This is a genomic window from Vibrio profundi (assembly GCF_005281835.1).
In the GTDB taxonomy this organism is placed as follows: domain Bacteria; phylum Pseudomonadota; class Gammaproteobacteria; order Enterobacterales; family Vibrionaceae; genus Vibrio; species Vibrio profundi.
Genome location: NZ_RZIS01000003.1, coordinates 287,561 through 402,903 on the forward strand (window position 1 = coordinate 287,561; position 115,343 = coordinate 402,903).

Annotated in this window: 102 protein-coding genes (2 of these 102 running past the window's edge); 61 read left to right on the plus strand and 41 right to left on the minus strand. The window is 43.5% G+C overall.

The window, feature by feature from the left end; all coding sequences use genetic code 11:
- On the plus strand, positions 1–1,021 hold the 3' portion of the coding sequence (locus tag ELZ11_RS10105; protein ID WP_137357282.1) for a hypothetical protein. The gene continues 92 nt to the left of window position 1, outside the view; 1,021 of the gene's 1,113 nt are visible here — the last part of the coding sequence; the start codon falls outside the window, past its left edge; its stop codon occupies positions 1,019–1,021.
- A 112-nt stretch (positions 1,022–1,133) separates the two neighbouring features.
- Here ELZ11_RS10105 and bamJ read toward each other — a convergent pair whose 3' ends face one another.
- Together bamJ and ELZ11_RS10115 are read right to left on the minus strand one after the other, a co-directional pair.
- Positions 1,134–1,607 (minus strand): BamJ family beta-barrel-assembly machinery protein, encoded by a 474-nt coding sequence (bamJ, locus tag ELZ11_RS10110; protein WP_137357283.1) that lies wholly within the window; start codon positions 1,605–1,607, stop codon positions 1,134–1,136.
- 41 nt (positions 1,608–1,648) lie between these two features.
- Positions 1,649–2,275, minus strand: coding sequence for a thiol:disulfide interchange protein DsbA/DsbL (locus tag ELZ11_RS10115; RefSeq protein ID WP_137357284.1), 627 nt, complete (start codon positions 2,273–2,275; stop codon positions 1,649–1,651).
- A 241-nt stretch (positions 2,276–2,516) separates the two neighbouring features.
- Here ELZ11_RS10115 and ELZ11_RS10120 point away from each other — a divergent pair, with 241 nt between their 5' ends.
- Positions 2,517–3,122, plus strand: coding sequence for an OmpA family protein (locus ELZ11_RS10120; protein WP_137357285.1), 606 nt, complete (start codon positions 2,517–2,519; stop codon positions 3,120–3,122).
- A 47-nt stretch (positions 3,123–3,169) separates the two neighbouring features.
- Entirely contained in the window at positions 3,170–3,325 is a 156-nt protein-coding gene (locus tag ELZ11_RS23790; RefSeq protein ID WP_167494658.1) for a hypothetical protein, read from the plus strand.
- A 170-nt stretch (positions 3,326–3,495) separates the two neighbouring features.
- Here ELZ11_RS23790 and ELZ11_RS10125 read toward each other — a convergent pair whose 3' ends face one another.
- Together ELZ11_RS10125 and norR are read right to left on the minus strand one after the other, a co-directional pair.
- The gene (locus ELZ11_RS10125) at positions 3,496–3,855 is read right to left on the minus strand and encodes a glutaredoxin family protein (RefSeq protein ID WP_137357286.1); all 360 of its coding nucleotides are present in this window, start codon (positions 3,853–3,855) and stop codon (positions 3,496–3,498) included.
- 134 nt (positions 3,856–3,989) lie between these two features.
- A complete protein-coding gene (norR, locus tag ELZ11_RS10130; protein WP_137357287.1) occupies positions 3,990–5,579 on the minus strand; it encodes a nitric oxide reductase transcriptional regulator NorR in 1,590 nt (529 codons plus the stop codon).
- A gap of 342 nt (positions 5,580–5,921) precedes the next feature.
- Between norR and hmpA the strand changes: the two genes are divergently transcribed.
- Both hmpA and ELZ11_RS10140 read left to right on the plus strand, forming a co-directional pair.
- Complete coding sequence (gene hmpA, locus ELZ11_RS10135; RefSeq protein ID WP_137357288.1) at positions 5,922–7,115, plus strand: NO-inducible flavohemoprotein; 1,194 nt, start codon at positions 5,922–5,924, stop codon at positions 7,113–7,115.
- Positions 7,116–7,234: 119 nt separating this feature from the next.
- Positions 7,235–8,656, plus strand: a complete 1,422-nt coding sequence (locus ELZ11_RS10140) for a CHASE4 domain-containing protein (RefSeq protein WP_137357289.1) — start codon at positions 7,235–7,237, stop codon at positions 8,654–8,656.
- A 79-nt stretch (positions 8,657–8,735) separates the two neighbouring features.
- Here ELZ11_RS10140 and ELZ11_RS10145 read toward each other — a convergent pair whose 3' ends face one another.
- Entirely contained in the window at positions 8,736–9,713 is a 978-nt protein-coding gene (locus tag ELZ11_RS10145) for a TDT family transporter (protein ID WP_137357290.1), read from the minus strand.
- A 660-nt stretch (positions 9,714–10,373) separates the two neighbouring features.
- Between ELZ11_RS10145 and ELZ11_RS10150 the strand changes: the two genes are divergently transcribed.
- From ELZ11_RS10150 to ELZ11_RS10175, 6 genes are all read left to right on the plus strand, one after another.
- Positions 10,374–11,363 carry a CobW family GTP-binding protein gene (locus ELZ11_RS10150; RefSeq protein ID WP_137357291.1) on the plus strand — a complete coding sequence of 330 codons (990 nt, stop codon included), beginning with the start codon at positions 10,374–10,376 and terminating at the stop codon, positions 11,361–11,363.
- A gap of 375 nt (positions 11,364–11,738) precedes the next feature.
- A complete protein-coding gene (locus tag ELZ11_RS10155) occupies positions 11,739–12,131 on the plus strand; it encodes a hypothetical protein (RefSeq protein WP_137357292.1) in 393 nt (130 codons plus the stop codon).
- Positions 12,132–12,397: 266 nt separating this feature from the next.
- Entirely contained in the window at positions 12,398–12,748 is a 351-nt protein-coding gene (locus ELZ11_RS10160) for a lipoprotein (protein WP_137357293.1), read from the plus strand.
- A gap of 280 nt (positions 12,749–13,028) precedes the next feature.
- Complete coding sequence (locus ELZ11_RS10165; protein ID WP_137357294.1) at positions 13,029–14,315, plus strand: DEAD/DEAH box helicase; 1,287 nt, start codon at positions 13,029–13,031, stop codon at positions 14,313–14,315.
- Between the two features lie 74 nt (positions 14,316–14,389).
- Entirely contained in the window at positions 14,390–15,010 is a 621-nt protein-coding gene (locus ELZ11_RS10170; RefSeq protein ID WP_137357295.1) for a LysE family translocator, read from the plus strand.
- Positions 15,011–15,211: 201 nt separating this feature from the next.
- Complete coding sequence (locus tag ELZ11_RS10175; protein WP_137357296.1) at positions 15,212–15,745, plus strand: hypothetical protein; 534 nt, start codon at positions 15,212–15,214, stop codon at positions 15,743–15,745.
- Between the two features lie 59 nt (positions 15,746–15,804).
- Here the strand turns inward: ELZ11_RS10175 and ELZ11_RS10180 are convergent, their stop codons facing one another.
- Complete coding sequence (locus ELZ11_RS10180; RefSeq protein ID WP_167494659.1) at positions 15,805–18,270, minus strand: ATP-binding protein; 2,466 nt, start codon at positions 18,268–18,270, stop codon at positions 15,805–15,807.
- 688 nt (positions 18,271–18,958) lie between these two features.
- Here ELZ11_RS10180 and ELZ11_RS10185 point away from each other — a divergent pair.
- Positions 18,959–19,813, plus strand: coding sequence for an MIP/aquaporin family protein (locus tag ELZ11_RS10185; RefSeq protein ID WP_137357298.1), 855 nt, complete (start codon positions 18,959–18,961; stop codon positions 19,811–19,813).
- A 114-nt stretch (positions 19,814–19,927) separates the two neighbouring features.
- On the plus strand, positions 19,928–21,445 hold the full coding sequence (gene glpK, locus ELZ11_RS10190) for a glycerol kinase GlpK (protein ID WP_137357299.1): 1,518 nt from the start codon (positions 19,928–19,930) through the stop codon (positions 21,443–21,445).
- Between the two features lie 159 nt (positions 21,446–21,604).
- Here glpK and ELZ11_RS10195 read toward each other — a convergent pair whose 3' ends face one another.
- Entirely contained in the window at positions 21,605–21,859 is a 255-nt protein-coding gene (locus ELZ11_RS10195; RefSeq protein WP_137357300.1) for a YgjV family protein, read from the minus strand.
- A gap of 268 nt (positions 21,860–22,127) precedes the next feature.
- On the opposite strand from ELZ11_RS10195, the gene ELZ11_RS10200 reads away from it, so the two are divergent.
- From ELZ11_RS10200 to vctC, 5 genes are all read left to right on the plus strand, one after another.
- The gene (locus ELZ11_RS10200; RefSeq protein ID WP_137357301.1) at positions 22,128–22,688 is read left to right on the plus strand and encodes a DUF4136 domain-containing protein; all 561 of its coding nucleotides are present in this window, start codon (positions 22,128–22,130) and stop codon (positions 22,686–22,688) included.
- A 100-nt stretch (positions 22,689–22,788) separates the two neighbouring features.
- Positions 22,789–23,697: a siderophore ABC transporter substrate-binding protein gene (locus ELZ11_RS10205; protein ID WP_137357302.1), complete on the plus strand. Its 909-nt coding sequence runs from the start codon at positions 22,789–22,791 to the stop codon at positions 23,695–23,697.
- A 25-nt stretch (positions 23,698–23,722) separates the two neighbouring features.
- Complete coding sequence (vctD, locus tag ELZ11_RS10210) at positions 23,723–24,658, plus strand: iron chelate uptake ABC transporter permease subunit VctD (protein ID WP_137357303.1); 936 nt, start codon at positions 23,723–23,725, stop codon at positions 24,656–24,658.
- Positions 24,651–25,601 (plus strand): iron chelate uptake ABC transporter family permease subunit, encoded by a 951-nt coding sequence (locus ELZ11_RS10215; protein WP_137357304.1) that lies wholly within the window; start codon positions 24,651–24,653, stop codon positions 25,599–25,601. Before vctD ends, ELZ11_RS10215 begins: the two co-directional genes overlap by 8 nt.
- Before the next feature lie 6 nt (positions 25,602–25,607).
- Positions 25,608–26,363 carry an iron chelate ABC transporter ATP-binding protein VctC gene (vctC, locus tag ELZ11_RS10220; RefSeq protein ID WP_137357305.1) on the plus strand — a complete coding sequence of 252 codons (756 nt, stop codon included), beginning with the start codon at positions 25,608–25,610 and terminating at the stop codon, positions 26,361–26,363.
- Positions 26,364–26,492: 129 nt separating this feature from the next.
- Here the strand turns inward: vctC and ELZ11_RS10225 are convergent, their stop codons facing one another.
- Positions 26,493–27,494, minus strand: coding sequence for a helix-turn-helix domain-containing protein (locus ELZ11_RS10225; RefSeq protein WP_244291641.1), 1,002 nt, complete (start codon positions 27,492–27,494; stop codon positions 26,493–26,495).
- Positions 27,495–27,630: 136 nt separating this feature from the next.
- On the opposite strand from ELZ11_RS10225, the gene ELZ11_RS10230 reads away from it, so the two are divergent.
- The 4 genes from ELZ11_RS10230 to ELZ11_RS10245 all read left to right on the plus strand — a co-directional run bounded on the left by ELZ11_RS10230 (position 27,631) and on the right by ELZ11_RS10245 (position 33,500).
- Complete coding sequence (locus ELZ11_RS10230) at positions 27,631–29,634, plus strand: TonB-dependent siderophore receptor (RefSeq protein ID WP_137357306.1); 2,004 nt, start codon at positions 27,631–27,633, stop codon at positions 29,632–29,634.
- 22 nt (positions 29,635–29,656) lie between these two features.
- Positions 29,657–29,950: a DUF2218 domain-containing protein gene (locus tag ELZ11_RS10235; protein WP_137357307.1), complete on the plus strand. Its 294-nt coding sequence runs from the start codon at positions 29,657–29,659 to the stop codon at positions 29,948–29,950.
- 189 nt (positions 29,951–30,139) lie between these two features.
- Entirely contained in the window at positions 30,140–32,140 is a 2,001-nt protein-coding gene (locus tag ELZ11_RS10240) for a HAMP domain-containing methyl-accepting chemotaxis protein (RefSeq protein WP_137357308.1), read from the plus strand.
- A gap of 190 nt (positions 32,141–32,330) precedes the next feature.
- The gene (locus tag ELZ11_RS10245; RefSeq protein ID WP_137357309.1) at positions 32,331–33,500 is read left to right on the plus strand and encodes a D-alanyl-D-alanine carboxypeptidase family protein; all 1,170 of its coding nucleotides are present in this window, start codon (positions 32,331–32,333) and stop codon (positions 33,498–33,500) included.
- A 74-nt stretch (positions 33,501–33,574) separates the two neighbouring features.
- Here ELZ11_RS10245 and ELZ11_RS10250 read toward each other — a convergent pair whose 3' ends face one another.
- Both ELZ11_RS10250 and ELZ11_RS10255 read right to left on the minus strand, forming a co-directional pair.
- Positions 33,575–35,608, minus strand: coding sequence for a PhoX family protein (locus tag ELZ11_RS10250; RefSeq protein WP_137357310.1), 2,034 nt, complete (start codon positions 35,606–35,608; stop codon positions 33,575–33,577).
- A 187-nt stretch (positions 35,609–35,795) separates the two neighbouring features.
- A complete protein-coding gene (locus ELZ11_RS10255) occupies positions 35,796–37,838 on the minus strand; it encodes a PhoX family protein (RefSeq protein ID WP_137357311.1) in 2,043 nt (680 codons plus the stop codon).
- Between the two features lie 193 nt (positions 37,839–38,031).
- Here ELZ11_RS10255 and ELZ11_RS10260 point away from each other — a divergent pair, with 193 nt between their 5' ends.
- Positions 38,032–38,370 (plus strand): YggL 50S ribosome-binding family protein, encoded by a 339-nt coding sequence (locus ELZ11_RS10260; protein ID WP_137357312.1) that lies wholly within the window; start codon positions 38,032–38,034, stop codon positions 38,368–38,370.
- Between the two features lie 63 nt (positions 38,371–38,433).
- Here the strand turns inward: ELZ11_RS10260 and ELZ11_RS10265 are convergent, their stop codons facing one another.
- The gene (locus ELZ11_RS10265; RefSeq protein ID WP_137357313.1) at positions 38,434–38,883 is read right to left on the minus strand and encodes an exoribonuclease R; all 450 of its coding nucleotides are present in this window, start codon (positions 38,881–38,883) and stop codon (positions 38,434–38,436) included.
- Positions 38,884–39,002: 119 nt separating this feature from the next.
- Positions 39,003–39,926, minus strand: coding sequence for a DMT family transporter (locus ELZ11_RS10270; RefSeq protein ID WP_137357314.1), 924 nt, complete (start codon positions 39,924–39,926; stop codon positions 39,003–39,005).
- Positions 39,927–40,075: 149 nt separating this feature from the next.
- On the opposite strand from ELZ11_RS10270, the gene ELZ11_RS10275 reads away from it, so the two are divergent.
- Positions 40,076–40,531 carry an Lrp/AsnC family transcriptional regulator gene (locus tag ELZ11_RS10275; protein WP_137357315.1) on the plus strand — a complete coding sequence of 152 codons (456 nt, stop codon included), beginning with the start codon at positions 40,076–40,078 and terminating at the stop codon, positions 40,529–40,531.
- Between the two features lie 60 nt (positions 40,532–40,591).
- Here ELZ11_RS10275 and ELZ11_RS10280 read toward each other — a convergent pair whose 3' ends face one another.
- Both ELZ11_RS10280 and ELZ11_RS10285 read right to left on the minus strand, forming a co-directional pair.
- A complete protein-coding gene (locus tag ELZ11_RS10280) occupies positions 40,592–40,834 on the minus strand; it encodes a hypothetical protein (RefSeq protein WP_137357316.1) in 243 nt (80 codons plus the stop codon).
- 226 nt (positions 40,835–41,060) lie between these two features.
- On the minus strand, positions 41,061–41,621 hold the full coding sequence (locus tag ELZ11_RS10285) for a hypothetical protein (protein WP_137357317.1): 561 nt from the start codon (positions 41,619–41,621) through the stop codon (positions 41,061–41,063).
- Between the two features lie 124 nt (positions 41,622–41,745).
- Between ELZ11_RS10285 and ELZ11_RS10290 the strand changes: the two genes are divergently transcribed.
- The 5 genes from ELZ11_RS10290 to phaC all read left to right on the plus strand — a co-directional run bounded on the left by ELZ11_RS10290 (position 41,746) and on the right by phaC (position 47,230).
- A complete protein-coding gene (locus ELZ11_RS10290; RefSeq protein ID WP_137357318.1) occupies positions 41,746–42,420 on the plus strand; it encodes an SH3 domain-containing protein in 675 nt (224 codons plus the stop codon).
- Between the two features lie 564 nt (positions 42,421–42,984).
- On the plus strand, positions 42,985–43,725 hold the full coding sequence (locus ELZ11_RS10295; RefSeq protein WP_137357319.1) for an SDR family oxidoreductase: 741 nt from the start codon (positions 42,985–42,987) through the stop codon (positions 43,723–43,725).
- 31 nt (positions 43,726–43,756) lie between these two features.
- Positions 43,757–44,968 (plus strand): acetyl-CoA C-acetyltransferase, encoded by a 1,212-nt coding sequence (locus ELZ11_RS10300; RefSeq protein ID WP_137357320.1) that lies wholly within the window; start codon positions 43,757–43,759, stop codon positions 44,966–44,968.
- Positions 44,969–45,033: 65 nt separating this feature from the next.
- A complete protein-coding gene (locus ELZ11_RS10305) occupies positions 45,034–45,381 on the plus strand; it encodes a phasin family protein (RefSeq protein WP_137357321.1) in 348 nt (115 codons plus the stop codon).
- A 76-nt stretch (positions 45,382–45,457) separates the two neighbouring features.
- The gene (phaC, locus tag ELZ11_RS10310; RefSeq protein ID WP_137357322.1) at positions 45,458–47,230 is read left to right on the plus strand and encodes a class I poly(R)-hydroxyalkanoic acid synthase; all 1,773 of its coding nucleotides are present in this window, start codon (positions 45,458–45,460) and stop codon (positions 47,228–47,230) included.
- A 93-nt stretch (positions 47,231–47,323) separates the two neighbouring features.
- On the opposite strand, the gene ELZ11_RS10315 is transcribed toward phaC, so the two are convergent.
- The 6 genes from ELZ11_RS10315 to napF form a co-directional block, all read right to left on the minus strand.
- Positions 47,324–47,461 carry a TIGR02808 family protein gene (locus tag ELZ11_RS10315; RefSeq protein WP_137357323.1) on the minus strand — a complete coding sequence of 46 codons (138 nt, stop codon included), beginning with the start codon at positions 47,459–47,461 and terminating at the stop codon, positions 47,324–47,326.
- Positions 47,462–47,473: 12 nt separating this feature from the next.
- On the minus strand, positions 47,474–48,052 hold the full coding sequence (locus ELZ11_RS10320) for a NapC/NirT family cytochrome c (RefSeq protein WP_137357324.1): 579 nt from the start codon (positions 48,050–48,052) through the stop codon (positions 47,474–47,476).
- A 29-nt stretch (positions 48,053–48,081) separates the two neighbouring features.
- The gene (locus ELZ11_RS10325) at positions 48,082–48,537 is read right to left on the minus strand and encodes a nitrate reductase cytochrome c-type subunit (protein WP_137357325.1); all 456 of its coding nucleotides are present in this window, start codon (positions 48,535–48,537) and stop codon (positions 48,082–48,084) included.
- 95 nt (positions 48,538–48,632) lie between these two features.
- Entirely contained in the window at positions 48,633–51,122 is a 2,490-nt protein-coding gene (gene napA / locus ELZ11_RS10330) for a periplasmic nitrate reductase subunit alpha (protein WP_137357326.1), read from the minus strand.
- The gene (locus ELZ11_RS10335) at positions 51,119–51,424 is read right to left on the minus strand and encodes a chaperone NapD (RefSeq protein WP_137357327.1); all 306 of its coding nucleotides are present in this window, start codon (positions 51,422–51,424) and stop codon (positions 51,119–51,121) included. The genes napA and ELZ11_RS10335 overlap by 4 nt, the downstream gene beginning before the upstream one ends.
- A gap of 18 nt (positions 51,425–51,442) precedes the next feature.
- Positions 51,443–51,922, minus strand: a complete 480-nt coding sequence (gene napF, locus ELZ11_RS10340) for a ferredoxin-type protein NapF (protein WP_137357328.1) — start codon at positions 51,920–51,922, stop codon at positions 51,443–51,445.
- Positions 51,923–52,241: 319 nt separating this feature from the next.
- Between napF and narQ the strand changes: the two genes are divergently transcribed.
- A complete protein-coding gene (narQ, locus tag ELZ11_RS10345) occupies positions 52,242–53,945 on the plus strand; it encodes a nitrate/nitrite two-component system sensor histidine kinase NarQ (RefSeq protein ID WP_137357329.1) in 1,704 nt (567 codons plus the stop codon).
- Between the two features lie 2 nt (positions 53,946–53,947).
- Positions 53,948–54,580 carry a response regulator gene (locus tag ELZ11_RS10350; RefSeq protein WP_167494660.1) on the plus strand — a complete coding sequence of 211 codons (633 nt, stop codon included), beginning with the start codon at positions 53,948–53,950 and terminating at the stop codon, positions 54,578–54,580.
- 68 nt (positions 54,581–54,648) lie between these two features.
- On the opposite strand, the gene ELZ11_RS10355 is transcribed toward ELZ11_RS10350, so the two are convergent.
- Complete coding sequence (locus ELZ11_RS10355) at positions 54,649–56,265, minus strand: NAD(P)/FAD-dependent oxidoreductase (protein WP_137357330.1); 1,617 nt, start codon at positions 56,263–56,265, stop codon at positions 54,649–54,651.
- A gap of 225 nt (positions 56,266–56,490) precedes the next feature.
- Here ELZ11_RS10355 and fdxA point away from each other — a divergent pair, with 225 nt between their 5' ends.
- Complete coding sequence (gene fdxA, locus ELZ11_RS10360) at positions 56,491–56,814, plus strand: ferredoxin FdxA (RefSeq protein WP_137357331.1); 324 nt, start codon at positions 56,491–56,493, stop codon at positions 56,812–56,814.
- A gap of 107 nt (positions 56,815–56,921) precedes the next feature.
- On the opposite strand, the gene ELZ11_RS10365 is transcribed toward fdxA, so the two are convergent.
- The 3 genes from ELZ11_RS10365 to ELZ11_RS23795 all read right to left on the minus strand — a co-directional run bounded on the left by ELZ11_RS10365 (position 56,922) and on the right by ELZ11_RS23795 (position 59,220).
- Positions 56,922–57,656, minus strand: coding sequence for an RNA methyltransferase (locus ELZ11_RS10365; RefSeq protein WP_137357332.1), 735 nt, complete (start codon positions 57,654–57,656; stop codon positions 56,922–56,924).
- Positions 57,657–57,823: 167 nt separating this feature from the next.
- Complete coding sequence (locus tag ELZ11_RS10370) at positions 57,824–58,876, minus strand: aldo/keto reductase (protein WP_137357333.1); 1,053 nt, start codon at positions 58,874–58,876, stop codon at positions 57,824–57,826.
- 200 nt (positions 58,877–59,076) lie between these two features.
- Entirely contained in the window at positions 59,077–59,220 is a 144-nt protein-coding gene (locus tag ELZ11_RS23795) for a hypothetical protein (RefSeq protein ID WP_167494661.1), read from the minus strand.
- 335 nt (positions 59,221–59,555) lie between these two features.
- On the opposite strand from ELZ11_RS23795, the gene pepT reads away from it, so the two are divergent.
- The 3 genes from pepT to ELZ11_RS10385 all read left to right on the plus strand — a co-directional run bounded on the left by pepT (position 59,556) and on the right by ELZ11_RS10385 (position 62,235).
- On the plus strand, positions 59,556–60,785 hold the full coding sequence (pepT, locus tag ELZ11_RS10375; RefSeq protein WP_137357334.1) for a peptidase T: 1,230 nt from the start codon (positions 59,556–59,558) through the stop codon (positions 60,783–60,785).
- A gap of 82 nt (positions 60,786–60,867) precedes the next feature.
- The gene (locus tag ELZ11_RS10380) at positions 60,868–61,335 is read left to right on the plus strand and encodes a DM13 domain-containing protein (protein WP_137357335.1); all 468 of its coding nucleotides are present in this window, start codon (positions 60,868–60,870) and stop codon (positions 61,333–61,335) included.
- 42 nt (positions 61,336–61,377) lie between these two features.
- Positions 61,378–62,235, plus strand: coding sequence for a mechanosensitive ion channel family protein (locus tag ELZ11_RS10385; protein ID WP_137357336.1), 858 nt, complete (start codon positions 61,378–61,380; stop codon positions 62,233–62,235).
- Between the two features lie 89 nt (positions 62,236–62,324).
- Here ELZ11_RS10385 and ELZ11_RS10390 read toward each other — a convergent pair whose 3' ends face one another.
- Positions 62,325–62,768, minus strand: a complete 444-nt coding sequence (locus ELZ11_RS10390; RefSeq protein WP_137357337.1) for a dCMP deaminase family protein — start codon at positions 62,766–62,768, stop codon at positions 62,325–62,327.
- A gap of 260 nt (positions 62,769–63,028) precedes the next feature.
- On the opposite strand from ELZ11_RS10390, the gene ELZ11_RS10395 reads away from it, so the two are divergent.
- From ELZ11_RS10395 to ELZ11_RS10405, 3 genes are all read left to right on the plus strand, one after another.
- Complete coding sequence (locus ELZ11_RS10395; RefSeq protein ID WP_137357338.1) at positions 63,029–64,159, plus strand: efflux RND transporter periplasmic adaptor subunit; 1,131 nt, start codon at positions 63,029–63,031, stop codon at positions 64,157–64,159.
- A 14-nt stretch (positions 64,160–64,173) separates the two neighbouring features.
- Positions 64,174–67,326, plus strand: coding sequence for an efflux RND transporter permease subunit (locus ELZ11_RS10400; protein WP_137357339.1), 3,153 nt, complete (start codon positions 64,174–64,176; stop codon positions 67,324–67,326).
- Between the two features lie 312 nt (positions 67,327–67,638).
- Positions 67,639–68,319, plus strand: coding sequence for a MaoC family dehydratase (locus tag ELZ11_RS10405; protein WP_137357340.1), 681 nt, complete (start codon positions 67,639–67,641; stop codon positions 68,317–68,319).
- A 44-nt stretch (positions 68,320–68,363) separates the two neighbouring features.
- Here ELZ11_RS10405 and ELZ11_RS10410 read toward each other — a convergent pair whose 3' ends face one another.
- Positions 68,364–69,179 carry a phosphate ABC transporter substrate-binding protein gene (locus ELZ11_RS10410; protein WP_137357341.1) on the minus strand — a complete coding sequence of 272 codons (816 nt, stop codon included), beginning with the start codon at positions 69,177–69,179 and terminating at the stop codon, positions 68,364–68,366.
- Between the two features lie 207 nt (positions 69,180–69,386).
- Here ELZ11_RS10410 and ELZ11_RS10415 point away from each other — a divergent pair, with 207 nt between their 5' ends.
- Positions 69,387–69,740, plus strand: a complete 354-nt coding sequence (locus ELZ11_RS10415) for a DUF3024 domain-containing protein (RefSeq protein WP_137357342.1) — start codon at positions 69,387–69,389, stop codon at positions 69,738–69,740.
- A 25-nt stretch (positions 69,741–69,765) separates the two neighbouring features.
- Here the strand turns inward: ELZ11_RS10415 and ELZ11_RS10420 are convergent, their stop codons facing one another.
- Both ELZ11_RS10420 and rnb read right to left on the minus strand, forming a co-directional pair.
- Positions 69,766–70,581, minus strand: coding sequence for a helix-turn-helix domain-containing protein (locus ELZ11_RS10420; protein ID WP_137357343.1), 816 nt, complete (start codon positions 70,579–70,581; stop codon positions 69,766–69,768).
- A gap of 102 nt (positions 70,582–70,683) precedes the next feature.
- Positions 70,684–72,678, minus strand: coding sequence for an exoribonuclease II (gene rnb / locus ELZ11_RS10425; RefSeq protein WP_137357344.1), 1,995 nt, complete (start codon positions 72,676–72,678; stop codon positions 70,684–70,686).
- A gap of 376 nt (positions 72,679–73,054) precedes the next feature.
- On the opposite strand from rnb, the gene ELZ11_RS10430 reads away from it, so the two are divergent.
- On the plus strand, positions 73,055–74,998 hold the full coding sequence (locus ELZ11_RS10430; protein WP_137357345.1) for a DEAD/DEAH box helicase: 1,944 nt from the start codon (positions 73,055–73,057) through the stop codon (positions 74,996–74,998).
- A gap of 274 nt (positions 74,999–75,272) precedes the next feature.
- Here ELZ11_RS10430 and ELZ11_RS10435 read toward each other — a convergent pair whose 3' ends face one another.
- Positions 75,273–76,865, minus strand: coding sequence for a putative bifunctional diguanylate cyclase/phosphodiesterase (locus ELZ11_RS10435; RefSeq protein ID WP_137357346.1), 1,593 nt, complete (start codon positions 76,863–76,865; stop codon positions 75,273–75,275).
- 330 nt (positions 76,866–77,195) lie between these two features.
- Between ELZ11_RS10435 and ELZ11_RS10440 the strand changes: the two genes are divergently transcribed.
- From ELZ11_RS10440 to ELZ11_RS10470, 6 genes are all read left to right on the plus strand, one after another.
- Positions 77,196–78,389, plus strand: a complete 1,194-nt coding sequence (locus ELZ11_RS10440) for an acetate/propionate family kinase (RefSeq protein ID WP_137357347.1) — start codon at positions 77,196–77,198, stop codon at positions 78,387–78,389.
- 431 nt (positions 78,390–78,820) lie between these two features.
- Positions 78,821–79,288 carry a hypothetical protein gene (locus ELZ11_RS10445; protein ID WP_137357348.1) on the plus strand — a complete coding sequence of 156 codons (468 nt, stop codon included), beginning with the start codon at positions 78,821–78,823 and terminating at the stop codon, positions 79,286–79,288.
- A 548-nt stretch (positions 79,289–79,836) separates the two neighbouring features.
- On the plus strand, positions 79,837–80,220 hold the full coding sequence (locus ELZ11_RS10455) for a lysozyme inhibitor LprI family protein (protein WP_137357349.1): 384 nt from the start codon (positions 79,837–79,839) through the stop codon (positions 80,218–80,220).
- Positions 80,221–80,377: 157 nt separating this feature from the next.
- Positions 80,378–80,965: a YiiX/YebB-like N1pC/P60 family cysteine hydrolase gene (locus ELZ11_RS10460; protein ID WP_137357350.1), complete on the plus strand. Its 588-nt coding sequence runs from the start codon at positions 80,378–80,380 to the stop codon at positions 80,963–80,965.
- A gap of 105 nt (positions 80,966–81,070) precedes the next feature.
- Positions 81,071–81,640, plus strand: a complete 570-nt coding sequence (locus ELZ11_RS10465; protein ID WP_137357351.1) for a hypothetical protein — start codon at positions 81,071–81,073, stop codon at positions 81,638–81,640.
- A 150-nt stretch (positions 81,641–81,790) separates the two neighbouring features.
- A complete protein-coding gene (locus ELZ11_RS10470; protein ID WP_244291642.1) occupies positions 81,791–82,249 on the plus strand; it encodes a GNAT family N-acetyltransferase in 459 nt (152 codons plus the stop codon).
- A gap of 181 nt (positions 82,250–82,430) precedes the next feature.
- On the opposite strand, the gene ELZ11_RS10475 is transcribed toward ELZ11_RS10470, so the two are convergent.
- The gene (locus ELZ11_RS10475) at positions 82,431–82,718 is read right to left on the minus strand and encodes a 2TM domain-containing protein (RefSeq protein WP_244291643.1); all 288 of its coding nucleotides are present in this window, start codon (positions 82,716–82,718) and stop codon (positions 82,431–82,433) included.
- A 314-nt stretch (positions 82,719–83,032) separates the two neighbouring features.
- Between ELZ11_RS10475 and ELZ11_RS10480 the strand changes: the two genes are divergently transcribed.
- The 3 genes from ELZ11_RS10480 to ELZ11_RS10490 all read left to right on the plus strand — a co-directional run bounded on the left by ELZ11_RS10480 (position 83,033) and on the right by ELZ11_RS10490 (position 84,646).
- Positions 83,033–83,590 carry a cysteine hydrolase family protein gene (locus ELZ11_RS10480; RefSeq protein WP_137357353.1) on the plus strand — a complete coding sequence of 186 codons (558 nt, stop codon included), beginning with the start codon at positions 83,033–83,035 and terminating at the stop codon, positions 83,588–83,590.
- Positions 83,591–83,742: 152 nt separating this feature from the next.
- Complete coding sequence (locus ELZ11_RS10485) at positions 83,743–84,198, plus strand: hypothetical protein (RefSeq protein ID WP_137357354.1); 456 nt, start codon at positions 83,743–83,745, stop codon at positions 84,196–84,198.
- 133 nt (positions 84,199–84,331) lie between these two features.
- Positions 84,332–84,646: a hypothetical protein gene (locus tag ELZ11_RS10490; protein ID WP_137357355.1), complete on the plus strand. Its 315-nt coding sequence runs from the start codon at positions 84,332–84,334 to the stop codon at positions 84,644–84,646.
- Positions 84,647–84,815: 169 nt separating this feature from the next.
- On the opposite strand, the gene ELZ11_RS10495 is transcribed toward ELZ11_RS10490, so the two are convergent.
- Positions 84,816–85,613: a TSUP family transporter gene (locus ELZ11_RS10495; RefSeq protein WP_137357356.1), complete on the minus strand. Its 798-nt coding sequence runs from the start codon at positions 85,611–85,613 to the stop codon at positions 84,816–84,818.
- A 101-nt stretch (positions 85,614–85,714) separates the two neighbouring features.
- Between ELZ11_RS10495 and ELZ11_RS10500 the strand changes: the two genes are divergently transcribed.
- Positions 85,715–86,641: a LysR substrate-binding domain-containing protein gene (locus tag ELZ11_RS10500; RefSeq protein ID WP_137357357.1), complete on the plus strand. Its 927-nt coding sequence runs from the start codon at positions 85,715–85,717 to the stop codon at positions 86,639–86,641.
- Positions 86,642–86,774: 133 nt separating this feature from the next.
- On the opposite strand, the gene ELZ11_RS10505 is transcribed toward ELZ11_RS10500, so the two are convergent.
- Together ELZ11_RS10505 and ELZ11_RS10510 are read right to left on the minus strand one after the other, a co-directional pair.
- On the minus strand, positions 86,775–87,902 hold the full coding sequence (locus tag ELZ11_RS10505; RefSeq protein ID WP_137357358.1) for an FAD-dependent monooxygenase: 1,128 nt from the start codon (positions 87,900–87,902) through the stop codon (positions 86,775–86,777).
- A 153-nt stretch (positions 87,903–88,055) separates the two neighbouring features.
- The gene (locus ELZ11_RS10510; protein ID WP_137357359.1) at positions 88,056–89,003 is read right to left on the minus strand and encodes a LysR family transcriptional regulator; all 948 of its coding nucleotides are present in this window, start codon (positions 89,001–89,003) and stop codon (positions 88,056–88,058) included.
- Positions 89,004–89,104: 101 nt separating this feature from the next.
- Between ELZ11_RS10510 and ELZ11_RS10515 the strand changes: the two genes are divergently transcribed.
- The 3 genes from ELZ11_RS10515 (at position 89,105) to ELZ11_RS10525 (ending at position 93,596) form a co-directional block, all read left to right on the plus strand.
- Positions 89,105–90,463 carry an MATE family efflux transporter gene (locus ELZ11_RS10515; RefSeq protein WP_137357360.1) on the plus strand — a complete coding sequence of 453 codons (1,359 nt, stop codon included), beginning with the start codon at positions 89,105–89,107 and terminating at the stop codon, positions 90,461–90,463.
- A gap of 223 nt (positions 90,464–90,686) precedes the next feature.
- Positions 90,687–92,618 carry a diguanylate cyclase domain-containing protein gene (locus ELZ11_RS10520; protein ID WP_137357361.1) on the plus strand — a complete coding sequence of 644 codons (1,932 nt, stop codon included), beginning with the start codon at positions 90,687–90,689 and terminating at the stop codon, positions 92,616–92,618.
- Positions 92,619–92,759: 141 nt separating this feature from the next.
- Positions 92,760–93,596 carry a substrate-binding periplasmic protein gene (locus ELZ11_RS10525; RefSeq protein ID WP_167494662.1) on the plus strand — a complete coding sequence of 279 codons (837 nt, stop codon included), beginning with the start codon at positions 92,760–92,762 and terminating at the stop codon, positions 93,594–93,596.
- A gap of 125 nt (positions 93,597–93,721) precedes the next feature.
- Here ELZ11_RS10525 and ELZ11_RS10530 read toward each other — a convergent pair whose 3' ends face one another.
- Positions 93,722–94,381, minus strand: coding sequence for an NAD(P)-dependent oxidoreductase (locus tag ELZ11_RS10530; protein ID WP_137357363.1), 660 nt, complete (start codon positions 94,379–94,381; stop codon positions 93,722–93,724).
- A 118-nt stretch (positions 94,382–94,499) separates the two neighbouring features.
- Between ELZ11_RS10530 and ELZ11_RS10535 the strand changes: the two genes are divergently transcribed.
- The 7 genes from ELZ11_RS10535 (at position 94,500) to ELZ11_RS10565 (ending at position 104,633) form a co-directional block, all read left to right on the plus strand.
- Positions 94,500–95,390, plus strand: a complete 891-nt coding sequence (locus ELZ11_RS10535) for a LysR family transcriptional regulator (RefSeq protein ID WP_137357364.1) — start codon at positions 94,500–94,502, stop codon at positions 95,388–95,390.
- A gap of 89 nt (positions 95,391–95,479) precedes the next feature.
- Positions 95,480–95,803 carry a DOPA 4,5-dioxygenase family protein gene (locus ELZ11_RS10540; protein WP_137357365.1) on the plus strand — a complete coding sequence of 108 codons (324 nt, stop codon included), beginning with the start codon at positions 95,480–95,482 and terminating at the stop codon, positions 95,801–95,803.
- A 346-nt stretch (positions 95,804–96,149) separates the two neighbouring features.
- Positions 96,150–97,937, plus strand: coding sequence for a diguanylate cyclase (locus ELZ11_RS10545; protein WP_137357366.1), 1,788 nt, complete (start codon positions 96,150–96,152; stop codon positions 97,935–97,937).
- A 466-nt stretch (positions 97,938–98,403) separates the two neighbouring features.
- Positions 98,404–99,291 (plus strand): ABC transporter six-transmembrane domain-containing protein, encoded by an 888-nt coding sequence (locus ELZ11_RS10550; protein ID WP_137357367.1) that lies wholly within the window; start codon positions 98,404–98,406, stop codon positions 99,289–99,291.
- Positions 99,281–100,456 (plus strand): efflux RND transporter periplasmic adaptor subunit, encoded by a 1,176-nt coding sequence (locus tag ELZ11_RS10555; RefSeq protein ID WP_137357368.1) that lies wholly within the window; start codon positions 99,281–99,283, stop codon positions 100,454–100,456. Before ELZ11_RS10550 ends, ELZ11_RS10555 begins: the two co-directional genes overlap by 11 nt.
- A complete protein-coding gene (locus ELZ11_RS10560; RefSeq protein ID WP_137357369.1) occupies positions 100,453–103,602 on the plus strand; it encodes an efflux RND transporter permease subunit in 3,150 nt (1,049 codons plus the stop codon). Before ELZ11_RS10555 ends, ELZ11_RS10560 begins: the two co-directional genes overlap by 4 nt.
- Complete coding sequence (locus tag ELZ11_RS10565) at positions 103,599–104,633, plus strand: helix-turn-helix transcriptional regulator (protein ID WP_137357370.1); 1,035 nt, start codon at positions 103,599–103,601, stop codon at positions 104,631–104,633. Before ELZ11_RS10560 ends, ELZ11_RS10565 begins: the two co-directional genes overlap by 4 nt.
- 77 nt (positions 104,634–104,710) lie before the next feature.
- Here ELZ11_RS10565 and fruA read toward each other — a convergent pair whose 3' ends face one another.
- From fruA to fruB, 3 genes are read right to left on the minus strand one after another with little or no spacing between them, the layout of a single operon-like run.
- Positions 104,711–106,474, minus strand: a complete 1,764-nt coding sequence (fruA, locus tag ELZ11_RS10570; RefSeq protein WP_137357371.1) for a PTS fructose transporter subunit IIBC — start codon at positions 106,472–106,474, stop codon at positions 104,711–104,713.
- Between the two features lie 15 nt (positions 106,475–106,489).
- Positions 106,490–107,467 carry a 1-phosphofructokinase gene (pfkB, locus tag ELZ11_RS10575; protein WP_137357372.1) on the minus strand — a complete coding sequence of 326 codons (978 nt, stop codon included), beginning with the start codon at positions 107,465–107,467 and terminating at the stop codon, positions 106,490–106,492.
- 9 nt (positions 107,468–107,476) lie between these two features.
- Positions 107,477–108,610, minus strand: coding sequence for a fused PTS fructose transporter subunit IIA/HPr protein (gene fruB, locus ELZ11_RS10580; protein WP_004740266.1), 1,134 nt, complete (start codon positions 108,608–108,610; stop codon positions 107,477–107,479).
- A gap of 207 nt (positions 108,611–108,817) precedes the next feature.
- On the opposite strand from fruB, the gene cra reads away from it, so the two are divergent.
- The gene (cra, locus tag ELZ11_RS10585) at positions 108,818–109,954 is read left to right on the plus strand and encodes a catabolite repressor/activator (protein ID WP_137357373.1); all 1,137 of its coding nucleotides are present in this window, start codon (positions 108,818–108,820) and stop codon (positions 109,952–109,954) included.
- Between the two features lie 43 nt (positions 109,955–109,997).
- On the opposite strand, the gene ELZ11_RS10590 is transcribed toward cra, so the two are convergent.
- The 4 genes from ELZ11_RS10590 to nirB all read right to left on the minus strand — a co-directional run.
- Positions 109,998–111,794 carry a bifunctional protein-serine/threonine kinase/phosphatase gene (locus tag ELZ11_RS10590; protein WP_137357374.1) on the minus strand — a complete coding sequence of 599 codons (1,797 nt, stop codon included), beginning with the start codon at positions 111,792–111,794 and terminating at the stop codon, positions 109,998–110,000.
- 215 nt (positions 111,795–112,009) lie between these two features.
- Positions 112,010–113,479, minus strand: coding sequence for a NarK family nitrate/nitrite MFS transporter (locus ELZ11_RS10595; protein ID WP_137357375.1), 1,470 nt, complete (start codon positions 113,477–113,479; stop codon positions 112,010–112,012).
- Between the two features lie 205 nt (positions 113,480–113,684).
- Positions 113,685–114,017, minus strand: a complete 333-nt coding sequence (nirD, locus tag ELZ11_RS10600) for a nitrite reductase small subunit NirD (protein WP_137357376.1) — start codon at positions 114,015–114,017, stop codon at positions 113,685–113,687.
- 66 nt (positions 114,018–114,083) lie between these two features.
- A protein-coding gene (gene nirB / locus ELZ11_RS10605; protein ID WP_137357377.1) for a nitrite reductase large subunit NirB crosses the window boundary here: on the minus strand, positions 114,084–115,343 show its 3' portion. It continues 1,308 nt past the right edge of the window; 1,260 of the gene's 2,568 nt are visible here — the last part of the coding sequence; its start codon lies beyond the right edge, outside the window — the gene reads right to left on this strand; the stop codon is at positions 114,084–114,086.

A 115,343-nucleotide genomic window follows, 5' to 3' on the forward strand; every position in this document is an offset into this window, starting at 1 on the left:
TGTGCCAAGCGTTTCGGCAAAGTTAACTAATGATAACTGGTTCCCGCGTTCGGATTTGATGCTACCTCGTCAAATGAGCACCTCGGTATTAAATAATGGATTCCGTTACGTGTTGATGCCAACGGAACAATCAGGCATCGAAATCCGTTTAGACAGCGGAGCGAAACTTACAGCTTTCAACGCTTCACCTGAAAGTGAAACCGAACTATTTCAAACGTTGGCGTTATTAAGTGATGAGCTTAAACGTGAAGCGAACTTAACGGAAATGGAAAGCTCATCGTTAGTTATCGTTGGTGACATTAACGTGTCTAAAGTTAAGCGTGAAGTGCTTAAGCAGTTCTCGACGTCTGAATTCATTGATTTAGACCGTGCAGCACAAGTATCAAACCTTGAGAAAAGCATTGATGTGGTGAGTGTAGCGCAGCAAGTAGAAGCACTACCGGAAGTCATTTCAATTTCAGTGTTGTCGACACAAGATACTGAAGACAGCAAAAAAGCGCGTCGCGAGAAGCTAACCAGAGACATTGCTCGTAGCGTTTTAGCGGAGCGACTTAATAAAGCGTTTGAGAGCAACCAGTTAATGGTTTCAGAAGTAAACACGTCAGAATCAGAATTGTTTGATCATCAGTTACTGACGTCGACAACAGTGACCATGGCGTCAGAGCAAGATGTGGAAGCTGGTTTTAAAGTATTAAAACAAACACTGACAAACCTTGTAAGCATGGGCGTATCTCGACAAGAGTTTGAAGCGCATGTTACGAAGCTTCGAGTGCAGATGGTAGAAAACCAACCTAGCATAGAGCAACAAGCTCAAGATATCGTCGAAGCAATTCAGCATCACAAAGTGTACTTACAGCCCTCTGATGAAGTTATGCTATTTGATTTCCATATCGCGCATATGAACGATAAAGATGTCACTTCAGCGTTGCAGTCGGTTTGGAATGAAAGTAATGGCGTTCGAGTTACAAAGGGTGGTACCAAGCTGGGTGAAACGGGTTTAGATGTGAGCGCGGTTAGATAACTCAGCCGACTGAAAACAATTAGGCACAATTAAAAACGGCCATGAGCAATTTGCTTATGGCCGTTTTGTATTTAGGACCTGAAAGGTCTTGAAGCGTAATGCTAACGAGTGATTATTGGATTTCGATTAATTCAACATCAAAAATTAGCGTGCTTGCTGGTGGAATAGGGCCTGTACCGCCTTTTCCGTAAGCTAAGTTACTTGGTACAAATAAACGAATCTTCTGACCTTCAACCATGTACTGAAGGCCTTCTTGCCAGCCTTTGATTACTTGTTTTACGCCAAATACGATAGGTTCGTTGCGATCAACAGAGCTATCGAAAACGGTGCCATCGATTAGCGTGCCGTGGTAGTGCACTTTTACGCGATCGCTTGCCGTTGGCTTAACTGTTCCCGTTCCTTCTTCCAATACTAGATATTGAAGACCACTGCCTGTGGTAATTACCCCTTCCTGTTGACCATTTTCAGCAAGGAATGCTTGGCCTTTTTCGTAGTTTTCATCGGCCGCTTTATGGTTATTCCATGTGCGGTAAATAAAGAAACCAGCAAGGATGAAGATGATAATTGGAAAAACAAATTTACTCATGAATGACACCTAAGTGATGAATGAAAAACTACCCAAACCGATTAAGGCTGTGATAGTAGGTAATTGATAGTGTTGGCAATGCCTTGAGCATCTTGATGGCCGGCCGTGAGTACTTGGTATTTACCATTGATGATAAATGTTGGTACAGAATTGATTTGACCTTGAACAGAAATCTCTTCAGCTTTTTTGATGTACTCAAATAGCTCCAGCTGTTGTTCTTTATTGATTTGATAAGGGCTGACTAAGCCGCGTGACTCGAATACTTCGTCTAATTCTTGTTGGCGTTGTTCTGGTGTTGCGTCTCCGCTCATTTGAACCGCAGCGAACAAGTCTTCCATAAACGCGTGATCTGGCGTGTCGTTCAACTGCATTACCGCAGTGTAGAAAATCATCGCGCTGATTTGTGCGCTTTCATTAAACGTAACGTGGACTTTGCCCATCTTCTGGTTCGTTAATGATTCGATCTCAGGAATCGAGCTTTCCATGCTACGACAGTGGCCGCAGTTGAGTGAAAAAATTTCCGTTACAGGAGCCAATCCAAACTCTGTTAAATCTACAGGAACACGTTGGTATTGCTTGCCTAATTGAGGCTCATTGCTTTCGCTGCACCCAGCAAGGATCAGAAGTGCGAATGCAGTCATTGCAAGTTTTGAAATCGTTTTAAACATCTTGATTACTCTATATTTAGAAGTCGAGTGATTCTAACCATTTCATCGATATTGGCAAAGTCTAATAAAGTAAATTAATGCAAATACCTAGGGCATTAAGCCGATGTTGGAATTGGGGATTCTAGAGTGTGATCTTGAACACTTTTTGTTTCGGAAGGCGTTAAATTAGCTAAAGTTATATAAATAATGCCGATAAAAATAATAGTCGAGCAGGATATCGAATACGTAACTTGGTGAATCAATGAAGTATGCAGTAATAATTTTGAGCTTAGCGTTGTCAGGGTGTCAGCTTTTACAGCCTGAAAACATGCTGGATACCGCTCCCAAATCTGATTTTGAAGTCGCTAACCCTGACTGGGGCGTTGTCGAACAGCCTAAGAATGTGGTGGCCGAACCCGTTATCGCGACCAATTTTGGTAAAACCATTCCAATGAACGATGCGCTAGAGGCATTTTTGCAGCAGCATCGTATCGATTATGAGCGTATTCCCGGCGAGCACGTTATGCTCAAGCTCACTGAACATGTGAACTTCAATACTGGCTCATCAAGCTTGTCTTCGATGTCGAATCGTTGGTTAGATCTTCTTGGCGATTACCTTTCTAAACGTAGTGACGTAGAAATAGTGGTGGAAGGGCATACCGATAGTACGGGTTCTTATGCCGTTAACGATGTGCTTTCTGAGAAAAGGGCGATGCGAATCAAAACGCACCTTGAAAGACAGCGTGTTGGTAGCAATACGATTTATACTCGTGGCTACGGCGAGTACGTCCCAGCTTGTGACAATATGACCAAACAAGGACGAGCCTGCAATCGTCGCGCTGAAGTGATTTTGATCGTGACACGTTAACTCGAAAGCCTGTCGCATCTTTACGTGCAAAAAGAATGGAGTCTTAAATGAAAAAATATAGCCTACTTGCGTTACTCGTTATGTCTTTGGCATCGGCTTTTCCAGTCACTCAATCTATTTCAGAACACGGCGCAGAATCACTATCTGAGCTTCAGTTAAGTGGAAAAGGGTATTTCTGGAGCCGAGGAGGCAAGCCGGCATAATCGATGATTAATTGGCTATCGTTAGTGTTTGTAGGCGATGGCTGCACACTATAGGAATAAAAAATCCCTCTAATTAGAGGGATTTTTACTAATTTGATATCGTAACCATGTTTAGCTGGTTGAGCTCGTCTTAGCTATATTACGATTTCCTTCACTTGCGCGGTGAACGTTTAAGCGAAGTTTTTTTCTAGGTAAGCAACGATGTCTGAAGATTCGTACATCCACTCAGTCTTACCGTCTTTCTCGATGCGTAGGCATGGCACTTTTACGCGGCCACCGCCAGCTTCAAGCTCGCTGCGGTGAGTCTGGTTTGTTTTTGCATCACGCAGCTCAAAGTTCACAGACTGACGCTTCATAGCGCGGCGTACTTTCACGCAAAATGGGCACGCTTCGAATTGGTATAGAGCGTGGCCTTCAGCAAGTTGGTTTACTTTAGTTTGCTCTTCTTGAGAACGCTTTACTCCGCGAGGAGAAAAAACGAAGTTCAGAAGTAAAATGATACGGCCTAGAAACCAGCGTACAAATTTCATAATTATCTCTACATCTTTAAAATAGGTTTAACAATTCGCGGCATTATATACACAAGTTGCCTAAGATGCTCGTAACACCGCAAATTGAATGTAACAGATTTGAAATTTATCCGGTCTATTGCGTAACTTGTTAGTTAAAGCCTTTCTACTTTATGTGTTTTTGATACGTTCAGCCCTAATCGTTTGGCTAAGCGGGTTAAGTTAGCTCGGTCGGTTTTTAGCACTCTTCCTGCCTGAGCCCAATTGTAATCCGCCTGTTCAAGTGCTTCTACGATGATGTTGCGTTGGAAATCCTCAGTAGCTTCTCGTAAACCGTGGCTTAGGTCGATATTCGGTTGAGCCACTTGGCTAACATCGTTAGTAAGCGTGATGCTCGGTTGATCTTGTTCTAATGGCCCACAGTCTTCTTTGGTAATCGTCACTAAGTCTTTGTTAGTGCTACGTGCCAAGGCTTTAAGTGCGGAGCGACTGATCACATGCTCCAATTCGCGCACATTACCCGGCCAGCCATATCGGTTTAAGAAAGAAAGCACATCAGAGCGGAACTTAACTTGGTTGATCCCGAGCTTTCTACGGGCTTGTTCAAGGAAGAAACCCGCTAATAAACTGATATCGTCTTCACGATCTTTGAGTGCGGGAACAGCGATAGGGTACACACTCAATCGGTGGTAAAGGTCGGCACGAAAACGCCCATCTTCTACTTCTTGTTTTAGGTCGCGGTTCGTCGCCGCAAGAACTCGTACATTGATCGTTTGAATATTATCTTGGCCTACAGGCTGAATTTCGTTGTTTTGCAAAGCGCGCAGTAATTTACTTTGTGCAGCTAATGGAAGTTCACCGATTTCATCGAGAAATAGTGTGCCTTCGTCGGCTAACGCGAATTTACCTAGGCGGTTTTTGTCTGCACCAGTAAAAGCGCCGCGCACGTGACCAAATAATTCACTTTCTACTAAGTTTTCAGGAATGGCTGCGCAGTTAACGTAGACGAGTGGCTTACGGCGTCGTTGCGATTGGTGGTGTAACGTACGTGCCACGAGCTCTTTACCAACTCCAGTTTCACCGTGAATTAGGATATTGAATTCGGAAGGCGCAACTACTTCAATATCGCTTTTTAGTGCCAACATGCTAGAGCTTTTGCCAATCAACTCACCGCCTTCACGCTCCCACGCTTCCTCATTTAACTCTTCAAGTAGGCGCTTGGATTGCTTTGCTTGGTGCTCAAGTTGAGAAAAGGTCAGCGCCATTTGCATGTTTGAAGCCGCGATCGCGGACAAAACTTCTAAGCTTCGTGCAGGGATTTGTGTGAAAACATCTGGAGTCAAACTATCGAGTGTAAGTACTCCAAGCAGTTTGTCGCCGAAGTAAAGCGGTAGCCCCATACAAGCATGCATTGGGAGGTCGCCATCATGGTCGATCAGTAAGCCATCAAAAGGGTCGGGTAGTGAACTGTCAGAGTCGAATCGAACTGGCGTGCGAGACTCACAGATTTCAGCAAAGCGAGGATGGTCAGCAATTACAAACCGGCGACCAAAGGTGTCGCGGCTTAGGCCTTGCATAGCGATGGGTACCAATGTGTCACCTTGTAAGCTCAAAAGAGCCACGCAATCGCACGTTATGGTTTTACGGATAGCATCGATAAGGCGATTGAAGCGGTCTTGGTCATTTAAGCCACTGGCTAATCCTATGGTCATTTCCATTAAAGTGGATGCTGAAATGTCTTGCATGCGAAACCCTTTCTCGTTTTTCTTACATGGTAGTGTCTTTATGACTTTAAATAAAGGTCGAAAAGACTTGTTTGATCTAAATCAATTTATAGTGAATCTAGGAATGACGGGCTTTTTAAAGTTGGCATCGTTCGTGCAATGTAGGTAATTGAATCAAAAGTAAACTTTGCTCATATATTAAGTTTGTCTATTGGTTTTATAACGAAAGGTTTTCATGCTCAATAATTGAATGGTCAAAGAATCATCGTTAGTGAAAATCTCGGCCAATTATCATAAGAGAATAAACATAAGGTCAAATTGACATCAAAAGTCAAATTAAGCCACTAGTGTTTGGAGTTATACATGCTTAACAATCAACATATCGACATCATCAAATCGACAATTCCACTACTTGAAAGTGCAGGCCCAGCGCTAACGGTTCACTTTTATCAGAGAATGTTTCAACATAACCCAGAGTTGAAAGATATCTTCAACATGACTCACCAAAAAACGGGTCGTCAAAGTGTCGCGTTGTTTGAAGCGATTGCCGCTTACGCGAAAAACATTGAAAACCTATCGGCGTTGACCGCTGCGGTTGAACGCATTGCCCATAAACATACCAGCTTTAATATCCAGCCTGAGCATTATCAAATCGTTGGTCATCACTTGATCGAAACGCTACGCGAGCTTGCTCCAGATGCGTTTACACAAGAAGTGGAAGAAGCGTGGACAGCGGCATATCTATTCTTAGCCAAAGTATTTATTGATCGTGAAGCGGAATTATACCTGCAACGCAAGCAAGCGATTGGCGGCTGGCAAGATGCTCGTACCTTCAAGTTAGTCGAAAAAACGAAAGAATCTGAGTTAGTGACGAGTTTTGTTTTCGAACCTGCGGATGGCGAAGCGGTATTGGATTATATTCCAGGCCAATACATTGGTATTGAAGTGACACCTCACGGTAGTAACTACAAAGAGATCCGTCAGTACTCGTTGTCTCAAGCGCCAAATGGTCGTAATTACCGTATTTCAGTGAAGCGTGAAGGTGTGAATACGGACCACCACGGCTTGGTGTCTAACTTCCTACATGATCATGTAAAAGTAGGGGCTGAAGTTGCACTTTATGCGCCTGCTGGAGACTTCTTCTATAAAGAGCGTAATAAGCCAGTAACGTTGATTTCTGCTGGTGTTGGTGTAACGCCAATGCAGTCGATGCTTGAGTTCTTGAATCAGCAAGGAAAATCAGAGCAAGTGTCTTACTTGCATGCGTGTGAGAATGAGCAACAACACTCTTTCTCTGAGACAGTGAATAGTATTTCCGAGGCGAATGGCTGGTTTGTAAAAACATGGTACAACGCACCAACCGAAGAGCAAGGCAGTGAATCTAAGGGGCTGATGAACTTAAGTGCGATTTCTGAGCATCATGATCTCGAAGAAAGTGACTTTTATATCTGTGGCCCAGTAGGCTTTATGAAGCACGTTGTCGATCAACTGGATGAAATGAAGGTTTCAAGAGATCGTGTTCATTACGAGGTATTTGGCCCTCACTCATCATTGTAATCTAGGCCCTTTAATTGACTAAGGCTTTGCTTCGGCAAGGCCTTTTTTGTAATTTGTGTTATATGGTATGTTATTCAATATGAGTTCAGAATATACTGCTCACGCTCGAATTACCGACTATGATTAATTGGATTCCTACTTTGAATAAAGACAGCGCAATGAAATGGCACCATTCGATAGAAAAGCGTCTTATTATTATCTTTTTAATGGCGATGACACTGACTTTTGGTGTAATGACAACCGTTTCTGTGATTGTTGGGAGCGAAGAACGTAAGTACAACGAAACGGTACAAGTTGAAAAGTATCTGCAAATCGCCTTGAACTTACTCAAATCGAAAATTGATGACGTTGCCGTTCTAGCAACAGATTATGGCGAGTGGGATGATACTTATCATTACATGAATGCCCCGACCAGAGAATTTGAACAATCTTCGATGGATATGGATTCACTTGAATCTGTCGGGTTAAGTGGGGTTATTCTGCATCAATTAGATGGCGAAGCGGCCTATAAGTTAAGTGTTTACGACTACTCAACGGATTCCGCGTTATGGTCTCTATTCAAAAACATGAATGCTTATCAAGCCAGTGAAACCTATCGCGGTGCAATCTTTTTACAAGGCCGGATATTGGTCTACGTTTCTCATCCGATTACTGATAATTCCGGTGAAGCGCCAACTAACGGTCGTATTACCTTGGTGCGAGAGCTAAACCAGCGCATACAGGAATCGATTAGTAAAGACTTGGGTGAATCGATGAATATCGTCAATATGGCTCAGCCAGATGCGGTCGAATTAATTCGCTTTACCGGTAAGTGGCGAGTCGATAAGTCAGAAATTGTCTATTCAGGTAATACCTTAACGGGCGTTTATCGGCTGTTTTTATCAGATGAACTGCCACTCCCTTTGTTGATTGAGCTTGAAGTTGAGCGCACTGAAAATCACTATCACAGTGTGTGGCGTTGGCTCATTCCTGAAGTCATTATGCTGGTATTGCTTACTGTCGGATTGGTGTTCATTCTGAGGGCAACCGTGACTAAGCCGATCAAACATCTGATTGAGTGGCTAAATCAGGTGGATGGTTCTCAGCTAGCCGAAGATCTTAAGCCGTTTCCTCATGCTCAGCACGGCGAAATTGGTATTCTCAGCAATAAATTCAGCGATATATACAACAACCTTTATCAGCAGCATCAGTTTAGCCAACTATTACTCTATTCAATCAGTGATTTTATTTTTACCGTCGATAGCCAAGGCAGAGTGGACTATTGCAACCCTGCAGCCGCCGAGTGGCTTAAAATCGACTCCCGACAGGTTTACAACCAAGATTTTGAGTTACTTTTAGTGAGTGTCGATGAGAACGCACCGAGTGTGTCTAACTGGCTGTACCGTGCTTTGGAGACTTCGAGTGAATACAGCGGTCAAGTATTAATAAGAAAGCTGAGTGAGCCAGACAAAACATATTTAGTAGAGGTTCAGGTGAGCCCGATTTTGAATAATGATAGCGACCATAAAGGCGCAATGATCATTCTTCGTCCTAAAGATTGATTCCACTACTGATAAAAAAGCCCCATCAAGTTGATGGGGCTTTTTTATAGCAATTTAGTTAGGTGACTACGTGCCAACTTTAGCGCCTGACACGGCTAACGATCTTTGCAGGAGTAAAGAATTCCGGCCAGTACATTTTAATGTAACCCCCTGACACCCAAATGACCAAAATAGTCGCGATGGTTAATTCAAAGAAGCCAAAGTTATGCAGCCAAAACCATTGAGGGTGCTCAGCTTCGAAAAAGTCGGTTAAGCGATGCATCGCAATTGCGCTGATGACGGAAGGGAAGGTAACCGCTGCAATTGAAGGTTGAAACTTGAGGCGCATTAAACGTATGTAACACAAGTAGATCATGAGCGTCATAGTGATAGCAATGCCTGCCAATGCACCTGTGAGTATTGGATCCGGCTCTTTAAAGTTAACGAGGTATGCGGCTAAAGAAAGGTTTACTGGCGCAGCCATGATTGCAAGCGTTGGTCGAGCTCTACGTGGAAGGTTGCCTTCAAAGACTAAACGGTAAAGCACCAGCGGTAACATAAAGAAGTAAATACCGATACAGATGGATGCGAGAGTCTCTGAAAACACGGTCAGCCCAAACTGAGAACCAGCTAGCGAGCTGCTGATTAAGCCAACCGGATATAAGAACCAGCTCGGCACAATATTCGACATTTTGAAATTCATGATCTGGAAGCTAAAAAATAGCACCATCATCGTAAAATGTAAGAGAAGCGCGGCAAACCATATCGGATAAGCAAATGTTGGAGAAATGGCAGCCAGATAATCGGATAGTACCAATAGCGCCATGCTCATCGGCGCCATTAAACTACCACTGAGTGGATGGCGAATATCATTAATGAAAGTGCGATAGCTCGTAAAATACTTGAGTAGAACGGGCAATAGTAAGATCGCGCCAATGGCGGCTAGAAATGGACGAACAGAATCACCTAATCCGGGAATATACAGTGCCCAAGCATGGCCAAGACCAATGACACCTAATGCTAACGAAGCCTGAGAAGGCGGAACGTTTTGCACCCTGATGAGACGTTTCCAGTTCAAAAAATTACTCCATTTAGATTGAAAGCTCTAACTGATACCTGTCTGAGCTGATTTCGCTACGGATGCTACAAATACTCGTATGTGAAGTAAAGGTAAGATTCGGGTTACAGGCCAACAGACAAGAAAACTGTGATGCGGATTTCCACGTGCTTCAAGGAAGCTTGGAATGGATTGTACACATGTGCGATTTTTAACCAAAGTGACAATTTCGCAACTTAGATTTTCAAAATTGAAACACATGAACTGCCCAAAGAATAAACTATGGAATATAGGTCACAATTTCGACTCTTCTATAAGGGCCAGCTTGTTTTTTCACAGATTTGAACCATAGTTAAATTGTAAAGCAACATAACGAGCCGCAAGGAGAATGAGGTTTTACACACAATTTGGATGGATTCAAAATACCAGTTCTAGTTCCTCGTAAATTGTTCAGGTCGCACCAATAGACTTCCTGATTCGCGAACTCACGATTGAGTAACGAGGGTGAGGCGTACTTTTATCGGTACGCCTTTTGTCTTTCTGCTTTCTAACTTTTGTCGATAAAATATTCGATTGTCACTTTCCTCTGTAAACTTTCCTATTTTCATTTACTTGCTGTACGCAGAGCTCTGGCGAAAGCCCAGATATTATGTATATACTCGTTAAAAAAGGAGTGCATCTATGATCCAAAAAGTCCCAACAAATATCATCACAGGTTTTCTTGGAGTCGGTAAAACGACCTCGATATTAAATTTACTGAAAAACAAGCCACAGGAAGAGAACTGGGCGGTATTAGTGAATGAGTTTGGTGAGATTGGCATTGATGGTGCATTGATGACAGATCAAGGGGCGATGATCAAAGAAGTGCCGGGCGGCTGTATGTGCTGCACCGCAGGCGTTCCTATGTCAGTGGGTATAAACGCGTTGCTTAGACAAAAGCCAGATCGTTTGCTGATCGAGCCGACTGGGCTAGGGCATCCAAAACAAGTAATTGCGACACTGACTTCTGAGCAATATAAGCCGTATGTCGATTTGAAAGCGACGTTAGGGTTAGTTGACCCGCGTAATCTGAGTGATGAAAAATACACATCAAACCAAAACTTTAACGATCAGTTAGACAGTGCAGATGTTGTTATCGGTACTAAGGTTGACCTGGTGCACTCTGAAGACATCGATGTATTTAATGATTGGGTCACTAATCAGTCGCCGCCGAAAGTGTTTAGTAAGTTGGTGCACCACGGGGATATTCCTTTAGAAGTGCTAGATATTGAACGTGTCTATGGCGGAGCGTCTTTTGGAATTGAAGCTCACCATCACGAACATGCGGAACAAGAACCACAATTTGAGCTACCGCCAGGCGAAGCCTTTATCCGCAAAGAAAACAAAGGGCAGGGCTACTTTAGCTGTGGCTGGCTGTTTGGCGCGGAGTACAAGTTCGATTTCGACGAGCTGTTTTCGATGTTATCCGCTTTAACGGCAGAGCGCGTAAAAGCGGTAGTGAACACCACGCAAGGTTGTTACGCCTTCAATGTGGCGAATCAAGTTGTCTCTGTGAATGAAATTGGCTTGGAAGGCTTTGAATCGCGTTTAGAAGTGATAGATTCGGAGTTAATGCCGTGGAGTGATCTCGAAACGATATTACTTAAGCTATGTGGTATAGAACAGACATAGATAGACACATTCAGTATGTCTTCTAGGTAGTATTTACTTTCATTCGAATAAGCGATGGGGTATGTATCATCGCTTTTTGGGTTATTTATCAATTCAATCCCAAACTCTTAGACTTATCTGCAATAAAGTTATTTCAACTAAGATATGGTGCTCATTTGGTATAGGAAATATAAATTTTACTGGCATATAAAAATATTTAGACCTTAAGTAAATTTCTTTATTTCAATTGGTTACGCATCAATAATGTAAAATACTCTTATTTGTCCTATTCATCGCTAGACAGCTTTTTACTCGTTCTTGATACTGCCCCGACATTATTGGAGGCGGTTCGATCAGAAGTTCTGCCCTATTTCTACAGAGATGAATTCACTAAGCATGTTAAAACAATCACTATTAGCCTCAATAACAATAGTTTTTCTTTCGGGTTGCTCGTTGGGCATTAATCATATCGGTGAGCCAAAGCAATATAACCCGAAAGGAGTTATGGTTGATGAATATTCTATTGATGATTACGGCATAGGTGTTCACGTACGAGCTGAATATTCAGAGTTTCAAGTTTGGAGAAGTTCGGCTAGTGGGTTCAGGGGGTGCACAAACATTCTCAATACTATTGCTCAAAAGCATGCTATTGAAAAAGGACAACGTGTCACGCGCATAAATTGGCAAGATATGAAATTGAATGGCTACTTAGACCATGGGAGAGATATGCTCACGGGTGTAATGAATGTTAACTGTGAGTATTACTTTGATTACGTTGTTAAGAGCTAAATATCTATAGGTGCAATGCAGTTAAAACCAACACGAGTGTTGATTTGACGATAGAAATGAATGATGAAGGGGATTTGATAAAATCTTACTGAAAGCTCGAAACTCTATGTGGCTTTAGAAAATTTAAACGTATGATAATTATCTTTGGAATATTGTTCTGTAATTGATGTAGACTAACTTTTTCGGTGTTTTGTACTGTATAATGGCGGCATTATGATTCATGTGGTGCATGAATTTCCGCTAATTTAACTACAGATGTTAATACCATGAAAAAGATATTATTCACTGCCGTTGCTTCAATTCTTCTGTCTGCGTGTTCGACTCAGGTTCACGTACAATCGAACAAGACGATTAAGTTAGAAGAAAGCATTGATCGACCTTTAATCCTAGCGAAAGCGGGTGTTGGTTTATATCAAAAGATTGGCGTAACAGGTGAGTATGAGCTGTATGAACCGGTTGCTGCTGAACGTCGAAACTTCACGGGGAATAAGCATCAGTACATTGGTGTCATTGGTGCAGGTACTCCTGATTCGTTAGTTTGCTTACCAGATAGCATGAATTTCTTCCACTGCTCTAAGAAAAAAACATCTGTAGTCGTTGAAGAAGGCGAACAGTAAACAATTGCTGAAAGAACTCCGAATAGCCCACCAACCTTTGGTGGGCTTTTTATTGGCTGGTAACTTAGTTAATGCCTATTTAGTGGTCTATAAAAGTAGGTTCTCACAGCGGTATAGGCCTAGGTTTGGCGGGAGGCTAGCGAATTCGTCGTTTCCCGTTGAGTTATGTGAGAAAATTTGCGTTATATCACGATAAATGTGAGATAAATCACTCTAATTCATTTATAGTGCTCGGCTAAAGTAAAGAAATATAGGCTGTCTGCTTAAGGAACCCGTAACAATGTCATTCTCCTCTCAAGGTTTTGCCCCAGAACTTGTAAAAGCTCTTACTGAATGTGGCTATGAGAAACTCACGCCAATTCAACAAAAAGCGATCCCAATGGCTCGTAAAGGGCATGATATTTTTGCCACTGCTCAAACAGGCACTGGTAAAACGGCGGCGTTCTCTTTGCCTGTTATTCAGCACCTTCTTGATAGCAACAAATCAGCATCGCGCGGTACTGCTCGTGGCCTTATTCTTGCTCCAACACGTGAGCTCGCCGCTCAAATTGCACAAAACATCAAAGATTACGTGAAGTACACGTCTTTGAGCGTGGCGGCGGTGTATGGCGGTAACAAAATGTCTTCTCAAGTACGCCAACTTGATTTAGGTGTCGACATTCTTGTGGCAACTCCTGGTCGTCTAGAAGAGCATTTGGAAGCTGGTAACGTTTCTATTTCAAACTTGGAATTTTTAGTGTTTGATGAAGCAGACCGTATCTTGGATATGGGTTTCATTAATGCTGTGCGTAAAATCATGTTGGACGTTGAGACTTCTCCGCAAATCATGATGTTTTCTGCAACAACGTCAACTCAACTAAACCAGTTGTCGGTTGATATTCTACGCAAGCCTAAGCGAATTAGCGTAGAGCGTGAGAACAGCACGGCAGCGACGGTTGGTCACGTGGTTTATCCAGTTGATCAGGAGCGTAAAACTGAGCTTCTATCAGAGTTGATTGGCCGTAAAAACTGGAAACAAGTACTGGTTTTTGTGAACTACAAAGAAACCGCAAACGAAATCGTTAAAGAATTGAAACTCGATGGCATTAAAGCAGTATTGTGTCACGGTGATAAAGCACAAAGTGCTCGCCGCCGTGCGCTAGACGATTTTAAAGAAGGTAAAGCGCGAGTAATGGTCGCAACGGATGTTGCAGCGCGTGGCTTGGATATCGAAGACTTGCCTCATGTAATCAACTACGATATGCCTTTCTTGGCAGAAGATTATGTTCACCGTATTGGTCGTACTGGCCGTGCAGGTAAACAAGGTCATGCGGTTTCGTTTGTAAACCGTGAAGAAGAGCTTACCGTGGTTCAAGTTGAGACGTTAATCCAGCAACGTATTCGTCGTATCGAACAGCCGGGTTATGAGCCTAAGAAGCGTGATGCTTACATTGAAAAGCTGAACACTAAGTCAGCGTATAAGAATCGTCAGGGCCGTAAAAATAACCCTAATGAGGAAAAGCCGGATCAAGCATCTGCTGAGCGTCGCCTAGCAATGATGAACCGCATTAAGAATCGTCGTAAATAATTAGCGGCTAACATACTATTTTGTAATAAAGAGCCACTTTATGTGGCTCTTTTCTTATCTCACAAGAGGCCGATATGGACAGCGCACTTCTCTGGGCTTTTATTCCAACATTTTTCTTTGTCTCGATCACTCCGGGAATGTGCATGACACTAGCACTGAGCCTAGGAATGAGCATTGGCTACAAGCGCACATTGTGGATGATGGCAGGTGAACTTGTCGGTGTGGCTGTGGTGTCGGTTGCGGCGGTGCTTGGCTTAGCGTCTGTAATGCTCAATTACCCATGGTTATTTACTGCGTTTAAATTCGTCGGTGCCGCGTATCTGGGCTACCTAGGTATCCAGATGTGGTGTTCGAAAGGCAAGCTTGCCATTAGTGCTGAAACACAGCAGGTACAAGCGGGTAAAGATTGGGATCTAGTGGTACAAGGCTTTGTTACTGCTATTGCTAACCCTAAAGGTTGGGCATTTATGATCTCGCTTTTGCCGCCGTTTATTAATAGCAATGCCGCATTGGCGCCTCAGCTGCTTATTCTGGTTTCTATTATTCTTGTGTCTGAGTTTGTGTGTATGACGCTTTACGCGACGGGCGGGAAAGGGCTTAAGCGAATGCTAGGGCAAGCAGATAATGTAAAAGTGATGAACCGTATCGCAGGTACTCTAATGATTGGCGTGGGTATTTGGCTATTCGTTAGTTAGTCAGTCAAATAAGCTCAATGTAATCTAACCGCTGCTTTTTCTTATCAATTTGGAAAAGCGGCGTACTTTCGTATTCGTACACTCTCACCAGTGTCATTCCAGTTCTCCTATCTAAAGCATCTTAGCTATAACCATTCGATACTTTGGCATTAATGTTCTCAAGCGCATATTGAACATGCGATTTACTAGAGGAGGACATTTATGGGTACATCAGTTTTTCTTAGCTATCCTAACGCGTACAAACAAAACCAAATTGAATTCATAGAAACATTGTCTGAATACCTAATGGACAGAGGTTACACACCGCGAACATTAGGCGTGACGGATTACGATATGGACGCTCCGCTTAAGTCGATTCGGCGGTTGATGTCTGAATCTAATGGCTTGATTACAGTGGCGTTTCGGCGCTATTACATTGAACGCGGAAAAGGAAAGCCTGGGTCTGAGTCTGAATTCAATATTGATAAGCAATGGTTTACGAGCCCCTATAGCCATATAGAACCCGCGATGGCGTTTCAAATTGGGCTACCTGTTCTCATACTCAGGGAAAGGAACGTTATCGCAGATGGGATCTTAGACAAAGGCGTACTTGGGACTTATATGCCAGAATTCAATCTAGATGACCCTTCCTACCAATATCTGAATTCAAAGGAGTTTAATCAGCTGATTAGAAAGTGGGAATCACAAGTGGAAAGAGTGGTGGAAAATCGGGGGAATCCACCAACTTTATATTAAGTGTGAGAGGGAGTTGGAACACAAATCTTAGCCGATGTACCTTTGGCATTGTGTAAGCGTCAATCGGGGCGTAGGTACTTATTCATCATTTGGCTAAAACTTTCGCGGTGGATCGGCTTAGATAAATACTCATCCATACCAGCTTCAGCACATTGTTTAATGTCTTGATCAAGCACGCTAGCAGTGAGAGCAACAATCGTGGTTCGGGGCAAATCGGTACTTGTTTCTAAAGCGCGAATCTCCATCGTCGCAGTAAAGCCGTCCATAATAGGCATCATGCAGTCCATTAGAATCAGCTCAAAACGCTCACCTGCCTTGATTTTGTTCACTGCCTCTAACCCATTGTTCGCAATATCATAATTGAAACCTAGTCTTTCAAGAGTCATGGTTGCAACTTTGAGGTTTACTGAATTATCTTCCACCACCAAAACTTGCGCTTTATAACCACTAGATGGGGAGGCTGTTGGTGATTGCGAACTTTGGTTAATTGGCACTTCAACACTGGTTAACGCATTTTCAAGAGTAGAGGTAAATCGCTGGCCGAGAATTGGTAGTTTGATGATGCCTTTGACAGAATTCGGAATATCATCGAAATGACTGAACATATCGTGTAGCACCACAATTGGTAGGCTAGGGTAACGAGATTCAACTGTGGTTAGGTCTTGTCGAGTCTGGTCATCGTTTTGATGATGATAAATGAGGATATCCGCTTTGTTGATGGTTTGAACGTCGGTTATTGCTTCGCGGTTATAAAGCCCATAAACGGTCATTTCATCAAGCAGCAGGTTACGTACATCAATGTTATTGGTTATTAATGAGATATTGGACTTACTCAAAATAGGACTTGGCGTGAAGGATTTTGCGCATACCGAAGTGGGCAATACGAAGTAAAAGTGGCTGCCTTCTCCTTTGGTCGATGTGACTTTAAGTTCGCTGTTCATTAGGCACACGAGCTTACTGCTAATGCTTAGGCCAAGCCCTGTACCACCAAATTGGCGTGTGATGTGTTCGTGCTCTTGAGTGAAAGGCGAAAAGATGTGAGCTTGCTTACTCTCATCTATTCCTATGCCGGTATCTATGACTGAAAACTTAATGAACGTTTGATTATCTTGATTGTTGGAATCGGCAGGTTCGGCGGAATCGACAACTTCAACTTTCAATTTAATGTCACCTTCAGAAGTAAACTTAATCGCATTCGCGGTGAGGTTCAGCAATATTTGGCTTAATCTGTGCTCATCCAAACTGACGCTAGCAGGAACGTTTGCGGCGACGTCAGTATTTATCTCTAACCCTTTCGCTTCGGCTTTCGCCAAACATATTGCGATAGTGTCGGTCACGACTTGTCGAATGTTGGTTTGGTGAGGGGTTATTTCAATATGTCCCGCTTCAATCTTAGATAAGTCCAGCACATCATTGATCAATAGAAGTAAGGTTTTAGACGAGGTTTCGATGGTCGCTAAGTATTCCCTCTGGTGAGGGTTGAGCGAAGTGTCTGCAAGGATGTCAGACATACCAATAATCCCGTTTAACGGAGTTCTTATCTCATGAGACATATTAGCAAGGAAGGTGCTTTTTGCTTTGTTAGCTGACAAGGCCTGTGAGCGCGAATGTTTAAGGTTTCGTTCTAATTTGATAATTGAAAAAGACAAGTAAGCCAATATTGAAACCAGCGCTAGGCTGAATACCGTTAGAGCAATACTAAGTTGACGCTCAATCTCGTCTAGGTGTTTTTGTATCAGTTTGGGTACTTCGTGGTGAAGCAATGAGAGTTCCTTTTCCACCACATGAATGACTTTTCTCAGCTCTCCATGGACACCCAAATTATGGTTGTAGCCAAGGCGCTGGTAGTTGCTTTGCAGTTGGTAAAAACTGTCACGGTATTGTTGTATTCGGTTTTGGAACTCGGAACCTTCTAAGTTCACGTAATCTGTTAACTGAGTAAGTTCGCTGTCGACGTAGCTCAATTCAGCCTGCGAAAACGAACGCAAAAAACGCGATATTGAATGTTGGCTGTTGAGCAGTAACGCGATCAGCTGTTTGTCTTGGGTGAGTGAGACGTTTTTGATCAATTCAAATCTAGCGCGATTGAACTTTTCAAGCTGTCCTCGTTTATCGGTACCGTTGATCAAAATAACGAGTTGAGTTAACTCATTGAAAGTTGATGAGTAACCGTCTATGGCAAGTTGGATTTTTTCTGGTGAATAGATGATCGGTAGACCAGATTCCTTCATATGGGTGTTGATTAGCTTTGTACTCGACGCTAATGCGCCAATTCTTTCTTCTACTAAATCAATGTATTTGGGATCGACCCTAGAGATGAAATCTTTTTCGGCTCTACGAACATAAAGCATATGTTGAGATGACGACTGGACTTCGTTGTAGAGGCTGATGAGCTTGGCTTCTTGAGTCTTGAAGTTGTTATTGATGACAACATATGTGATGAGTAAAAGCACAATCGCACCGCAAGCTAATGCTAATTGAAATTGAATAGAGCGTTTGAGCTTAGCTCTAGAAGCCTGCTTCATTGAGTTCCCCACGTTCATACTTTAACTATTCAAATTGTAGTTGAACAAAATTCAATCGGGACATTTAGACGACAAATAGAGAAGGCACGCTCAGGTTTTGGGTGAATTTTGCGGTACAGCTATCGAGTAGGGCATTTTTTATAACCACTTAGAGGTAGGTGGCAGGGAGTGTTTAGTCACAATATGTTCACTTTTGTTAAAGATCATGGTTGAAATGTTCGTTTGAGCGTAAGTGTTCGGTTTTGTTGCTAGTCGAAGATTTTAAAAATGTATAGTGACTCGAATAATTGAGTGGGTAAATGTCACGTTTGACTGGTGTTTTCGGCTGAAATTGGCTCGTAAATAGCCTGGATTAAGGTGTGTTTTTATGATGCTTTGTGAGCTCGTAGGCTATATATTTAAAGGGTTTGTAATTCTGGTCTGATGAGTTTGTTTGGTATTTGAACGATTTGAAAATATGTGAGAAGTCAGTCGATATCGCTAAACAGTGCGTGATTTAACAATTTATATTCACATCTGTTACAAAAGTGTGTTCGAACGCTCATTTTTGTTTCGTGTGGGTTTTCGTTGTTAACGGAATATGCAGAATGGTCACCGTGCACTGAGGTGTACGTTTATCAAAAGAACTTCTGAATCCCCCAATTCTTGAAGTCATTTGGATATTACAATAACGATCAAGGACCCTACGATGACAAATAAGAAACAACACACTCTTCTGGGCGAGTGTATAGCTGAGTTTATAGGAACAGGACTGCTTATATTTTTCGGTGTTGGCTGTGTAGCTGCGTTGGTATTGGCAGGTGCTCAATTCGGGCAATGGGAAATCAGTATTGTATGGGGCCTAGGTGTTACCATCGCGATTTACTGTACTGCTGGTGTGTCTGGCGCTCATATTAACCCGGCGGTTACTATCGCGTTAGCGGCATTCCATGGCTTCGATAAAGCGAAAGTATTGCCATACATTGTGGCTCAACTTGCAGGTGCGTTTTGTTCGGCAGCGTTAGTTTACAGTTTATACAGCAACCTTTTTGTCGACTACGAAATTGCACATAACTTTGCTCGCAGCAGCGAAGAGGCGTTAGCAACCGCTGGTATTTTCTCTACTTACCCACATGCTTCACTTTCTTTCTTTGGCGCTTTTGCTGTGGAATTCGTAATTACGGCAGTATTGATGTTTGCCATTCTTGCGTTAGGTGATGAAAACAACGGTGCATCTCGTGGTGCTATGAACCCACTTCTTATCGGTATTCTGATTGCAGTCATCGGTGGCTCTTTAGGTCCTCTAACTGGCTTTGCAATGAACCCAGCGCGTGACTTCGGCCCTAAACTGTTCGCTTACTTTGCAGGTTGGGAACACGCTTTAACAGGTGCACGAGACATCCCTTACTTCATCGTACCTGTGTTAGCTCCAATCGCTGGTGCATGTTTTGGTGGCTGGTTATATCCAAAAGCGATTGCTGCTTACCTACCAGTAGAAGGCCAAGGCTGCACAATCCCAAATCAATGTGAAGAAGAACAAGAAGTTAAGCAAGCAAACGCTTAAGCCTCTATTTCAATTTAACAAACGTTTTTAAGTAGAAGTAACGCCTCGATAAGTCGTCACTGAGGCGTTAGTAATCGACTAAAATTATAATGACAGAAACAAAAGGACACCACTATGACTGAGCAGAAGTACATCGTTGCCTTAGACCAAGGAACAACTAGCTCTCGTGCCGTAATTCTTGACCACGATGCAAACATCGTCAGTGTGTCACAACGTGAATTTACTCAAATCTATCCGCAAGCAGGTTGGGTAGAACATGATCCACTAGAGATTTACGCGACTCAATCTTCAACGCTGGTTGAAGTATTAGCGAAGTCAGGCATCCGTAGTGATGAAATCGCAGGTATCGGTATTACCAACCAACGTGAAACAACGGTAGTTTGGAACAAAGAAACAGGTAAACCGGTTTACAACGCAATTGTATGGCAGTGTCGCCGTACGGCTTCAATTTGTGAAGAGCTAAAAGAGCGCGGTCTAGAAGAGTACATTCGTGAAAACACAGGTTTAGTGCTAGACCCATACTTCTCAGGTACGAAAGTTAAATGGATTCTAGATAACGTTGAAGGCGCTCGTGAAGACGCTGAAGCTGGCAAACTTCTATTTGGTACCATTGATACTTGGTTAGTATGGAAGATGACTCAAGGTCGTGTTCACGTTACTGATTTCACTAACGCATCTCGTACTATGATGTTCAACATCAACGACATGTGCTGGGATGAGAAGATGCTGAAAGAACTTGGCATTCCTTCATCAATGCTTCCTGAAGTGAAACGCTCTTCAGAAGTTTACGGCCAGACAAACATTGGTGGTAAAGGCGGTACACGTATTCCAATCGCTGGTATTGCAGGCGACCAACAAGCAGCGCTTTACGGTCAAATGTGTGTAGAAGCTGGCCAAGCGAAAAACACTTACGGTACTGGTTGCTTCTTGTTAATGAATACTGGCCAAGAAAAAGTAACGTCTAAGAATGGCTTGCTGACGACCATCGCTTGTGGTCCAAATGGCGAACCTGCGTATGCACTTGAAGGCGCAGTATTCATGGGTGGTGCTTCTATCCAATGGCTACGTGACGAAATGAAACTACTAGCGGATGCAAAAGACTCTGAGTACTTTGCAACTAAAGTTGACTCTTCAAACGGCGTTTATGTAGTACCAGCATTTACTGGTTTAGGTGCACCATACTGGGATGCTTATGCTCGCGGTACGATTGTAGGCCTAACTCGTGGTGTTAACTCTAACCATATCATTCGTGCGACATTGGAAGGTATTGCTTACCAAACTCGTGACGTACTCGATGCGATGCAAGCGGATTCTGGAATCAAGCTATCTGCACTTCGCGTTGATGGCGGTGCAGTTGCGAATAACTTCTTGATGCAGTTCCAAGCGGATGTACTTGATACGCAAGTTCGTCGTCCTAAAGTAACGGAAGTAACGGCACTTGGTGCAGCTTACCTTGCAGGTTTAGCAGTTGGTTTCTGGGATGGTGTTGATGAACTAGCAGACAAAGCTGAGCTAGATCGTAGCTTTGAACCACATCACGATGAAGCGAAACGTAACCGTCGTTACAAAGGTTGGAAACGTGCTGTTCGCTGTGCTCAAACATGGGCTGAAATGCACGACGACGAAGACTAAGAATCATTCCCCTGATCAAATTCAGGGGCGTGAATGTACTTTCGATGAGTAGGTGTCGAAAGTACATGCTCAAACTCTTAGTTTCCTAGGGCTTGTTCCTTAGGTACTAAAAAGCCCAAACATTGCTGTTTGGGCTTTTTATATTGAATGGGGTAAGCGTTAAGCTTTAGCAGCCTTTAAAGATTCTGCTTTCTTCTCTTGCTGCATTTTCGCAAGGAAGTAGATGTTTACACATGCAATGAAACCATTTGTTGCCACTACTGGCCATGCATCAATCATGACACCGTATGCGGTGAACAAACCACAACCGATAAAGTTAAGTACGCGTAGACGAACGATATCCTTCATTGTCAGTGAGATAGCGACCATGATAGACGCTGCGTAACCTAAAATTTCAACCATATTGAATTCCATTGTTTGATCCTCTTAATTTGCCGATTGTCGGTCGGTACCAATTCTTCTCTCCATGAGATTAGTGAGGAAGCTCCATGCCTCGAATGGTCTGGTTATATTTAACTGTGGTGAACTATAACAAGCGTGAATTTGTGATGAAAGCCCCAAATTTGGCATAAGTGAAGGTTAGCGATTACGCAAACGTTTAATAGTGTTTCCTAACGATAAATTACTGTTTATGTTGAGTGATAGGCTTAATCGAAACAGAATTGACCAAGGATCGTTGCATATGAAACGGATGATACTCGCTGGAGTAATTACACTACTGACAGCATGCACAACACAGGTGCCTGTAATACAACATGATTATGGGATCGTGACCAGCGGTGATTTCAACTTTATGAAAAGTAATGTACGAACCTATTCATGGCACCCTAACTCAGAACGCAGCTATTTATCGGATGAAGTAGACAGCCCCGAAGTCACAGAGATGGTACGAAATGCCATCACTCACGAAATGGCACAACGTGGTTACCAGCTGCAACCTTCCAGCAAGGTAGGGGATGTGATCGTCGGGTTTGGTCTGGCATCAGAGTCAGTCTTACAAGATAAGACGATTTTCGAATACACCAACTTATCGACTGGTGTCCCTTTCTATGATGAAAATGGCAAACCAGCAGAGAAAGGTTCACTTTATTTGGTTTTCTATACTCCTAATGTCACACATCCTCAATGGCAAACATTAGCTCAGAGCGGGATAGAGCAAGGCTTAAGCGTTGAAAAAAGACAAGAGCGAGTAACGCATTACATCTCAATGATTCTTAGAGATGTTCCGGCACTAAAACCTTAGTAACCTTGTTGCTATTAAAATTGTTTATAGTTATATTTCGAAATCTTAATGATAATGAGTATCGAAATCATTATTTGTCGTAATATTTTTAGGAATCGCTATGAACCGCTTATATTCTTCAGCTTTAGTTTGTTTATTTTCTTCAACTGCAATGGCTGCTCCCGTCACAGTGGAGCACTCCTTGGGCACAACAACGCTGGAAAAAAGCCCTGAACGAGTGGTAGTGATTGGGGTTGGAGCACTGGATGCGCTTGATGCATTTGGGGTTAAACCTGTCGCGGTAGCTAAGGCCGGTACATTGCCAGGCTACTTAGCCAAATATTACTCAGATGACTATGCTGCCGCAGGTAGCTTGTTTGAACCAAACTTCGAAAATATATATATGCAGAAGCCTGATCTCATCATCATTGGCGGTCGAGCTGCAGACAAATACAAAGAGCTTTCTGATATTGCGCCAACGGTCTTATTTGCTGCGGATGCCAACAAAGGTTACTGGGCAAGCACTCAAGAGCAGTGGCGGATGCTGGCTGAGATTTTTGATAACTCAGAGAAAGTCGAACAGACGATTGATAAGCTTGATGCTCAATTCCAGCAGATCAAAGCGTATAACCAGAAGAATAACATCGACGCATTAACGGTTATGAGCTCGGGCAGCAATATTACGACATTCGGTGCCGAGTCGCGTTTTTCTTCAATTTATAAAGATTTCGGATTCGAAGAAACGATTAAAGGCATTAAACCAACACGTCACGGCGATCTTATTTCTTACGAATTTATCCGTGAAGCGAATCCTTCCACGCTGCTTGTCGTTGACCGTAATAAGCTGGTCAACAAGGGCGAGAGTAATACCGCGCAAAACTTTGAAAATGACTTGGTAAAAGCAACGGATGCTTACCAAAACGGTTCAATGACCTTCCTAGATGTTAATGCCTGGTATTTATCGATTGCTGGTGTGACCGCAACGGAGCAAATGGTCACCGACGTTAAACAGTCAATCGGCCTAAAATAAGCACTATTACAAGCAGAGGTTAACTTTGAAAAGGTTATTGCTTGTTCTATTGCTACTGAGTTTTACCTCACTGTTTGTTGGGGTTAGCGATGTTTCACTGGCGGCGATCGTCGCCGGTGATACTCAAGCGATAGAACTACTCTTCACTAGCCGATTCCCACGGCTACTTTCCATTCTTTTAGCGGGCGCTGGGTTAAGTATTGCTGGTTTGATCATGCAGCAAATTAGCCAAAACCGTTTTGCAGCCCCTTCAACTTCAGGAACCATCGAATGTGCGATGTTGGGCTATGTACTTAGCCTAGTGATTTTTGGTCATGGTGAAAACTTATGGCTCATTTTCGGTGTATCTATGCTTGGCACGTTGGTGTTCGTTCAATTCATTAGCCGTATTCAATTTAAAAACGCAGTTTTTGTGCCCTTAATCGGGATAGTTTTCGGTAATGTCGTTGACTCGATGGCCAATTTTATCGCGTTTAAATACGATGCGGTTCAGAACTTATCCGGATGGACTGTCGCGAACTTCGCCAATATTTTAAGTGGTGACTTCGAGTTACTGTTTATCGCTGTACCTGTTTCCATTCTCAGTTATCTGTACGCAACGCGAATCTCGGCAGTGGGTATGGGTAAAGATTTTGCAACTAACCTTGGCCTGAACTATCAGCAAGTGTTGATTATTGGCGTGGTGCTAGTGTCGGTAATGGCCGCAAGCGTTGTAATGATCGTTGGCGAATTACCTTTCTTAGGCCTGATAGTCCCAAACATTGTCAGTCGCTATTTTGGTGACAACTTACGTAAAAATATCCCAATCACCGCGATCGCAGGCGCCCTTATCGTCTTGGTATGCGATTTAATGGGTCGAACAATTATTTTCCCTTACGAAGTTCCGATTTCAATGATCATCAGTATGTTAGGCGGTGCGGTGTTTATTTACTTTGTGTTGCGAGGTGAGAAACGTGCGTGACTCTAGTCGTTTAATCATCTTGCTGGTGGTGTTGGTCGTCTTCTCGGGGCTATTTATTGGCATTGGCTTAAATGCAGATAACTATGAGTATTTTCTCTCAAGACGAGTACCAAAAGTTCTCGCCATGATCCTGGCCGCGGTCGCGATTGCCCAATCTTCAATGGTGTTTCAAACCATCACCCACAACCGGATTTTAACGCCAAGTATTATGGGCTTTGACTCATTGTATATTTTGACGCAAGTACTGATGGTTGTGATTTTTGGCAGCTTAAGTGCTTTTATTCTAAACCCGTTTTTGAACTTTATGTTTTCTACTGCGTTAATGCTGGTGTTTTCATTGGTTTTGTTCGGTTTCTATTTTCAAAAGAAGAAAGCCAACCTACTAGTGTTGCTGTTACTTGGGGTTATTTTTGGCCAGTTGTTCGCTAACATCGCGAGCTTTTTCATTATGTTGATGGACCCAAATGACTTTGCGACGGCGCTGGGGAATATGTTTGCAAGCTTTAACAATGTCAATGTGGATTTGGTGTATTGGTGCACGCCAGTGTTACTCGGGGTCAGTGCTTTGCTATTTCGATTGCACAGAACGCTCGACGTGTTTTGGTTAGATAATGACAACGCATTAAGTTTGGGAGTGGATGTAAAAAGTGTCACTCGCCAGTGTTTGGTGCTTTCTGCTGTTTTGATTGCGATCTCTACAGCGCTTGTCGGCCCAATCATGTTTTTTGGTCTACTTGTGACAAACTTGACCCGTGAATGGTTTAAATCTTATCAGCATAAGGTACTTCTGACCGGCTGTTCATTGTTATCAGCGGCGACTTTGCTTTCTGGGCAGTGGCTTGTTGAAAACGTTTTCCAATTTGAAACAACACTGAGCGTCGTAATTAACTTTGTCGGTGGTGTGTATTTCCTTTCAATGCTAGTGCGCAATAAAGTGGTGTAGAAAAACATGATTAAGTTAGAAAAGTTAACCAAGCACTTTGGCAAAAATGCGGTTGTAGAACAAGCGAGTGCCGAATTCGAAAAAGGGAAGGTCACTTCGATTATTGGCCCGAACGGGGCGGGGAAAAGTACCTTGCTTTCCATGGCAAGTCGCTTGATGGATAAAGACAGCGGTAGAGTATTGATTGAAAGTCGTGAACTGGTCGATTGGGATACCAAAGCGCTTGCTAAGAAGCTCGCGGTTTTGCGCCAAGCCAATACCATTTCGATGCGCTTTACTGTCAGAGAAATGGTGTCTTTTGGCCGTTTTCCTTATTCAAAAGGAAAGCTCACTGCAGGTGATAACCAAATTATCGATCAGGCGATCGAATATCTAGATTTGAAAACCATAGAAAATAAATACTTAGATGAGCTAAGTGGTGGCCAAAGGCAACTCGCTTTTATCGCCATGGTCATTGCGCAAGACACGGATTATGTATTTCTAGATGAGCCTTTGAATAACTTGGACATTAAGCATTCGCTACAGATCATGAAAAACATTCAGCGTTTGGCCCATGAAATGAACAAAGCCGTGGTGGTAGTGATCCACGATATCAACTTTGCTTCGTGCTACTCAGATATCATTATTGCGTTAAAGAAAGGCAAGGTAGTCGCGAGTGGTACGGTTGATGAGGTGATTGATGCAGATGTGTTAAGCGCAATCTACGAAACCCCGTTTAATGTGATGGAAGTAGAAGGCAAGCGCATGTGTACTTATCACTAGCGGATGCGTGAACTCGGTGAGCTGAACAATTCCAGTATATTCTTCAGTCGCTCCTAGGCTTATTCTTTCGCAAAGGTGTGGAGTACTGTGGATCGGCATAATTTGCAGGTTTGTCTACCCCCTTAGCTTTTATGGCTTCGTTTGCTGTTCAAGGAAGTGGGTGGGTGAAACTCCAAACGCTTTCTTGAACGCGTTTGAAAAGTTCGAAGGGTGGTAATAGCCTGCATCATACGCCGCTTCGGTAATGCTCATGGAGCCTCGCTCCAAATGCTGCTTTGCGATTTCTAAGCGTCTTTGACGTATATAACCTGCTACCGTCAGCCCTAACTCTTGCTTAAATCTGCGCTGTAAGTTGGAAATGCTCATCACCATGTTTGAAGCCAACATTTCTAAACTAATGTCTTGGTCTAAGTTCGATTCAATGTAGTGGATCGCTTGATTAATTTTCTCATCTTTATCCAGATTCACGGGCGCATTTTGTTGGGCGCTGGCTTGGACAAATTGACTCTGGCTTAGTTGCTGACAAACTTCAAAAATCAATTGATGGCTCAGCACCTCGGTATGAATGGATTGCAGCCAGTTAGGGTCATTTTTACCGTGAATGAGTTGCTGAGCTAACTGCACGATAGTGTCGTTGATGTGCAGACTTTGGTAAGTATCGGGGCAGTTTAGAAAGGGTATATTTGGGTTATCCCCTTGATTAAGTGAGGTAAGCCAGCTTGGTGACAGCATGATATTGAGTTTGGTGACTTGGTTCCCAGAGACAATTTTCCGTCTGAAGTTAGTGGGCTTGTCCAAATTGACGATCACGCCCTGTGCTTTCTCCGCGGCGTCTAACTTAAAGTTTAACTGGTTATAGCCAAACTCTAACTGCCCGTCGAGTAAGATAGTGATGATCACTGACGCGGGGGCTATTGAAACAACCTCGGAGTCGGTTAGCTCAAAGCTTTGCCCTCCGTGAAGTGAATAATGCTCGCCGCAGCGGTACGAGACAAACTTTCCTTCCACCAGTGGAGACTCCACTTTTCTATGTTGGCTAACAATGAGCTGCTTCTCTGAATCTTCTATTTTCTTAGTTAGCGCGACTTTTTGTAATGACTTTCGGTTAGCCTTAACTTGTTGCATAGCCATTTTATTGTTCCTCATGCCGACTTACGTTTTCTCATAACAATTGTGCGTTTTCGCATAAGTCATTCAGCTATCTATTAATGAAATTGAAACTTACCATGTTTGCGAATTATTATCATTTGTATTTAGGAAAAGTTTCATGGAAACGGTGAATATCAATCCCAAAAGAAAAACATTGTTGTGCTTTGCAATCGGTATGGCGCTTAGCAGTACGGCTGTTGCTCAAGAAGAGCAAACGAATTTTGAAGAAGTGGTCGTATGGGGAACAAAAGTATCAAGTAGCTCTGAGTCCGTGTATGCCGATGACATGTCATTGAAGCAGGCGGATCATATGTCGGACTTACTGCGTGATATCCCGGGTGTCGATGTTGGGGGAACACACTCCGTCAACCAGCGCATTAACATTCGTGGTATGGGCGAAACCGATCTAGATATTCGCCTAGACGGCGCGTCGCAACACGCAAACATGTTCCACCATATTGGAAACCTAACACTCAATCCTGACATCATTAAATCGGCCGATATTCAAGTGGGTAACAACTCGGTGACTCAGTCTGGTCTAGGTGGCGCAGTCTATTTTGAAACGAAGGATGCCAAAGACTTGTTACGCTATGACGAAACGTTCGGTGTTCGTGTTTTTGGTGGCGTGGCTTCAAATGATAGCGAGCAAGGTTCTATCACGCTTTACGGTAAATTGAGTGATAAAGTTGACGCCCTAATCTACGGTCACGGTGTGAGCCGAGATAACTTTGAAGATGGTGACGGTGTAGAAACACATGGTGCAGCGGGTGATGTGTATAACGTACTCGCGAAGGTTGGGTTTGAGCCGTCTGAACTGCATCGCTTCCAATTAAGCGCAGATATGTATCGAGATAGCGGAGATTATAATCCTCGACCTGATATGTCAGGTTCTGCCAATAACTCGCTGACGGGTGAAGATCTAGTCCCGACAGATTACGACCGCGATACATTGACCGCGACTTACGAGCTTCGTGGCAAGCAGCACACAGGTAAGGTGAATGTATACTCCAGCACCACTGAAATTGTTCGTGATGAGTCAGTAATCAATGGCTGGCGCCCGACACGTTTATCTGAGAACACAGCAGAAAACCAAAATGTTGGCGTAACGACAAAATTCCAATCTCAGTTCTCTTTGTCTGGTTTTGACAACACCGCGGTATACGGCGCTGACTATATTGATCGCACTACAAGCAGTTACTACGGTAGCGATAAGTTCATGGAAGAGTCGACGACCTCGATCGCAGTGTTTGTAGAAGACACGCTATATCTAACAGACGATTTATTCTTAACCGCAGGCTTGCGCTACGATGACTTCCAGCGTGACGCAACAACAAGCGATAAGAGCTTTAACGAAGTAACGTGGGCTTTGGCGGCAGATTGGCAGTTCGCACAAGACTGGGCTGTGTTTGCAAGTACGCGTTCTTTGTTTAAAGGACCTGAGCTACTAGAGACTTATATCCGCTATCAAGATGTCGCATACATGGATGAGGATATTAAAGCGGAAACAGGGCAAAACAGCCAAGCGGGTATTCGCTTTGATAAGCAAATTGATAATCATTATTTGGGTGCAACTTTTACAGCGTTCAAAACGAGCATTGATGATTACATCGCTGAAGCGTATCAAGGTGCGACGGCTTCTTACCGAATCTACAACTTGGGTGATGTGGAAATTCAAGGTTTTGAGTTAAGTGCGACATACGGCTATGAGATGTTCCAATCGAAAGTTTCTTACTCACGTTCTGATAATGAAGATAAAACCAATGGTGGGCCAATTATCGCGGATAACGGCAATAGCAGTGACATCGGTGATAGCATCGCCCTGACTTTTGATTATCAAGCCGACTCTATTGATACACTGTTTGGTTGGACTTCGATTGTGGTCTTAGAAGAAGACAACGTAGCCGATCTTTCTGAACCAAAAGAAGCTTACGATGTTCACAACCTTTACGCGCAATGGTTGCCGTCTGATGTGGAAAACCTAAGTGTTACGTTTGGCATTGATAACGTATTCGACGAGCTATATGTGTCTCACGCTTCGCGTAACGGCATGGCCAGAACGGCGGTAGCGGATGATTACGAACCTGGACGTAACTATAAGCTGTCACTGGCGTATCAGTTCTAAGCCGGAATCGAGAGAAGATTAGATGAACCAAATATTTCAATCTCGAGTGGAAATTCAGACAGAACATGCCAGTAAATATTTAACGGTAATGTGCCGTCATTTTGCGAGAAAAGTACCAGCGAAGTGGGATGAGTCCGAAGGAAGAGTCGATTTTCCCATCGGTGTCACTGAATTCGAAGCTGACAATGACGCTCAAAAGTTAACAATTCATTGCCGAACCGAAAGCGAAGAGTTGCTAACTAGGCTTAAATCTATCATTGAAGGGCATGTGGATTTGTTCTCACGGCGAGAAACCATAACGCTTGATTGGCAATAGTAAACTATAACTAAGGGTGACAGAGCGTCACCCTTTATCATTTGAGGTTGTCCATATTAACTGATGGATATACGAGCAGGGTCGTTACATTATTATTGAAAGAGATAATAGTCACAGCATATTTGCGAAATAGTTAACAATTAATTAACTCGTGATATATTGGCTCAAATTTTTTAAAGGAGCTTAAGGATGAAGCTTTCGATATCCAGTAAGTTGCAGCTAGGTTTTCTGTTACTTGTCGTACTATTTATCGCATCTGCTAGTTTTACTTATCGTAGCGTGAGCACTGTTGAGGAACACACTCACTCTTTGTTAACCACAGATTTACCTACTGTAGATACCAGTCGCGCTATTGGTCAGTCGGTACAAGCCAGCCTGTCTACTGTTCGCGCCTATATGTTGCTTGGCAACGATGAAGTTCTAGGGCAACAACAACTGGCCCATTTGGCGAGCATTTCAGAACAAACCACAAATACTATTCCTACTCTAGAGCAACATTTATCCGTTGATAGGTATGAGCAAATTCAAGCGCAATGGCAAGCGTTTAACCAGTCTCTTACAGAGCTCAGCGAACTGGCGCATAGCGATGAAAACCTTCCAGCTCATAACCTGTTCATTAATGAAGCTGCACCTATTGCTGAGGTAGCGCTTGATCAACTCCAAGGTTTGATTAACGACGAAGCCTCAAATAAAGATGGTGGCGAGCGTAAACGTTTATTCAGACTTTATGCCGACAGTTACACTTCTTTGGCCAATGCGCTGGCATCAATGCGCGATTTCTTGATCTATGGTCATGATGATTATCTAGAGAAGTATGGTGATTTCATTAAATCCCATGAAAAATCGGTAGCAGAAATCGACACTAAAGTAGAGTTGATGTCACGAAGTGATCAAGGCTTGTGGGACCTTTTCAAAGAAATGCAGCAGTTGTATTTCCCACTTGCAGACCAAGTCGTAGCGTTAAGAAAATCTCCAGATTGGAACAAAGCCAATGCATTCATGTCGAGTGTCGTGATCCCTAATGCAACGACACTGGAACAAAGCTTAGAAACCATCGTTACTGATCAACAAGCGTTAGCGGATCAGAGTGGGCAGGGCATTCAGAAGAATGTTCAGCAAGTCAGCACACTGTTGATTGCTGCGGCAATTGTGGTGTCTTTGATCGCCATTCTGATCGCTAGATACTTAGGCCGCAGTATTGGTTCGCGAGTCGCAAGAGTGGCGAAGCGAGCAGAACTTATTGCGCAAGGTGATGTTTCTCAGCCTGAGCTCAAAGTAGAAGGGCAAGATGAACTGACTACGCTGACGGTATCAATTAACCAAATGAACGCTGCACTTCGAGATATTGTTGATGGTGTAACGAGTAAGGCAAGCCAAGTTGATTCGAGCATGTCTGAGTTACTGCAATGTAACCGTGATACCTTGGATCAAGTCGAAAACCAAAAACTCAATATTGATCGAATGAGCCAAGAGATCGGAGAGGTTTCGCAATCGGCAAACAATACGGCGGTACTGGCTCAAGAATCGGTACAGTCATTAAGTGATTCTCAGCAAGAGCTATCTGAAGGCGCTTCAGCGCTAGATAGTAACCGAAACGTTGCCATCAAATTGGATGAGACTATCGACAAAGCAAATCGTTTAGTGAATGAGTTGAGCAAAGAAAGTGAAGCGATTGGCCGTGTAACGGAAGTAATTGAAGGGCTGGCGGAACAAACGAACTTGTTAGCACTAAATGCAGCGATTGAAGCGGCACGTGCGGGTGAGTACGGCAGAGGCTTTGCTGTGGTGGCGGATGAAGTTCGGATGTTGGCCACGCGTACTACGGAATCGACCACTGAAATCAATACTATTGTTAATGCAATTCAAAGTTCGACTTCTTCTGTTGTGAAAGAGATTGAGTTGAGCCAAGGTTTAGCGAAAGAAGGATCTTCGCACACCGAGCAAGCGGTGGCGAAATTGAATTCCACAACGGAACTTATTGCGAATCTGAATGAACAGATGCTGAATCTTGCATCAGCGGCAGATCAACAATCGAATGCGACGCAGGCTATTACCGAGCTGGTGGATGGTGTAACAAGCTCTGTCGAAGGGGTATCACTGATCAGCCAAAACTCTGACCAAACCACGCATCAGGTTAGGGATCGAGTGACGGAACTGAATCAAGAGATGGACAAATTTAAACTCTCTTAATCGGTTTAATATTACGGAGCTTAGTTATACTTTTCTTGTATGACTAAGCTCTGTTTTCTTGAGCTATTTCGCATAGTTACAGCGCAATGTGTAACTAATTTTAGATAAACGTAAATGTTAGTAAACTTCTCATCCTTTAGATAGAACCTTATATATACTGAGAAAAATGATTTTTCAGGATATCTCTCAAATGAAGTTTTCGTTCAAGTCTCCACTTGTAATTCTTAGTTCCTTATCATTCGCCGTTTCTGCTTTTGCCGCTCCTACTATCGTACCGGATCCGCCTTCACTCGGAGCGAAAGGTTACGTATTAATGGACTTCCATTCTGGTGAAGTTCTTGTCGAGAAGAATTCGAACACCCCTCTTAATCCAGCAAGCTTAACCAAGCTCATGACCGCCTATGTCGCAGGGCAAGAAATGTTGCGTGGGAATATATCCGCAGATGATCAAGTGACGATCAGTCGTAATGCGTGGGCGAAAAACTTCCCTGATTCGTCAAAGATGTTTATCGAGGTCAACACGGACGTCCAAATGATGGACTTGTACCGTGGTTTAATTGTTCAGTCTGGTAACGACGCTAGTGTTGCAATTGCAGAACACGTAGCAGGCTCGGAAGGCGCATTTGTAGGGCTGATGAACTCATGGGCAGCGACGCTTAACTTGACGAATACACAATTTGCCAATGCACACGGTTTAGACTCTGAGAATCTTTATTCAACGCCTTATGATATCGCGCTACTTGGCCAAGCCATTATTCGCGACCTACCAGATATTTATAGCCTGTATAGCGAGACATCATACACTTACAACGGCATCACCCAATATAACCGCAATGGCTTGCTTAGAGATCGCAGCCTGAATGTTGATGGTATGAAAACCGGTTTTACTTCTGGAGCGGGCTACAGCCTTGCTAGCTCTGCTACTCAAGGTGACATGCGTTTAATCGCTGTTGTTATGGGATCATCCAGCGCCAAGAGCAGAGAATCGGAAAGTAAGCAGCTGTTAAGTTATGGATTTCGTTTTTTCGACACGGTTAACCCACACAAACAAGGCGATGAAGTCACAGCCGAACGAGTCTGGTTTGGTGAACAGGACTCCATCAAGCTTGGTGTCGGAGAAGATACTTACGTGACATTGCCACGCAGCGATCGTAATAAACTCAGCGCATCAGTGGAGCTAAGTAGCGATCTAAAAGCACCGATTGAAAAAGGAGCTGTGCTTGGGCAAGTTCACTATACGGTGGATGGGGAAGACATTAAGTCACAGCCACTGATCGCGCTAGAATCGGTCGAACAAGGCAGCATGTTTAAGCGTTTATTGGATACGATTAAACTATTTTTCTCTGGGCTATTTTCATAATTAAAGTTCTGAGTTAAATATAAAAAGGCGAAGTCTCTAGACTTCGCCTTTTTATTTAGCATGCTGTGTAATGGTTAAACAGCGATTTCACCACCGTCTTTACGACGAATGACTACGGTTGAAGCTCGTGGGCGTACGTTAACGCCTGCTGGAGTGACTTGCGTAGCATCTTCACTGTATGGCCAGTTTCCAGGGTGCTGGATGTTAATAAACAGCGATTTGTAATCTGGGCTGATAGTAAAGCCTGTCACTTCACACCCATTCGGGCCTACAAAGAAGCGCTTAAGCTGAGCTTGGTTTTGTGAATTAATAACTTCACTTTCACCATTTTGATCTACTAGCGTTGATGGCACAACGGCAAGCATTTGGTCATTGGTGTAGCTGGTAACTTCTGATGCACCATTGTCGGTTTGGATCCACAAAATGCCGCGTCCATCGAATGCTAAGCCATCTGGGCTCGCAAACTGGTTTAGATCAGTTAGACCAGAGCGGTTAATCTGACTACCACCATTTTCTGGAGCGCCGAATACAAAGATATCCCAATCGAAATCTGTAGCGGAAGAGCCTTCGTCCCAACGAATCACGTGGCCGAACTTATTATTGATTCTAGGGTTAGCTGAGTTACCTTCTTTACGCTTAGTGTTGTTCGTTAGCGTTAGGTAGGCTGTACCAGTCATTGGGTCAACTGCACACCATTCAGGGCGATCCATCGGAGTTGCACCGACTAAATCCGCAGCGCCCGCTGTATTGATAATAATTTCAGCAAGAGAGTCAAAGGTGTCGCTTAATGTACCACCGTTGACGGTTTGGCTTACCATCGTCAAAGGAAGCCAGTTACCACTGCCATCATCGTTGAACTTAGCGACATACAGTGTGCCTTTGTCCATGTACTTATCGCCAGTGCTTAGACGATTTGAAGTGTTAGCATCTGCTGGATCCCACTTCGCTTCTGAAACAAATTTGTATAAGTACTCGAATCGAGAATCATGCCCAGAGTAGAAAACGACAGGTTCACCTTCGGTGAGTTTACCGAAAGTACAACCTTCGTGCCGGAATCGACCAAGAGCAGTACGCTTTTTCGCACGAGAGTGCTGTGTATAAGGGTCGATTTCAACAATATAGCCGTGTCCGTTTGCCTCGTTACGGTAATCATCTAACGCAGAAGCACCTGAAGGAGTCACATCAAAACGCGTAAATTCGTCTAGGCGTTCTTCGTTATTACCCGACAATGTATCCCAGCCGTAACGTGTTGTTGTGGTGGAAACTCCAATACGCTCTTGAGCTGGCGTAGTTTTGCCTTTATTGACGAAATAACCTGGCCAGTTTTCTTCACAAGTAAGGTAGGTCCCCCATGGTGTATAACCATTACCACAGTTGTTTAATGTGCCGCGAGCTTGGCTACCGTCTTGAGAGAAACGGGTTTTTACTGAATCGTGGTAAGCAAGTGGGCCAGATATGTCCATAACGGTCGCGCCAGTGTAGCGGCGGTTTAGTGGGTCAGTGTCTGCAAGCTCCCACGTGTTGTCGTTAAGGGTAATGCGCACTACGCTCACACCATGAGCATTAATTTCTTTACGAACTTCATCAACGATTGTTCGTACATCACTTTGTGAAGTTGGGCCATTCGGATGAAGTGCATCGACATCAATGTATTCGTGGTTAATAACAAGCAGGCCGTCCGTACCACTGGTATTTAGAGGGAAGAAGTGCATTCCGTCATGGTGCATTCCTAAAGCGTTAGCTTGATCTTGAGCTGTATTTGAACCGTCTTTTTTCCACTCGTTGCCCATAGCATTTAATGGCGTGCCCCAAGGAACCAATACTTGAGCAGTGTAGCCGTTAGGAACGACAACGCCATCTGTTAATGAGCCAGCTACAGAGTCAAAGTTTAATACCGCACTGCTCTGTTTTGCTTGTGATGACGCTCCAGTTAACGTGGTGGTTGAATTACAACCTGAAAGGCCAAATGCGCCAAACGCTGTCATCGCACTTAGACCTAGGCCACCCTTAAGTACTTTTCTTCTTGAAAGACTCGCTTCTAGTACATCTTCAAATGGTTTGTTTTTGCTCTTGTTAAATAAAGTACCGTCAAAGGTTTCCTTGCTCATCTGTGTATTTCCCAGTGGTTTTGTTATTGGAATTAATTTGAGAGCAATCCTGATTGAGAAACATGACGTTTTATCGCATGTTTCGTTAAGCTTTTGTTTCTAAATTATTTCATTGGCTTTTGTGGGCAAAATTGCCAAGGCGAACTCAAAGAATTGCGCCTTGGCTTTATGAATAGACAGCTAATGATTAGACGGCAATTTCGCCCCCATCGACACGGCGAATCGCTACTGTTGAAGCTCGCGGGCGAACAGGTTGACCTTCTGGAGTAACTTCAGTGGCATCATCGCTGTAAGGCCAGTTTGACGGGTGTTGAATATTGATAAACACTGACTTGTAGTCAGGGCTAATGGCAAAACCAGTCACTTCACAACCATTTGGACCTACAAAAAATCGCTTAAGCTCAGCTTGGTTGGATTCACTGATGGCTCGATCTTCTCCGTTGGCATCATCTAATCGAGTCGGGACGACTGCCAGCATTTGGTCATTAGTGTAACTCGTGACTTCTGAAGCTCCGTTGTCGGTTTGAATCCAGAGAATGCCACGGCCATCGAACGCCAACCCGTCAGGACTTGCAAATTGGTTCAAATCCGTTAAGCCTGAACGGTTTATTTCTTCAGAGTCTGCATTTGCTGGCGAGCCGAATACGAAAATGTCCCAATCAAAGCTTGTGACTGTATCTCCCTCATCCCAACGAATGATGTGGCCGAACTTGTTGTTGGCGCGAGGGTTTGCCGCATCAACTTGATCTTCAGCGCGTCGAGTGTTGTTGGTCAGCGTTAAATAGATCGCTCCTGTCATTGGGTCTACAGCGCACCATTCTGGGCGATCCATTGGGGTTGCTTCAACCAAATCAGCAGCGCCTGCGGTGTTTATAATAATGTCAGCAATACTATCGAAATCATCAGCTAATGTGCCGCCACCAGGCTTTTCGGTTTCTAACGTAAGCGCCAGCCAGTTGCCGCTTCCATCCTCGTTGAACTTGGCGACATAAAGCGTCCCTTCATCCATATATTTGTCACCGGTTGCTAAACGGTTATCAGGAGTCGCGTCGGCCTCTTCCCAATTCGCTTTTGAGACAAACTTATACAGATACTCGAACTGCGAATCATGGCCAGAATAGAATACAACAGGCTGACCCTCAGTGAGTTTGCCGAAAGTGCAACCTTCGTGACGGAATCGCCCTAGAGCTGTGCGTTTCTTAGCGATTGAGTCTTGTGTATACGGGTCAATTTCGACGATATAGCCATGACCATTGGCTTCATTTCGGTAGTCTTCACTTGCAGAAGCTTCTATTTCGGTAACATTAAATCGGGCAAATTCATCATCGTTTTCTTCATTGTTGCCAGCTAATGTGTCCCACCCGTAGCGGGTGCTAGTATCTGAAACACCAATGCGCTCTTGATCTGCTGTTAATGAACCTTCGTTAACAAAGTAACCTGGCCAGTTTTCTTCACAGGTCAGGTAAGTTCCCCAAGGTGTATAGCCATTCCCACAGTTGTTAAGTGTTCCTCGGGCTTGGGTTCCATCCTGAGAAAACTTGGTTACAAGAGAGTTATGCCCAGCAAGTGGCCCTGAAATATCCATTGTCGTCGCGCCTGTATATCGGCGGTTTAGTGGATCAGTGTCTATTGCTTTCCAGACGTCATTTTCAAGAGTTATACGGACAACAGATACACCATGAGCATTAATTTCTTTACGAACTTCGTCGATATCAAGGCGATCATTATTACTAGACGTTGGTCCATTTTGGTGGAGAGCATCCTGGTCAATGTATTCGTGGTTTATGACTAAAAGTCCGTCATTGCCATCTGCACTGATCGGGAAAAAGTGCATACCGTCGTGATGCATACCTAGTGCGTTTGCTTGGTCTTCTGCTGTGTTAGAGCCATCATCTTGCCAAAGGTTACCCGAGGCGTTTAGTGGTGTTCCCCAAGGCACAAGCACTTGAGCTGTGTAGCCATTAGGAACGACAACGCCATCAGTTAGTGATCCTGAAATCGAATCGAAATTCAACACGGCGTTGCTTTGTCCGCCTTGAGAGTCTCCGTTGGTGCCCGACGATGTTTCGTTACAGCCCGTGAGCCCGAATGCCCCAAATGCAGTCATTGCACTTAAGCCTAGGCCTCCTTTAAGTACTTTTCTTCTAGAAAGGTTAGCCTGAAGTACATCATCGAATGGTTTGTTTTTGCTTTTGTTATATAAAGTTGCGTCAAAAGTTGCTTTGCTCATCAGTTATTTACCAGTGTGTTTTTTGTAGGAGTTAATGTGGGAGTAATGCTGGTAGAAGAACATGACGTTTTGTGGTGTATTTCGTTAACCTTTTGTTCCTAAGTTATTCATTATTATAATTTTGGAACGAAGGCGTTGGAATTTGCAGAAAACCGTGTATAAATGCCGTACTAAACCTGAAAGTGAGAACATCATGAAACTAGATAAATTAGACAATAAAAATCGTCGTATCCGCAAAAAGCTGTATTTAGGTGAGTTTGCGATTCTAGGTTTTGAAGTAAGCTGCGTTACTTCGATCAAAGATTTCGATGCATACGATTCGTTCGTTGATGAGTTCATTGATTACATCGACAGCATTGAACTGTGTTTCGGTGGTGGAGGCCTTGAACTGTTTGAAGGCTTCTTATGTTCGACAGAGCGCTACCGCTCAGTAACTGAAGAAGAAAAAGCACTAGTGGTAGCCTGGTTAGAAAACCGCGCTGAAGTGACGAAAGTAGAAACAAGCGAATTAGTAGATGCGAACTACGCGTAATTAAAGCGAATTCGCTGGTAACAAAAAGCAGCCTAGTTGGCTGCTTTTTTAATGTCTGATTATTTATGATTTCTCTTCATTTACTTTAGCGTAGTAGTGAAGAAGCTCTGTCAGTTCTTTCACCCAACCAAAAGCGTCAGTCGGTGCTTTCTTTAAAATATCTTCGACTTTGGCACAGTGTGTTTCCAAATCGATGGCTTCTTCTAAATTGAAGGAAATGGAATAGAAGTGCCAAAGCAATAATCGAGTCATACGCTCTATGTTTTGCTGAGAGTTTTCAGATTCTGAGAAGGCTAGGTTGACTTCACCCAATGCAATGGCCGTCATTCGCAACATAGCGTCAAATTTCGCTGATTGCATGCGTTCTTCGCTCGTAATTTCTTCTTGCTCAAACGTAAACAGTTCGTTCATCGCTTCTTCTGGAACGAGGCGGTGAATCATACGTAGGCTGAATTCTTCAAGTTCATGGCGTGGCATAGTTAGTAAACTATTAAGCGTGTAATCGCGTTGCATTGCTGGTCTCTTTGCAAGGAAGAAAAGGGGCGCTAGTGTAATGGAGTTTTGGCCTAACTACAAAATAAGAGTCATCAGGCCAAATTCATACTAAGTATTGATAGCAGCTCTAGTGATATTTACGCATTTTTAGGCGGCTGATAATTCAGTGAGCTATCTTCTTTCATAAATATGTTGCTCGCAATTAAGCTACCTACACAAATGAAGAACAGCGCTGCCCAGGTCTCAAGGTCAGGAACTTCCCCAAAAATTGGTATGGCAAGCAGTGTTGCGATGGCAGGTGTCGCTGAGCCAAACGCAGCTGAACGCTCTGCACCAAGTTTGCCTACCGCATACAAATAGGTGAATGCAGCAATTAAGCCAGCGCCAACGCCTTGTAATGATATATGGACTAATAACTCATCAACTGGCCAAGCATTCACTGACGTTTTATAGAGGTGACTATCAAGCACACCAGTTAAGGTTAAAACAAATAAAACTAGGGTTGAAACCAGTGAGATAAACCCTGCACTCACTAGTGCGTGCAAATTCGCAACACGCGCTGAGATCGTAAATATCGCCCACATTAAACTGCCAAGCAAAAACAGCAAGTGACCTTGAGTTTGCTGCCAATCGTAACTGTTGATACTTGTCGCTAAGAAAATCCCAATTCCAATCACTATGAATACTAAGCCTGTAACGCGGTGACTGCTTAAGGGCTGATTAAACAGCAACACTGCAATACCCGTCACAAAAAGAGGTAGGGTACCTGGGACTAAAGCACTGCCGTGAGCAACGGGGACGAAGTTCATTGCAAAGCCAGCGACGAGTAGATAAGGAAGCCCGCAGCCAATGAACATGCCAATTAAATAGCGTAGAGGCACATTTAGTATGGCTTGTCGGCTTTTCCATACAAGAGGGAAGAGTAATAAAGCGGGAAGGGCGAAGCGGGTTAACGCAATATCTGCTGGGGTGAGATCCGAGTTTGCACCACCTTTTAGGGAAAGAAAAAATCCAGCCCAAAGAAGAAGGGTGACGCAGATTGCCATATATCCGTATTTCATCGACGTTATTAGTTTTAGTGGTAGATGCGAATATTATGATTTTGTTAGTGGGGTTTATGTTGGCAAATGTGATAATAATTTTAATTATTAGGGTGTAATCCACCAATTTTATGTTGTAAGTTGGTGGAAATAATCAAAGTGGAATTTTTATGGATAGAATAGATCTGCATTTACTGTCGTTGCTGCAAAAGGACGGAAGGCTCACTACAGCGCAACTGGCAGAGGAGGTTGGTCTTTCGGCTTCACCTTGTGCGCGACGGATAAAAAGGCTCGAAGAGCAAGGTATTATCAGCGGATATCGAGTAAGCCTATCAAGAGGCAAAGCTGGGATAGCGATGACGGTTTTTGTTGAAGTGAGTTTGAATAACCACCAAGTGACGTCAATTGAAAACTTTGAAAGTGCAATTGTACAGATGGAAGAAGTGATTAGTTGCCATGTTGTTTCCGGCGCCTATGATTACTTGCTAGAAGTGGTCAGTAAGGATCTTACTGGGTACGAAGAATTTACTCGAAAGCTCCAGCGTCTTGAAAACGTGAAAGATATCCATACACATCTTGCGATAAGGCAAGTGAAAGGTAACGCGCCGTTACCAATTTATCAGTAGTGTTGCTGCGGGTAACGTAATGAAAAAAGGAGCTCATAAAGAGCTCCTTTTTCGGTGTTTCTAGTGGTACTTGAATCTAGAAATTAAACAGTGACGTTTTTCTTCATCAATACGAAATGAAAACGCATGTGAATGGTAGTCCTTACCATCGTTCCAGATTACTTCTCCAAAGATTTTGCAAAGTTCTAGTTCACTTACCGAACCAAATTTTTCCATGTGCTGTACAACAGATAAAAGCTTAGCTTTTACGTCGACCGGGCACTCAATATCATTCAAGCGATTGAAAACTTTGTTTTTTTGCATACACCTAGCCAGATTAATATTTATTGTTAAGTTATATGAAATCTTATGATAACAAAATTCTTAGCCCTGTAAATCAATTTGTGATGTATATCGCAATTATTATTGGGTTTTGATGGGAACTTAAACAAGTTGTTGATAAATGAAACAATAATTACCGTCAAAGTTCCGTTTAGAACACATAGTTTAAAATTATATATAAACGCAAATTTAGTGATAGAAAACGGAGTTAATGTTTGGTTTGTTGGATGATTTTAGCTTCTTGGATGTAGCGGGCGCCAAGTACATCGTATTTATCTCTTAGGTTGGATAAATCGGATTGAAGCGATTCTGAACTGCGGATATTGCTTAAGCTGGTTTGATAGTTGACTGGGTAATTCGCCTTTAAGCAATGAATACTGATTTTTTTCCATGCCAAGGTTAGGCCTAAAACCTCGTCCATTTTTTCAGTGATCAAGAGCGAACGACTAGAGATAAGCTCCGACAAATAAATCGCACTTTGAATTTGATCATTTAGCTTTTTGTGGAATGCCCGTTTGTCTGGATGCCAAAAAGTCGCTAGTTCCTGCTCTGTGAACTCTTTGCTCATGAACACCTGCGCATCGTGTTGTGACAACAGTTCGTTAAAGCCCATTGAATTTTGGTTGTACCAATTCTCAACTTGGTGCTGTTTGTCCAGCAAATGGTTCCATGCTTGCTCATTACAGTGTTCAGCATAGGTGAACTGGCTAAACACAAAAGATAAAGAGGTTAGCCAAATCATAGGTATGTATTGAGCCAGTTTGTCCATTAGTTACCCAAGTGTCTTATTGAGCCATATCTCACTTATTTATTTCACTAGTTAGTATAGATGAGCAGTCGGATAAGTTGATGTACACTTAATTGATAAAGATAAACAAACGGTTAAGTGAATCATGAAGAAAATCATCATTGCAGTCGTAGTCCTTCTTTTGCTAGGAGGAGGGGGAGCTGGGTACTACTATTTCTTTATGAAAGAAGAGCCTATGGAAAGTTCTGAAGACGAATCTTCTATGATGACTGACGATCAAAAAGACGGGGCCATGGATGAAAAGCCTATTATGGATCTGTCTATGTCTGAGAATATGACTCAGTTTTTTGTCAAAGAAAGGAAATTACCTATTCTAAGTGATCCAAGTGAAGATGCTGTTATTGAAGGTTACTTGTATAAAGGCGAAGAAGTCGAGGTTCTTGAAAAGAGAGATAAATGGGCGAGAATTTCTGACTATATCGTTTTTGAAGAAGGTGGGATGGAAGTCGCAGAGTGGATCTCGTTAGAAGGCTTAAGTAATGAAGAAGTTGTTATATCCAAAGAAGAAGGCCTAGAGATTCTCGATTCTTACTTAGAGCAATCCGATGATCTTAAGGTATATCGACAGCAATTCAGAGATGCCACTCAAGAGCTACTCAATAAGGGAGATTGTTCACCTGAGGATTTCGAAGAGCTAGGTGGTTGGGTTAAATCTATAAAGTATGAAGGTAAAGAAGTTTATTTTATTTACTGCGGTGGGATGAAACTAGAGAATAAGATTTATCTCGATATCGTAAGTAAAGAAACATTCGTCCTTTAGGTTTAATGTTATATATGTAAAAGTAACCCTGTTGTAATTATTCTCACCCATAAATAGAAACCTATTACTCGTTTAGTAATAGGTTTTTTTTATGTTTTTAACTTGGTTATATACACGGCTAAATGGTTTTGATTTTTATCTTTACGAATTAAGTGCAGGCATAAACTATAAGATTGTAAATATGACTTTAGGCTAACAATAGATATTTGTTCTATTAATAGATAGTGACTGCAATATGACATTAATACTGCAACAAGCATACGCAACATGTTTAAATTGATTTGTTTCAATGAGTTACCTGGCTGTTGATGAAAATGTTTTTAAAATATACCTATTAAAATCAATACCTTAAATCTGTTTACAATTATACAACATTTCATATTAATGGGATCGAAGTCTTATTTTAGAATATCGTGAAAATTTGTTTTTGAATTGTAACAATAGTCCGTTAGTTTAATTAGTAGAAGTTGAACAGATTGATAATAATAAAAATTAATTCTGTTTAGTTAATAGGTTTTATTAATGAAAGTGTTATTAAACTGCTTGTAAGGGACGGAATCATAAATGAAAAAGCTTGCTTTAATTACTGGGTCAAAAGGTGGAATTGGTTCTGCTATTTCTTCAAAACTGGTTGAAGATGGATATAGAGTAATTGCAACTTACTTCACGGGTAATTACGAATGCGCATTGGAATGGTTTACAGAAAAGGGTTTTACTGAAGATCAGGTTAGGCTTTTCGAACTGGATGTAACTAATACTGAGCAATGTGCTGAGCGCTTAAGTCAGTTGCTGGAAGAAGAGGGCACTATCGATGTGCTTGTAAACAATGCCGGTATTACTCGTGATAGCGTGTTCAAGAAAATGGACGCTGAATCTTGGAGAGCGGTGATTGACACTAACTTAAACAGTGTATTTAACGTTACCCAGCCTTTATTTGCTGCAATGTGTGAAAAAGGCAATTGCCGTGTAATTAATATCTCCTCTGTGAATGGTTTGAAAGGTCAATTCGGGCAAGCGAACTATTCTGCGGCGAAAGCTGGAATGATTGGCTTTTCAAAGGCGCTTGCTGCTGAAGGCGCGAGAAGCGCAGTAACTGTTAACGTTATTGCACCAGGATATACCGCAACCCCAATGGTCGAACAAATGAAGCCTGAAGTGCTTGAATCGATCAAAGCACAAATTCCTATGAAACGTTTGGCTACACCTGAAGAGATCGGTAAAGCCGTTAGCTTTTTAGCTGGCGACTCTGGCGCATATATCACAGGTGAGACTCTGTCAGTAAACGGCGGCTTATACATGCACTAATAGTGCATCGCTTCATACAAGGAATTAAATCATGGAAAAAGTATTTATCGTTGCTGCAAAAAGAACGCCCCTCGGTTCATTTACAGGAACATTAAAAGACATTACAGCGGGTGATTTAGCCGGTGTTGCCATTAAAGGTGCAATGGATTCGGTGGACCTGCCAGCCGAGCTGATCGATGAAGTGATTGTTGGCAATGTTATTTCTGCTGGTCAAGGAATGGGCGTAGCAAGACAAGCTTCTTTAGCTGCAGGTATCTCTGAAGAAGTCCCTGCTTATGGCGTAAACATGATTTGTGGAAGCGGCATGAAATCTGTGATGGACGCTGCTTCTCATATCAAGAGCCAAGACGCAGAAGTTGTAGTAGCGGCTGGTGTCGAAGTGATGTCTCAAATTCCATTTATTGTTCCAGCGAGCATTCGTAATGGGCATAAGATGGGTGGTATTTCGATGACAGATCTGCTGATCAACGACGGACTTACAGACGCCTTTAACAACTACCACATGGGTGTTACTGCCGAAAATATCGCTAATTCTTTAGACATTTCTCGCCACGATCAAGACACCTACGCATTAGAAAGCCAACAAAAAGCAACTGCTGCTATTGAAGCTGGGAAGTTCGTTAGCCAAATCGTGCCTGTCGAAGTTAAACAGCGTAAGAAAACCATCACCTTTGACACTGATGAGTATCCGAAAGCCGATGCGACTTTTGAAGGTTTATCTAAGCTACGTCCTGCTTTTGACCGTGAAGGCAGTGTGACAGCTGGTAATGCCTCTGGTCTCAACGATGGCGCAAGCGCAATTATTCTGGCTTCAGAGTCGGCTGTTGAAAAATACGGGCTAACACCGCTCGTCGAACTGACTTCTTACGCTCAGTCTGGGTTAGACCCTAAGCTAATGGGACTAGGGCCTGTCGAAGCTGTGACTAAAGCCGTTGAGAAAGCGGATCTAGCTTTGAAAGATATCGACTTGTTTGAGTTAAACGAAGCATTCGCAGCACAAGCTTTGGGCGTAGTACGTCAGCTTGCAGAAAAGCATGACTTACCAATGGACAGCTTTAAACCAAAAGTGAATGTGAATGGTGGAGCAATCGCATTGGGCCATCCATTAGGCGCATCAGGAAACAGAATTATCGTTTCTCTAATCCATGAAATGATCAGCAACCAGACTCAATATGGTGTTGCTTCGCTTTGTGTTGGTGGAGGAATGGGGACGGCAGTAGTACTTAAAGGCGTGAATGCTTAAGTAAGACTGTTGAAATTGTAAGACAGAATTTAATTAACTTTATATGTAACTACCAGGAGTGACTTATGTACACGGACATTTTTAAAACTTTCACAGACCAAACTGAAAAGCAATTTGAACCGTACTTTAAGTTCAACAAGCTTGTAGCTAAGAACGTTCAAACAATCACTGAATTGCAAATGAACGCGATGAAAACATACACAGATATGGGCTTAGCGCAGATGAAAGCGGTAACGGATATCAAAGATGCGACGGGCCTGGCTGCGTTTAATAGCCAGCAGCTTGCTGTTCTTAGCCAGCTATCTCAGCAAATGATGAGCGATAGCACTAAGCTACAAGCAGTAGCTAAAGAGTTCAAAGAAGACGTTGAAACGCTAACAACAGAAAACTTGAAGACAGCTACACCAGCATAAATTTTAATCGCCATCAAGCCAGTACTTCTTGGTAAGTGCTGCTTGGTGGCGATTTTCCGATTATTGGAGTCATGTTATGTTTCAACACCTCTTTTCGGACTACCTTGTTAAACTTCAACAAACAAACCAGCAATGGTGGACCAATTTTGAGCAAAGCAAGGAAGCCGCCCAGTCGCCTCTCAACCAAGCAATGCAAGAATTAAACTTTGATGATGCATCAAAGATATTCGAACAAGCAATCAATCAACCTACCGACTTACTCAAACTGCAATCACAATGGTGGGAACAGCAACTACAAATTTGGCAAAATGCTGTACTGATGGGAAATACCGAAAGTGTCATTGCAGAAGATCGTAGTGACAAACGCTTCATCGACGAAGCATGGAAAAACGACCCTTTCTATAGTTTCATTAAGCAATCTTATCTCCTGTTTAGCAAAAGCTACTTAGAAACCATTAATTCGATTGAAGGCATCGATGAGAAAACGAAAGAGCGCGTTGCTTTTTTCTCTCGCCAAGCCATCAATGCCTTATCACCAAGTAATTTCATTGCTACCAATCCAGAGCTACTAAAACTAACTCTAGAACGAAATGGTGAAAACTTGCTAGACGGACTGGAGCAACTTCGAGCTGATGTAGAATCGAGTGCCGATATTCTTAAGATCCGAATGACTAACAGCAACGCATTTAAGCTTGGTCAAGATGTCGCAAATACCGAGGGCGACGTGGTATTTAAGAATGATCTATTCGAACTTATTCAGTATCACCCTAAAACATCTCAAGTTAACGCTACACCGCTTCTAATTGTCCCGCCATTCATCAATAAATATTACATCCTAGATCTTCGTGAGAAGAACTCTATGGTGCGCTGGTTACTAGAGCAGGGCCACAGTGTGTTTATGATGTCTTGGCGCAATCCAGGTCAACAACAGAAAGATGTTGAATTTGGTGATTACGTGACGGAAGGGGTGGTGAAAGCAGTATCTGCTATCGAAGACATTACCGGCAAAGAGCAGATCAATGCTGCTGGCTATTGTATTGGCGGGACAGTGCTGGCGTCTACTGTTGCCTACTATGCAGCGAAACGTATGAAGAAACGCATTAAGACCGCGACATTCTTTACAACGTTACTAGATTTCTCACAACCGGGAGAAGTCGGTGCTTACGTCAACGACACAATTATTAGTGCTATCGAAAAACAGAATACGTCGAAAGGTTTCATGGATGGGCGTTCACTGAGTGTTACTTTCAGCTTACTGCGAGAAAACAGCCTGTACTGGAACTACTATGTCGATAACTATTTGAAGGGCAGTAGTCCAATGGACTTCGACCTCTTGTACTGGAATAGTGATAGCACGAACGTTGCAGCGAAATGTCATAACTTCTTATTACGTGATTTGTACCTTGAGAACAAATTAGTTCAAGAGAAAGGCGTTAAGGTTGGCGGAGTGTGGATTGATCTGAATAAGATTAAAATCCCAAGCTACTTTATCTCTACGAAAGAAGATCATATTGCGCTTTGGCAAGGGACTTACCGTGGTGCACTCAATACAGGTGGCAATAAGACATTTGTTCTGGGGGAATCCGGTCATATTGCGGGTATTGTGAATCACCCTGATAAAAACAAATATGGCTATTGGTTGAACGATAATTTGGATGATTCTGCAGAGGAGTGGTTAACAAACGCTAGCCACAAAGAGGGGTCATGGTGGACACACTGGGATCAATGGTTACAGGGCTTTGAATCTAACGAGCCTGTAGAACCATTTAATCGAGGGTCTGAGCTAAATCCTGTGATAGGTCAAGCGCCTGGCAATTACGTAAAACAAGTGCTGCCAATTGTCGAATAAGCGTGTCTTTATAATATTCAGGTAATAAAAAAGCCACTGTATACAGTGGCTTTTTAGTGTCAGCATAATAGGCAAAAGTTGACTAATTTCTTTCTAGTCGATTTCTTTGTCTTTACCAAGAGAAAGAAGCCAAACAGAGAATCCAGCAACAACGGCAAAGCCTGTAAGGATAATTACTGGCATGGCGCTATAGCCAAGGAAATGCCAAATAAAACTCTCTAATGTACTCATTTCAAGGGCTCCTTATTGCCAGCCTTCTACACCGTGCATGTCGGGTAGTTTATGGGCGATACCTTTGTGACAATCCACACAGGTCTTCTCACCTGAAGCAAGTGCCGTAGAGTGCTGTTTAGCACTACGTGGGCTTTGTTCAGAGAAATCCATGTAATCAAACTGGTGACAGTTACGACATTCTAGAGAATCATTGTTTTTGAATCGAGCCCACTCCCTTTCGGCCAAATGTGCGCGACGCTCTTTAAACTTCTCTTCTGTACCAATAGTATCAAGCACAAAGTAAGCAAAAAGCTCTTTTGATGCTTGTACCTTACGTACAATTTTGTCTGTCCATTCGTGAGGTACGTGACAATCAGAACAGATAGCACGAACACCAGAACGGTTTGAGTAGTGAATCGTTTCTTGGATTTCTTGTACAATCGGAGCGTGACAGCCAGAACAGAACTCTTCCGAGTTTGTTGCTTCCATACCCGTGTTGAATGCACCCCAGAATAACAAACCACCGGCGAAGCCCATGAATAACACAACACCAACGGCTGCTTTACTCGGGGTTGCTAATCGTTTCCAAAACGCTTTAAGTAATTTCATATAATAGCCTCTCTACTATGCGGCTACGATTAGCGTAACGAATCAACAGGTTTGAATTCGTTCTCAACCAGAGGTTTAGCTGCTGCTTGAGGTACGTGACACTGAAGACAGAAGTAACGACGTGGTGATACGTCCGCCAGTACTGCATCTTCACGGTTCACATAGTGAGTTACACTAATTTTGGTTGCGCCCATCTCTTTAGCATTCTTCCAGCTATGACAAGCCAGACATTTGTTTGCGTTTAGAGATACTTCATAGCTACGAATAGTATGAGGCACTAGTGGTGGCTGATATACGTATTCGCTATCAAGCACTTGATCTCGTGGGAATTTTTTGAAGTCGTCAGCGGCACGAGTCGCTTCTAACTCTGATGCACCACGTAGTGATTCAACACCACCGATGCCGCCTGGGTTTTCAAGTTCAGCTTGAGCTACGCCTGTTAGTAACAAACCAACTGACAGTAGGGCAGTAATCAGTTTTTTCATATCAATTTCTCCGCCTAATGGCTAATTCTTTGATTGGGCTGCAATAGGAATCGGCAGCCCGAGCATTAATTCTTGCTTAACGAATAAGTGTTCAATTAAGAAACTTTAGTGATCTTCACAGGACACTTCTTGAAATCCGTCTGTTTAGACAGTGGATCCGTTGCATCCAAGATCAGTTTGTTAATTAGGATTCGTGCATCAAAGAATGGTACGAATACCAAGCCTTGCGGTGGACGGTTACGGCCGCGTGTTTCAACACGTACACGTACTTCACCACGTTTGTTCTCAATAAGAACTTCATCACCACGACGTAAGCCACGAGCTTTGGCGTCAGCAGGGTGGATGTAACACAGAGCATCCGGTACTGCTTTGTATAGCTCTGGTACACGACGTGTCATAGTACCTGTATGCCAGTGCTCAAGAACACGGCCAGTACATAGCCACATGTCGAACTCAGAATCCGGAGCTTCAGGTGGCGCTTCGTATGGAGCCGAGATAATCAGAGCTTTACCATCTGGCTTACCGTAGAAGTCCCAACCAGAACCTTTCTTAGCGTATGGATCTGAACCTTCTTTGTAACGCCAAAGTGTTTCTTTGCCATCAACTACAGGCCAACGTAAGCCACGTACAGTGTGGTAAACATCGTATGGTGCTAAATCGTGACCGTGGTCGCGACCAAATGCAGCGTATTCTTCGAATAGACCTTTCTGAACATAGAAACCTTGAGCGTGCGCATCATCGTTAAGTTCACGAGCCTCTTCGATAGGGAACTTGTCGACTTGACCGTTTTTGAACAGCATGTCGTACATAGTTTTACCGCGGTACTCAGGTGCTTTTGCAAGTAGGTCTTCGCCCCAAACTTCTTCAATTGTGAAGCGCTTAGAGAACTCCATAATCTGCCAAAGGTCAGACTTCGCGTTACCGACGGTTTTAACTTGTTGGTACCAAGCTTGAGTACGACGCTCTGCGTTACCGTAAGCGCCTTCTTTTTCGATCCACATTGCTGTAGGAAGAATCAAGTCAGCAGCTTGAGCGGTAGCTGTTGGGTATGGGTCTGAACACACGATGAAGTTTTCAGGGTTACGGTAACCTGGAAGACGTTCTTCGTTGATGTTTGGACCAGCTTGCATGTTGTTGTTACACATTACCCAGTAAGCGTTGATCTTACCGTCTTTAAGCATACGATCTTGAACAACAGCGTGAGCACCAGGCTTAGGTGGGATAGTGCCTTCTGGTAGTTTCCAGATATCTTCAGCAATTTTACGGTGCTTAGGATTAGCAACGACCATATCTGCTGGTAGACGGTGTGAGAATGTACCTACTTCACGCGCAGTACCACAAGCTGAAGGTTGACCTGTTAGTGAGAACGGGCTGTTACCTGGAGTCGCAATCTTACCTGTTAGAAGGTGGATGTTGTAAACAAGGCTGTTCATCCATACACCACGAGTATGTTGGTTCATACCCATAGTCCATAGAGACATCACTTTAATGTTTGGATCTGCGTATTGCTTAGCAAGCTCAATGAGCTTGTCTTCAGCAACACCTGACAACTCAGAAGCCTTTTCAACGGTGTAAGGCGCTACAGACTTCTTGTACTCATCGAATGAGATAGAAGACATTTTACCCGAGTTAGGGTTAGCAGCGGCTTGTTGTAGAGGATCGTCGTCACGCAGGCCGTAACCAATGTCGGTCGTCGCTTGCTTGAAGTTTGTGTGCTTGTTAACGAAGTCCCAGTTAACTGCATCGTTCTGGATGATGTAGTTAGCGATGAAGTTCGCAATTGCTAGGTCAGATTGTGGTTCGAAAATGTAACCTTTGTCAGCAAGCTCAAATGAACGGTGGTAGTAAGTAGACAGTACGTTTACTTTTACGTGTGGGTGGCTTAAACGTCGGTCAGTAATACGAGTCCATAATACTGGGTGCATTTCTGCCATGTTTGAACCCCACAGTACGAATGCATCTGCGTGTTCAAAATCGTCGTAACAACCCATTGGCTCATCGATACCGAAAGTACGCATGAATGCACCAACAGCTGAAGCCATACAGTGACGAGCGTTAGGATCGATGTTGTTTGAGCGGAAACCCGCTTTCATCATTTTAGCCGCAGCGTAACCTTCCATTACTGTCCACTGGCCAGAACCGAACATACCAACGCCTGTTGGACCTTTGTCTTTCAGAGCCTGTTTCCACTTTTCAGCCATTACGTCGAAAGCGGTGTCCCAATCTACTGGAGCGAAGTCGCCATCTTTATGGTACTTGCCATCTTTCATACGAAGCAGAGGCTGCTCAAGACGATCTTTGCCGTACATGATTTTTGAAAGGAAGTAACCTTTGATACAGTTAAGACCTTTGTTTACTGGCGCTTCAGGGTCACCCTGAGTTGCCACAACTTTACCATTTTGTGTACCAACAAGTACTGAACAACCTGTACCACAAAAACGACAAGGCGCTTTGTCCCAAGTAATCTTTGTTTGGTCAGAACTTGCTATCAGGTTGGTTGCTGTCGCTGGCAATGAAACGCCTGCTACTGCTGCCGCTGATGCTGCTGCATTTGCTTTCACAAATGCACGTCTTGTCATTTTCATACTTCACCCTCGATTTGAGAATTGTTACTTCCAGTGTCTGAATCTATATCGTCTAAGCCAGTTTCGATTTGGTGATAAACCAAAGCTGTACCCAGAACGTTCGTTAAATTATTTATCGCGTCGATGGTATCAGTGACAAAACCTTGGTTTTCCGTCTCCAGTACCACAATGATTTTGCCTTCAGGGCTATCACCGTAAATCTCTGCATTATCGAATTTTTCGATTTCCGCTTTGATTTCAGTGAGGTGCTCTGGGCTCACATGTACGACTAAACTTGAAATGTGCACTTCATTTAGTGCCATAAGTTGCTCTCGTTATTTTTAATTATTGCTCACAAGAATTGCTGAAGTAGGGCACACTGCAACGCACGCTCCACAACCACTACATTCATCTATTTCTATTTTGGGTAAAGCCACACCACCGGCTCTCAGTTGAAACTGTATGGCCATTGGCTCACACATGTCACCGCAGCTGCGGCATTCAACGTTTTTGTTTGCGAGACACTCATCGTTGATAGATGCCTTAGCAGGCCAAGGAGTCTCTTGCATGTCGGAAAAAATGGGTTCAGGACATACATCGGCACACTGATAACAAAACGTGCACTCATCTTTATTAAAGTCGACTGTAGGAAAACCGCCATCACCGATAACAATGATTTTTGTTTCACATACTTCAATGCACTTTCCGCATCGCGTACAATCATCTGTAAATGTACTGCGCTTTTTTATCCACGGCAGGCGAATCAGACTTTCGTCGACTTTCCTGCGGGAAAATAATCGTCTTCTTGTTAAGTCAACCACTTAACTCTTCCAATTTTTAAACATGGCCTTTATCAATATAGCGTACAAACATTATTTCGCTGGAGCATTGCTCAAAAAACGCGAATCGTTGTTAACGAAATGTGACGCTAAGCCATTAATAAGCTTTAATTAATTTTCACAGGTAGTGTAATTTTAGAAATAATTGTATAAATACCCCCTAAGGGTTAATGCCAGACAAGATTGTTTTAGATCAATAAATCATTAGGCCGTTGATCACATATTGAAAAGGTAGGGTGACGCTTACTCCTCATAATCTGTTGTTTTTCATCTAAATAAACCTAGGAATCTCTCCTAAATTATGAACCAAGTTTCATCAGTAACAAGCACGATAGCGAAGTCCCTTCTACTGATTTTGATGCTTTCTGTCGCTACGACAGGGTTTGCTATTTTTACGTTGGCGTCGAGTTTGAATGATGCTGAGGCGGTCAACGTTGCGGGCTCGATGCGAATGCAAAGTTACCGCTTAGCTCATGATATACAAATAAAATCAATGGATTACTCGTCTCATATTCGCCAGTTTGAGAGTTCACTTTATTCTCCGTCAATGAAGAACCTACAAGATTGGGACGTACCTTCTGATATTACTCAAGATTACTACCGAATTATTGTCCGTTGGCATGAGTTGAAAGCCGTCTTAGAAAGTGACCAAAGAGACTACTATTTGATTATTGTGGCCAATTTTGTGTCTGAAATTGATGGTTTTGTTTTTAAACTTCAGCAATTTTCTGAGCAAAAATTAATCAAATTAGCTTGGGTTGGCGGTCTAGGATTAGGTGGCATTCTTGTCATTTCTTTATTTGTTGTTCACTTTGTACGTAAACAGGTTGTTAAACCATTGCATGCTTTGGTTGGAGCGAGTCAGCGAATCAAGAATCAAGATTTTGATGTGCAGCTAGAGGTTACGAGCAGCAATGAAATGGGGATCTTGACCAAAACTTTTAACTCGATGGCCCAAGATTTAGGCATTCTTTACCGAGACTTGGAGCAAGCGGTAAATGAGAAAACCTTTAAACTTCAAAAGGCTAATCAGTCACTACAAGTACTTTATGACTCTTCACAAGAACTGACCGCAGCTAGAATTAACCCTGATAACTTCCGAGCGATTCTTCAGTATTTAGTCACTCTAGAGAGTATCGACTCTGTTCGATTAGAGATAGAGGATGTAGGCGGACGAGCCCTGATTCTAGATGAAGGTATTGATGTGAAAGATTATGAACAGAAATATACTTTGAAGCTCGATGATACTCATCTGGGTTACTTGTATTGTTCTTATAACGAGCAACCCGAAGAAAATGCGTTGATTGGTAACTTTATACAGATTTTATCGAGAGCTATTTACTATAATCATGCTCAGAAGAAAGCAGAGCAATTACTGTTGATGGAAGAGCGTGCCACGATCGCTCGCGAGCTGCATGATTCTCTTGCTCAGTCTTTGTCTTATTTGAAAATTCAGATCACTCTGCTTAAGCGTGTAATTGGAAAATTGCCCGAACATAAACACGTTCAGCAAACCGAGCAAATTGCTCTAGAAATCAATGATGGCCTTTCAGGCGCTTATACGCAGCTGCGAGAGCTATTAACTACGTTCAGGTTATCAATTAAAGAAGGAAGCTTTGGTGAAGCGCTGAGCGATATGTTAGAACAATTAAATGAAAGAACGGATGCAAAAATAACTCTAATAAATAATTTATCGTCAATTGAGCTAGACGCTCACAGGCAAGTACATTTACTTCAACTGATTCGAGAAGCAACTATGAATTCGATTAAACATGCGAATGCGAGTTCGATTGATGTTTGTTGTCTTGATGAAGAGGGTGATGTACTCGTAGAAATAAAAGATAACGGAGATGGATTTGACCCAAGTGATTCGAAATTGAACCACTACGGGATGAGTATCATGCAGGAACGTGCGGCAAGGCTTAATGGTGACCTAACAATTGATGCGGCTAAGGGTAAAGGCTGCAAAGTAATTTTGAAGTATAAAAGTTTGAAGGAAATCTAAGTTTGACGATATGTAAAGTAATGCTGGTGGATGATCACCCGTTAATGCGTCGTGGTATTAGCCAACTACTGAGTTTTGAAGATGAATTTGATGTGATAGCTGAAGCAAGCAACGGAAGCGAAGCTGTCGCTTTAGCGCACGAAGAAGATCCAGATTTAATTCTTCTGGATCTCAATATGAAAGGGATGTCTGGCCTTGATACTTTAAAAGCGCTACGTACAGACGGATCCAATGCAAACATAGTAATTTTGACGGTTTCTGATAGCCCTGCAGATATTGAAGCTATTGTAAAAGCTGGCGCGGATGGTTACTTGTTAAAAGATACCGAGCCAGATGAGCTAATCGATTTACTTAAACAGGCTCACAGTGGTGATAAAGCTTATAGCAGCGTAGTGGCGAAGTACTTAGCCGACAATGAAAACCGTGAAGATATCTTTGAGCAACTAACTGAGCGTGAAATGCAGATTCTGCAAGAAGTAGCGAAAGGTTACCGAAATAAGCAAATAGCTGATCACTTGTTCATTTCTGAATCTACGGTGAAAGTTCACATGAAGAGCTTATTGAAGAAGTTACAAGTACCATCACGTACTGCTGCAACAGTGCTTTATTTAGAACGCTACGGTGATTTGAAGTAACGATTTAGAAAATATAATAAAGATAGAAAAAGGGCGTTCGATTGAACGCCCTTTTTTATCATGTTTGATTAAGCTTCGTTAGCTTGCTCAACCATTGATAGCGCTAACGCTTCTGCTGCTTTGATCCCATCGATGCCTGCAGATAAGATTCCGCCCGCATAACCCGCGCCTTCACCTGCTGGGAAGAAGCCTTTTAAGTTGATGCTTTGGAAGTCTTTGCCACGTTTAATACATACTGGTGAAGACGTACGAGTCTCAACACCTGTTAGTAGGCCATCTGGTGTAGAGAAGCCTTTAATTTTCTTCTCAAACGCAGGGATCGCTTCACGGATTGCTTCAATCGCGAAATCTGGCAGCGCTTTTGAGATATCTGTTAAGTGGATGCCTGGTGTAAATGATGGTTTGACGTCGCCAACTTCACTTGGAGTGGCGCCTTTTAAGAAATCACCAATTTTTTGAGCTGGAGCGTCGTAGTTTTCACCACCAAGCTTGTAAGCACCAGTTTCAAGTTCACGTTGGAAGCGAATACCTGCTAGTGGGTCGCCTGGGTAATCACGGTCTGGGTCAATGCCGACAACGATAGCGCTGTTCGCATTACGCTCTGCACGCGAATATTGGCTCATACCATTGGTTACGACGCGGCCTTCTTCTGAAGTTGCGGCAACCACAGTACCACCCGGGCACATACAGAAGCTGTAAACAGTGCGGCCATTTTTACAGTGGTGAACCAGTTTGTAGTCTGCAGCACCTAAGATTGGGTTACCTGCGTTTGGGCCAAAGCGAGCGTCATCGATCATTGATTGCTTATGCTCGATACGGAAACCTACAGAGAAAGGCTTCGCTTCCATGTAAACACCACGATCATGCAGCATTTCGAACGTATCGCGAGCACTGTGACCAACGGCCAATACCACGTGACGAGTTTTGATTTCTTCACCGTTAGAAAGCGTTAAGCCAGTGATTTGACCATCATCCATGTGAATATCATCGACGCGAGTGCTAAAGCGGATCTCACCACCTAGCTCGATGATTTTCGCACGCATTTTCTCAATCATGGTTACAAGCTTGAAAGTACCGATGTGCGGCTTGCTAACATATAGAATTTCTTCAGGAGCGCCAGCAGCTACGAACTCTTCAATAACTTTACGGCCGTAGTGTTTTGGGTCTTTTACTTGGCTGTATAGCTTGCCGTCAGAGAATGTTCCTGCACCACCTTCACCAAACTGAACGTTAGATTCTGTGTTTAGTGTGCGTTTACGCCAGAAGCCAAATGTGTCTTTAGTACGCTCACGAACTTCTTTGCCACGCTCTACAATGATCGGATTGAAGCCCATTTGTGCTAGTACTAAACCTGCGAATAAACCACAAGGGCCAAAGCCGATAACAACTGGACGCTCGGTTTGCTTAGCTGGAGCTTGAGCAACGAACTTGTATTCCATATCTGGCGTTACTTTTACGTGCGGGTCACTGATGAATTCTTCAAGAAGAGCGGCTTCATTTTCTACTTCAACATCTAGTGTGTAGATAAGAAGAATTTTGGTTTTCTTACGAGCATCGTAGCCACGTTTGAACACATTGAAAGATAAAAGTTGTTCGGCGGTGATGCCTAACTTTTTGATAATTGCTGCTGAAATAGCGCCTTCTTCGTGATCGAGAGGAAGTTTGATTTCGGTTAAACGTATCATGCAGATGTCTCGTTTTAATAGGTGTCTTAGCCAAACGCCCCAAATAAAAGTTGAGGGTAGAGCTCACAATGGCGCGCATTTTACGAGAATTTGGTTTATCTGTCATACTAAATTGAAAACATAAGGCTATTTGGCTGAATATTCATCCGGGATAAAGTTGAATTTTGTTTTGGGATGAGTATTATCCCCATTCTTCAATTTTGACTAACTTAAGAGCTGAGTATCATGGCGTTTGTCGTAGGCGATAACTGTATACAATGTAAATACACTGACTGCGTGGCGGTATGCCCGGCGGATGCGTTTCATGAAGGCCCTAACTTCATGGTGATCAACCCGATTGAATGCATTGATTGCGGCTTATGTGTACCTGAATGTGACGCTCAAGCTATTTTCCAAGAAGACGAAGTTCCTGAAGATCAACAGTTATACATTGAGCTTAATGCAGAGTTAGCTGAAATTTGGCCTGTACAGACTGAAGTTAAGCCAGCGATGGAAGAAGCTGCTAAGTGGAATGGTGTGCCAGACAAGCTCGATATGCTGGAAAAGTAGTTGAAAAACTGAATTTAAAAAAGGCGTAATGAATTATTCATTACGCCTTTTTTGTTGAATCTGAATTTTGAGGGCTAGTTGGTTCTCAGCAGCGTTACTCTGAGCGATTAGCTATGTTGACGGCGTAAGTTATCAAGAATAATGCCTGTCGCCATTGCAACATTTAATGACTCAGCTCCGCCAAATGCAGGGATAGTGATCTTGTCAGTCACGTATTTTGCAGCTTCTGCTCTAACTCCATGAGATTCACTGCCCATTAGAAGAATGCCTTCAGCTGAAAAACTGGTTTTATGAACGCTTTCGCCTTCAAGAAAGGCTCCGTAAACCGGTAAGTCTGCGCTGTCTAAATAGCTTGGCAAATCTGTTTGGCTTACGTGAACGCGGCCAAAGCTACCCATAGTCGCACTGATTGTTTTTGGATTATACGGATCTGCGCAATCACTGCTTGCCACAATGTGCTTGATTCCGTACCAGTCGGCGACACGGATAATCGTACCTAAGTTGCCCGGGTCTGATACGCCATCCAAAGCGATCATTAATCCTTGAGCTGGAGGCAGCTCTACTTGTGGGATCTCAACGACTGCGATGGCGGCGTTGTTGCTCACTAATGTACTTGCCTTGGTTAGCTCGTCCAGCGACGCTTCAATGCACTCAAATTGCTTAAGATCATTGCTGTTTTCTTGAAGGAATTCACTGGTAGCGAAAATCTGTTTTACGTTCAGTTGGCTGGTTGCCAATTCGAGTACGTTTTTCTCACCTTGGACTAAAAACAAACCATGCGCTTTACGCTGTTTCTTTTGGCCGAGAGCACGAAGTAGTTTGAGTTGGTTTTTTGAAATCATGAAAGTATCCAAGGTATTGAGGGTTATCCCAGAAGAAAACGAGGGCATTATAGAGTAAACCTCATAAGACCAAAAGGGATGTAGAAGGAGTTTGGTTAAATATCGTAGAGGGTGGTTAAGCAACGCACAGCGCACGAGTGGTGCGCTGTGAATTCTTAGGTATGTGCTTAATAAGGCACTGGGTATTGTTTAAATACAGTGTTGATGTCGGTGATAATTTCATCGCTTAATGGCTTAGAGAAAGCAGCAATGTTTTCTTTCAGCTGATCCATGTTGGTAGCGCCAATAATCGTTGAAGTGACACCATCGACTTGGTCACACCATGCTAAGGCTAACTGACTTGGTGTATAACCGTGTGCGTGAGCCACATCAACATAGCCTTTAATCGCGAGGTTGGCGAGTGGTGTGTCGCGGAAAATACCTTTGCGCTGCATGTATGTCCAACGCGAGCCTTCAGGGCGAGCACCATTTAAGTATTTACCACTTAAACTGCCTGCCGCGAGTGGTGACCAAGGCAAGTAAGCGATGTCTTCATGGACACAATTCTCAATCAAGTAAGGCCAATCTTTTGCGTGGAGTAAGCTAAATTCATTTTGAATCGAAACCATACGAGGTAGATCGTGTTTTTCGCTTAGCTTTAAGTAAGTGTTGATTCCCCACGTCGTATCGTCAGATAAGCCACAGTGGCGGATCTTGCCTGCTTTTACGCAGGTTGCTAACCCTTGAAGAATATCAAGCATCTGAGCTTCGTGTTCTTGATTGTTGATCTCGCTGAACTTGAATTGGTTAGGGAAATGTTTACCAAAGTGAGGCGAGGTGCGATTTGGCCAATGAAGTTGGTAAAGGTCGATATAATCGGTTTGTAAGCGCTTTAAAGAAGCATCAACTGCTTCGATAACGGTTTGTCCGGTAATTGGGCCTCCGTCTCTCACCCATGGTAAACCGGCCCCTGCAATCTTAGTTGCGATAACGATATCTTTACGGCGAGAGGGGTTTCTTGCGAGCCAATTACCAATAATGGTTTCAGTCTTTCCGTAGGTATCCGGTGAAGGTGGAACCGCGTACATTTCCGCAGTGTCGATGAAATTAATGCCCTGACTGAGCGCGAATTCAATTTGCTCGTCAGCTTGTTGTTGGGTGTTCTGAAGCCCCCAAGTCATACTACCTAAACAGATGCGCGAAACAGAGACGTTGCTGCTTCCTAGGCGAGAGTATTCCATGTATGAGATCCCTTTGAGAGTGAAGTCATCATTGTCATGCCGGAGTGCATGAGTAACTTCTTGAGTTCGTTGGATTAGGAATACAAATTATTAACATAAATTGCCATCGCATGAAATCATTCCTTGATACAAATGAAAATAAACCCAGTGAGGATTGGCTGCTACTCGACTGGGTCTAGTGCGGGAAGGCTCATAGAAGGTTACTTATCGATACCGCCTTCGCTTTGCGCTTGTTTGACGGCTTGCTGCCGCTTCATTTCTTTATCGGTTTTAACTTCGTGGTTTTGGTTGGTTTGTTTGTCTAGTGCTTGGGGCTTAAAGACATAGTATTTATTGATAGTCATGATTCAACCCTATTTGAACGTTGGGGACATGTTGTATGAACATGAATAGGCGATCATCATCCACTTTCAATTTTTATTAGGTGGAATAGCAAGGGCGTAGAAAGTAACGAAACTTGATGATCTCATCCCCGATATAGAAGAAAAACTGACGTGAACCCTTAAAATAAGTATAGGCATCGAATTTCATTCATCACCAATAAAACTGATATAGCGCAAAATATTCATTTGCTATCGGCGTAGTCTGTTGGCAGTTCACCAATGAATCATCCCCAAATGATACAAAAGGAAGTTAATTCATTGGTTGTCTGTCTTCAAATTAAGTATGTGAGTTGTATATGAAAAATCTTGTCGACCGCTTTATTCGTTACGTTACCTTCGATACTCAATCTAATCCTTCTAACTCTCATTGCCCAAGTTCTTCAGGGCAATTGGTACTGGCCGAAGAACTAAAAAAAGAATTGTTGGAGCTTGGCCTTGAGAATGTATGTTTAGACGAAAATGGCTATTTGACTGCGCTACTGCCGAGCAATGTTGAGCACAGCGTACCAGCTATTGGATTTATAGCGCATATGGATACCGCGCCTGATGCTTCGGGGAAGAACGTGAAGCCACAGATCATCTCGGACTATCAAGGGCAGGTGATTCAGCTGGGTGACAGCGGAGAAGTACTCTCGCCTGAGCAATATTCAGATCTAAATAGCTTGTATGGTCATAGCCTGATTACGACAGATGGAACAACCTTATTGGGGGCGGATAACAAGGCGGGAATCGCAGAAATACTGACAGCCATCGACATTCTAATCGCGAATCCAGAAATTAAACATGGGGACATTTGTGTTGGGTTTACGCCTGATGAAGAGATTGGCCGAGGCGCTAATCTATTCGACGTAGACAAGTTTGGCGCTGAGTGGGCGTATACCATTGATGGTGGACCCATGGGTGAGCTTGAATACGAAAACTTTAATGCAACCAGCGCCGACGTTATTTGCCATGGTACTAACGTTCACCCGGGCACAGCGAAAGGGAAAATGGTCAATTCAATGAACATTGCGGCTAAATTTCAGCTGATGATGCCAGCTGAGCAAACACCGGAACGCACTGAAGGCTATGAAGGTTTCTATCATTTGAAGTCAGCGGAAATGGGTGTCGCTCGTTCTGAACTGGGCTATATCATTCGCGACTTTGAGCGTGAAGGTGTACAAGCACGTAAGGTATTCATGCAGCAAAAAGTGGATGAACTGAACGAACATCTCGAGAAAGGGCATGTGGAATTAGTACTTACTGATAGCTACTTCAATATGAAAGAAATGGTTGAGCCTCATCAGCACATTATTGAGTTAGCTAAGCAAGCTATGATCGAATGCGATGTACAGCCGCAAATTAAACCGATACGTGGTGGGACGGATGGCGCTAGATTGTCGTTTATGGGGTTACCATGCCCGAATATTTTTACCGGGGGCTATAATTTCCATGGCATTCACGAGTTTATTTCTATACAGGGCATGGAACAGGCTGTGAATGTTATTGTTAAGCTCAGTGAGAAAACGGCGCAACGCTATCAATAATATTTCTGTATAATTCATTGTATCCCTTTGTATTCTCGTTAGTATTCCGTAATACTGAGAAAAATAACAAAGGGATACCGTTATGAAAAAACTATTCTTACTTTTCACCCATTTGGGTACTGGCGCTATTGGTTTTGCGCTCGGCATTTACATGCTACCAATTCTTATCCAACCTAACTCTCCCTCGGTAAGCTCTGTTCAAGCCGTTGCAAATCAGGCGGTGTATTCTGGAACTTTCAGTCGCGATAGGGCAGACAGTGATTTTCTGCATTGGGGCGAAGGGCAAGTTTCAGTGAGTAACTCGTCTATCGTTTTTGAAGGTGAACTGGCACCAGGGCCTGACTACAAAGTTTATTTGTCTCCTAAGTTTATTGAAACTGAGGCCGCCTTTAATGAAAGCAAATCTTCAATGGTTCAAGTTGGCGATGTCAAAACGTTCGACAGATTCAGTGTGTCATTGCCGCAAAGTATCGATTTAAATCAATACAATACCGTTGTGATTTGGTGTGAAACTTTTGGTGAATTTATTACTTCAGCAAAAATTCGGTGATAAGGTAACACGCGTTTGGTAGTACAAGATTTTGGAGTAAGTATGGAACGTCTGTGGTTAGTGATTGATTTCTTACTTGAACATAAGTTTATCTTTAGTGCGCTGATCATCAGCGTGGTGCTGATGATAAGACGAGTCACGCTATCGCGTATTCGTGGCGACGAAGCATTTTTGACTGAAGATCAGCGTAAGTGGATGTCACGAACTAAAAATGGCGCATTTACGTTTATCGTCCTTATCTTATTCATTTTGTGGAAATCTGAGATAAGCGAGTTTGCACTTTCGGTAACGGCGATTGCGGTGGCGATTGTGGTGGCTTCAAAAGAGATTATTCTGTGTTTTACGGGGTCGATTCAGCGCGCTAGCTCTCGCTCATTCCGAATTGGTGACTGGATTGAAGTGGGGAAAATTAGTGGTGAAGTCATCGAACACAACATGATGGCGACGGTGATCCAAGAGATTGATTTGTATCATGGGCAATACCATTACACTGGTAAAACCGCGACTCTGCCCAACAGCATGTTCTTCACTTACCCGGTTAAAAACCTCAATTTTATGAAGCGCTATGTCTACCATAGCTTTTCGATTGTGGTGAAAGATTTTGTGAATCTTTATCCATTGTTACCTAATTTGGTCACCAAGATAGAAGAGCATAGTGAAGAATTTATTGAGGTCGCGAGACGTTATAATGCGGTAATAGAGAAACATGCGGGTGTAGATTTACCGGGTTCTGAGCCTCACATTCATGTGACAAGCGGAGCAACGGGAGAGCAGGTTGTTCACTATATGATCTTCTGTCCAACAGAGCAGGCTACGCATCTAGAGCAGGAAATTCGCAAGGATTTTATGGAAGCTTATGCAGAAGCTTTTCCTGCTGAAAGGGCAACAGAGCTAAGCTAATACTGACGCCATTCATCGTATGTGCAGTTGAATTTGCAAAACCAAAAAGCCGAAAGTGACTTACTTTCGGCTTTTTGGTTTTATAAGGGTTAGTCGAGTTCTGAAACTGGTAACCAATCTACTTGAACGCCAGCTTGCTCAAACATGCTTTGACTCACTTTAATTTTGTCTCCCCAGCGAGAAAGAAAATCCTCACTCTGTTCTGGGCAGTGAACCGATGAAATACCAGTTTGAATAATTTTTGCCGCGCAGTTTGGGCAAGGGAAATGAGTAACCCAAATTTCACAGCCATCCAAATCTCGCTTGGCAAACAAGATTGCGTTTTCTTCAGCATGTAAGGTTTTAAGGTATTTCATTTCACGATCATCAGTGTCAGCACTGTCAGAAACACCATGTGGGTAGCCGTTGAATCCAACCGATACGATTCGATTGTGCTTAGTGATGACGGCACCAACCTGCGTAGACGGGTCTTTACTCCAAGAGCCGACAAGTTCTGCCATTTGATAGAAACGTTTAGCCCATTTAGAAATCATGCTTGTTACCTTAGAAATCTTGATGTGAATGGTTTTGATTCATGATACCTCATGCCAAGCGATAACGTTAGCCGTGATTACTAAGATGCACATAATTTGGGAATTATTTGTTACTCGCTTGTAAGTGACTTAAATGCGTGAAGTTTCATGTTACACATTGAAACAATTGCCACGGAATAATTGATATTCCTCGGACAATAGTACACTTTCTGTTAAGTAGCTTTTACGCTGTTCTAATACTAATAAGCGACGGTACATACATGCGTAAAAAGCTAATCCTGACAGCGATTGCAAGCTCGATTATTCTTGTTGGCTGCGGCGAGGATGCCTCGAAAGCCAAGCAAGCGCCTTTACCACTTGTGGCAGTACAGGATGTGAATGTCATTCCTCATCAACAGAGTAAATCTTATATTGGCCGAACTGAAGCGGTTGAAGATACCGCGATTACCGCTCAGGTTTCTGGTTATCTTCAAGGGCGTCATTTTGAAGAAGGTCAAATGGTCGAAAAAGGCCAATTGCTTTACACCATTGAACCTTCATCGTTTGAAGCGCAAGTAGCAAGCGCAAGAGCGTCAGTCGCTCAAGCGAACGCTGCTCTGAAGAAAGCCGACCTAGATTTTAATCGTGGTAAAAACCTTCTTCCAAAAGGTAGTATTTCTCAGGCCGAATTTGATTCTTTAACCGCAACGTTACTTGGTGCAGAAGCTCAACTTGAAGCGGCCAAAGCACAATTGATTTCTGCTGAAGTCAACCTATCTCATACACGCATCCTTGCTCCATTTTCTGGCCGTATCAGTGATACTAAAGTCAGCCAAGGCGACTTGGTTTCTCCTTCTGCTGGTGTGTTAACGACTTTGGTTAGCCTAGATCCCATTCATACGTCATTTAGCATCAGTGAACGTGAACGTTTAGAGCTCGGGCTAGATGATATTCAAGGTAATGGCTCAAGTGAATCCAGTGCGGTTGAAGTTCAAATCATTTTAGAGAATGGTGAAGCATTCAGTCAGTTAGGGCAATTAGACTTTTTGGGCAACCGCATTGATTTGAATACTGGTACTTTAGCGATGCGCGCGATTGTTGAAAATCCAAATCAGCAGTTATTGCCGGGTCAGCACGTCCGTGTAAACCTACGTGAAAAGATGCCAATCGATGTAATGAAGATCCCGCGTCGTGCGGTACAAACTGACCTTGAAGGTGATTTTGTGATGGTGGTAACCGAAGGCAATGTAGCTGAACGCCGCAATGTTGAAATGGGACCACAAATCGATGGCGGCGTGATCATTAAATCTGGCATCTCGAAAGATGATGTTGTGATCACTCAAGGCTTACAGCGTATTAGAAATGGAATGCCAGTACGTTTACAAGAATCTTCTAGCGAATCAGCTGAATAAGAGGGCGTCATTTTATGCTAAGTCGTTTCTTTATCCAGCGGCCTAAATTCGCGCTGGTGATTTCAATAATTTTGACACTAGCAGGTGCGATTTCTTTAGCCGTACTGCCAGTAGCGGAATACCCTAAGATTAGTCCACCATCGGTGAGTGTTACTGCTTACTATACTGGTGCAAGTGCAGAAGTGGTTGAACAGGCCATAGCCGATCCGATAGAAACATCGGTCAACGGCGTAGAAAACATGCTGTATATGTCTTCTAAGAGCGCTAACGATGGTTCGTACAACTTGAACGTAACTTTTGACGTAGGTACCGATCCAGACATGGCTCAGGTCAACGTTCAAAACCGAGTGTCGCAGATCGAATCTAAGCTTCCTCAAGAAGTCAGGATGGTCGGTGTAACGGTGAAAAAGCGTTCACCAGATCTGCTGATGGTACTGAACTTCTACTCACCGAATGGCAAATACGATGACCAGTTCTTGATTAACTACGTTAACCTGAACATCAAAGATCAATTGGCTCGTGTTAGTGGTATCAGTGAAGTTAATGTTCTTGGCGGTGGTGAATACGCGATGCGTGTTTGGCTTGACCCTGAGAAAATGGCGAACCTACACTTAACGACCTCTGACGTTTATGCTGCGCTAGCTGAACAGAACGTTCAAGTTGCGGCTGGTCGTGTAGGCGCTGCACCTTATCACAACCCTCAAGAAGTCCAATTTAACCTAGTAACCAAAGGTCGTTTAGAAACAGCGGAAGAATTTGAAAATGTTGTGCTTAAAGCCAACAGCGATGGTTCTACTGTTTATCTAAAGGACGTGGCGAGAGTTGAACTGGGTAAGAAGTTCTACGATGGTAACGGTAAGTACCGTGGTCAAGATGCCTCGATCGTGACACTGTCACTCCAGTCGGATGCAAACGCGTTAGAAAGTGGTAAGGCGGTCATGGATCTGCTTGAGAACATGAGCGCTAACTTCCCAGAAGGGTTTGCCTACGAAACTAGTTATGACACCACTTTGTTTGTTGCTGAATCAATCAAAGGGGTAGTAAAAACACTCATCGAAGCAATTCTGTTAGTAATCGCAGTAACGTATCTATTCTTAGGTAGTGCTCGTGCCACTCTGATCCCTGTTGTTGCCATTCCGGTGTCTTTGATCGGTACATTTGCGATTATGCAAATGACAGGCTTCACCATTAATACTGTGACCTTATTTGGTTTGATATTGGCCATCGGTATCGTGGTTGATGATGCGATCTTGGTTATCGAAAACGTTGATACCACCATGGCGAAAGACCCAACGATATCTCCTCGCAAAGCAACACTGATAGCGATGAAAGAAGTAACCGGTCCGATCATCACGTCGACCTTAGTTCTACTTGCTGTATTCATTCCAGTTGCGATGCTTCCGGGTATTACCGGCATCATGTACCGCCAGTTCGCATTGACGATTTGTATTGCGGTTGTTATCTCTTCTATCAACGCTCTAACGCTTTCACCAGCGCTATGTTCATTGGTGCTAAAACAGGGTGGTGGTAATACTGCTCGTTGGTACCAAGCATTTAACCGCGGGCTTGATAAAGTGACTGGTAAGTACGGTCAGATTGCGGGCTTCTTAGTGAAGAAATCTGTATTACTGATTGCATTCTTCTTTGTAGCGTTGGCAGCGGTTACGTACTTTGCGAAAACCACATCAACGGCGTTTGTTCCTCAAGAAGATAAAGGTATCTTGTTGGTCAACGTTCAATTGCCTGATGCTGCGTCACTTTCTCGTACCGAAGAAGTGTCTGAGCAACTATTAGAAATGGTCGAGCAAGAACCGGGTGTTGATGGAGTAACACTAGTAAATGGCTATGCATTCATGACAGGCGCTTCAGCGTCTAATGGTGCATCTATGTTTATTAAGTTGCATGATTGGGAGACTCGTAATGCACTTGATGGTGAGCATTCTGCGCAAGCCATTTCGGCTCGTATCAATGGCCGTGCTGCTATGGAACTACCGCAAGCCGTAGTGTTTGCAATGGGGCCTCCGGCAGTTCCGGGAATGGGTGCTGCGTCGGGCTTTGAGTTCGTATTGGAAGATACTTTAGGTAGAAGCCGTACTGACTTAGCGATGGTGATGAATGATGTTATTCAAGAAGCCAACAAGCAGCCTGAAATCGCGTATACCTTCAGTACTTTTAGAGCGAACGTTCCACACTACTACGTAGATATCGATCGCGAAAAAGCGCAACAACTGGGTATCCCTTTATCATCGGTTTTCCAAACGCTTCAGGGCAACCTAGGTTCTTTATATGTGAATGACTTCACCATGTTTGGTAAGAATTTCCGTGTAACTATGCAAGCCGACAGTGAACACCGTAGCAGTATGGATGATTTAGAGCGATTCCACGTTCGTTCTTCTAGCGGGGAAATGATCCCGCTAAGTACTTTGGTCAGCTACGAGCAAATCTTCGAACCGGATGTTGCGTGGCGTTACAATATGTACCGAAGCACGATCATTCAGGGGCAACCTGCGCCGGGCTATTCAAGTGGTGACGCGATAGCCGCGATGGAAAGAGTGGCCGCAGAAATGCTACCGCAAGGTTATCAGTACGAATGGACGGGTATGGCTTACCAAGAGGTACTAGCAGGTAACCAAGCAATCTTTGCATTCGCTTTAGCACTGATATTTATCTACTTGTTTATGGTGGCTCAGTACGAAAGTTGGACGATCCCACTTGCTATTATCCTTGTGGTTCCTGTCGCGACACTCGGTTCGTTCTTGGCGCTTAATTTAACGGGTACGCCGTTGAACCTATACGCTCAGATAGGTCTCGTCTTACTCATAGCGCTCGCGGCGAAGAACGCGATCTTAATTGTGGAATTTGCCAAAGTAGAGCGTGAAGATAAAGATGTGGAGATTGATGATGCAGCGGTGAAAGGCGGTACGCTACGTTTCCGTGCCGTTAACATGACATCTTGGTCATTTATCTTAGGTATTTTCCCACTTATCTTTGCAGCAGGGGCAGGCCACGTAAGCCAAAACTCGTTAGGTATTTCCCTAATCGGTGGTTTGTTATGTGTGCTTCTGGCAGGTACATTCCTGATCCCAGGTTTCTACGCCTTCGTTCAAAGAAGACGTGAGAAAGCGCACGGTGGAAACACTAAGTTGGTGCCACTGGACGACGAATAACTCGCTGATTGAACACAAGTAAATAAGTCGTAAGGCCATACATTATGTATGGCCTTTTTTATTGTTATGAACAGTGTTTTTATAGCTAACTGTAATAAAAACGGTTGCATATATTGAATTTTCTTCTAAAAATTTGACCAAATGCTCAATTTATAAAGCGGTAATAAAATAGTGTTTTATTGTTAAGTGATTGTATTTATTTGGTTTAATTGGTTCAGCGAACGCCTGTATGCTCGAAAGTATTTGCAGAATACTGTGAAGTGCTTCAAAATTAACGAGTTAGGCAAAACAAACTAATGCATTGAGGTTCTTATGAAAGTCGTCGAATTATTTAAACACCGAGGTGATAGCTTATCTTCGCATCACTCAGAGTTTATGCAATGGATGTCTCCAACTCTAAAAGAGTATTGGGGAGACTTTCGTAATAGAACTCAAAATAGCCAGTTTTTTGCTTGGGTTCGCGATCACCACCAAACACCAGCTGTCAACGAAGAAGCGCCGATTGAAAAGCCAATTGAGCTTAAGCCAGCAGCGCAGGCTGTTTATAACGAGTTAGTCGAGCAAGTAGGTGAGGTGATCCATACTGGTGACTGGATCAATGTAAGCCAAGAGCGCATTAACCAGTTCGGTCAAGTGACTGAAGATATGCAGTGGATCCATACCAACCCTGAAAAGGCTGAAACAGAGTCACCGTTTAAAACCACGATTGCTCACGGCTTTTTAACTTTGTCTTTATTGCCAAAGCTTACCGATAGCGTTGATCCTGACAATTCCCAGTTTCCAACCGCGAAAATGGTTGTGAATATTGGTTTGAATCAAGTGCGTTTTCCTTACCCTGTAAAAGCAGGAAATAACGTACGAGCGAAGAGCACTTTATTAAAAGTGACGCCAATTAAAAAAGGTTTAGAGATTGAACGCGAAATTCGCGTAGAGATCGAAGGCGTACGCCGCCCTGGAGCTGTCGTTGTTTCTGTCATTCAGCTTCACTTCTAAATAGATAAAGCTTTGTAAAAAGAGAGCCTAATGGCTCTCTTTTTTTATTTAATACTTGTGTAACCGTATTCGTTGATAAGACTTTGTCCTTCCGCTGAAGTAACAAACTTGATGAAGCTTTCGCTATTTTCATCTAACTTATCTTTACGATGTAACAATAGGAATGGGCGTGATAGCTCGTAACTACGGTTCGCAATATTCTTTGAGTTAGGCGTTATCCCTTCAAAGTTAATCGCTTTTACTGAGCGGTCTACAGAACCTACTGAAATAAAGCCAATTGCATGTGGGTTATGACTGACAATAGTTTTCACCATGCTATTGCTATTGACCACTAAGTTGTTTGGGTTGATGTCTGAAACTAATCGATTGTTTACGATTTTTGTTAGACCTAATAAGCTTTCAAAGCTGTAACGTGAACCTGAAGACGCTTCGCGAGTTACCACTGCGATAGGTTGATCTACACCGCCAACATCTTTCCAATTGGTAACCTTACCCTTATAGATATTAAACAGTTGCTCACGAGTTACGTTTGCGACACCGTTAGTACGGTTAACGACAACAGCCAATCCATCGAAAGCGATAGGTAGCACAGCAAGGTTCTCGTCTTGCTCACGTTCGGTTAAGTAACGTGAACTCATACCTATGTCAGCCACCCCTTTGTTAACCATAGTAATACCAGCGGTAGAACCGATACCTTGGACCGCTACATAATTGTCTGGGTGTGTTTTATTGTATTCTTCGGCCAATACATCCATTACTCGAGCGACAGATGTAGAGCCTGAAATATTGGTTTCTTGAGCGAGTGCAGTTTGCGCCGAAAGCGCAAGAGAGAGTAGAGAAGCGAGAGCAACTCGTAACATAGATAACTCCATTGAAAGGTATGATTTGCGGATATGATATGACTTGTAGATGACACTTTTGTGAAAGTGTTAAATGGATTTATTTGTCAGAATATCCGCAGAGGGGAGTTTGATGCTGGAATTGTTGAGGAGTTACTTCTAAGCTCATTATGAATACTCCTACTTTCTATTCAAGCACCTTCACTAAGAATGCTCTGTGAGAACTTTATGTCAGTGATTCAAATGGAAACGAGTCGCTTGGTTTTCAACGCGAGGCGACTTTGCACAAATAGAAATACTAGCTTGCCTGTTGAGCTAGGAAAATCGCTGTGTGAACCCTGCCAGCAAGGAGTGACCTTCTCTAAAGCCCACTACCTACTTGATTCTAGCCATTCTGAATACATCAGTTACGTTGCAAAAGTGGTGTTTGAAGAGCAGGGGCATCAATGGTTGGTATACATACCGTCTGATGAACAAGAAGACGTGAATTGGATCCCTTATCCTTTCTTACCTAAGACCGAGAACCTTAATGCTATCTTGCGAGAGATAGAAAAAGATCCCCAATCTTATTTTTGGTCATAAAGCTCTTATAAACAAAGCCTCATGCTTAATTATAGGATGTTTGATCTATGATTCGACTGCGGAACTCTTTTGGGGTTAGGCCTTGAAAGCCTTTAAAAGCGGTACTGAAATGAGCTGCGCTTTTAAACCCGGACTCGTAAGCAATTTGAGTAATAGATTTGTTAGTTGCTCTCAGTTGAGTGGCTGCATGGTTGATGCGCTTGATTTTTAGAAGGTTAGAAAACGACAGGTTCTCAGAAGCTAAGCGGCGCTTCAAAGTTGCAGTCGACATACCCATATATATCGCAAGAGAGTCTAACGAGATATCGTTTTCAATATTATTCTCAATGTAATAAATCACTTTTTGCGTCGCGCTGAGCTGGGATGCTTTCGCTATTATGGCAAGTAAAGAAGGGTGCTGCTCTACCATGAGAGATAAAATGGAAATGCCAAGGTGCGAAAGTGCAAAGTGATTGGAATTGTCGCTCGCAATCAGATCCAGAATCAGATCCTTTAACTGACAAATATGAGTATCTGACTGATTGAATTTGATATAGCGCTTTGGTGGCTGGGGGATTTCAATATCGTCAAATTGATTGCGATATTCTTGGAAAATGGATAAATCAAAGTCGAGTGAAAGACCAGAAAACTCACCTTCACTAAGTTCAATTTCTACATCTTGGATTTCTCCGGAACTGTACAGTGAGAAATCTCCCTTTTTTAGGTGCCCTTTAACCCCAGATGGCTGAGTGAAAGAAATCGCACCGTTAGTCACCAAAAATATACCGTTTTTTGATGCAGGGTAACGTTCTTTTTTCCTATGGATGAAGTTTGAAAACTTCGTTACTTCTATCGACGACATGCTCATTCTTCTTTTTATTCACAGCAAGAAATAGCTGAATCTATTTATCATTATTATAAAAAAAGGCGCATAATGCGCCTTTTTCTTTAGTCAGCTGCTCGGTTAGCTTTCTGCTTGAACTTCTTCAACTTTTTCTGCAAAAACCTGAGTCGGTTTAGCCACTAAGCTGCGATTTTCAAGATTCACTTCCGCGAGTACGACTTCTAAAGCGTCACCTAGTCTGTATACCATTTCCTTATCAATAGAAACAGTACCTGCATCACCATTACATTCAATTCTTTCTTTATTATCAATAATGAGAGAGCCAGGGATAAACGCAGCTGCACCATTTTCAAGTAAGCGCACACGCATACCGGCACGGTTGATGTCGAAGATTTCCGCTTGGAAACGGGTCTCTTCAGCTGGAGCGTTCGCCAATGTGCGCGCGTACAACCAATCACCTACGTTACGTTCAGCCATACCGTGATGACGGCGGTGCAGAGCTAGCTCTTCGCCAATAGTGTCATCTGGTGTTTGAACTGGAGTCTTACCAAGAATATGAGCTTTAAGCATGCGGTGGTTGATCATGTCGCCGTATTTACGAATCGGTGAAGTCCACGTAGCGTAAATGTCTAAACCCATTGCGAAGTGAGGAAGCGGCTCGTTGCTGATTTCGCTGTACGCTTGGAATTTACGAATACGGTTGTCAAAGTAGCTTGTACCTAAAGTACCTAGCCAACGACGAAGTGAGGCAAACCCTTCTAAAGAAGAAATTTGCTCTTCAGTGAACGGAGTCTCTGTCTCAGGGTTCACAAGCTCTAATACGTCGGCAATTTTTTCTGACTTAAAGCCAGCATGGCTATTAAACACACCTTGGTTAAAAGTGGTTTTTAGTACGCGGCCAGCACAGATGTTTGCACTGATCATTGCTTCTTCAACTAACTTATTCGCACTGCGACGCATGTCTGCGTGGATAGCGACTACATCGTTATCTTCGCTTAGTTCGAAACGGTAATCAGGGCGGTCAGGGAACACGACAGCGTTCGCTTGACGCCATTCAGAGCGCGCTTGAGAAAATTCGAATAGGTCTTTTACTACAGACGCGATTTCTTCCGTTGGCTGCCAAGCATCAGATGAGCCAGTTTCAAGCCAATCTGATACGTGGTTATAGGCTAGACGCGCGTGTGATTTGATGTTGGCCGCGAAGAAGTTGATATCATCGCCAATTACGCCATCTTTAGATACGGTTACGGTACAACAAAGAGCAGGGCGCTGTTCGTTCTCGATCAATGAACATAGGTTGTCTGCTAAGTCGCGAGGTAACATCGGGATGTTACGGCCTGGCAAGTAAATAGTGAAACCACGTTCACGAGCGACTTTATCCATTTCATCATCTGGAGAGATGTAAGCGGTAGGATCAGCAATCGCGATAGTCAGTTCAAAATCACCATTGTCTTTCTTCTTAGCGTATAGCGCATCGTCCATATCTTTCGTACTTTCGCCATCGATCGTTACGAAAGGTACTTCTGTCATGTCGACACGTTCTAAGTCCGCATCGTCATTGATTGTCCAGTTATCGATGCCAGCCGGCTCACTGTTAGGAAGATCGTTTTGTGCGAGTGTTACCCACCAAGGTGCGATTTTGTCATCTGCGTCAGTAATCTTTTCAGAAATTTGCGCAAGGAATCCGTTGTCACCTTTTAATGGATGCTGGACGATGTGCGCAACCACCCAATCACCATCTTTTAGCGTTTCTGGGTTTAAACCTTTCTTCGCTTTCGCTTTTAATTGCAGTTTCTTTAGTTGAGGGTGATCAGGCACAACGTTTAAACGGCCTTTAAATAGCTTAACTCGAGCGATAAAACGAGTAAGACCTTGCTCGATAAGTTCCTCTGGCTCCGCAACTTCACGTTCTTTCTCTGTACGGATAATGGCAACTACTTTATCGCCGTGTACACATTTCTTCATATACGGTGGCGGGATGAAGTAGCTTGTCTTGCTGTCTACTTCTAAAAAGCCGAAGCCTTTCTCAGTTGCTTTAATCGTCCCTTCCTTTTTAGGCAGGGTTTCTTGGATTTGTTGCTTAAGTTGTGCGAGTAAAGGATTATCTTGAAACATCTTACTTCTATCTTACGAGAACAATTGCGCACACTATAATCATTGCTGGAGATGATTACTACCGAAAGCCATCTGAACTGAGCAGAAATAGTAAAGCGAAGAGCTCGAAAAATAGTCACTGATGAGATAACGATCAAAATGTGTCGATATGATGTGCACTTTAAGGTTAAATGAGAAAAAATTGTGATGTATTTCAATTTTTTCTGGCTTTTTTTATGCATTTAGGGAATAATCCGCCTCCCTTAGACGTCCCTAATGGCTTGATGCGTTTTATTACTGCTTCGCAACTGAACGGAATCAGTATCTGATTGAATCAGTATTGGAATTGGTAGAGCACCTGGGACCTTTTGTTTACTTATAAGATAGTGGGATCCCAATGTCCGAATCTGTAATTCAATTCAATGAATTAGCCCTTAACGAAAACATCCTTTCAGCACTTGATAGCATGGGTTTCGTTTCTCCTACACCAATCCAAGCAGCAGCTATTCCTCTTCTTCTAGAAGGTAAAGACGCACTAGGTAAAGCACAGACAGGTACTGGTAAAACAGCAGCTTTCTCTCTGCCTCTACTTAACAAAATCAACCTAAACCAACACAAACCACAAGCAATCATCATGGCTCCTACTCGTGAGCTAGCGATTCAAGTTGCTGCGGAAATCAAAAACCTAGGCCGTGACATCAAAGGTCTTAAAGTTATTGAAATCTACGGTGGTGCTTCAATCGTTGACCAAATGCGCGCTCTAAGCCGCGGTGCTCACATTGTTGTTGGTACTCCGGGTCGTGTTAAAGACTTATTAACTCGTGACCGTCTACACCTAGATGAAGCACACACATTTGTTCTTGATGAAGCAGATGAAATGCTAAAAATGGGCTTCGTAGATGACGTTACTTGGATCCTTGAGCAAGCGCCAGAATCTGCACAACGTGTACTTTTCTCTGCAACTATGCCTCCAATGGTTAAGACTATTGTTGACCGTTACCTACGTAACCCGGCTAAAGTTGACGTTGCAGGTACTAACCACACAGTTGACAAAGTAGCGCAGAACTTCTGGGTTGTTAAAGGCGTAGAAAAAGACGAAGCAATGTCTCGTCTTCTTGAAACTGAAGAAACTGACGCGTCAATCGTATTCGTACGTACTCGTCAAGACACTGAGCGTCTAGCTGATTGGCTATCTGCACGTGGCTTCAAAGCTGCAGCACTGCACGGTGACATTCCTCAGTCTCTACGTGAGCGCACTGTTGATCACATCAAACAAGGTGTTATCGATATCCTAGTTGCAACTGACGTTGTAGCGCGTGGTCTTGATGTTCCACGTATCACTCACGTATTCAACTACGACATCCCATTCGATGTTGAATCTTACATCCACCGTATTGGTCGTACTGGCCGTGCTGGACGTAAAGGTAAAGCGATCCTTCTAGTTCGCACTAACCAAATTCGTATGCTTCGCACTATCGAGCGTGTAACTAAGTCATCAATGGAAGAAATTCAACTTCCTCTACGTGACAAAGTTGCTGAAGCACGTGTTGCTAAGCTAGGTGCTGAGCTTGAAGCAGAGAAAGAGCACAAAGCTCTAGAAAACTTTGCTGAGCTAATCACTAAACTGCAAGATACTCTAGAAATCGATGCAACGACTCTAGCTGCAATGCTTCTTAAGCGTCAGCAAGGTAAGCGTCCATTATTCTACGTTGGCGAAGACCCAATGATCGCTGCTATCGAGCGCGATAAGAACCGTCGTAAAGAGCGTCGTGAAAACCGTGACAGCGGTGGTCGTGACTTCAATACGCAAGATTGGGATACTTACCAACTACAAGTTGGCCGTGAGCAAGGCGTTCAGGTTAAAGACATCGTTGGCGCACTAGCGAACGAACTTGGCCTAACTAAAGGTTCTATCGGTGCTATTAAACTTGACCAAGGTTCAACTTACGTTCAACTGCCAAAAGCAATGAACTCTGAAACTGCGGGTAAACTAAGCAAACTACGCATCCGTCAAAAAGAAGCTGGCGCTGTAGTTGTAGACTTCAACGATTTCCGTGAGCCACGTCGTGGTAACGGTGGCCGTGGCGGTCGTGATGGTGGTCGTGGTGGTTACCGCGGAAACCGTGATGGCAACCGCGATGGTAATCGTGAAGGCGGACGCGGTGGTTACCGTGGTAACCGTGACGGCAACCGCGATGGTAACCGTGAAGGTGGCCGCGATGGCGAGCGTCGTTTCGACCGCAACCGTGGTGGCGATCACCGTGGTAACTACCGTGGCGAACGTGGCCATGGTAACGGTAATGGCGGCCGTCCACGCCGCAGCGACCGTAACGAAGGTTAATCAATACGATTACCTGTCAAGCTAAAATAGAAAAGCCGAGCACTAAGCTCGGCTTTTTTGTGCCTGTCATTTAGGGTTGAAAGTCTGAATGGAAGTTGACCCCCGTAGGAAGCGAAGGTTAGGCTTTAACTCAATGTGTCTATGGACGGGACTATGAGTTCTTATATCGCGCCTAAGCCACCGTTAAAACCACCTATGTAGGTGAATTCTATTAAGCACTACGATTGGCTTGTTCCTGCGATGATAGGTTGCCGTAAGAACTCAAAGGGGCGTTCTATGAAACCGCACTTTTGAGGTGAAAGTTCTTTGTCCATAGCAGCGTGTCTTCGAGAGGAGAGGGCTCACAGTAATAAAAGCCTTGGATTAAATCGCAATTCAACGCAGTTAACGATTGCAGTATATCTTCGTCTTCTACACCTTCGGCCACAATTGAGTAACCAAGGCCATGAGCCAAGTTGACGGCAGTTTCGACGATCGTCCTATTCTTACGGTTTGACGTGATATTTTGTATGAAGTTACGGTCGATCTTTATTTGATCGATTGGTAAATCTCTCAATAAAGATAGCGACGAGTAACCTGTACCGAAATCATCTAGGCTAATTTTGTACCCCAAACGTTGGATGCGTTCTAACCGTTCATGGCAGTTCGGGATGCTACTTATCGCGGCAGTTTCTGTTATCTCTACGACAATGAGTTGAGTGAACAACGGGTTATCGGCAGCGATCGTTGCGAGTTCCTTGTATAGCTTGTTACCGATGACATCTTTTGCTGACAAATTGAAATGAATTGGAATCCGAACGTCTTGTTTAGCCAATTCGGTAAGATCTTTACATAAGCGATTCAGAACCCAAATAGTGACATCATTGATCTTGTTGCTTTGCTCCGCGATCGGGATAAATTTGGCTGGTGGTACGTAAGTTTCATCGTCCAGTTGCCAACGGATCAGTGCTTCAAGCTCAATCACGCGGTTAGTGGTAGGAGATACGATTGGCTGATAGTGAAGCTCAAATTCATCGTGGTCAATGGCATGCTGAATGCGGCTGGAGATAGACAGGTTGAATCTAGCAGATTTAGTCATGTCACTGTGGTAGTGGCTGAGCATTTGGCCACTGTTTTTGGCGTGATACATCCCCACATCGGCAAAGTCGATCAATTCGGATGTAGACGTGGCGTCTTCTGGGAATTGGCTCGAACCGAATACAACACTAGTCGACACCTCAAAATTATTGACGAAAAATTGTTCTTTTAATGTGAGCTCAATGAAGTTCACCAGTTGCTTTACTTGAAAGGTTGAGTGGCGATTGGTAATGATCACGAACTCATCACCACCGATACGAGCCAAAGTCTCATCTGATTTGATGACACGAGAAATTCGCTTTGAAATTTGTATCAATAGTTCATCACCACAACCATGCCCTAAAGCATCATTTACCTGCTTAAAGTTCACGACATCAAATAACAAGACAGAAAACCCATCCCCTTTACTGATGCGCTTATCGATCTCTTTTAAACAATATTTTCGATTTGGCAATTGGGTGAGTGAGTCATGCAAAGCGTTAAATTGCTCTTCCAGTGCGAAATTGTTCAGATCAGAGATCGAGATGAGGCTATACCTCACCACAATGATGACAAAGATACTGCCGCCAAACAGGATCAGCGACACACCGAGCATCAGACCGGTGAGTTTGGTCATCACGATTAATTCGCTAAGAAAATACCCATAACCGATGATGAACCCCACAATCAAAGTTGAGAGCAGTTTCCACCCATTATTCTGAGTGATCCGGCAAATATTATGAGCTTGGATTAACCCTAAGCTAAGTACGATGATTCCAATGCTGACGAGAGCTGAGGCAACTATAGGCAAAATACAATAAGTCCTTATCTGTGAGGGACGGGATAGTAAGGGTTTGCTGTACTGTAAATCTATAAGTACCACACAATTATGTGCTTTGAATCACTTATTGTGACATTTGTAAGTATAGGCGTTGCTAGGGTTGTTACACACAAATTGTGGTTATCGATTAATTTCGCGCTCGAATAAAATGAATCGTTGATAAAGATCAATCAAATTGTCATAGATTAACCAATTAGTTAAAACAAAAGTTGAAAGATTAAAAAATTATTGAATAATGGGGGTACTAAAAAAATGAAGCAGAAAGCTTCTTTATTCGTACTGAAATAGGACTCATATCCAATGTCTAATTCGTTTGTACTGGTTATCAACTCAGGTAGCTCTTCTCTAAAATTTGCTGTTATTGATTCAAAAACTGGCGACGCTGTGGTCAGTGGCTTAGGCGAGTGCTTTGGCATGCCAGAAGCAGTTATAAGCTGGAAATATAACGGTGAAAAAACAGAAGAAGCGATTGATGCACCAGACAATCATCATCAACATGCGATCAACCGCATTGTTAGATTAATGGATACACTAGGGTTTACGGATGAATTGGTGGCAGTCGGCCACCGTATTGTACATGGTGGTGAGAAGTTCACTTCTACTGTACGTATTGATAACGAAGTACTTGCTGAGATTGAAAACCTTTCTGATCTTGCTCCCCTACATAACCCAGCAGGTGCTAAAGGTATTGAAGCCGCTATGCAGGCTTTCCCGAGCCTTCCACAGTTTGCTGTATTTGACACTGCTTTCCACCAAACAATGCCTCAGAAAGCCTTCACAGGCGCAATTTCAAATGAATTGTATAAGGAATACGGCATTCGTCGTTACGGCTTCCACGGTACTAGCCATTACTTCGTAAGCCGTGAAGCCGCGAAGATGCTCAACAAGAATGTAGACGAAGCAAACTTCATCTCTGTTCACCTTGGTAACGGTGCTTCGGTATGTGCTATCGAAAACGGCAAGTCAGTTGATACTTCTATGGGCTTTACGCCACTTGCTGGTTTGATGATGGGTACGCGTTCTGGCGACCTTGACCCAGGTATCATCGAGTTCTTGATGAAGAAAGGCTGGAGCCAAGAGAAAGTATTCGAAACTCTGAACAAGAAGTCAGGTTTCCTTGGGGTTTCTGGCCTAACGTCTGACGCTCGCGGCATTCTAGAAGCGATGGAAAATGGTCACGAAGGTGCGAAGCTAGCATTTGAAGTGTTTACCTACCGCGTGGCTAAATACATTGGCTCTTACATGATCCCAATGGGCAGCTTAGATGCAATCATCTTCACCGGTGGTATTGGTGAAAACTCATTGCCAATTCGTAGTGAAATCTTGAAAAATCTTAAGCTGTTAGGTTTTGTTGAAGATGAGCAGGGTAATGAAGACGCACGATTCGGTAATTCAGGTATCATCGCTAAGTCAGAGCTACTAAACGCGGTAGCAATGGTTATCCCAACGAATGAAGAATTCGTGATTGCACAGCAATCGGTAGAGCTTCTGTAATAGAACCCAAATGTTGAGAGTGAAAAGCGAGCCTAACTGGCTCGCTTTTTTTGTTCTAAATGTTAGTTAATCGAGAATACGTTAACTCGTTTATGCCTTACTTCACGTTAAGGCTAAGACTCATCGATATATCGCCATGGTATGTTCACCAAACCAGAACTATCGAGTCTCTAGCCATTGGTATATGTGCTAGCTTTTTAGTAAATCTATACAGAATAATTCTATATCTTTGAGCTTAACAGCTGAGGCATGTTGATAACTCACTGTTTATAAATAAACATTTCCAGTAAAGTTGTGACAACAAAGAACTAGATAGAAAAATTCAGCATTTAAATATAGAAATTTTTAGTCTAATAGCTGTTATGTGAAAGAGGGTATATTTTGACAGTAGTGATTTCAAAAAACGAGGAAGATCAAGGTGGGCTTTTGATATGGGAAATATCAAGTCGGACTTATTTCATCTTATATCGCTCTTTCTTGCAGATGCCAAATATGCAGAAGCACTAGAAAATGAAAAAGATCCTCTTTGGTCACTTGCTTCACTAGGCGAACCTGAAATTACTAGGCTGCTCATCAGTACAACCGCTATCGGTCGAGTAATCGATGATAGGGAGTCATTTCTATTGTCGAAGACTTCGAATTACTGTGGGAGCATAGAGGTTGATGGGACCTCCAGTCCACTCAATCTTCGAGAGGCATTCAATAAGATTATTCATGCAGATTCTTTTAGCTTAGTTATTAGTGATAATAGCGCTCAGTTTGAACATCTCTCTCCAGAAATCATATTGCATGGGAAACAAAGAAGTAAGGAATGGAATGCTCATTTGGATATAGTTAAGTATGTTAGAGAGTATAGTAGGCACCTTATTGGTTTGAGTAAGGACGAAACATTCACATAACAAGTGCTTAAAGTCGGGCTGCCAACTTTTTGTGTTTTGGTTCGGCTTATGTGATTACGGTGGTCTGTTTAAATGTTGTGCATTGGCAGCCGCTTAAGCAGGCGTTAGGTGTCAGTTAATGGAGCACCAATTCAAGGAGATAATATGAAGTGTCCATATTGCGGTGTGAGAGTTAGCTACTTCAATGCATTGAAAATTAGTCGTTGGAAAAATTATGTCTGTCTAAATTGTGGTAGTGAATCTAGCGCAACGACAGGAAATGCCGTTTTGGTAGTAGCTTGTGTATTAGTGCCTCTATTCTCGATAGACATGTTGTTTTCGAGTCTGCAACAACCGTTACATTGGGGGCTGTATATAGCTTTGGCAACATTATTGACTTACATAGCCCATAGAGCTATTGGTAAGTTTCAAAAAAGTAAGCAACAAAGCACCCAATAATAAATTTAATCTGATTCGCAACGCATGGCATTTTTACTATACGTTGGCTTTGGTATTGCGTTACTCATGCTTTAAGGGAGCATGATGTGCTAATGAGTAGGAGTGGTTAAGTGCGTAGATTGTTGGTTTTAATCCTTTGTTGTTCATCGTTCTCATTGTCTGCGGAGAGTAACGCTGAAGATTGTCTATTATTTGGCCCTTTGTGCGAGCTTCAGGCGGATTTTGAGTCGGCAGATAAAGAGTTGAATGATGTTTATAGAAATATAATGAGTCGTATCAATTCAGGAGACTTGTCTGACGGAACCCTTGTGGATTCAGTTGACCTTAAGCAAAGCTTACTCAGCAGTCAGCGAAGTTGGCTCAAGTTCAAAGAGTCCAATTGTGATGCATTTTACGTACTCAATAGTGGGGGGAAACAGCGAAATGAGGCTCGAATGGAGTGTGAAATTGAAATGACCAAGGAGCGTACAAACTATCTGAGAAGTTGGTACTAACTAGGTTTGAGTGCGCACGTAACAATTTGTTCAAGAGTGATTCGGCACGCGTGGCATTTTTAGTATGCGTTGGTTTAAGTGGTTAAGGTGATATACGGAAGCTTCTGTATATCACCTTAACAAGGAATTAGGGCTTACACGATAGAAGGAACTGGTTATGAAAGCTGGAGATTTGATCTTTTCCCAAATAGGGAGTTCGACAAATGCTATATCTTCTGTAACAGAGGGGTACAAAGGTGCCCGAGTTAATCATGTCGGTGTTATTATCGAGAATCATTTTGGTATCTATGTTTTGGAAGCATATTACCCAGAAGTCAAACTGACCAATATCGATACACATATAAGGCGCTCGGCTGACAGTAATGGCAATGCTCGTTATATGCTTGGCAGGTTAAAAAGTGAGTTTATGCACCTTATTCCTAGTGCGCTCGATTATGGTTTGCGACAAAAAAATCTACCATATGACCATCTATATCTAACTGGTGAGTCTTCACTTTATTGTAGTGAGCTAGTTGTAGATATGTTCAAGCATGCAAATAGTGGTGTGGAGTTTTTTCCTGAAAGTCCTATGAGCTTTAGGGATCTTGAAACAGGAGAAGTACATGCTCAATGGATTTCGTACTATCGGTATTTTGGAATGGAGGTCCCTGAACATGAGCCTGGTTCGAACCCTGGGGACCTGAGTAAAGATAGTAAACTGCATGTATACGATGTCGTTGGGGACATTTCTGGATATACGCCCTAACTAGGTGCTTAACGGTGACCCCAAGCGCGTGTCATTATGGCCTAGCAAAAGTATATGCCACAGTTTGGGGTGCGTTATTTTGGCGTTATGACTCAAGGAGGGGTTATGAGAAAGATTATTTTATTTACTGTGGTGTTGCTTTTTGTTGGTTGTAGCAGCTTAGGGAAGCCAGACCAGACAGCGGCAACAGTACAACAATCACTCGAAGAGATATCGAGTCTATTGAGTAATATCAATAAGCAATTGTCAGGGGAAACAGAGCTGGAAATTGATGAAGCAACTATTACTCTGATAGCTCATGGAACGAAATCTGTTGGCGGCGGTTTTGAAGTGGTTAGTTCCGGTAACTTGAAAAGTAACTCATCTAATATAGTGAGGCTGGCTTTTACAGTTGAACCTACAACTAAGGTGCTTGGGGAAAAAAAGGTAGATGAAGATATTGTATATATTGTTTCGCACTTGGCTGAAGCGGTAAAAGTAATCTCCAAAAATCAAGATACTGACTTAAAATCGCTCGTAGTTGAAATGGGGATGAGCATTTCAACTGATAAATCAGGCGGAATTAACATCGAGTTCTTTGGGATTGGGTTAAATGCAGAAGCCAATGAATCTAACTCTTTAGGCAATAGTATCAAGATTAAGCTTGTACAAGTGAACAAAAAACAAGAAATTTAAAAGTGATTCGCAACGCTCGGTGCCTTAAACCCAAGTCAGTTTAGTGCTTATAGCATAATGGGTTAGGTAAGGTGTCAGCGTTGTTCACACTTGATTGGGCGTTATGTAGTTGGAGGAAATATGATCCGGGAAGCAAAAAAGGACGACTGCATGAAACTAGCAGCATTGTCTATAAAAGTCTGGTTGGACACGTATGCGACAGACGGAATTAAAGATGAATACGCTCAATATGTTTTGTCTACTTTTACCCAAGCCTATTTTGCCGAGTTATTAAATACTCCCCAATTCCGTTTGTTAGTAAGTGAAGAGAATCAAGCGCTTCAAGGTTATGTTTTGCTCAATTTAGAATCTTATTATGAGTCACCATTGAGTGGTTTTGAGATCGAAAAGCTCTATGTGGATCAAACTTTAAAGGGGCGGGGTTTAGGTCGAAAGCTTTTAGACGAAGTGGAGAGCCGGTTTGGTAAGAGGTATTGGCTTTACACTTGGGTTGAAAATGAATCCAACGGTTTTTATGAACATCTGGGTTTTAAGAAGGTTGGGCTTCTTAGCTTTGAATTTGCGGGGGCGAAAATAGACAATAATGTGTACCAGTCAGTACACACATGACAAATTGTTCAAGAGTGATTCGACACGAGTGGTATTTTTACTATGCGTTAGCTTTCTAAAGAATCACCATCGATTTTTTGCGATTGCTGATGCCGAGGAATTATAGGAAGCTGGGACTCTAGTCTCTGATTCTGTAAATTGGTGGAATAAATGCTTAAACCACCAATTTGTATGTGTCGGTTCATTTACGTAGCTTAGTTAAACGCTTTTCCACTTCTTTTTTCTCCCAGTCATTCCCTAAAAAGTTAAATATCTCAAATGCATTGATTGCATGTGAAACCACAAACATTCCCCAGCCTAAAGCTGGATAAATAGCCCAAACTTCCTCAGTGCCAGTTACGAAATTAATGACAAATAATAGGCATATTACCGATAGGTATTTGGTTAAGTGCGCGTAAAACTCTTTTATCTTTTGAACTTGAGCTATTACTTGTTCTTGCTGATTGGTCGTGTGCATTGTTTTATCCATTTTACGGTCCTTTTCTTTCATCTGATACAGAGAATAATAAATGTAGTTATGGGTGCCGGGGTTTCTTTGCGACGAAATGTTGTAAAGGGGGAGTGAAGTGTCGATAACTAGGATAAAGTGTTTAGGCCTGAGGAATACGAACCAAAAGTAGCGTTCTTGAGTTTGTCATTCCTCTGGGGCTACAAGCCCATAAATAGGGGCTTAAACTGCTTGGTGTCACAGTTTTCGTTAAGTGCGTATATCACAATAATTTGGTTCAAGGGGATGGCGTCTTTCGAGCCTTAATATGGTGTTAGCGTTTCAGGGAGGTTATCGTGACCAAATTGCTACTAGTTATTGATATGCAAGAGGACTTTTTCCAGCAAGGTAGACTCGCTGAAAAAAGAACGGAATTTACTCGCTCATTGAACGAGTTGGTACACGCATTTCGTCGAGAAAGTCAGAAGATTATTTGGGTGCGCCAAGTTTTTAAAGAGGACTTGTCAGATACCTATTTAGCGTTACGGCAATCGAGTGAAAAATGGACTATTGAAGGTACTACTGGCTGCGAACTATTAAGTGAATTGTCTCGACATCCGGAAGAGCATGAAGTTATCAAAAAGCGCTATAGCGCTTTCTTTGAAACAGACCTTGATAACATCATAAATGAAATATCACCTAATGAAATTGTAATTGCAGGTGTCAATACTCATGCCTGCGTGAGAGTCACCGCTATCGATGCATATCAACGCGACTACCATTTATTATTGGCTAAAGAGTGCATCGATTCATATGATCAAGGTTGTCATGATGAATCATTTGGATACATGGTAAATAGTGGCATCGGAATTCCATTATCCAACACTGAGATTATCGATAGATTGAAAAGCTAACAATAAAACTAAGAGTGATTCACAACGCGTGGCGCTTTGACTTCAAGTGAATATAGTATTTGACTTAGGTAGCGGTAGCGGTAGCGGTAGCGGTAGCGTTATCCACACTTTAATTTAGCGTTAAATTTTAATTGGTATAAGAGGAGTCAAAAATGGAACATTGGCCAAAACCAAGAGAAATCGTTAGAAGCGGAAACTTTCCGTATATATTCAAAATATCTGATGACTTTGACTATCAAACGGAATGGAAGCTTGAAGAACCTTTTGACTCCAAGTGGTTAAGAATTTCAATCGATGGGTTAGTGACGGTAAAGGCAAACGAAAATGGTTATAGTTGGGATGGTTGCACGCCCAAGGTGAGCGTTCTAAATTTATTTATTCTTGGTGTCCCAGACGGACACGTAAACTATAGAACAATGAAACCGTATACTTACGATGCGTCTTTAGTCCATGATGCCTTATATCAATATCTAGATACAGTACCAATATCTAAAGCCGAAATAGACTTGCTGTTTCTTGAGATGCTAGGTGATTTTAAGCTAAGAAAACTGTACTACTTCTTCGTCACTAAGTTTGGCGGGAAAAATGTTGTACAAAAGGGAATTTAGCAAAGCGTTCGAAACGCGCTTTCAGTACTGGCGTAGCAGCGAAAAATCAAAGTTCAGGTAATTTTGAGTTGTATTGTAGTGTTGCTAGCTCTTAAAACGGCGTCAGGGTGTATCGATAATAAGGGCATGTAGCTTGAAAGTTCAGCTTGGTATCGTTTTAGCCTTGGTTGTTGCTATAACCGCTTCTGCCGTTGCTGATGAGTTAGATTTTTCTCAGTTTAAAGGTAAATCCTACGATGCGGTGAAGCATGATTCTTTTTTAGCTAAAGGGTGGGAGATTGTGCCTAACGAAGAGGACGAAAGTTCTTTCAGTAGGCAATACCCCGAGGTTACATGTGGTTCAGGCTCAATGGAAATTTGTTCTGTAGGCTCTCGTCACGAACATCATTCAGTGGCTTTTGTTGTCATCGGTTTTAGTGATGAGCTAATTGTTTCTGAGGAATACTAAATCTGTCTTTAATAAACGGGTTAAAACAGGTTTCCAGCGATTGTTTTAATCGCTGGATTTTTCATGCCCAAAACTGCGTTTCGTAAAAACGAATGCTGAGCTGTTTAGGTGCCAACAGCGTTAATACGTAATTTAAGTTGATCTAATCAGTATTCTTAAGCGTAAGGACTTATGAAATAAAGCTGTAGTGACCGATTTGTTCGTACAGTAGTTTACCTGTCATCACGACCGTTACTGAGATGAATATTGGTCGGACTAAAGTATCGCCTTTTGAAATTACCATTTTGCTGCCAACCAAAGACCCAATGATTTGCCCCAGCCCCATGATTAATCCCACTGCATAATTCACATGGCCGACTGACATAAACAATAACAACGAAGCGATATTGCCCATTAGATTGAGTGGCTTCGTCATAATGGTGGCTTGTTTGGCTGTGTAGCCAAGTAAGGCGACAAATGCGACCATCCAGATAGATCCAGTACCAGGCCCGAAGAACCCATTGTAAAATCCGATACTTAACCCACCGAAAATCATGAACTGCTTAACAGACAGTGTGGCTTCTGATGCTGAGGTGCTTTTCAATCGTTTAGAGAATATTGAATATACCGTTATTGCCACCATCAAAATTGGTAACAAGACTTCCAGTACTTCTTTGTCGAGTAGGTTTACCGAGAAAGCACCGACAGAGGCGCCTATTGCAGTAAAAGCCAACCCAATAAGTAAACCTTGAGTATTCATCTGCTTGGTGAGGAAGAAGGTAATTGAAGTTGTAAGTTCACCAATCACGGCTTGCAGTCGGTTAGTACCTAGAACCGTCATAGGTGACATTCCCGATAGCATAAGGCTAGGGACGGTGATCAGCCCACCACCACCTGCAATCGCATCTACAGCGCCCGCAATGATCGAGATACAAAACAGCATGATTAATAACTCGCTACCTAATGCTGACCCAAACAAACTTTCCATTCTTGTATTCCTACTCAATAAAACAATTGAGCGTATTTGTAACATTGATGTGTATGTAGTTAAATTAACGGAAAGTTACTCTATCATTTAGGTAAAACTTAATGCTTACCTCTCAAGAGATTGAATTTTTCGTTAATGTTGCGTCGAGTAAGTCGTTAGCCGCCGCAGCGCGCAAAATGGATGTCACACCTCCTAGTGTTTCACAAAGGCTACAGTTAATTGAAAAGAAGCTAGAAACGACTTTGGTCGAGCGTAGTTCTAGGGCGATTTCTCTGACTGCTGAAGGGGAAACGTTAGCCAAACGTGGAAGAGTTTTACTCAATGAACTTATGTCTCTAGAAGAGGATATATCCGCCACTAAAGAATCAATATCGGGATTACTCCGTATTACCTCGCCGATAGGTTTGGCTATTCAGCATATCGGGCCGATTGTTTCTGAGTTCCAGTTGCAGTACCCGCATATAAAGGTAGAGCTTGAGGTGTCTGACGCGCCAAAATGGCAAACACATAACAGCCCAGATCTAATGCTCTATATTGGCCATCTACAAGATTCGAATTTGAAGCGAGTGAAACTCAGATCCAACAGAAGAATGTTGTTGGCCGCTCCAAAGTACTTAAAATCGGCGCCGCCACTTAACCATCCGAATGATTTGGTCAATCATCGTTGCATCGTGCTTCGGGAAAATGATGAAGATGCAACGATGTGGCGCTTCCTTGATGAACAGGCCAATCAAACGTGTAGCGTAAGAGTTAAAGCCGCGCTATCTAGCAATGTTGGGCAAGTAATTAAAGATTGGTGTATCGCAGGCGGAGGAGTGATGCGGCGCTCGCATTGGGACGTTGTAAAAGAGTTAGAGTCGGGTGAGCTGGTTCATCTATTGCCAGACTTTACTTTTCCGGAAGCTGATATGGTGGCGTTGCTTGCGACTGAAAGTAAAAGTCGTCCTAAAAAGGTTCAGGTATTTTTAGACTTTATGAAAGAACACTTAGGTCAGCGTTTAGATATCACAAGTATGAGTGGCGAATAGTTTGAGTGCCATTGTAGTTAATTGCCGCGCGTGGAATCTGGTTATCGTCGTATTCTGGTTTAGTCGGCAATACTCGACATGAGACTTGTGATAAAGCCTAAGCGTTTGGCTTAGGCTTTGAATGGTGGAATGTTTAGAAAGGGGATTCGCTATTTACTTGGGTAAACGCCTGGTAAAGCTCAGCCACTTCCAACGGATCGAATGCTTCTTTGTAGGTCAATTCACTTAGGCGGTGGGTGATCTCTTGTAGTTTGTGAGAGCGAGCCTGAGTGCGTTTTTGGTAACGTTTGAATGCATCTTGTGTGTGATTGAAGTTCGACGATAAACATTGCGCTAGCACATATGCGTTTTCAATGCCTAGGCTGAAGCCGATTCCCATCGTCGGTAATACTGCGCAGCATGAATCTCCCAGCAGTACTGCGTTGTCGCGATACCAATTATTGAATGGAGCAATATCAGTTAGCGGTGAAGGCATGATTTTCGATTCAGGGGTCTCTTTAATCATATCCAGTAAGAATGGTGAATAATGAGAGAACTTAGATAGTATCGTGTCTTTGTTGAGTGTTTCATTTGGTTCAACTGAGCATGCAGCAAACCAATATTTCCCCTGAGTTTCGCGATCATAGGTGTAAGTCACAATACGTGATTTGTCACCAGCAAACACATAGCATTCGTCGTCACTAATTTGGTCGGCTTGGTAATCAATAGTACCGCGACAGCAATATACGTTAGGTTGTCTTAGCGTTACATCCGGCGCGACAAACTTACGAACCTGTGAGAACACACCGTCAGCGCCTACAATTACATCCGCTTCGAGTGGTTCACCGTTGATCAGAATCGTCGCTTTCCCGTTGTCGCTGTTATTTTCAACGGTACAGTGCTGATTAGTCATGATAATATCGTCACCTAGCTCATCTAGTAACAATTGATACAAGCGGCTTCGATGAAACAACCCAATAGGTGCATTAGCGTGAGTAGGTGAGTCGCCCATATCTAGACGATTGATAAGCTGGCCGCTAGCGGTTTGTGTATTGATGAGGTGGACCTGATTACATGAAGCTTTCACCTTATTCACCCCGACGAGTGAGGCGAGAACTTGCATGCCTTCTGGCCACATTATGATGCCCGTGCCATCTGCACGAGGCTGTTCAGCCTTTTCGTAAATACGAGCTTGGATGCCAAATTTTTTAAGCGCTAACGCAAGTGCTAGGCCGTTTAAGCCTGCTCCAACAATAGCAACATTTAGACGTTGATTTTCCATGACTTTCTCCGAAGTGTAGCGCCAGATTATGGTTTCCAGCTGCGTGCGTACCATATGGTATTCGTAGTGAGAAAGAAACCCGATTAGTGGTTTTTACAGAGAACGTCAAAGTAATCGAAGATAGCTGCTTATTATTTGTTAGATTATGGGTGACTAATCGATCACACCACACCACTGGTATTGTTTCGCTAAGTGTCTCAGGGTGTTGATTTCTTGTTCCGTTTCTTGCTTTAACCATTCAATGAGATCGTCAATCACTTCTGAATGGGTGCGCTGGTGACCATAGTATGTCCATGCGCTGCGTTGAATTTTTGCGTGTTGAGGGCAGTATAAAAAGCCACGTTCCAGTTCTTGTAAGACCAACAATAGGTCGGTGACGGTCGCACCTTGGCCCGATAAGCATGCACTGAGCGCCAAATCTAGCGACAGGAAACTCGTATTTCGAACCCTTGTTGAAGGAGGAAATTCGACGTCGGCTAACCAAACTTTCCAGTCATGGTGGTCTAGTGTTGGGTGTAGCCTTGGCATAGTGAGGATAGAATCGAGGTCAGGCAGATCTGACGCGATATTTTTAGCGCAAACGGGCGCCATAAACTCTTCACGTAAATAGAAGACGTTTGGCTTGTTTTCATAGTGATTTTTCAATCGAGTATGGAAAATCAATAAGTCATAGTCTTTGCTTTCGAGTGCCTCGTCTTCTTCTATCACCGGAATGATGACGATCTCGTAGTCTGGGTAACGTTCGTTTAGCACCATTACTTTTGAAATGAGCACGCGCGTAGCAAAACTTAACGCCGCTTTAATCACGATTCTTTTCTGTTTCGGTGCTTTCCAAGAACCAATTAAAGACTCCAAAGAAGCGTAGTTGTCCCTTAATACTAGATAGAGCTCTTCACCTTGAGTCGTGAGTGAAATTGCTCGATGCTGCCGAACTACTAAGGATACGCTCAGCTCATCCTCAAGTTGTTTTACCTGACGACTGACGGCGCTCTGAGTGACATTAAGCTCATCGGCTGCTAGCGTAAAACTCATCAGCCTTGCAACAGATTCGAACGCTCTTAATCCGTTGTGTGAATAAGGTAAATTTGAATAAGGGGTCATAATGTGTTCGCATGAGTTTTTGGAATGTTAGATTGACAGATAAATCAATTGAGCACCATCATTATAAGTCGTATTTTTGAGCCAAATATACTGAGGCTCGTATGAACAAAATTCTTTCTCTTGCATTCCCATTGATCATTTCACAATTGATCTCCATGGCACTGGTGTTAACCGATGTATGGATGATGTCGCGCATTAGCGTTTCTGCGCTGGCCGCTGGTGGCTTAGGTGCGTCAATCTACTTCTTTATTTTTATCGTCGGCAGCTCGACAGTTGGTTGTGTCGCAAACCTAATTGCAATTGCGTATGGTCAGAGAGTCGCTAGGCCAGAACACGGCAACAAACAAATACGCTTAGCAGTTAAAGGGGCAGTGTTATTGTCGTTTGTCATGAGTGCTATTTTGATGGCGTGCTTCTGGATGGCGCCAATGGTGTTAGAAGCTGCGAAACAGCCCCAAGAAGTGATCACACTGGCAATGGAATATGTGCATGCGCTGAAGTGGGTAATGCTTCCATCTTTAATTTTGTTGGTTCTACGAGGCCTAACGAGCGCGTTTGGTAACGTACGCTCAATCCTTGTCATGTCAGTCATCACTGTGGTGCTAAACGTGCCAATTAGCTATGTGATGACGTTTGAATTCGATATGGGCTTAACGGGTTTAGGCTTAGGTACTGCGATTGCTGCGCTTATTGTGATGTTGGGTTACACCTGGTGGGTGTTCAAACAGGCAGAGTTTTCTTCTTTTGCTCCTTGGCTTAACTTAGAAGAGTATTCGTTCAAGCTGATGACACCATTATTGTTAATGGGTTTACCTATTGCGGTAGCGGCGCTGCTTGAGCACGGGCTTATTTACGGTGGCACTTTAATGGCCGGTACTATTAGTATCGCTTCGTTGGCATTGCACCAAATTTTGCTTCAATGCTTGAGCTTCACATGGAACTTCAATTTTGGCTTTTCTCAAGCAGCTGCAATCTTGGTTGGTCGAGATTACGGCCAGCAAAATTATGATGGTATTAAACGAACTTCGATTCAAAGCTTCGTGTTAGTAACGGCATTGAGCGTAGTGCTATCGGGTATATTCATCATTTGGCCTGAAGTGATTGCAGAGCTATTTAAGCTAGATGATGGCACTAATGGAATGTCTACGTTATTGACATCGGTGATTTGGGTCGTGGCATTGTGTTTTATTGTTGATGCGTGGCAGTTGCTTGCAATTAATTTACTACGTGGAATGAAGATCGTTTCTATGCCAACTGTGATGACGGCGATTGGCTATTGGTTGTTTGGTTTACCCGCAGCATGGTTGTTGATGGATGCATATCAATTAGCAGGTATCTGGGCTGGTATCGGAGTGGGATTAGGCGTGACAGGAGTCTTGCTATTGGTGCACTTAATGGTCGTCCTTCGCAAACACAAAGCGCCGACAGCTCCACAAACAGGCTTGTGTAGCGCTTCATAATGTCTTTCAGCCACTGATGTCGAATGGTATCAGTGGTTAATCATACTGAGTGCTTGCTCTTTGCTTCTATACTTTGAATTACTCGCGGCTTTAATTTATTGAAATAATGTAGCGAGCCAAGGTGTTGATAATAGAGAGGCAGCTAGGCGGCGGATTTTATATTGTCGTATTTATAGCCTCATAGTAACATCGCGGCAGCTATGAGTGTGAAGGGTACCTCGGTATGAGAAATGGCGTATTGCTGTCAGTATTGGTCGTTGGTTTTATCGCGTTGACTGCGGTTACAGTAGACACGGTATTACTCCAACCAGACAGCGCAGCTTCTTCAAGCATCGCACCGTTTGATCCAGAAGACGAACTCAATCTCTCACCGATAGGTCGAGAGTTAATATCGATTCACCGACTTGCTAAAACAGACTCCGTGCAGGCTTTAGAACTGCTTTCCTCGTTACAAGAACAATTCGAACAAACATTTACTCCTACTCAAAAAGCGTATTGGCTACTCACGCGAATGAACATTGCATATCGCCAGCAAGAGCTTGCGCTTGTACCTAGTTTAACGACTCAGCTAACGGACTTAGAACAAGCGAACCATTTAGATTGGCTTAAGGCGCAGTTACTGAGCAGTGAAGCGGTAAGGCAAGTCCAACACGGAGAACTGGAAGACGCGAACGAGTTAATTGAGCGGGCAATTAAAGTCGCAGAAGATATTAACGCGCTATTTCTATTGCCAAAAGCTTACAATGCCGCTGGGTATGTAAGTAACTCTATGAATCAGCTAATTGAAGCGCAACACTATTTTACTCGAGGCCTACGAGTGGCGAGAGAGCTTGGTGATGAGCAATATATTAGTACGATTCTCAATAATTTGGCGCTGTTATATTTGCACATAGAAAAATGGGATAAAGCTCTTGAGTATCTAAAGCAAGCTCATGACTTAGCTGTAAAGAATGGCGTTGACCAACCAGAAACTTTGCAAATAATCATGCTCAATACCTCTTATGTTTACAAAAAGCTGGGTAACGTTGAGCAAGCATTGCGTGCATACAAAGAGTCGCTGCAGTATTACGACGAAAATAACGCTGATGTTCGTCAGAAGATGATCAAGCTAAAAGGTGACGCAGAGATATCCTTATTGGTAGACGACTTTGCTACCGCGAACAGTGCTTCGTCTCAATGTATTAGTCTGCCGTTGGCGCAAAGCTATCCACTTGAATACGGGCAGTGCCATTTACTCAAGTCGAGAGCATTATTCGAAACTGGGGAATATGAGCAAGCTCTGGTTACCATCAATGCTGCAATTGTCACTTTCCAGTCAATAGACCATGATCGCTGGTTGATTCGAGCGTATGAGCATAAATCTAAGGTATTTGAACGCTTGGATGAACCTCAATTAGCGTTAGAGATGTATCGAACTTTTCATCATGAAGACAAACAGCAACTTTTGACTAAAGTGTACGATTTGGAGCGCGCGTTCGCCACTGAGCAAGTACAGCAAGAAAAGGAATTGCTGGATGTAGAAAAGAAATTGACCGAGCTGCAGTTAAGTAAGGAAAAGTTGAGATTGCAGTTGGCTTATGTATGGATAGGTTTGGTTGCTGCCGTGCTTGTATTGGTTTTACGTAAGGCCTTTTCTGTCGAAACTAAGAATAAAGAACTGGAAACGCTCTCCAATGTTGATCAACTGACCAAGTTAAACAACCGCCGTTTCTATCATAATCAATTGTCATCAAATGGGGTGCTGGATGCAGAGGTTTTGTATCGAGTCGTACTCTTGGATTTGGACCACTTCAAACAAGTTAACGATAAGCATGGTCATGACGTGGGCGACGAAGTTTTGATAGAGACCGCCAAACGTTTAAAGAACCTAGCCGCAGAGAGTGAATTATTGATCCGTTGGGGAGGGGAAGAATTCCTATTGCTAATTAAAGACGATGTGATAGTCGAGCAGCGCGTCCATCAGGTATTAGAAATCATAAACCAGTCACCGTATGTAACAGCTGTGGGTGAACTTGATATCACGACGTCCATTGGGGTGAGTTTGCCTGCATCGTCAGCTGAATTGTCCAATGATGACGGGTATTTCCGAAAGGCCGATCAGAACTTATATGAAGCAAAACGCTCGGGGCGGAATAGAGCCGTTTTTCCTTTATAATCTCTAGATTTACCTAATAAAAAACTAGTGTTGAATTTGTAATAAAAGTATTGTTTTATAATAACCTATACTGATAGATATAATACTTATAATGCCGTGTGATTTGGCACACGATATGCGCGTAATTCAGGGATGGAAGTAGTGGCTGCACAGGCATATTTTAGCAATATTGGCAAATTTAGAAGCAGCGTTGCTTCCGCTTTATTGCTGTTTTCAATTTTATTTAGTGTGCTCATTAGCACTCAGTCTAAAGCTCAAACACTCAAAATCGGTGTCGGTGAGTGGCCTCCGTACATTTCAGAAAGCATTGAAAAAAACGGATTCCTCACTGATTTGATTGTCGATATTCTAGCCGAGGCAGGTTACGACTCTGAGGTGATGTTTTTCCCGTGGAAACGAGCATACAGCAACGGGGTCAAAGGAAACATCAACCTAACTGCTGTATGGATGTATAAACCTGAGCGTGCGGCAGATTACTACTACAGTGATCCGATATTAACCGAGCAATTTGTCTTCTTTCATTTAAAAGACAAGCCATTCGATTGGAATCAGCTTGAGCAGTTGTGGGCCTACACAATAGGTGGCGATATCAAGTACAGCTATGGTGCTGAGTTCGATAGCTTGTTAGCAAGCGAAAAGCTCACCATGGTGCGTGAGCATTCCCCTGAACTTAATTTTAGAAAGCTTATCAAAGGCCGTACTGATTTATACATTCAAGAAGTGAACGTTGGCTACTCGACATTGATGACAGAGCTTGCTGACAAAAGGCCATTAGTTACCCACCATCCAAAGCCAGTGTTAAATAACTATAGCTACGTGCTTTTCCCTAAAAGCCTTGAAGGTAGTCCAGAGTTACTTAAAAACTTTAACGCGAAACTAAAAGAATTCCGTGAAAGCGGGAAATACCAAACTTATTTTGATGCGTTCAAAAGTGAGCAATACCCTTTGAAAAACACTCAGGCTGAACGAGCAGAGTAAGCTGTCTTTTGTGCGCCAACTAACCACTAAGTGATACCCCCTAAAAAGGGGCATACGAAATCCTTGTTTCGTTAACCACCCCTTCAAACGTAGCACAGGAGCCATAAGGCGTTTTCGTTCCAGAGTTAAGTTGCTACGTAAACGGCTTTGTTTATGTAATTACTTTCTTTAACTTGGCTAACTAAGAAATCAGCCAATGACTGGGTTGAAATAGTCCCACCTTGAAAACGACTATTACTGGTTTTAAGCGGGGCTTTCGCTGGGTCATCGTCCATTTTCGCGGCACGAGCGATGGTGTAGTAAATATCACTTTTCTGAAGAAGACAAAGTTCATTTTGTCTATCAACGGTCATTTCCCCAAGGATCTTGTGCGCGACACGGGTAAGCATGAAGTTCATGAACCAACTGTTGTTATCGTCAGGGTGCTGAAGGCTTGCGCCGCCACATAGAATAAACCTGTCGATACCGTGCTCTTTCATAATTGGGAGCAAAAGTTCGGTGCTTTTGGTCGAGGTATGTTCTTTGGCGGAAACTTTCGCAGCTTTTAGGCTTTGGTTCATGCCGGAAGGACCTAGTGTAGAGACTACAGCAATGGTCCCATGAACTAATGCCTCCAATGCTCCTTTATCAGTAGCACTGCCAGTAATAACTGTGATATGTGGATGATGAGGGACTTTTGATGGATCGCGAGCTAGTACATTGAGTGCATAGCCTTGTTCAATCGCCGTTTTAATCACTAATTTACCGACACGCCCTGTGCCACCAATGATTGCGAGTTTTTGCATGATTTTTACTCCTTACTCGAGATAGGAGTAGTGTATAGCGCTTCATTGTTGGTAATAAGTGGTCTTAAAGGTAACAGTTTGATACTGTTTTGGTATCAATGGTGGCGTGGTAGATGCAATGGTTAATTATTTAAAATCGATAGCTATTTTTTCGTGTGTGGTCGAAACAGGCAGTTTTACAGCAGCTGGAGAAAAGCTATCGATGCCTAGAGGAAAAGTCAGTGAACAAGTGGCGAGGCTTGAAGCGCACTTAGGTGTGAAGTTGTTACAACGTAGCACTCGAAAGGTGGTGGTAACAAAAGAAGGCGTCGCATTTCACCACAAAGTAAAATCAATACTGCCATCTGCGATTGAGGGGCTTGAAGAAGTCAAAAGCTTTGAAGATGACATCAAAGGGGCGATTAAAATCACCACAACGCAAGATCAGTACGAAACCTTGCTACTGCCGATCTTGAAAGAATTTACCCACCAATATCCGTTGGTCACGTTTGATTTTCTGATCACCGACCAAACCCAGTCAATCATCGACGACTCCATTGATTTAGCGATTCGATCAGGTGATCTTCCTGATTCCAACTTGATAGCAAAGCCTTTAGTGACGACTAAGTTAAAACTGTATGCTTCACCAAATATGGTTGCGATACCTCAGAGCATTGAAGAATTAGCTGAATGCGCATGGGTGAATGTGAAGATGGAGTCAGTGATGGCCTCGATTTCATTGGTTGATGAAAACGGCAATATTCACTCAATCACACCGAATTATGTACACCAAGCAAATAATATCGCCAGTTATGTTCCGTTAATCGAGCAAGGGTTTGGCGTTGGTTTCCTTGCAGAAATTACGGCCGAACGTTTAGTTGAAACGCAACAATTGGTTCCTGTGCTCACCGACTTCTACTTACAGGAATTACAGCTGTCGCTGGTGTATCCGGTTAGAAAGCAGATGGCCAAACGAACACGGCTATTGGTTGATTTTATCCATGAAAAGTTAGGTCAAGGTAGGCCTTAAGTTATTCTGTGATTTAAGTAAAAATTAGTGTGAACCTAGATCAGTGAAGCGTTACACTAAACGTAATAAATATAAGAAAGGAAATACTGATGTATCACGCACACGTATATTTTGCGTTAAGAAATGTTGAGCCTGCGGAGGCACTTCGTAAGCGAATAATCGCAGAAAGAAAAGACGTGCTAGAAACTTTCCCGCTGGTTCAAAGGCTGGTTGGGCCACATAAAATGCCAATGTTTGAAATGCACTTTCTAAATAATGATCACAAAATTATTGAGTGGTTAGACGAAGCTCGTGGCGACATGTCTGTTCTGATTCATCCGGTGACGGGAGGAGAAGAGACGCTAGACCATACTGAGCGTGCAATCTGGCTAGGCCGTGAACTCGGTGTCTTCGAAGAAACCTTATCGAGCTAATCATGCGTACCAAGCATTTTATCTGAGGTGCTTGGTTACGTTTCCCCTAAGGGTTGGAACTCTTCTCTTTACGTCCTTCAGCACAAAGCGAACGCATCTAAGGCCTCATTGGGAGTACCATTTAGTTTTATTCTCTAGTGAGAGTCTATTAATTTCGATTGCCAGCTTTTCTATATAGAAGATTTCTCATAGTCTCAAAAATGAGTCAACTCATTATTTATAAAATTGCCAAATATAAGTGATTGATAAATAAAATTAAAATATCACTATTGCATCGCAAAACCCTGAATGACATCTAACCCAGATACTTCTAAGCTTATGAAAGGTATGGACGTTAGGAGTATCCATGGGAAAGTTTCGTGACCCGCTAATGGTGATGGTGTTCTTTGCTGGTGTCATTTTTATCGGCTTACAAGGCCTTGCGATTATTGAAAAAGAGCATCGCTTGACGGTTGGAAAGTCGCTTAATGCGGTTATTCATACGATAGACGAAGCATTAACGTTGTGGTCGAACAACCACCGTGTCAAAGCCGAAACGATTGCTCGTCGACATGAAGTCGTTTCCCTTACTGAACAATTACTCACCTCCAGTAGTCGCGCTCATACTCAATACCTGCAGAAACAAATCAGAGAACTACTCAATCCCGAGATTATCGCTTTTGGTTATCAGGGCTTTTTCATTATTGCGCTTGATGCGGTCAATATGAGCTCAATGCGTGATGTTAATCTAGGTGAAACCAATCTTATAGCGCTACAGCGAGGGGACTTGTTCGATAAAGTCGTCGCTGGTCAGGCGCTAATTGTACCGCCGATATTGTCGGATGTGCCATTAATGAGCCGTGATAACCAAATGCGAACGCTTCCTCCCACCATGTTTGCCGCCGCCCCAATTCGAAATGCTAAAGGAGCGGTAATTGCTGTGCTCGCGATTCGGATAGACTCAATTAATAGTTTTAGCCGCATAATGCGTTTAGGAAGAATAGGGGATACTGGTGAAACTTATGCCTTTGATTCTCAGGGGATCATGCTGACTGAAAGCCGATTTGAAGACGAGCTCTTCTCACTGGGTATTATCAACCGAAAAGAAGGTTCAAGCCTTAACATTCAGTTATTGGATCCCCAAGCGGACCTAACGACTGGCGAGCAATCTTCTGTTCCGGTTTCTGAAAGGTCGTTTACTTACTCGGTAAAACAAGGTCTATTGAAAGCGAATGGGTTTAATGTTGAAGGTTACCGAGATTACCGAGGCGTTAAGGTGATGGGATCATGGAGTTGGCATAGTGAACTTAATATAGGCATTGCAACGGAAATTGACGTATCAGAAGCAATGAATTCTTTTGTCATCTCAAGAAATGCCATTCTTGGAAGCTTATGTTTGACCGCAATATTGGCGGCAGCGCTGTCGTTAATCATGGTTCGAAATCGTTCGAAAGCTCTTGAGTACATGTCGCAAAATCAAACTGCGCTTGAAACACAGGTGGCAGAACGTACGGAAAGCTTGATGAAGATGAATACCGATTTACAGAGCCAGATTATTGAACGAGTACGAACTGAAGAAAAGCTGAAACGCGTTCAACAAGATCTTGAAGGTAGCAATCGAAAACTCAAAACCTTGGCTTCGAGTGATGGCTTAACTGGGATTCCAAATCGACGTGCGTTTGACAATAAACTCAGTGAGCTATGGAAGAAAGCCTTAAAGCGAAATGCGCCAGTTTCGTTACTTATGATGGATGTCGATGATTTCAAGAAATACAACGATACCTATGGTCATCAAGCGGGAGATGTGTGCCTAAAAAGTATCGCCAAGATTCTTGAACTCGATAACGGGCGTGATGTTCCACAAGATATTGTGGCTCGATATGGGGGAGAAGAATTTGCGATGATTTTAAGTAATACAGATTTTGGGGAAGCCTTGAAAGTTGCAGAAATGGTGAGACGAAATCTAGCGTTTGCTGAAATCCCATTTTCAAATACCGGCGTGGAAGGACAAAAAATAGTCACCATGAGCATTGGAGTGGCAACGCTGACACCATCCGTTGGACAGGGCTATGAATCCCTGATTAAGCAAGCTGATGAAGCGCTATATCAAGCGAAAGCTCGGGGGAGAAATCGAGTTGAAGGTGCAAATAGCTGAATACAAGGTAATAAAAAGTACCTTCAGGGGCTCTGCTAAAGGCATAGACCGGAAAAGTGAGGGGGGCCTTTTCAAATTCTAAGTTAGTTTGTATGAGCGAATTAAGCTGTTGAGGCTTTCTTTTCGTTATTGTCTGACATCTTTTTAAATGTAGCGTAACCAAAGTCTGTTACCGCCGCAATCGCCTCAAGGTACATAAGAATTGGTGAGATAGCGCCCGGAATCAGTAGTACGAACAGACCCTCGTGTGCAGCTATTGATTAAGCAAGATAAAGCACTTTTTCATGCTCTTTCCTTGTTTTTCATTTTTCTTATCAAGGACAGTAAAGGAGCCAAGGTAAACAAAAGGTAACCGAGTTGCTTGTTTGGCGAGTCTGGTGCCTAATTTTCTAATACAGCAATCTGGGACACTTTTTCCCATGCCGAATTGGTAATACTGACGCCATATTCATTTATGGGCTCAATAATGCTATTCAAACATCCCATCTCTCTGCTAATGATTATTCGGCTTAACCCATTGAAGGTCGCTGCGACTTGGTTAATGGTCCTTGCTGAAAACGTGATGCTTATTCTGTTGCCGCTGTTTATTGGTTACGCCATCGACGGCGTGTTAAACCAAAGCTTCCAGCCTTTGATGATGCTGGCACTGATCCTCTTTGTGTTGGTCATTCTCAGCGTGGTTCGCCGTTTCTACGACACCCGTGTTTATGGGGCGATTCGTGTAAAACTGGCGAATATCGTGGAGCGAAACCTGCGTGGCTTATCTGTATCCACCAAAGACGCTCGTCTCACAATGTCGCGTGAGCTGGTTGATTTCTTAGAAGACGATTTACCCGCTTTGATGACGGCAGTAGTGCAGCTTGTTGCGACTGTGGTGATTCTCTCCACATTCCATTTCTCACTGGCGCTTTGCATGTTGTTTGCTGGGCTGTCGATGCTCGCCATCTATGGTTTGTTCCACCAGACCTTCACGCGGCTTAATGGCCAATTTAACGATCAAGTCGAACAGCAGGTTCAACTGTTGAGCGGTGTTCGCTTGTCTGCGCTTCGTTGGCACTTTGAGCGACTTAAACAGTGTGAAATCAAGCTTTCAGACACTGAGGCGATTGTTTACGGACTGATCTTTACCGTGCTGTTTGGCGCAGTCGTAGGCAATTTGTGGATGGTTAGCCAGCTTATTCAGCCGACTGCAGGACAAGTGTTCTCAATCGTTACCTATTCGCTAGAGTTTGTTGAAACCGCAGTGATGCTACCAATTACGCTGCAAACCCTTTCTCGTCTTACTGAAATCAGTCAGCGACTCAATCATACCTCTGTCCAAGAGGCTACCAAGGAGATGCCTTATGAAGTTTAAAAAGCCACTTTCGGTATTAGTCGGTTGTGCGGCTATCTTTGCTGCCTTGATTGTTGTCGATGAATTGGAACCTGATGCAGTAGAGCCCGTGAAGAGGCAAGCAGTACTGACACCCGCTTCTGTGTTGGAGGTGACCCCTTCGCAGCACGAATCGACGTTAACTGTACTAGGCCTAACCGCTGCTCGCTGGCCAATTCAACTTAAAGCGTCCAGTAGTGCTCAATTGAAATGGTTGAATGAAAGTATCGAACCGGGGAATTTAGTCAAAAAAGGCGATGTGTTAGCAAGGCTAGATACCAGCGCCGTCGATGCGAACTTGGCGCAAGCGTTAAGTGCGTTAAAGCAAGCGGAGTTGGAATTGAAACAGGCTAAGCATGAACAAACTGTCGCTCTCAAGATGCTCAACCCAAAAACAAGTTCGTCCTTTGCACGCAGAGAGCCTCAAGTGCTTGCAGCGAAAGCTAACCTGCAACAAGCTAAACAGGCGTATGTCAGTGCGCAGAAGTTGGTGGAAGAGTCAGTGATTACCGCGCCTTTTGATGCGGTTGTTATGAAGCGCCACATTAGCCCAAGAGAATGGGTAGAGGCGGGGCAAGTGACCTTTGAGTTGGCCGCCAGTGATTCGATTGATATCGAGCTTCCAATCTCTGAATTGCATTGGCAACAAGTACAAGCTGCCTTGGTTAAGCCAAGCATTCGTGTCGTGAGTCGTTCTGGGAATCAATGGCCGGCAAAGGTGCGCTATGTGTCGCCAGAAGTCGAGTCGGTGACTCGCCAAAGACAAATAGTTCTGTCGGTTGAAAATCCTTACCAACACAAGCCTAGGCTTTTCCCTAATCAACAGGTACAGGCTGTGGTTAACCTTGGTCTACAAGGAGACGTAGTCAGTGTGCCTTTGAGTGCGATGACGCGAGATGGGTATGTGTGGACGTTGGACACAGAAGATCGTTTACGAAAAGAGCCGGTAACGCTTATTGGGCAAGGCAGCCAAGAGCTTGATATTCGCTTCAATGATCGAAGTGATAAGGCTCGTCGCGTGGTGCAGTATCCGCTTTCTTCCATGCTTATCGGTAAACAAGTCACGCCTAGGTTCAATGGTAGCCATTCTGAAGCCATGCTCGCGGGTAAATCTGATGTCACACAGATCAAGGAATCAAACCAATGAGTTGGATGACAAAATGGTTCATTAATAACCCTGTCGCTGCCAATTTGTTGATGATGGCGATTGTTATCAGCGGTGTGTTGGCGTTTGGTCAGTTGCGTGTCGAGTCGTTCCCGCAAATCGCGCCATCATCAATCAGTATTACTGTGGCTTATCCTGGCGGTACTGCACAACAGATTGATGAGAGCGTGACGCAACGAATCGAAGAGTCGATCAGTGGCATTGCAGGCATCAAGCAGATTACCAGCCAATCGAGTGCTGGAATGTCACGGGTCGTGGTACGTAAAACCAGCAGTACAGATTTAGACAAATTGTTGGATGACATTCGTAACCAAGTTAACGCTATCAACGGCTTTCCCGTGCAAGCAGAAAGACCGCAAGTGGTGCGTAACGAATTTACCAATTTAGCAGCCTTTGTGGTGGTGTCTGGGCCAAGAACCGATGATGAATTACAACCTATTGCTAAGCAACTTGAACAAGCGCTGAAGAAGAACCCTCAAATTTCAAAGGTTTCAAACTGGGGAACACGAACGCCTCAGTTGGTGATCGAGCCAGACCCTGACCAACTCAAGGCGCTAGGGCTGAGCTTGGAAGATCTTGCAGGTTTAGTTGAGCAGCGTTCTCTAGAGTCTCGTAGCGGTGAGCTAATAAGTGACAAAGGCCGAATGGTAATTCGTGGTGACGGTTATGCCGATGATTTACAGAAGCTTAATCAGCTGGTTGTGATTTCGGGAAGTAACGGAAAAATACACTTGGGAGACATCGCCAAGATTAGCCGAGGCTACCAATACAGCGGCTCTATCGTGCGTAACAACGGCTCTAATGCCATCGCTTTACTAGTCAGTACTAGCCAAACCGATAACCTGCTTAAAATCAGTGAGGCGATCAGCGAAACACTGGATGCACAACGAGCGATTCTACCTTCGGATATTCAGCTGAATACCATGGCTGATATGGCGCCTTACATTGAAGAGCAGCTGTTTCGTTTGAGCGAAAACGCATGGCAAGGCTTGCTCATTGTACTGATTTTGCTTGGGATATTTCTTGAGATTAGGCTCGCTTTTTGGGTCGCGATGGGAATTCCGATTGCACTCGCTGGAACACTTGCCGCAATGCAGCTTTTTAACTACAGCATCAACGACATCACCTTGTTTGGTTTTATCTTGGTACTCGGTGTGCTGGTGGATGACGCTGTGGTTGTGGGTGAAGCGATATATGAAAAACGGACGCGTAGCACCGGCTATTCTTCTAATATAAATGGCAAGACAGCCGCTTGGCAGGGCGTGCATTCCGTTTCGGTGGCAACTGTATTTGGTGTGCTAACGACCATTGCTGCATTTTCTCCCATGTTATGGATTAACAATGAACTGGCTAAGGTGCTTGCTGGGTTTTCGGCCGTGGTGATCTTCGCTTTGATCTTCTCGCTGATTGAAAGCAAATTCATTCTACCGTCGCACTTGGCTCAGCTCTCTGTGAAAAAGCCATCGACCAGTATTTTTGCCACGGTTCAGAATGCGGCTCAAGGTGGGTTGCAGTGGTTCAATCTTAACGTTTACAAGCCAGTATTGGAGTTCACACTTGGCTACAAGGTGGCGTCTTTGCTTGGGTTTGTGGCGGTTATCTCACTGGCATATGGTATGTGGTCGAACGGGGCGATTCGAAGTGCACTGTTCCCTGAGATTCCGGGGCGTTATATCACGGCTGTTATTGAACTGGAAGATGGTGCGCCGTTGCCACTGCAGCGCCAAGCTTTGCTGCAAGTAGAGCAAGCGATGACTCAGGTGGAGAAAGGCTTAATGGACGATTATCCGTTACAAGAAAAGCCCGTGGTGAACCTGCTTGCTTGGTCTGATGGCTATGGCGAAATTGAAGTCACTGCCGAACTTACCAATGAATCTTTAAGCTTATTGCCGGGTAATTTACTGCTGAAACGATGGCGCGAAAGTACTGGGCAAGTTGAAGGGGCCTATTCGGTCAAATTCAGCGCAGCAGAGGAGCCTGCTGGCGGCACATTCCTGACGATTTCCTCCAACGATCGTGAGTTAGCGTCTCGTGTCAGTGAACAGCTAGCAGATACTTTAGCGTCCTTAAAAGGCGTTTCGGATGTTTACGATGATGGTCAGGATGGTTTACCACAAGTTCGCTTAGTGCTGAATCAATATGGTCAGCAGCTTGGCTTAACGCAAGCCACGCTAGCTCAACTTGCAGGCGAAGCATTTGGCGAGCGGGAAGTTCATCGTCTTTTAGAAAATGGGCAAGAGACCAATGTATTGCTGCAATACCCAAGGGATGAGCGCAGAACCTTAGCTCAGCTACAGCAAGCCATTATCATGTTGCCGAACGGTGGTAGCGTAATGATTGGCGATATTGCTGAGTTCCGTCACGAGCAAGAGCCGCAAGTGGTTTATCGTCGAGACCGAGAGCAAGTGATTAACCTCTATTGGAAGCAAAACCGTGACCTGCAATCACCAGAGAAAACACGTGAGCAACTTGAAGATACGATTGAGTCTCTGCACCTTCAATATCCAAGCGTCACCATCAGAGCGGGCGGTGAGTTTGAAGAGATAGGGGAAGTGTCGGATGGCTTTAAATCAGCGATGATTCTGACTCTGCTGATGATCTACATCTTGTTGGCGGTGCCTTTGAAGTCTTACTGGCAACCAATGATCATCATGGCAGTCATCCCGTTTGGATTCGCAGGCGCGATTTTTGGTCACTACTTGATGGACTTGCCGATCAGCATTCTTTCGATGTTCGGCATGATGGCCATGACGGGGATCGTGATTAACGATTCGTTGGTGCTGATCACGCGTTTTAATGCTGAATATCGCCAAGGTGTGCCACTACAGAAGGCGTTAGTAATTGCAGGCACCAGCCGTTTGAGAGCGATCTTCTTAACTACGATAACCACTGTGTGTGGCTTGCTGCCTTTACTAAGTGAAACGGCAGAACAAGCACAATATCTAAAGCCTGCAGCGGTATCCTTGGTATTTGGTGAACTGTTTGCCACTGCGGTAACGCTGATTCTGATACCTGTGTTGCTTGGTCTGTTTTGCCGAAAAGCGCCTCAAGCTGAAGATCTAATTGAAAAAGAGCCGGTCGAACAAGAACCACATGTACAGACACAGCTCACTTTGGAGCGCTCATGATTGATTTTATAAAGGACAAAGACGATAGTGAAGCCAAGCGATCGAATTCGATCAAGTGGAAAGAGACAAGAGCTTCTATGTCTGAGAACAAAGACCGTATGACGCAACAGAGCAAACCTGACTATCACTCAGTGCCTGGCTTTAAACTGGTGCCTGAGATTGCGTTGGTTGAATCTTTACCAGAACACCTTCAAAAACGCTTTAGCCATGCACTTAATTTAATGCATGAAGAGTGGGGTGAGCGTCGCACCTGGGAAGAAATAGCAACTGAGAGCGCGATCTCGCCATACCATTTTCATCGCCAGTTTACTGAGCTGTTTAATGAAACTCCGGGGCAATACTTAAGCCGAGTACGTCTACAGATTGCCGTTAGTTTGTTGATCAATGACGAGCCATGGAGCGTGATTGAGATTGCTCAGTATTGTGGGTTCTCGTCGTCACAATCGTTAGGCAAGGCGCTCAAGCGTGAGCTGGGCGTGACGGCAAAGCACATCCGAGAAATGGGTTACAACGCGACCCCAAAAGAGACGGCTGATTTTATTCAGAGATTGGCGCATCCGGGTGTGCAGTCTTCCATCGAAAAAGAGTTGGTTAAGTCGATGCCGACAGAGTTGGTTTGGTATCCGGAACGCGGTATGCAGAAGCTCAAACTAGACGACCCAGACTGGGATACCGCGTTTGAAATGTATGGTCTGAAATCAACACAACTTATGGGCACAACACCAATTAAGCAGATGAGAAACAAGTGGGACGACATAGACGCTGAAATCGGTAACTGGCAAGTGGCTAAAGAGCGGTACGATATGACCATTCCAGAAGGATACTACTTGTGCAGCGATGTTTATCTGGTTTCCGATGTCGCCTACAGCACGGCTTTAGAGGCGCTGTTTAACGCGGTTAAGCAACAAGGCTTACAGTTAGACGTAGACGGATATTTGGTGGAGATGATTCGCCATATAGATGATGACGATGTGGAAGGGGTGACTTTCTCTTTCCAGCTGCCGGTTTTAACCACACAAGATAGCGAATAATAAAAAGGCTCCTCATATGAGGAGCCTTTGTTTAATAATAAGCCGCTTTATAGAAGGAGCTTAACAGAGTAGGGGGATTAAGCCTCTGCCGTTACTTTAGAGCTGCTCATCTTTTTAAGTGCTGCGTAGCCAAAGCCTGTTACTAACGTACCTGCTGCAATTGCCACTAGGTACATAAGTACTGGAGAGATAGCGCCAGGAATCAGTAGCACGAATAGACCGCCGTGTGGAGCCATCAGCTGTGCACCAAACATCATTGATAGAGCACCCGTTAGTGCACCACCTGCCATACATGCTGGGATAACACGCATTGGGTCTTTCGCTGCGAATGGAATCGCACCTTCAGAGATGAAACATAGACCAAGAACGAATGATGCTTTACCCGCTTCACGCTCGCCTGCTTCAAACTTGTCTTTCACAAGGAAAGTTGCAAGGCCCATACCTAGAGCTGGAACCATACCTGCTGCCATGATAGCTGCCATTGGAGCGTAAGTTTGCGAAGCCAGTAGACCAACACCGAATGTGTAAGCGGCTTTGTTTACCGGCCCACCAAGGTCGAAACACATCATTGCGCCTAGAATCACACCCAGAAGAATCGCGTTAGACGTACCCATGTTGTTTAGGAAGTCTGTCATTGCGCTCATTACGCCAGAAACAGGACCACCTACGATGTAAACCATCACAAGGCCAGTGAACAAACTCGCGATAAACGGAATGATCAGGATTGGTTTAAGCGCTTCCATCGATTGTGGAAGTTGAACTTTGTCGGCAATGAACTTCGCAGAGTAACCCGCAATGAAACCAGCTGCGATACCACCTAGGAAGCCTGCGCCCGTTGAGCTAGCCAGCATACCGCCGATTAGACCAGGAGCAAGACCCGGACGGTCAGCAATCGAGAATGCAATGAAACCAGCAAGTACAGGAATCATCAGTGCGAATGCAGAACCACCACCGATAGTCATCAGTGCAGCTGCTAGTGTGCCTTCTTCTTTAAACGCTTCGATACCGAATACGAAAGAAAGAGCGATGATCAAACCACCCGCAACAACCACTGGAAGCATGTGAGATACACCTGTCATAAGGTGCTTGTACACGCCTTTCTTCTCATCAGCTGGTGCAGCTTGTGAAGAAGAAGCTGTGTGTTGGTATGGCTTAGCTTCAGCGAACGCTTTCTCAACTTCTTGTTGAGTCTTCTTAAGAGCTGGACTGGTTGTTGTTTTGTAAAGAGGCTTACCGTTGAAACGATCCAGTGGAACGTCGATGTCTGCTGCGATGATAACTAGGTCAGCGTCTGCGATTTCTTGGTCTGTTAGTTGGTTTTTCGCACCTACAGAGCCGCGAGTTTCTACTTTGATTTGGTGACCTAGGCGTTTGCCTTCTGCTTCAAGCGCTTCTGCTGCCATGAAGGTATGTGCAACACCCGTTGGACAAGCAGTAATCGCAACGATCTTTTTGCTGCCTGTGCTTGCTGTTGTAGAAGAGTTTACTGAAGTACCAGTCACTTCAACAGTGCTTTCAACTTGAGATGCGTCTAATACCGTTGCTTCTGCTACCGCTTTCTCTAGAAATGCTTTTGCATCTGCAGTGCACTCAGAGATAGCTGCTTGGTAAACCTTTTTGCCTACGAAACGTGTTTTATCAATGTTTGTGTTAGCTGCAATAACCACAACGTCGCTGCTGTCGATAGCGTCTTGTGATACTGGAGACTCAGGTAGTACGCTTGATTGGCATTCAATAGCGGCGTTCCAACCCAGTGCTTTTGTTGCTTGCTCTAACAAGCCTGCTGCGATGATGCTGTTTGCTACGCCACTTGGGCAAGCTGTGATAATGGTAATATTCATAATAAACCTTTTGTCCTATTTGCTTGTGTCTAACTGGTTAGTTGGAGCACCAAGCACCTGTAATTGGATATTTTGTAGTACTGAATCCAGCTCTTGTTGGCTGGTTACACCGACCCCTACCTGCGAAACGGCTAGAGCAGATAGGGCGGTTGCGAATTTGATAAGTTCTGGTTTTGGCATTTGCTGCATATGACCCCAACATAGACCAGCAACTAAGGTGTCGCCTGCGCCTACAGTGCTCACTACTTGCATACGCGGTGGTTGAGCATGTAACCATTCACCTTGGTTAAGCCACATCACGCCTTCAGCGCCAAGTGATACCACGATGTTGTCGATGCCTTTTTCGCTTAGGGCTTGGCCTGCGTGTTGGCATTGGTCACGTGTTGTCAGTTCAGCATTGAATAGCTGAGAAAGTTCTTCATCGTTCGGCTTTATCAACCAAGGCTGTGCATTGATACCAGCTTTAAGTGCATCACGGCTGCTGTCGAAAAGAACCTTTTTGCCTAGGTCACGTAAGCGTTGTACCCAAGAAGCGCATAGCTCTGGTGATACGCCTTGTGGCAAGCTGCCAGCAATCACGAAATAATCGTGTGTTTCAGCCAGTTCTAGCAAGGTTTCTTCAAACGCTTTAATTGCGTCAGCATTAACAGGAACACCAGGGAAGTTGATGTCGCTTACTTGACCAGAGTGCTCTACCAGTTTCACGTTGATGCGAGTCGCGCCGTCAACACGGATGAAGCGGTCAGTTGCACCCATCTGTTCGAACAGTTGGCAGAAGGCCTCTTCGTTATTGCGACCAAGGAAACCTGTTACGGTCACTTTCGTACCAAGCTCTGAAAGCACTTTTGCTACGTTTACGCCTTTGCCTGCGGCGTGCAGAGAACCTTGATTCACTAGGCTTACCGAGCCAACATTCAGTGCATCGATAGCGCCTGTTAGGTCTAGGGCAGGGTTTAGCGTAACGGTAACGGCTTTGATTTGTTTATCAGACATATCGATTCCTTAACCTTCGCCAAGACCTGAAGCGATAGCTTTACCGATCGATTCAAGTGCTTGTGCTGCATCATCACCTTCAGCAACGAACTGAAGCTGGTGGCCATGTTTCACGCCAAGAGCGATGACTTTCATTAAGCTCTTCGCGTTTACTTCTTTTCCGTCGCCATCTAGGTTTGAAACGCGGATAGAAGACTCGAATTTCTTCGCTTCAGCAACCAACATTGCACCAGGACGAGCATGTAGGCCGTGTGCGTTCTTAATTTTGAATACTGCGCAGTTGTCATCGCCTTCAGACGCTGTAGAAACTGCTTCACCTTTAAGAAGGCCAATCACTTGTGCAACGTCAGCAGTTAATAGTTGTTGCTGTTTACCTTCAAAAACCATTTTACTTAGGTTCGTTAGAATAGACTGGTGCGCGCTGTTACAAGCCGCGAATGCCACAAGAGCTTTTACTGGTGTGCCTTCGAATTCACAATCGTTCGCTGTAGAAACGAAAGACACGCCGGTGCGAGTTACGCCTTTATCGCTACCCAATAACCACAGGCCTTGGCCTAGGTGAGTTGGAGTTTTTGTTACTAGGTCAGCAACAAATGCGTTGTCTGTACAACCTGTGTTCTTCAGTAGACCGCCTGCAACAGCAGACATTTGAACCATGTCGCTTGCTGGGAACAGTAGCTGCACTAAAGAAGCGTCTAGATCAGCTTCTAGCTGAACTTCGCCATTAAGTAGGGCGATGATTTCGTCTTCTGATTTCGCTTGTTTGAGTTTCTCTTCAACACCGTCCGCCGCTAGAACCTTTGTTAGCTGCTTAAGGATGCCTAAGTGCTCGTCAGATTTCGCTGCAATACCAATTGCTACGTAAACACGGTTGCCGTCTGCCCAATCAATACCTTCAGGGAAGTGGTGTACTGCAACGCCTGTCTCTTTTACAAGGCCGCGAGTGTCTGTGGTGCCGTGAGGGATCGCGATGCCGTTACCAAGAAATGTAGAGTTTTGGTTTTCACGGTTCAGCATTCCTTCTACATAACCAGAGTCCACTAGGCCTTTCGCAGTTAGGTCGCCAGCAATGTTTTGAATAGCCTTGAATTTATCATCGGCCGTTTGACCAAGAGTGATGTCAGATTTTGATAATTTAAGCATGGTGCCTCTTTAGCGTATCGCTTGAGAATTTGTGTATCGCTACGATTCAGCTTAGAGCAAGTGATAATGAGCTTTACTCGTTGCTTTGCTCTTTGTGCTGAATCGGTTCAGCATTCGGTGTAAAAAAAATTCAGCAAAGCCAATTTTGATAACCAAAACAGTTTTGCTGCGTGTCGTTAGCTTGGTTTGTCTCGTTAGTAACGACAAATGACGTTCAATCCATTCAAAAGGATGATTGAAGTCACTTTTCAGATTTTGCTGAATCCTTTCAGCTTTTATACTGAATCGATTCAGCATATAATTCAACTAATCCAAGGATCAAAAGATTGGTTATATGATCCTACGCACAAAATACAGGTCACCCATATGACACTAGATGAGATTGCCAAACTAGCCGGTGTGTCGAAAACGACAGCCAGCTATGTGATTAACGGCAAGGCGCAAAAATACAGAATCAGTGAAAAGACTCAGCAGAAAGTAATGGCGGTGGTAGACGAGTATAACTACCGACCAGACCATGCCGCTTCGTCGCTGCGTGCTGGTAATAGCCGTTCATTTGGTTTAATCATTCCGGATCTAGAGAATACCAGTTACGCGCGTTTAGCTAAGTTGTTGGAGCAAAACTCACGTAAGGCTGGCTACCAAATTTTGATCGGTTGTTCAGACGATGAACCAGAGACAGAAATGAAAGTGGCAGAAGCCTTAGTCAGTCGTCGAATCGACGCTTTGTTTGTTGCAAGCGCGATGATTGACGCCAATGATTTTTATCTCAAACTTCAAAAATCTGGCACGCCGGTTATTGCGATTGACCGTCCATTGGATGATGAGCATTTCTCATGTGTAATCAGTGAAGACTTTGGTGCAGCATTTGAGTTAACTCAGTCTCTACTAGAAGAAGACATCGAGTCAGTGGGCCTCATTGGAGCATTATCTGAACTTAACATTTCTCGTGAGCGTCAGTTGGGCTTTGAGTCTGCGATAAAAGCCAAGCAGAAACTTTCCGTTATTGGATATGGCGAACACTTTAACCGAGAGTCGGGTAAAGCCGTGTTAGAGCAATGGTTACAGGAAGATAAGTTACCTGATGCAATAGTGACTACGTCTTATACTTTGCTTGAAGGGGTTCTAGATGTGTTATTGGAAAAGCCAGAATTAATGAGCACATTAAAATTGGCAACTTTTGGTGATAACCGCTTGCTTGATTTCCTGCCAACCAAAATCAATTCTTTGCCACAGCAATTTGAAGTGATAGCGGATAGTGCGTTGGCATTAGCGCTTAATGCGTCAGCAAAGCGTTATCAAGCTGGAATTGAGTTGGTGCCTCGTAAAATAGTCAAGCGCTAACTATATGTAGATGAATGAATGCCTCGCAACTTGCGAGGCATTTTTATATCAGTATTAAAAACTCCGCAATCGCTACGGTAGCAAACATGACAGCTAGGCACTTCCAGAAAAAAACTGGGTTACGTTGTAATACGGGTTGCTGTTTGAATTCTTTTTCTAGTTGTTGATTCGGGCGAGTAAGATCGGTGACAAATTCACCGAGCACTTGATAACGACATTTTGGATTTGGGTGGCAGGCTTTCTTGATAGTTAGATCTAACCAGTTTGGCAAATGCGACCGATCATGGAGCATTGAACGATATTGCCAAGATTGATGGCGTGCTTGAGATAGGGACTGAGTGTCTACTTCTTTGTAGGGTAAGTGGCCAGTGAGCATTTCGTAGCAAATGACTGCAACGGAAAACAAATCCGATTGGGTCGAAGCTGAGGACCCGTTCAAATATTCCGGTGCGATGTAATTAGCGGCGCCGAGTGGTGGGAGCGGGGAGTCGTCTTGCTGAATCTCTTCCAGTCCTTTAACGAGTACAGCACCAAGGTCGATTAGCTTAATATCGCCCGAGGGTAGAATCATTATGTTTTCGGGCTTGAGGTCGCGGTGCACCATCTCCGCCCTTTGTAGTACGCGTACCGCACTTATCACACCTTTAATGATGTTTCTTACTGTATCAACTTCAGGTTCTGGGTTGTCGTACATCCATTGTCGTAACGTTATCCCTTGGATCGGTTCGCATAACTGATACAAGAACTTCGAATCGAGTGGGCTTGGATAAACCTTCATGATTCGGGGATTGTCTAGCTGAGAACCTGCCCATTGCTCATTACAGAAACTTACAAGGGTTTGCCTATCATCGCTGTAGTGCAGAGACGGTGTTTTAAGAACGAATCTTTGGTGAGTTTCTATCTGTCTAACTTCGTATACATGGCTCCGAGCACCAGCATGAATCACTTTAGTGACTTCGAAGTTATCAATTCTATTTCCTAGAGTTAGTGCTGGCGGAATCGCTCGGCTTTGCAACTTGTGTTGAAACTCTATTGCGGAAGGTGCAGGCAGTTGTGTGACTTCGACAATCAGGCTTGTAATGTTGTCTTTACTACTTTGGCTAAGCGCTTTATGGCAAATAGATTGAGCTTGGTGCTCTAGGTTAGGGGCTGAGTTTTCAAGTTCAGTGACCAATTCTTGTGATGGTAGATATTCATGGACACCATCAGTGGTGAGAAGGAAAACGTCGCCTTGCTCTATGGTGAGGGTTTGATAGTCAATATCGAGTTTATTATCCATGCCTAATGCACGAGTGAGGAAGTGGTTATTGCCAAAGCTGTTACGTTGATGGTCACGAGTCAGCAAACGTAATTTTCCATTTCGGAACAGGTAAATACGGCTATCACCGACGTGGAAAATATGAGCGGTATTGGACTTGAATATCACGGTACTAAAAGTAGTGACTAAACCGTTATGGGCTAAATTTTGTTTTTCACTAGAGTTGAATAACCAAGAGTTAAGAGCAGTTAGAACTTTTTGGCCGGAGTGTTTTACTGTCCAACTATTTGGGGTCGCATAATAGTCCGTAACGAACTGTATCACGCTTGTGTGGCTTGCTTGTTGGCCGTGATCGCTGCAACTGACGCCATCGGCAATGCATGCAATGCTTCCTTTTAGCTCTCGTTCTGAAAGTGTAGAAGGGTGCTTTACTATTAATGCATCTTGGTTTTCATCTCTTAGACCTTGTAGCGAACAACCGCCATATCTGAGCTCTAGCTGTTTACTTAACTGCTTACTGTTTTGAGCTACATTGGGGCTGGTCGTAGCGCTATGTTGTGGGTTTTGAAAGGTCTGATCCATTCCAATTCCTTTGGCTAAAGTGAAACTCAGCGAAGAACAAAAGCCCTAACTGTACTTTTAATTTAAGATCTGCTCCTTGGGCTAAAGCGATCGATTAAGTTTAAAAGTGACAGTAGAGCCTTTGAACGACAACCTACAGTCTTATCTTCATCGGAGAATAAAGATAAGACTGAGGCTGACTCCCGATTTGATGAAAGACGAATTACATAGTTACGTTAATGCGAAACATCGATTAATGTGACGCTTCCATCGTCATTTACTTCGGCTATCTTTCCGTTTGGCTCTTCCATAAAGAGTAGCGTGATGAAGCCCAATACGGCCGTGCCAGCGATGACTAAGAAAAAGGTTTGGTAAGACACAAAAGACAACACAGTTAAATAAACCACAGCGCCAACGTTGCCATATGCGCCAGTCATACCTGCTATTTGCCCCGTCATTCGACGTTTAATGAGAGGTACTGTCGCGAATACCGCTCCTTCTCCCGCCTGAACAAAGAAAGAGCACCCCATTGCAGCAACAACCGCTAACCATACTGGCCATGTGTTCTCTACCTGACCCATTGCGAAGTAACCCACAGCTAAGCCTGCCGTTAGAATAAGTAGCGTTGGTTTACGACCAAACTTGTCAGAAATCCAACCGCCACCAGGGCGAGACATCAGGTTCATGAAGGCATAAGCTGAAGCGACCATACCCGCAAGAACTGGCGTTAATTCAAAGGTTTCAGAAAAGAACAGAGGCAACATTGAGATGACTGCGAGCTCTGAACCAAACGTTGCAAAGTAAAGTACATTTAAAACGGCGACTTGTTTGAACTTGTATCGATGAACCTCGGGTACTTCTTCTTTAAAAACGTTACGGTTTACTTTCCATACTTGAGAGACTTCATAGATGTACAGAACAACGAGTGCAGTATAAATCGCGTTTACTACAAGTGCTGATAGCATATTGATGCCCGATGGGGACAGCTTCCATGCGAGTAGTGCGAGAGCGGCATACATAGGGATCTTCATAATGAGTAGGAAGAAAAAGTCACCCTTTGATGTCACTTCCATAGCGGATACTTGCTTGGGTTTGAAATAAGTTGAGCCCTTTGGTGTGTCTGTCACGTTCTTATAGAAAATGAACGAAAATGCTAGGCTCATGACTCCAGTAATACCCACGGCATATCGCCAACCATCTTCGCCACCAAACATTAATGCTAAGGTCGGTAAAGTAAATGCTGCGGCAGCGGAACCAAAGTTACCCCAGCCACCATAAATGCCTTCAGCCGTGCCAAGCTCATTGTGAGGAAACCATTCAGAAACCAAGCGGATTCCAATAACAAAACCAGCACCAATGAAACCTAATAAGAATCTCGCGATAGCGGCCTGCATAAATGAGTCGGCAAACGCGAACATGAAACATGGGATTGAACAAACCGCAAGCAGGGTAGAATAAACCAACCTCGGCCCATATTTGTCTGTGAGCATGCCAATGATAACGCGCGCTGGAATCGTTAGCGCAACGTTCAGGATCAACAAGGTTTTGATTTCTTCTGTGCTTAGTCCTAGTTCTGTTTTAACCATTTGTAGTAGGGGAGCGAAGTTAAACCACACAACAAAGGTGATAAAAAATGCCATCCAACTGAGGTGTAATACTTTCATTTTTCCTGTAAATGACAGCAGCGAAAATTTTGTACTTTCCATTTAAAAGTCCTTTATATCAAGGTAATACCAAGTTATTTCTTCTGAGAGCTTGGTATTTTTCCCTAGCCTTTGGTTATGCTTGTCCGTGATGCCATTGGTTAGTTAATGGCATCAGTCGGAGTGTCATATTTATTCTTGGCGATGAAGCTATATTCTTGTTTAGCTAAACATCCAGCGAGCAAGTGTTTAACGACTCACAATGAAGTTATTGAGGCCGTTGGACTTGAATCTCATCACCATGTTTTCTGACTTCAAAGGTTTGCAATTGATGCTGTGGCTCTTCTAAACACTCTCCCGTTTCTAGGTGAAAGTGTTGCTTGTAGAGCGGAGAGGCCACATAGGGTTCACCACTGAGTGAGCCAATAATACCGCGAGACATAACATTTGCCTTACCAATTGGGTCGAAATTAGATAACCCATACAACTTGTCTTGGCGTTTGCAGTAGAAAATAGCTACTTGGGTGTCTTCAATGAGCGCACATATGCCCGTATTAGGGGTTAAATCATTCGTATTACAGACGGTAGTCCAATCTTTCATGACATTCTCCTTGTCAAAACTATCTAGAAATTATTCGTTTGATGGCGTTGCCGTTGATCCACCTAGTTACTGAACTTCTGTGATTTCTATTAGTTGTTCTTTGGAAGGTTTAGTAGGCTTCGGGAAACGTTGTTCACGTTCTTTGATGAACGACAAGCTGTTATCCATTTGTTCGCTATTGATAAAGTGCTGGAAGCGTTTAAGTTTCTCTGGGTTCTCAATAGTTGTTTTCCATTCACATTGGTACTTGGAAATATTCAGTTCAATATCTGCTTCTAGCTCTGCGGCGACGCCAAGTTTGTCTTCGATAACCACTTGCTTAAGATATTCAATGCCACCCTCTAAGTTTTCCATCCAAACGGAAGTTCGTTGCAGACGATCAGCCGTTCGTGTGTAGAACATCAGAATACGGTCAATGTATTGAAGCAATGTCGCTTCATCTAAATCCGACGCAAACAAATCAGCGTGGCGAGGGCGCATGCCACCGTTACCGCAGATGTATAAGTTCCAACCTTTATCGGTAGCGATAACACCAATATCTTTCGACTGCGCTTCTGCACATTCTCGCGTACAACCTGAGACGGCAAATTTGATCTTGTGGGGTGAACGCAAGCCTTTGTAACGATTTTCTAAGCGAATGGCTAAGCCAACACTGTCATCGACACCGTAACGACACCAAGTGCTACCCACACATGATTTAACGGTACGCACTGATTTTCCGTAAGCGTGTCCGGTTTCAAAGCCAGCATCTATCAGCTTTTTCCAGATGATAGGCAGCTCATTAAGCTGAGCGCCAAATAAGTCAACGCGTTGACCGCCAGTAATTTTGGTGTAGAGGTCAAACTCTTTTGCGACTTCGCCTAATACGATGAGTTTGTCTGGAGTAATTTCGCCACCTGCGATCCTAGGCACAACGGAGTACGTGCCGTCTTTTTGCATGTTTCCAAGGTAGATGTCGTTGGTGTCTTGCAGTTCCATATGCTTGTCTTCAAGAATGTAATCATTCCAGTAAGACGCGAGGATAGAACCAACAGCGGGTTTACAAACGGTACAACCAAGGCCTTCGCCGTGTGAATCGAGGAGCTCATCGAAGGTTTTGATTTTGTTGACACGGATGATGTCAGTTAGCTCTTGGCGTGAGTACGCGAAGTGCTCGCAAATGTCATTTGATACTTCTACACCAAGGTTACTCAGTTCACTGTCGAGAACCTGTTTTGCTAGAGCCGAGCAGCCGCCACAGCCTGTTGAAGCGTTAGTGGTTTCTTTTAATGCAGCCATGGTTGTACACCCAGAGGCAACCGCTTGCTTAATATCACCTTTAGTGAC

Excerpts from the sequence above, each read along its gene's own strand:
- bamJ (WP_137357283.1), bottom strand. The coding sequence starts at position 1,607 with ATGAGTAAATTTGTTTTTCCAATTATCATCTTCATCCTTGCTGGTTTC.
- ELZ11_RS10115 (WP_137357284.1), bottom strand. The coding sequence starts at position 2,275 with ATGTTTAAAACGATTTCAAAACTTGCAATGACTGCATTCGCACTTCTG.
- ELZ11_RS10120 (WP_137357285.1), top strand. The coding sequence starts at position 2,517 with ATGAAGTATGCAGTAATAATTTTGAGCTTAGCGTTGTCAGGGTGTCAG.
- ELZ11_RS23790 (WP_167494658.1), top strand. The coding sequence starts at position 3,170 with ATGAAAAAATATAGCCTACTTGCGTTACTCGTTATGTCTTTGGCATCG.
- ELZ11_RS10125 (WP_137357286.1), bottom strand. The coding sequence starts at position 3,855 with ATGAAATTTGTACGCTGGTTTCTAGGCCGTATCATTTTACTTCTGAAC.
- norR (WP_137357287.1), bottom strand. The coding sequence starts at position 5,579 with ATGCAAGACATTTCAGCATCCACTTTAATGGAAATGACCATAGGATTA.
- hmpA (WP_137357288.1), top strand. The coding sequence starts at position 5,922 with ATGCTTAACAATCAACATATCGACATCATCAAATCGACAATTCCACTA.
- ELZ11_RS10140 (WP_137357289.1), top strand. The coding sequence starts at position 7,235 with ATGATTAATTGGATTCCTACTTTGAATAAAGACAGCGCAATGAAATGG.
- ELZ11_RS10150 (WP_137357291.1), top strand. The coding sequence starts at position 10,374 with ATGATCCAAAAAGTCCCAACAAATATCATCACAGGTTTTCTTGGAGTC.
- ELZ11_RS10155 (WP_137357292.1), top strand. The coding sequence starts at position 11,739 with ATGTTAAAACAATCACTATTAGCCTCAATAACAATAGTTTTTCTTTCG.
- ELZ11_RS10160 (WP_137357293.1), top strand. The coding sequence starts at position 12,398 with ATGAAAAAGATATTATTCACTGCCGTTGCTTCAATTCTTCTGTCTGCG.
- ELZ11_RS10165 (WP_137357294.1), top strand. The coding sequence starts at position 13,029 with ATGTCATTCTCCTCTCAAGGTTTTGCCCCAGAACTTGTAAAAGCTCTT.
- ELZ11_RS10170 (WP_137357295.1), top strand. The coding sequence starts at position 14,390 with ATGGACAGCGCACTTCTCTGGGCTTTTATTCCAACATTTTTCTTTGTC.
- ELZ11_RS10175 (WP_137357296.1), top strand. The coding sequence starts at position 15,212 with ATGGGTACATCAGTTTTTCTTAGCTATCCTAACGCGTACAAACAAAAC.
- ELZ11_RS10180 (WP_167494659.1), bottom strand. The coding sequence starts at position 18,270 with ATGAAGCAGGCTTCTAGAGCTAAGCTCAAACGCTCTATTCAATTTCAA.
- ELZ11_RS10185 (WP_137357298.1), top strand. The coding sequence starts at position 18,959 with ATGACAAATAAGAAACAACACACTCTTCTGGGCGAGTGTATAGCTGAG.
- glpK (WP_137357299.1), top strand. The coding sequence starts at position 19,928 with ATGACTGAGCAGAAGTACATCGTTGCCTTAGACCAAGGAACAACTAGC.
- ELZ11_RS10195 (WP_137357300.1), bottom strand. The coding sequence starts at position 21,859 with ATGGAATTCAATATGGTTGAAATTTTAGGTTACGCAGCGTCTATCATG.
- ELZ11_RS10200 (WP_137357301.1), top strand. The coding sequence starts at position 22,128 with ATGAAACGGATGATACTCGCTGGAGTAATTACACTACTGACAGCATGC.
- ELZ11_RS10205 (WP_137357302.1), top strand. The coding sequence starts at position 22,789 with ATGAACCGCTTATATTCTTCAGCTTTAGTTTGTTTATTTTCTTCAACT.
- vctC (WP_137357305.1), top strand. The coding sequence starts at position 25,608 with ATGATTAAGTTAGAAAAGTTAACCAAGCACTTTGGCAAAAATGCGGTT.
- ELZ11_RS10225 (WP_244291641.1), bottom strand. The coding sequence starts at position 27,494 with ATGGCTATGCAACAAGTTAAGGCTAACCGAAAGTCATTACAAAAAGTC.
- ELZ11_RS10230 (WP_137357306.1), top strand. The coding sequence starts at position 27,631 with ATGGAAACGGTGAATATCAATCCCAAAAGAAAAACATTGTTGTGCTTT.
- ELZ11_RS10235 (WP_137357307.1), top strand. The coding sequence starts at position 29,657 with ATGAACCAAATATTTCAATCTCGAGTGGAAATTCAGACAGAACATGCC.
- ELZ11_RS10240 (WP_137357308.1), top strand. The coding sequence starts at position 30,140 with ATGAAGCTTTCGATATCCAGTAAGTTGCAGCTAGGTTTTCTGTTACTT.
- ELZ11_RS10245 (WP_137357309.1), top strand. The coding sequence starts at position 32,331 with ATGAAGTTTTCGTTCAAGTCTCCACTTGTAATTCTTAGTTCCTTATCA.
- ELZ11_RS10250 (WP_137357310.1), bottom strand. The coding sequence starts at position 35,608 with ATGAGCAAGGAAACCTTTGACGGTACTTTATTTAACAAGAGCAAAAAC.
- ELZ11_RS10255 (WP_137357311.1), bottom strand. The coding sequence starts at position 37,838 with ATGAGCAAAGCAACTTTTGACGCAACTTTATATAACAAAAGCAAAAAC.
- ELZ11_RS10260 (WP_137357312.1), top strand. The coding sequence starts at position 38,032 with ATGAAACTAGATAAATTAGACAATAAAAATCGTCGTATCCGCAAAAAG.
- ELZ11_RS10265 (WP_137357313.1), bottom strand. The coding sequence starts at position 38,883 with ATGCAACGCGATTACACGCTTAATAGTTTACTAACTATGCCACGCCAT.
- ELZ11_RS10270 (WP_137357314.1), bottom strand. The coding sequence starts at position 39,926 with ATGAAATACGGATATATGGCAATCTGCGTCACCCTTCTTCTTTGGGCT.
- ELZ11_RS10275 (WP_137357315.1), top strand. The coding sequence starts at position 40,076 with ATGGATAGAATAGATCTGCATTTACTGTCGTTGCTGCAAAAGGACGGA.
- ELZ11_RS10280 (WP_137357316.1), bottom strand. The coding sequence starts at position 40,834 with ATGCAAAAAAACAAAGTTTTCAATCGCTTGAATGATATTGAGTGCCCG.
- ELZ11_RS10285 (WP_137357317.1), bottom strand. The coding sequence starts at position 41,621 with ATGGACAAACTGGCTCAATACATACCTATGATTTGGCTAACCTCTTTA.
- ELZ11_RS10290 (WP_137357318.1), top strand. The coding sequence starts at position 41,746 with ATGAAGAAAATCATCATTGCAGTCGTAGTCCTTCTTTTGCTAGGAGGA.
- ELZ11_RS10295 (WP_137357319.1), top strand. The coding sequence starts at position 42,985 with ATGAAAAAGCTTGCTTTAATTACTGGGTCAAAAGGTGGAATTGGTTCT.
- ELZ11_RS10300 (WP_137357320.1), top strand. The coding sequence starts at position 43,757 with ATGGAAAAAGTATTTATCGTTGCTGCAAAAAGAACGCCCCTCGGTTCA.
- ELZ11_RS10305 (WP_137357321.1), top strand. The coding sequence starts at position 45,034 with ATGTACACGGACATTTTTAAAACTTTCACAGACCAAACTGAAAAGCAA.
- phaC (WP_137357322.1), top strand. The coding sequence starts at position 45,458 with ATGTTTCAACACCTCTTTTCGGACTACCTTGTTAAACTTCAACAAACA.
- ELZ11_RS10315 (WP_137357323.1), bottom strand. The coding sequence starts at position 47,461 with ATGAGTACATTAGAGAGTTTTATTTGGCATTTCCTTGGCTATAGCGCC.
- ELZ11_RS10320 (WP_137357324.1), bottom strand. The coding sequence starts at position 48,052 with ATGAAATTACTTAAAGCGTTTTGGAAACGATTAGCAACCCCGAGTAAA.
- ELZ11_RS10325 (WP_137357325.1), bottom strand. The coding sequence starts at position 48,537 with ATGAAAAAACTGATTACTGCCCTACTGTCAGTTGGTTTGTTACTAACA.
- napA (WP_137357326.1), bottom strand. The coding sequence starts at position 51,122 with ATGAAAATGACAAGACGTGCATTTGTGAAAGCAAATGCAGCAGCATCA.
- ELZ11_RS10335 (WP_137357327.1), bottom strand. The coding sequence starts at position 51,424 with ATGGCACTAAATGAAGTGCACATTTCAAGTTTAGTCGTACATGTGAGC.
- narQ (WP_137357329.1), top strand. The coding sequence starts at position 52,242 with ATGAACCAAGTTTCATCAGTAACAAGCACGATAGCGAAGTCCCTTCTA.
- ELZ11_RS10355 (WP_137357330.1), bottom strand. The coding sequence starts at position 56,265 with ATGATACGTTTAACCGAAATCAAACTTCCTCTCGATCACGAAGAAGGC.
- fdxA (WP_137357331.1), top strand. The coding sequence starts at position 56,491 with ATGGCGTTTGTCGTAGGCGATAACTGTATACAATGTAAATACACTGAC.
- ELZ11_RS10365 (WP_137357332.1), bottom strand. The coding sequence starts at position 57,656 with ATGATTTCAAAAAACCAACTCAAACTACTTCGTGCTCTCGGCCAAAAG.
- ELZ11_RS10370 (WP_137357333.1), bottom strand. The coding sequence starts at position 58,876 with ATGGAATACTCTCGCCTAGGAAGCAGCAACGTCTCTGTTTCGCGCATC.
- ELZ11_RS23795 (WP_167494661.1), bottom strand. The coding sequence starts at position 59,220 with ATGACTATCAATAAATACTATGTCTTTAAGCCCCAAGCACTAGACAAA.
- pepT (WP_137357334.1), top strand. The coding sequence starts at position 59,556 with ATGAAAAATCTTGTCGACCGCTTTATTCGTTACGTTACCTTCGATACT.
- ELZ11_RS10380 (WP_137357335.1), top strand. The coding sequence starts at position 60,868 with ATGAAAAAACTATTCTTACTTTTCACCCATTTGGGTACTGGCGCTATT.
- ELZ11_RS10385 (WP_137357336.1), top strand. The coding sequence starts at position 61,378 with ATGGAACGTCTGTGGTTAGTGATTGATTTCTTACTTGAACATAAGTTT.
- ELZ11_RS10390 (WP_137357337.1), bottom strand. The coding sequence starts at position 62,768 with ATGATTTCTAAATGGGCTAAACGTTTCTATCAAATGGCAGAACTTGTC.
- ELZ11_RS10395 (WP_137357338.1), top strand. The coding sequence starts at position 63,029 with ATGCGTAAAAAGCTAATCCTGACAGCGATTGCAAGCTCGATTATTCTT.
- ELZ11_RS10400 (WP_137357339.1), top strand. The coding sequence starts at position 64,174 with ATGCTAAGTCGTTTCTTTATCCAGCGGCCTAAATTCGCGCTGGTGATT.
- ELZ11_RS10405 (WP_137357340.1), top strand. The coding sequence starts at position 67,639 with ATGAAAGTCGTCGAATTATTTAAACACCGAGGTGATAGCTTATCTTCG.
- ELZ11_RS10410 (WP_137357341.1), bottom strand. The coding sequence starts at position 69,179 with ATGTTACGAGTTGCTCTCGCTTCTCTACTCTCTCTTGCGCTTTCGGCG.
- ELZ11_RS10415 (WP_137357342.1), top strand. The coding sequence starts at position 69,387 with ATGTCAGTGATTCAAATGGAAACGAGTCGCTTGGTTTTCAACGCGAGG.
- ELZ11_RS10420 (WP_137357343.1), bottom strand. The coding sequence starts at position 70,581 with ATGTCGTCGATAGAAGTAACGAAGTTTTCAAACTTCATCCATAGGAAA.
- rnb (WP_137357344.1), bottom strand. The coding sequence starts at position 72,678 with ATGTTTCAAGATAATCCTTTACTCGCACAACTTAAGCAACAAATCCAA.
- ELZ11_RS10430 (WP_137357345.1), top strand. The coding sequence starts at position 73,055 with ATGTCCGAATCTGTAATTCAATTCAATGAATTAGCCCTTAACGAAAAC.
- ELZ11_RS10440 (WP_137357347.1), top strand. The coding sequence starts at position 77,196 with ATGTCTAATTCGTTTGTACTGGTTATCAACTCAGGTAGCTCTTCTCTA.
- ELZ11_RS10445 (WP_137357348.1), top strand. The coding sequence starts at position 78,821 with ATGGGAAATATCAAGTCGGACTTATTTCATCTTATATCGCTCTTTCTT.
- ELZ11_RS10460 (WP_137357350.1), top strand. The coding sequence starts at position 80,378 with ATGAAAGCTGGAGATTTGATCTTTTCCCAAATAGGGAGTTCGACAAAT.
- ELZ11_RS10465 (WP_137357351.1), top strand. The coding sequence starts at position 81,071 with ATGAGAAAGATTATTTTATTTACTGTGGTGTTGCTTTTTGTTGGTTGT.
- ELZ11_RS10470 (WP_244291642.1), top strand. The coding sequence starts at position 81,791 with ATGAAACTAGCAGCATTGTCTATAAAAGTCTGGTTGGACACGTATGCG.
- ELZ11_RS10475 (WP_244291643.1), bottom strand. The coding sequence starts at position 82,718 with ATGGATAAAACAATGCACACGACCAATCAGCAAGAACAAGTAATAGCT.
- ELZ11_RS10485 (WP_137357354.1), top strand. The coding sequence starts at position 83,743 with ATGGAACATTGGCCAAAACCAAGAGAAATCGTTAGAAGCGGAAACTTT.
- ELZ11_RS10495 (WP_137357356.1), bottom strand. The coding sequence starts at position 85,613 with ATGGAAAGTTTGTTTGGGTCAGCATTAGGTAGCGAGTTATTAATCATG.
- ELZ11_RS10500 (WP_137357357.1), top strand. The coding sequence starts at position 85,715 with ATGCTTACCTCTCAAGAGATTGAATTTTTCGTTAATGTTGCGTCGAGT.
- ELZ11_RS10505 (WP_137357358.1), bottom strand. The coding sequence starts at position 87,902 with ATGGAAAATCAACGTCTAAATGTTGCTATTGTTGGAGCAGGCTTAAAC.
- ELZ11_RS10510 (WP_137357359.1), bottom strand. The coding sequence starts at position 89,003 with ATGACCCCTTATTCAAATTTACCTTATTCACACAACGGATTAAGAGCG.
- ELZ11_RS10515 (WP_137357360.1), top strand. The coding sequence starts at position 89,105 with ATGAACAAAATTCTTTCTCTTGCATTCCCATTGATCATTTCACAATTG.
- ELZ11_RS10520 (WP_137357361.1), top strand. The coding sequence starts at position 90,687 with ATGAGAAATGGCGTATTGCTGTCAGTATTGGTCGTTGGTTTTATCGCG.
- ELZ11_RS10530 (WP_137357363.1), bottom strand. The coding sequence starts at position 94,381 with ATGCAAAAACTCGCAATCATTGGTGGCACAGGGCGTGTCGGTAAATTA.
- ELZ11_RS10535 (WP_137357364.1), top strand. The coding sequence starts at position 94,500 with ATGGTTAATTATTTAAAATCGATAGCTATTTTTTCGTGTGTGGTCGAA.
- ELZ11_RS10540 (WP_137357365.1), top strand. The coding sequence starts at position 95,480 with ATGTATCACGCACACGTATATTTTGCGTTAAGAAATGTTGAGCCTGCG.
- ELZ11_RS10545 (WP_137357366.1), top strand. The coding sequence starts at position 96,150 with ATGGGAAAGTTTCGTGACCCGCTAATGGTGATGGTGTTCTTTGCTGGT.
- ELZ11_RS10550 (WP_137357367.1), top strand. The coding sequence starts at position 98,404 with ATGCTATTCAAACATCCCATCTCTCTGCTAATGATTATTCGGCTTAAC.
- ELZ11_RS10555 (WP_137357368.1), top strand. The coding sequence starts at position 99,281 with ATGAAGTTTAAAAAGCCACTTTCGGTATTAGTCGGTTGTGCGGCTATC.
- ELZ11_RS10560 (WP_137357369.1), top strand. The coding sequence starts at position 100,453 with ATGAGTTGGATGACAAAATGGTTCATTAATAACCCTGTCGCTGCCAAT.
- ELZ11_RS10565 (WP_137357370.1), top strand. The coding sequence starts at position 103,599 with ATGATTGATTTTATAAAGGACAAAGACGATAGTGAAGCCAAGCGATCG.
- fruA (WP_137357371.1), bottom strand. The coding sequence starts at position 106,474 with ATGAATATTACCATTATCACAGCTTGCCCAAGTGGCGTAGCAAACAGC.
- pfkB (WP_137357372.1), bottom strand. The coding sequence starts at position 107,467 with ATGTCTGATAAACAAATCAAAGCCGTTACCGTTACGCTAAACCCTGCC.
- fruB (WP_004740266.1), bottom strand. The coding sequence starts at position 108,610 with ATGCTTAAATTATCAAAATCTGACATCACTCTTGGTCAAACGGCCGAT.
- cra (WP_137357373.1), top strand. The coding sequence starts at position 108,818 with ATGACGTTCAATCCATTCAAAAGGATGATTGAAGTCACTTTTCAGATT.
- ELZ11_RS10590 (WP_137357374.1), bottom strand. The coding sequence starts at position 111,794 with ATGGATCAGACCTTTCAAAACCCACAACATAGCGCTACGACCAGCCCC.
- ELZ11_RS10595 (WP_137357375.1), bottom strand. The coding sequence starts at position 113,479 with ATGGAAAGTACAAAATTTTCGCTGCTGTCATTTACAGGAAAAATGAAA.
- nirD (WP_137357376.1), bottom strand. The coding sequence starts at position 114,017 with ATGAAAGATTGGACTACCGTCTGTAATACGAATGATTTAACCCCTAAT.